General features: G+C 60.6%; 72 protein-coding genes and 3 pseudogenes (2 of these 75 only partly in view). 38 read left to right on the top strand and 37 right to left on the bottom strand.

All coding sequences use genetic code 11. The annotated features are described in order from the left end of the window. On the bottom strand, nucleotides 1-991 hold the 5' portion of the coding sequence (locus tag ACW9KT_RS19260) for an ABC transporter substrate-binding protein (protein ID WP_457083417.1). 8 nt of this gene lie to the left of the window's left edge; the window shows 991 of its 999 coding nt (coding positions 1-991); it begins with the start codon at nucleotides 989-991; the stop codon falls past the left edge of the window. Nucleotides 992-1,817: 826 nt separating this feature from the next. On the opposite strand from ACW9KT_RS19260, the pseudogene ACW9KT_RS19255 reads away from it, so the two are divergent. Together ACW9KT_RS19255 and ACW9KT_RS19250 are read left to right on the top strand one after the other, a co-directional pair. Beyond that, nucleotides 1,818-2,243, top strand: a pseudogene (locus ACW9KT_RS19255) (recombinase family protein). Between the two features lie 322 nt (nucleotides 2,244-2,565). Next, nucleotides 2,566-2,979, top strand: coding sequence for a spore germination protein GerW family protein (locus ACW9KT_RS19250; RefSeq protein ID WP_457083415.1), 414 nt, complete (start codon nucleotides 2,566-2,568; stop codon nucleotides 2,977-2,979). A gap of 143 nt (nucleotides 2,980-3,122) precedes the next feature. Here ACW9KT_RS19250 and ACW9KT_RS19245 read toward each other — a convergent pair whose 3' ends face one another. Together ACW9KT_RS19245 and ACW9KT_RS19240 are read right to left on the bottom strand one after the other, a co-directional pair. Next, entirely contained in the window at nucleotides 3,123-4,631 is a 1,509-nt protein-coding gene (locus tag ACW9KT_RS19245) for a trypsin-like peptidase domain-containing protein (protein ID WP_457083413.1), read from the bottom strand. 656 nt (nucleotides 4,632-5,287) lie between these two features. Next, a complete protein-coding gene (locus tag ACW9KT_RS19240; protein ID WP_457083411.1) occupies nucleotides 5,288-6,358 on the bottom strand; it encodes a fatty acid desaturase family protein in 1,071 nt (356 codons plus the stop codon). A gap of 654 nt (nucleotides 6,359-7,012) precedes the next feature. Here ACW9KT_RS19240 and ACW9KT_RS19235 point away from each other — a divergent pair. The 5 genes and pseudogenes from ACW9KT_RS19235 to ACW9KT_RS19215 all read left to right on the top strand — a co-directional run bounded on the left by ACW9KT_RS19235 (nucleotide 7,013) and on the right by ACW9KT_RS19215 (nucleotide 12,432). Further along, a complete protein-coding gene (locus ACW9KT_RS19235; protein WP_457083429.1) occupies nucleotides 7,013-7,459 on the top strand; it encodes a carboxypeptidase-like regulatory domain-containing protein in 447 nt (148 codons plus the stop codon). Further along, a pseudogene (locus ACW9KT_RS19230) lies at nucleotides 7,384-8,751 on the top strand (TonB-dependent receptor plug domain-containing protein); the annotation flags it as partial. The gene ACW9KT_RS19235 and the pseudogene ACW9KT_RS19230, both read left to right, overlap by 76 nt. A 43-nt stretch (nucleotides 8,752-8,794) precedes the next feature. Beyond that, nucleotides 8,795-9,307, top strand: a complete 513-nt coding sequence (locus ACW9KT_RS19225) for a hypothetical protein (RefSeq protein WP_457083409.1) — start codon at nucleotides 8,795-8,797, stop codon at nucleotides 9,305-9,307. A 35-nt stretch (nucleotides 9,308-9,342) separates the two neighbouring features. Beyond that, a complete protein-coding gene (locus ACW9KT_RS19220) occupies nucleotides 9,343-10,371 on the top strand; it encodes a DUF4249 domain-containing protein (protein WP_457083408.1) in 1,029 nt (342 codons plus the stop codon). Between the two features lie 819 nt (nucleotides 10,372-11,190). Further along, entirely contained in the window at nucleotides 11,191-12,432 is a 1,242-nt protein-coding gene (locus ACW9KT_RS19215; protein WP_457083406.1) for a BamA/TamA family outer membrane protein, read from the top strand. A 329-nt stretch (nucleotides 12,433-12,761) separates the two neighbouring features. On the opposite strand, the gene ACW9KT_RS19210 is transcribed toward ACW9KT_RS19215, so the two are convergent. The 4 genes from ACW9KT_RS19210 to ACW9KT_RS19195 form a co-directional block, all read right to left on the bottom strand. Then, nucleotides 12,762-13,985 (bottom strand): 5-(carboxyamino)imidazole ribonucleotide synthase, encoded by a 1,224-nt coding sequence (locus ACW9KT_RS19210; protein WP_457083427.1) that lies wholly within the window; start codon nucleotides 13,983-13,985, stop codon nucleotides 12,762-12,764. 23 nt (nucleotides 13,986-14,008) lie between these two features. Then, nucleotides 14,009-14,542 (bottom strand): 5-(carboxyamino)imidazole ribonucleotide mutase, encoded by a 534-nt coding sequence (gene purE, locus ACW9KT_RS19205; protein WP_457083404.1) that lies wholly within the window; start codon nucleotides 14,540-14,542, stop codon nucleotides 14,009-14,011. Nucleotides 14,543-14,786: 244 nt separating this feature from the next. Next, nucleotides 14,787-16,064, bottom strand: a complete 1,278-nt coding sequence (locus ACW9KT_RS19200; RefSeq protein WP_457083402.1) for a dihydroorotase — start codon at nucleotides 16,062-16,064, stop codon at nucleotides 14,787-14,789. 78 nt (nucleotides 16,065-16,142) lie between these two features. After that, the gene (locus ACW9KT_RS19195; protein WP_457083400.1) at nucleotides 16,143-17,123 is read right to left on the bottom strand and encodes an aspartate carbamoyltransferase catalytic subunit; all 981 of its coding nucleotides are present in this window, start codon (nucleotides 17,121-17,123) and stop codon (nucleotides 16,143-16,145) included. Between the two features lie 1,357 nt (nucleotides 17,124-18,480). On the opposite strand from ACW9KT_RS19195, the gene ACW9KT_RS19190 reads away from it, so the two are divergent. Then, on the top strand, nucleotides 18,481-20,814 hold the full coding sequence (locus ACW9KT_RS19190) for a DPP IV N-terminal domain-containing protein (RefSeq protein ID WP_457083398.1): 2,334 nt from the start codon (nucleotides 18,481-18,483) through the stop codon (nucleotides 20,812-20,814). 77 nt (nucleotides 20,815-20,891) lie between these two features. Next, nucleotides 20,892-21,923 (top strand): Atu2307/SP_0267 family LLM class monooxygenase, encoded by a 1,032-nt coding sequence (locus ACW9KT_RS19185; RefSeq protein ID WP_457083396.1) that lies wholly within the window; start codon nucleotides 20,892-20,894, stop codon nucleotides 21,921-21,923. A gap of 200 nt (nucleotides 21,924-22,123) precedes the next feature. Here the strand turns inward: ACW9KT_RS19185 and ACW9KT_RS19180 are convergent, their stop codons facing one another. Next, entirely contained in the window at nucleotides 22,124-22,246 is a 123-nt protein-coding gene (locus ACW9KT_RS19180) for a hypothetical protein (protein WP_457083394.1), read from the bottom strand. 54 nt (nucleotides 22,247-22,300) lie between these two features. On the opposite strand from ACW9KT_RS19180, the gene ACW9KT_RS19175 reads away from it, so the two are divergent. Next, nucleotides 22,301-22,513, top strand: coding sequence for a VOC family protein (locus ACW9KT_RS19175; protein ID WP_457083392.1), 213 nt, complete (start codon nucleotides 22,301-22,303; stop codon nucleotides 22,511-22,513). Between the two features lie 51 nt (nucleotides 22,514-22,564). Here ACW9KT_RS19175 and ACW9KT_RS19170 read toward each other — a convergent pair whose 3' ends face one another. Then, entirely contained in the window at nucleotides 22,565-25,015 is a 2,451-nt protein-coding gene (locus tag ACW9KT_RS19170) for an outer membrane beta-barrel protein (RefSeq protein WP_457083390.1), read from the bottom strand. A gap of 266 nt (nucleotides 25,016-25,281) precedes the next feature. Here ACW9KT_RS19170 and ACW9KT_RS19165 point away from each other — a divergent pair, with 266 nt between their 5' ends. Beyond that, nucleotides 25,282-26,397, top strand: coding sequence for a sensor histidine kinase (locus tag ACW9KT_RS19165; protein WP_457083388.1), 1,116 nt, complete (start codon nucleotides 25,282-25,284; stop codon nucleotides 26,395-26,397). Further along, nucleotides 26,357-27,091, top strand: a complete 735-nt coding sequence (locus ACW9KT_RS19160) for a LytR/AlgR family response regulator transcription factor (protein WP_457083386.1) — start codon at nucleotides 26,357-26,359, stop codon at nucleotides 27,089-27,091. The genes ACW9KT_RS19165 and ACW9KT_RS19160 overlap by 41 nt, the downstream gene beginning before the upstream one ends. An 840-nt stretch (nucleotides 27,092-27,931) precedes the next feature. On the opposite strand, the gene ACW9KT_RS19155 is transcribed toward ACW9KT_RS19160, so the two are convergent. After that, on the bottom strand, nucleotides 27,932-29,539 hold the full coding sequence (locus ACW9KT_RS19155; RefSeq protein ID WP_457083384.1) for a glycosyltransferase family 39 protein: 1,608 nt from the start codon (nucleotides 29,537-29,539) through the stop codon (nucleotides 27,932-27,934). A gap of 364 nt (nucleotides 29,540-29,903) precedes the next feature. Between ACW9KT_RS19155 and ACW9KT_RS19150 the strand changes: the two genes are divergently transcribed. After that, the gene (locus ACW9KT_RS19150; RefSeq protein WP_457083382.1) at nucleotides 29,904-30,788 is read left to right on the top strand and encodes an alpha/beta hydrolase; all 885 of its coding nucleotides are present in this window, start codon (nucleotides 29,904-29,906) and stop codon (nucleotides 30,786-30,788) included. Nucleotides 30,789-30,962: 174 nt separating this feature from the next. Here ACW9KT_RS19150 and ACW9KT_RS19145 read toward each other — a convergent pair whose 3' ends face one another. Further along, nucleotides 30,963-31,382: a hypothetical protein gene (locus tag ACW9KT_RS19145; RefSeq protein ID WP_457083380.1), complete on the bottom strand. Its 420-nt coding sequence runs from the start codon at nucleotides 31,380-31,382 to the stop codon at nucleotides 30,963-30,965. A 703-nt stretch (nucleotides 31,383-32,085) separates the two neighbouring features. Between ACW9KT_RS19145 and ACW9KT_RS19140 the strand changes: the two genes are divergently transcribed. Further along, nucleotides 32,086-36,579 (top strand): InlB B-repeat-containing protein, encoded by a 4,494-nt coding sequence (locus tag ACW9KT_RS19140; protein ID WP_457083378.1) that lies wholly within the window; start codon nucleotides 32,086-32,088, stop codon nucleotides 36,577-36,579. Between the two features lie 739 nt (nucleotides 36,580-37,318). Here ACW9KT_RS19140 and ACW9KT_RS19135 read toward each other — a convergent pair. After that, on the bottom strand, nucleotides 37,319-37,492 hold the full coding sequence (locus ACW9KT_RS19135; RefSeq protein WP_457083376.1) for a hypothetical protein: 174 nt from the start codon (nucleotides 37,490-37,492) through the stop codon (nucleotides 37,319-37,321). 134 nt (nucleotides 37,493-37,626) lie between these two features. Here ACW9KT_RS19135 and ACW9KT_RS19130 point away from each other — a divergent pair, with 134 nt between their 5' ends. The 6 genes from ACW9KT_RS19130 to ACW9KT_RS19105 all read left to right on the top strand — a co-directional run bounded on the left by ACW9KT_RS19130 (nucleotide 37,627) and on the right by ACW9KT_RS19105 (nucleotide 47,381). Then, the gene (locus ACW9KT_RS19130) at nucleotides 37,627-40,731 is read left to right on the top strand and encodes a SusC/RagA family TonB-linked outer membrane protein (protein ID WP_457083374.1); all 3,105 of its coding nucleotides are present in this window, start codon (nucleotides 37,627-37,629) and stop codon (nucleotides 40,729-40,731) included. A gap of 31 nt (nucleotides 40,732-40,762) precedes the next feature. Continuing rightward, a complete protein-coding gene (locus ACW9KT_RS19125) occupies nucleotides 40,763-42,283 on the top strand; it encodes a SusD/RagB family nutrient-binding outer membrane lipoprotein (RefSeq protein WP_457083372.1) in 1,521 nt (506 codons plus the stop codon). A gap of 288 nt (nucleotides 42,284-42,571) precedes the next feature. After that, nucleotides 42,572-44,107 (top strand): S10 family peptidase, encoded by a 1,536-nt coding sequence (locus ACW9KT_RS19120; RefSeq protein WP_457083370.1) that lies wholly within the window; start codon nucleotides 42,572-42,574, stop codon nucleotides 44,105-44,107. A gap of 127 nt (nucleotides 44,108-44,234) precedes the next feature. After that, the gene (locus ACW9KT_RS19115; protein ID WP_457083368.1) at nucleotides 44,235-45,842 is read left to right on the top strand and encodes an amidohydrolase family protein; all 1,608 of its coding nucleotides are present in this window, start codon (nucleotides 44,235-44,237) and stop codon (nucleotides 45,840-45,842) included. Between the two features lie 284 nt (nucleotides 45,843-46,126). Then, nucleotides 46,127-46,735, top strand: coding sequence for a hypothetical protein (locus ACW9KT_RS19110; RefSeq protein ID WP_457083366.1), 609 nt, complete (start codon nucleotides 46,127-46,129; stop codon nucleotides 46,733-46,735). 67 nt (nucleotides 46,736-46,802) lie between these two features. After that, the gene (locus ACW9KT_RS19105; RefSeq protein ID WP_457083364.1) at nucleotides 46,803-47,381 is read left to right on the top strand and encodes a hypothetical protein; all 579 of its coding nucleotides are present in this window, start codon (nucleotides 46,803-46,805) and stop codon (nucleotides 47,379-47,381) included. Between the two features lie 416 nt (nucleotides 47,382-47,797). Here the strand turns inward: ACW9KT_RS19105 and ACW9KT_RS19100 are convergent, their stop codons facing one another. Continuing rightward, on the bottom strand, nucleotides 47,798-48,154 hold the full coding sequence (locus tag ACW9KT_RS19100; RefSeq protein WP_457083362.1) for a hypothetical protein: 357 nt from the start codon (nucleotides 48,152-48,154) through the stop codon (nucleotides 47,798-47,800). Nucleotides 48,155-48,405: 251 nt separating this feature from the next. Further along, on the bottom strand, nucleotides 48,406-48,681 hold the full coding sequence (locus ACW9KT_RS19095) for a hypothetical protein (RefSeq protein ID WP_457083360.1): 276 nt from the start codon (nucleotides 48,679-48,681) through the stop codon (nucleotides 48,406-48,408). Between the two features lie 438 nt (nucleotides 48,682-49,119). On the opposite strand from ACW9KT_RS19095, the pseudogene ACW9KT_RS19090 reads away from it, so the two are divergent. Further along, a pseudogene (locus tag ACW9KT_RS19090) lies at nucleotides 49,120-49,646 on the top strand (DUF6273 domain-containing protein). Nucleotides 49,647-49,985: 339 nt separating this feature from the next. Here the strand turns inward: ACW9KT_RS19090 and ACW9KT_RS19085 are convergent. The 5 genes from ACW9KT_RS19085 to ACW9KT_RS19065 form a co-directional block, all read right to left on the bottom strand. Further along, complete coding sequence (locus tag ACW9KT_RS19085) at nucleotides 49,986-50,705, bottom strand: hypothetical protein (protein WP_457083358.1); 720 nt, start codon at nucleotides 50,703-50,705, stop codon at nucleotides 49,986-49,988. 89 nt (nucleotides 50,706-50,794) lie between these two features. Next, complete coding sequence (locus ACW9KT_RS19080; RefSeq protein ID WP_457083356.1) at nucleotides 50,795-51,562, bottom strand: DUF4097 family beta strand repeat-containing protein; 768 nt, start codon at nucleotides 51,560-51,562, stop codon at nucleotides 50,795-50,797. A gap of 140 nt (nucleotides 51,563-51,702) precedes the next feature. After that, nucleotides 51,703-52,551 carry a zf-HC2 domain-containing protein gene (locus tag ACW9KT_RS19075; protein WP_457083354.1) on the bottom strand — a complete coding sequence of 283 codons (849 nt, stop codon included), beginning with the start codon at nucleotides 52,549-52,551 and terminating at the stop codon, nucleotides 51,703-51,705. Between the two features lie 5 nt (nucleotides 52,552-52,556). Beyond that, nucleotides 52,557-53,096, bottom strand: coding sequence for an RNA polymerase sigma factor (locus ACW9KT_RS19070; protein ID WP_457083352.1), 540 nt, complete (start codon nucleotides 53,094-53,096; stop codon nucleotides 52,557-52,559). Between the two features lie 426 nt (nucleotides 53,097-53,522). After that, nucleotides 53,523-54,089, bottom strand: a complete 567-nt coding sequence (locus tag ACW9KT_RS19065; protein WP_457083350.1) for a DUF4256 domain-containing protein — start codon at nucleotides 54,087-54,089, stop codon at nucleotides 53,523-53,525. A gap of 694 nt (nucleotides 54,090-54,783) precedes the next feature. Between ACW9KT_RS19065 and ACW9KT_RS19060 the strand changes: the two genes are divergently transcribed. After that, nucleotides 54,784-55,782, top strand: coding sequence for a tyrosine-type recombinase/integrase (locus ACW9KT_RS19060; protein ID WP_457083348.1), 999 nt, complete (start codon nucleotides 54,784-54,786; stop codon nucleotides 55,780-55,782). 836 nt (nucleotides 55,783-56,618) lie between these two features. Here the strand turns inward: ACW9KT_RS19060 and ACW9KT_RS19055 are convergent. Then, nucleotides 56,619-57,581, bottom strand: a complete 963-nt coding sequence (locus tag ACW9KT_RS19055; protein ID WP_457083346.1) for a tyrosine-type recombinase/integrase — start codon at nucleotides 57,579-57,581, stop codon at nucleotides 56,619-56,621. 646 nt (nucleotides 57,582-58,227) lie between these two features. Here ACW9KT_RS19055 and ACW9KT_RS19050 point away from each other — a divergent pair. Beyond that, a complete protein-coding gene (locus tag ACW9KT_RS19050; RefSeq protein ID WP_457083344.1) occupies nucleotides 58,228-59,532 on the top strand; it encodes an acetylxylan esterase in 1,305 nt (434 codons plus the stop codon). Between the two features lie 363 nt (nucleotides 59,533-59,895). Continuing rightward, entirely contained in the window at nucleotides 59,896-60,567 is a 672-nt protein-coding gene (locus ACW9KT_RS19045) for a hypothetical protein (protein ID WP_457083342.1), read from the top strand. Nucleotides 60,568-60,706: 139 nt separating this feature from the next. Here ACW9KT_RS19045 and ACW9KT_RS19040 read toward each other — a convergent pair whose 3' ends face one another. Then, entirely contained in the window at nucleotides 60,707-60,835 is a 129-nt protein-coding gene (locus ACW9KT_RS19040; protein WP_457083340.1) for a hypothetical protein, read from the bottom strand. A gap of 640 nt (nucleotides 60,836-61,475) precedes the next feature. Between ACW9KT_RS19040 and ACW9KT_RS19035 the strand changes: the two genes are divergently transcribed. The 4 genes from ACW9KT_RS19035 to ACW9KT_RS19020 all read left to right on the top strand — a co-directional run bounded on the left by ACW9KT_RS19035 (nucleotide 61,476) and on the right by ACW9KT_RS19020 (nucleotide 64,613). Next, nucleotides 61,476-61,823 carry a nuclear transport factor 2 family protein gene (locus ACW9KT_RS19035; RefSeq protein ID WP_457083338.1) on the top strand — a complete coding sequence of 116 codons (348 nt, stop codon included), beginning with the start codon at nucleotides 61,476-61,478 and terminating at the stop codon, nucleotides 61,821-61,823. Between the two features lie 697 nt (nucleotides 61,824-62,520). After that, complete coding sequence (locus ACW9KT_RS19030) at nucleotides 62,521-62,832, top strand: hypothetical protein (RefSeq protein ID WP_457083336.1); 312 nt, start codon at nucleotides 62,521-62,523, stop codon at nucleotides 62,830-62,832. Nucleotides 62,833-62,966: 134 nt separating this feature from the next. Beyond that, complete coding sequence (locus ACW9KT_RS19025) at nucleotides 62,967-63,755, top strand: MBL fold metallo-hydrolase (protein ID WP_457083334.1); 789 nt, start codon at nucleotides 62,967-62,969, stop codon at nucleotides 63,753-63,755. Nucleotides 63,756-63,980: 225 nt separating this feature from the next. Then, nucleotides 63,981-64,613 carry a response regulator transcription factor gene (locus ACW9KT_RS19020; RefSeq protein WP_457083332.1) on the top strand — a complete coding sequence of 211 codons (633 nt, stop codon included), beginning with the start codon at nucleotides 63,981-63,983 and terminating at the stop codon, nucleotides 64,611-64,613. 34 nt (nucleotides 64,614-64,647) lie between these two features. Here the strand turns inward: ACW9KT_RS19020 and ACW9KT_RS19015 are convergent, their stop codons facing one another. Then, nucleotides 64,648-67,743 (bottom strand): histidine kinase, encoded by a 3,096-nt coding sequence (locus tag ACW9KT_RS19015; protein ID WP_457083330.1) that lies wholly within the window; start codon nucleotides 67,741-67,743, stop codon nucleotides 64,648-64,650. Between the two features lie 530 nt (nucleotides 67,744-68,273). Here ACW9KT_RS19015 and ACW9KT_RS19010 point away from each other — a divergent pair. Together ACW9KT_RS19010 and ACW9KT_RS19005 are read left to right on the top strand one after the other, a co-directional pair. After that, nucleotides 68,274-69,089 (top strand): DUF5602 domain-containing protein, encoded by an 816-nt coding sequence (locus tag ACW9KT_RS19010; protein ID WP_457083329.1) that lies wholly within the window; start codon nucleotides 68,274-68,276, stop codon nucleotides 69,087-69,089. Between the two features lie 61 nt (nucleotides 69,090-69,150). Then, nucleotides 69,151-72,294: a T9SS-dependent M36 family metallopeptidase gene (locus ACW9KT_RS19005; protein ID WP_457083327.1), complete on the top strand. Its 3,144-nt coding sequence runs from the start codon at nucleotides 69,151-69,153 to the stop codon at nucleotides 72,292-72,294. Between the two features lie 349 nt (nucleotides 72,295-72,643). On the opposite strand, the gene ACW9KT_RS19000 is transcribed toward ACW9KT_RS19005, so the two are convergent. After that, entirely contained in the window at nucleotides 72,644-73,369 is a 726-nt protein-coding gene (locus tag ACW9KT_RS19000) for a LytR/AlgR family response regulator transcription factor (RefSeq protein WP_457083325.1), read from the bottom strand. Then, entirely contained in the window at nucleotides 73,335-74,378 is a 1,044-nt protein-coding gene (locus ACW9KT_RS18995) for a sensor histidine kinase (protein ID WP_457083323.1), read from the bottom strand. The genes ACW9KT_RS19000 and ACW9KT_RS18995 overlap by 35 nt, the downstream gene beginning before the upstream one ends. A gap of 283 nt (nucleotides 74,379-74,661) precedes the next feature. Here ACW9KT_RS18995 and ACW9KT_RS18990 point away from each other — a divergent pair, with 283 nt between their 5' ends. Both ACW9KT_RS18990 and ACW9KT_RS18985 read left to right on the top strand, forming a co-directional pair. Continuing rightward, nucleotides 74,662-75,576 (top strand): ABC transporter ATP-binding protein, encoded by a 915-nt coding sequence (locus ACW9KT_RS18990; RefSeq protein ID WP_457083321.1) that lies wholly within the window; start codon nucleotides 74,662-74,664, stop codon nucleotides 75,574-75,576. 7 nt (nucleotides 75,577-75,583) lie between these two features. Continuing rightward, nucleotides 75,584-79,153, top strand: a complete 3,570-nt coding sequence (locus tag ACW9KT_RS18985) for a M1 family aminopeptidase (RefSeq protein WP_457083319.1) — start codon at nucleotides 75,584-75,586, stop codon at nucleotides 79,151-79,153. Between the two features lie 157 nt (nucleotides 79,154-79,310). Here ACW9KT_RS18985 and ACW9KT_RS18980 read toward each other — a convergent pair whose 3' ends face one another. Both ACW9KT_RS18980 and ACW9KT_RS18975 read right to left on the bottom strand, forming a co-directional pair. Next, nucleotides 79,311-81,191 (bottom strand): gamma-glutamyltransferase family protein, encoded by a 1,881-nt coding sequence (locus tag ACW9KT_RS18980; protein ID WP_457083317.1) that lies wholly within the window; start codon nucleotides 81,189-81,191, stop codon nucleotides 79,311-79,313. A gap of 390 nt (nucleotides 81,192-81,581) precedes the next feature. Next, the gene (locus tag ACW9KT_RS18975) at nucleotides 81,582-82,616 is read right to left on the bottom strand and encodes a threonine aldolase family protein (RefSeq protein ID WP_457083315.1); all 1,035 of its coding nucleotides are present in this window, start codon (nucleotides 82,614-82,616) and stop codon (nucleotides 81,582-81,584) included. A gap of 248 nt (nucleotides 82,617-82,864) precedes the next feature. On the opposite strand from ACW9KT_RS18975, the gene ACW9KT_RS18970 reads away from it, so the two are divergent. Beyond that, on the top strand, nucleotides 82,865-84,910 hold the full coding sequence (locus ACW9KT_RS18970; RefSeq protein WP_457083313.1) for a HelD family protein: 2,046 nt from the start codon (nucleotides 82,865-82,867) through the stop codon (nucleotides 84,908-84,910). A 331-nt stretch (nucleotides 84,911-85,241) separates the two neighbouring features. Here the strand turns inward: ACW9KT_RS18970 and ACW9KT_RS18965 are convergent, their stop codons facing one another. From ACW9KT_RS18965 to ACW9KT_RS18955, 3 genes are all read right to left on the bottom strand, one after another. After that, the gene (locus tag ACW9KT_RS18965) at nucleotides 85,242-85,772 is read right to left on the bottom strand and encodes a ferritin (RefSeq protein ID WP_457083311.1); all 531 of its coding nucleotides are present in this window, start codon (nucleotides 85,770-85,772) and stop codon (nucleotides 85,242-85,244) included. Nucleotides 85,773-86,481: 709 nt separating this feature from the next. Then, nucleotides 86,482-88,023, bottom strand: a complete 1,542-nt coding sequence (locus ACW9KT_RS18960; protein WP_457083309.1) for a sensor histidine kinase — start codon at nucleotides 88,021-88,023, stop codon at nucleotides 86,482-86,484. Between the two features lie 57 nt (nucleotides 88,024-88,080). Beyond that, on the bottom strand, nucleotides 88,081-89,841 hold the full coding sequence (locus tag ACW9KT_RS18955) for a sensor histidine kinase (protein WP_457083307.1): 1,761 nt from the start codon (nucleotides 89,839-89,841) through the stop codon (nucleotides 88,081-88,083). A gap of 394 nt (nucleotides 89,842-90,235) precedes the next feature. Between ACW9KT_RS18955 and ACW9KT_RS18950 the strand changes: the two genes are divergently transcribed. Both ACW9KT_RS18950 and ACW9KT_RS18945 read left to right on the top strand, forming a co-directional pair. After that, on the top strand, nucleotides 90,236-93,352 hold the full coding sequence (locus ACW9KT_RS18950) for a SusC/RagA family TonB-linked outer membrane protein (protein ID WP_457083305.1): 3,117 nt from the start codon (nucleotides 90,236-90,238) through the stop codon (nucleotides 93,350-93,352). Between the two features lie 29 nt (nucleotides 93,353-93,381). Then, a complete protein-coding gene (locus ACW9KT_RS18945) occupies nucleotides 93,382-94,971 on the top strand; it encodes a RagB/SusD family nutrient uptake outer membrane protein (protein ID WP_457083303.1) in 1,590 nt (529 codons plus the stop codon). 347 nt (nucleotides 94,972-95,318) lie between these two features. Here ACW9KT_RS18945 and ACW9KT_RS18940 read toward each other — a convergent pair whose 3' ends face one another. From ACW9KT_RS18940 to ACW9KT_RS18905, 8 genes are all read right to left on the bottom strand, one after another. Beyond that, the gene (locus tag ACW9KT_RS18940) at nucleotides 95,319-96,629 is read right to left on the bottom strand and encodes a BNR repeat-containing protein (RefSeq protein WP_457083301.1); all 1,311 of its coding nucleotides are present in this window, start codon (nucleotides 96,627-96,629) and stop codon (nucleotides 95,319-95,321) included. Nucleotides 96,630-96,644: 15 nt separating this feature from the next. Next, nucleotides 96,645-97,307, bottom strand: coding sequence for a hypothetical protein (locus ACW9KT_RS18935; protein WP_457083299.1), 663 nt, complete (start codon nucleotides 97,305-97,307; stop codon nucleotides 96,645-96,647). A gap of 72 nt (nucleotides 97,308-97,379) precedes the next feature. Beyond that, complete coding sequence (locus ACW9KT_RS18930; protein ID WP_457083297.1) at nucleotides 97,380-100,535, bottom strand: glycoside hydrolase family 2 TIM barrel-domain containing protein; 3,156 nt, start codon at nucleotides 100,533-100,535, stop codon at nucleotides 97,380-97,382. A gap of 187 nt (nucleotides 100,536-100,722) precedes the next feature. After that, nucleotides 100,723-101,874 (bottom strand): glycoside hydrolase family 88/105 protein, encoded by a 1,152-nt coding sequence (locus tag ACW9KT_RS18925; RefSeq protein WP_457083295.1) that lies wholly within the window; start codon nucleotides 101,872-101,874, stop codon nucleotides 100,723-100,725. A gap of 214 nt (nucleotides 101,875-102,088) precedes the next feature. Then, entirely contained in the window at nucleotides 102,089-103,096 is a 1,008-nt protein-coding gene (locus tag ACW9KT_RS18920; RefSeq protein WP_457083293.1) for a glycoside hydrolase family 43 protein, read from the bottom strand. A 77-nt stretch (nucleotides 103,097-103,173) separates the two neighbouring features. Next, the gene (locus tag ACW9KT_RS18915) at nucleotides 103,174-104,151 is read right to left on the bottom strand and encodes a family 43 glycosylhydrolase (protein ID WP_457083291.1); all 978 of its coding nucleotides are present in this window, start codon (nucleotides 104,149-104,151) and stop codon (nucleotides 103,174-103,176) included. A gap of 201 nt (nucleotides 104,152-104,352) precedes the next feature. Next, nucleotides 104,353-106,461, bottom strand: coding sequence for a DUF2264 domain-containing protein (locus ACW9KT_RS18910; protein ID WP_457083289.1), 2,109 nt, complete (start codon nucleotides 106,459-106,461; stop codon nucleotides 104,353-104,355). 7 nt (nucleotides 106,462-106,468) lie between these two features. Beyond that, nucleotides 106,469-108,340, bottom strand: coding sequence for a glycoside hydrolase family 35 protein (locus tag ACW9KT_RS18905; protein WP_457083287.1), 1,872 nt, complete (start codon nucleotides 108,338-108,340; stop codon nucleotides 106,469-106,471). 280 nt (nucleotides 108,341-108,620) lie between these two features. Here ACW9KT_RS18905 and ACW9KT_RS18900 point away from each other — a divergent pair, with 280 nt between their 5' ends. The 3 genes from ACW9KT_RS18900 to ACW9KT_RS18890 all read left to right on the top strand — a co-directional run. Next, nucleotides 108,621-112,883, top strand: coding sequence for a hybrid sensor histidine kinase/response regulator transcription factor (locus ACW9KT_RS18900; RefSeq protein ID WP_457083285.1), 4,263 nt, complete (start codon nucleotides 108,621-108,623; stop codon nucleotides 112,881-112,883). A 250-nt stretch (nucleotides 112,884-113,133) separates the two neighbouring features. Then, nucleotides 113,134-114,264 (top strand): glycoside hydrolase family 88/105 protein, encoded by a 1,131-nt coding sequence (locus tag ACW9KT_RS18895; RefSeq protein ID WP_457083283.1) that lies wholly within the window; start codon nucleotides 113,134-113,136, stop codon nucleotides 114,262-114,264. A gap of 37 nt (nucleotides 114,265-114,301) precedes the next feature. Further along, nucleotides 114,302-115,343, top strand: partial view of a DUF2264 domain-containing protein gene (locus ACW9KT_RS18890; RefSeq protein ID WP_457083281.1) — the 5' portion only. Its footprint extends 215 nt past the window's final position; 1,042 of the gene's 1,257 nt are visible here — the first part of the coding sequence; the start codon lies at nucleotides 114,302-114,304; its stop codon lies beyond the right edge, outside the window.

Here is a 115,343-nt window from a genome sequence, read left to right as displayed (position 1 = left end):
CTTCGGCTACATATTGCGCGGCATTGGACGAATCGAAAAATTTATCGGGCATGGTAATTTTTTGCGGGATTTGTTCACCACGCAAATATTTTTCGTAAGTGTCAAACGCAATCGGGCCAAAACGCGGATTGCACTCAACCGTTACGTTCATGTCGCCGGCAATAATTGCTTCTAGCGCGCTCTTCTGTCCGTCAATCGAAACGACTTTGACGTCTTTGCCCGGATTCATCCGGGCGGCTTTTAAGGCCTGAATGGCGCCGAGCGCCATTTCGTCGTTGTGCGCGTAAACGACCGTGATATTTTTGCCGTGCGCTTGAATCAGGTTTTCCATTACTTTCTGACCGCTGGCGCGCGCAAAATCGGCCGGTTGCGAAGCCAGAATTTTCATCCCCGGGCCGCTTTTGATGGCAGCAAGGAAGCCTTTGTTACGGTCAAGCGCGACGCTTGAACCGGCCGTGCCTTCGAGAATAATAATGCCGGCTTTGCCGTTGGTGTTTTTGACCGTCCATTCGCCGGCGCGTTGACCTTCTTCGACAAAGTTTGAACCGATAAACGTAATATAGTCTTGCCCAGGCGTTCCGGCGGCTTCGCGGTCAATCAAAAAAACTGGAATCTTGGCTTGTTTTGCTACTGCGAGCGCGCCATCCAAACCTTCATATTCGCGCGGAGCCAGAAAAATTGCGTCAACCTTGCGCGCCACCAGGTCCTCGACATCCGAAATCTGTTTTGACGTTTGGGTTTGTGCGTCGGTGGCAACCAGCTCGTAACCGCGCTTGGCGGCTTCGTCGCTCATGGATTTGGTTTCGGCAATCCGCCACGGTCCGTTATTTTCCATTTGCGAAAAGCCGACAACTTTTTTCCTGCCGCTGCCTTCAACGCCCCCGCTTGTTCCGGCCGGTTTTCGTTCGCAGCCAACAAAAATCAGCGCGATTGATAACAGCATAATCGCCCCCACAAAACGTTTGCTAATCGACAATTTCATCGTTTTCATTCCTGAAGTTTAATTTTTGGTTTTACCCGTTGTTGGTTCGATTCGCAGCGAACCTAAACGCGCCCCAGCGTTTTCCACGCCGCCAGCTGTTAAGGCAACGCGCACGCCTCTGTCGCTGGCGCGGTTGTCACCTGCCACTTCGGGCTGGGAGAGCCGCTGACGCCCGTCCCCTCCGCCAAGAGCACGCCCTGGGCCTAAGGCGCCGCGGCGGAGGGCGGTGAGCAGTCGCTCAGGCCCTAGGCGCTGCGCTATCCAGCAACAAGAAAAGGCAGAAACGAGGTATGGGCAGCAGGCAGCGAGCGGACGAGGGGACGAGCAGGAAGCCACCGAAAAGCCTTCGGCCCGCTAGCGGTTCCCTTCGACTAGCCCCCCTAGTATACCACTTCTTGGTCGAAAAAACAGGCGGGTGGTCAACTTGCCCCCTCGTGGAAGGACCCCGTTGGCTGGGTAGGCACGACTCGTGGTAAAGGGCTAATTAATAGAAAAAGGTTCGCTCCAACGGGGCTTATCGGACCCTATTGCACCTCTTAGCTTCTAGGAGGGTGGCAGAACTCTCACCCGCAGCTGGAGCAGGAAGCCCAGCGCCATGTGGCTCAGCAGCGCATCCACTAAGCCGCGCCGCAATACCGTCGCGGCGGTAGGGTAGGCATGTAGGCCATACCTTGTTTAAATCACACTATTATGGGACACGACGGACGATCGCTTGAATATGATTCGTGGAAATGGCGATCAAGGCTCATAGATAGTCTCGAATTGTTGTCCCAAATCATAGCTCAGCCTCAATAAATCAGTAACTTAGAGTTTGCTGGCTTATTGAGGCTGAGCTATGATTTGGGGCTACGTACGGGTGTCCACCCAGCGACAACAGCTGCGCCTACAGCTCGATGCGCTGCGGGCGTATGGTTGCTAGGAGGTAATCAAGGAAAAAGCCTCAGCCCTCAAAGAGCCGACCGCCCAGCGCGCCCGGCTGGATCAGATCCAGCCGGGCGACACCGTATTGGTCTGGAAGCTCGACCGGCTCGGGCGTTCCCTTAAACACCTGGTTGATCTCGTACTCGGCTTTGAGGAAAGGCACATCCAATTTGGCAGCTTGCAGGATCATCTGAACACGACCACCGCCCAGGGCCGTTTGATGTTTAATCTATTTGCCTCCTTGGCCGAGTTCGAGCGCGACCTGATCAGCGAACGGACGCAGGCGGGGCTAGCCCCGGCTCGGGCGCGGGGTCGGCAGGGGGAATACCCCCAGAATTGAGTGTGCAGCCCTACTTCTTCTGGGCGTATAACCTGTCCTGGCTGCTGTTTTTTCCACTGGCGCGCTGTTTTTTGGCATCTGGTTACTCGTGAAAGGCACCCGGCTTAAAGACGCCGACGTCGGCGCGTAACCGGCGAGGTTGGCCCAGCAGCCCCCGGGCGCCCTGAGTAGAATCACCGGTTGGCCTGAGGAAAATCATATTCCCCCGCCGACCGCTGGCTGACCTTTGGCTCCTGTTTCAGGACCCGGCCGTTTCGCTCCCGGGCCCGTTGCCCATTTCCCTCGCAAGCCACCGCTTCCTCACCCCTAACCTAGTAATATAATGACTTCGACTGCCCCTACTCCCACGGAAAAAACGATGGCCGGGATGCCCGCCGTCGACTCCCCGGCGCCGGCTGGGTCTTCGCTGGCCGAACGCCTGGCGCACCTGCTGAGTACCTCCGTCTCCGCCCAGACGGTGTACGGCACACCCCTTACGCAGGACGGCGTGACGGTCATCCCCGTCGCGCGGGCCATGTACGGCTTCGGCGGGGGCAGCGGAATCGGGCCGAGCCCGAAGAGGGGCACCGGCGGGGGCGGAGGCGTGCGCCTCACCCCCGTAGGCTTCATTGAGTTGCGGGATGGCCGCAGCCGGTTCCGACCCATTCGGCGGTCAGTGGTGCCGCTGGTCGTCGTTAGCGGAGTGGTGGCGCTGCTGCTGCTGCGGGCGGTACCCCGCCTGCTGAAGAACCGCTAGCACTACCGGAATGCCATTTTTTGCGGCGGTACCGAGAGTAAGGGCCCCTGCAAGGACAAAAAATAGGGCCTTATCACTCCTTGTCTTTGGTGGTTGACAGGTTTCGATAAGTAAAAATTATCATAACTTATATTCCCCAGTGATTACGATCCGAGCGAGAAATCAAACACCACCCGGGAGCCATCTGGCGCAATGGCCAGCATTTGAATTATCCCCCGCTGGGCCGAGAGCAAGGCAGCCTCAATGTCTTGCACGGAGCGGATGGGCTGACCATTGATAAAGGCGATAATCGTGTGGCGGGGGATACCGATCTGGTCAAAAAAGCCCCCCGCGCTGACCTCCGTCACCAGCACGCCCGCGTTTAAGCCGAGCTGCTGCTGGAGCACGCTGGGAACGGGCGCGAAGCGCGCACCTAACTGCTCGTAAATCTTGCCCAAGGCCGCACTGCCGACCGCCTCTGCTCGCGGGGGTTGCTCCGCTTGCAAGGTTACGGTGACGGTGTTGGCTTTCCCTTGCCGCTGGTAGCTGAGCTGGAGAGCATCGCCGGGCGCATGCCGGGCAATCTGCTCAGAAAACTCGGACGACGACGTGACGGGGACCCCATTAATGCGTTGCACTATGTCGCCCTCCCGGAGCCCGGCGGCGGCGGCGGCACTGTTGCGTTGCACCCCAGTGATGTATACCCCGGCCACGGCGCCGGGCTGCAGGCCCTGCTGCTGCAGGTACTGATCTTCGGCCGCGGGCGCTGGGAAAGAGACCCCGAGCACCCCCCGCCGCACGGCCCCGTACTCCTTTAAATCATTGAGAATTTTTTTGGCCAGGTTGGCCGGAATGGCAAAGGCGTAGCCGGCGTAGCTGCCGGTCTGCGAAGCGATGGCTGAGTTGACCCCCACCAGTTCGCCCGCCGTATTGACCAGGGCCCCGCCGCTGTTACCAGGGTTGATGGCCGCGTCGGTTTGAATGAAAGATTCCACGCCCGTGTTCCCCGCGGGCCCTGCTCCCTCGTAGGCGTCGCGCCGGCTGGGGCGGTTGATGATGCCGATGCTGCGGGCCTTGGCGCTGACAATGCCCGCCGTGACGGTCGTATTCAGGGAAAAGGGGTACCCCACGGCCACGACCCATTCGCCGACCTGCACCGAATCAGAGTTGCCAAACTGGATGGCGGGCAGGTTCTCGGCCTTGATTTTGAGCAGGGCCAGATCCGTATTCGGATCCCGGCCGATGAGCTGGGCCGGATACGTCCGTTTGTTGGGGAGGATAACCTGAATGCCCACCGCATTTTCTACCACGTGGTTATTGGTGGCGATGTAGCCATCGGGCGTGACAATAATCCCCGAGCCGGAGCCCAGCGCGGTGCCCCGCCCGTCGGTGGGGCCATAGCTCGCCGGGGATGCGTACCTGGTCTTGATGTGCACCACGGCAGGGGTCGCAGCCTTGGCGGCCACGACAAAATCGGCTAGGCGGCCCGAAGCCCCACGGGAAGACGAGGCGGTAGCGGGAGCCGGGCGGTTATCGCCAATCCGGGGGGAGGGGTAGGTTGGTGGGGTGCGGTTAGCCGCGGTCTGGGCTTGGCTTTCCTCGCCGCGGCAACCGGTTAGCAGCAGCCCGAGGCAGGTGAGACTGAACAGCCAGTGGGAAAGGGACTGTAGCATAGCAGGAAAAGAGTAGGGGCCAGGCTTGTGAGCGGCGCAGCAACGGAAAAAAGCACTTTCCAGTAGCCAGGCAGCGTCGGGCCAAAGCCTGGGGTTTTATTCTCATACGCCGAGGCGAGCTTGCTAGGTTACGGGTAATATGCGGGCGGCCCGCTATTCTGCCTCTTTACCCGGGCGCTTACGAGCCCCTGACCAGCGGATACCTGACGCGGTTTAGCCTTCCATCAGGATCGTTCTGGCAGGTTTCCGCGGGAGGGCTGCCTCTTCCAGCGGTAATGGCCGCGCAAACGGCTGATAGGGGTGCCTTAGGTTCTAGTTAGTAAACTTTATCAGTCCTTATCACAAGTAGTGCATAGAGTCAGTAAGGTGAACTCTGTCGGCACCTATCTTGGGCGAACGGAAGAGACTCCTCTGCGGGCGCCAGCAGGGGAGGGCGCCCCGTTGGCTGCCACCCCGGTCTCGCCCAGTAGCTAGGCGCCTCCCCGGCGGCTTCCAAGAACGAGTGGAACTACGAACCCGAGTTCAACGTCCGGCCCGGCGACGTACTCATTACCAAACCGGCAAAGCAGCCCAAAACCAAGTAGCCCCCAGGAAAAAGCCTGCTGTACCGGCGGGCTTTTTCCTGGGGGCTACTTCAATGGTCTAGGCACCGGCTGTTAGGCGGCCACTCGGGCTGATTTGGTACCTGCTACGATGCGCTTCGTCCGCGACTTAAGCATAGCAATGACTTCGGCATCGGAGGCGTAGCGGTTGCCCAGGTTCACAAAGTGCCGGGCCAACAGGTCGTAGCGGCGAGTCATGAGGTAGGCGAATATGTGCAGAAAGTGGATGCCATCGAACACAATGGCGTCATTCTGCGCATACTGATCCACATTTTTCAGGAAATGATTGGGGTGCTCGGTCCAGTGCAGAGCTGGCTTAAGATGGTGGCTGATGTGGTAGCCGTCGTTCCAGCACTTATGGTTGTACTTGGTATTAATGCAGGTGACGCTATTGGTGTAGCAGTTGCCGGGGTTGTGGGCATCAATAAACGAGTGCTGACTCCAGTTGCCGAGCATCATCACCACCCGCGCCACGACCACCGGCAAGATTAGCACCACAAACGTGGCGGGCAGGTTCACAAACACCAATACGAGGCACGCAACGATATAGACTAGCTCACCACGCAGCAAACGGTGCCGAAACTTGCTTTTCTGCGTGCGGGTGAGGTAAAAAACTAACCGAGGAATACCAACCAGGAAGAAGCCCCCTAAGTACCGCCCGAAGCTAGCCAAAGAGTCGCGCTGGAAGTTCATAGTGGAGCTTTCATCCTCCTCCAGGTTGTTCTCGGGATGATGCATGCCCAGGTGATGGGTGAAATACGTTTCCGGCGTTTGCCCAAACAGGGGGCCAATCACCCAGGGAATGTAGTGGTTGAGTGGAGCGTACTTCTTCTTGAATAAAATGCGGTGGCTGGTGCAGTGCAGCATCAACCCGAAGGGCCCTTTAAAATAGAAAGTGGTCAGGAACATGTACACGGCCAGTGCTCCCCACCATACGCGGTTGTCCAGAGCAGGCCAGAACAGTACCGCCACCAGGGGCAGCAGCGTGCACGATATTTCTAGAATGAGATATACAAACGGCAAATCCCGCTTGTCCTGAATGAACTCTAGCAGAAACCGCCCGAAACGGGAGGGGGGAGCCGATGGGTTGTAAATCGGATCAGTGAGGGCAACCAAATGCTTCATAAAGTGAATACGGACCGGTTGTTTCGGTCGGACGGTGAGGCAAATTCTAGATAGCAGCCACGGCTATAGCAGTACCAGCGCAGACACCAAACAGCGTCGGTTGGAAGTAGAAATAGTGGATAGATATAGGAGCGGACAGAGAAGGCCTAGTGCTCAAGATGATGCTACCTCAACGTAGCCTTGCTCCCGCCGCGTAGGCTTATAGTAGGCAAGATACCGAGTTTATTGCGGACGAGCTTTTGACCGCCTCGTTTCGTCTTAGAACCCGGCCACCGAACGACTTAGGTGAATTAGCTAAGCCGGACAGAGTTGGGACGTAGTTTGCTCACCCCCCGAGCACCACGCACTGCGGCTCCGCTTCGATGACGCCGATTTTGCCCGCCTCAAGAAGCTGACCCTGGAAAGTATTGCTACCCAGCACACCCAGCCCCGAATCATTGCCAACAAAACGTATAGCCGCCTGCTCTATACCAGGCTTGTCAGTTGATCGTTAGGCCACTACATTTGTCGGTTACCCATTACAATTATTTTCTATCCACTAGCCGTTTATGCTCCTTTGTATCCGCCTGTCGCTGGGCTGCCTTGTACTGCTGGCTGCTGGCCGCCGGGCCCGCCCGTGCCCAACAGGCCGGCAAAATCACCGTCAGCGGCTACGTGCGCGACGCGGCCACGGGGGAAAACCTGATTGGGGTGGCCGTCGTGCAGCCCGGCAGTGGGCAGGGCACGGCCACCAACACCTACGGCTTCTACTCGCTGACCCTGCCCGCTACCGATTCGGGGCGCCTACTGGCCTCGTATTTGGGCTACGAGCGCAGCCGCTGGGTCGCCCTCGCTACCGGCAGCCTCACCCATGATTTTAAGCTGCGGGCCGTGAGCAGCGAGCTGGCTGGCGTGGAAGTAATCGGGAGCCGGGAGGAAAAGATCGCCCAGACCACCCGCATGAGCACCATCAACGTGCCCATCGCCCAGATAAAAAATTTGCCCAAGCTCTTCGGCGAGACCGACGTGCTGAAAGTGTTGCAACTCTTGCCCGGCGTGCAGAGCGGGGGGAGGGGCAAAGTGGTCTCTACGTGCGCGGCGGCTCGCCGGACCAGAACCTGATCCTCCTTGATGGCACCCCCGTTTATAACGCGGCCCACCTGTTCGGCTTCTTTTCCGTCTTCAATGCCGACGCCATGAATAACGTGGAGCTCATCAAGGGCGGCTTTCCGGCCCGCTACGGCGGGCGCCTCTCCTCCGTGCTGGATATTACAATGAAGGAGGGCAATATGCGCGAGTTTCACGGCGAGGGCGCTGTGGGCATCGTGGCTTCCAAAATCACCCTGGAAGGCCCCATCAAGCAGGACACGGCCTCCTTTATTATCTCCGCCCGCCGCACCTACCTCGACGTGCTGGCCCAGCCCTTTATCAAGGCACAGTTCGCGGCCGACGCCACGAAGGGCAGCGTGGGCTACTTTTTTCATGATCTGAACGGCAAGCTCAACTGGAAGTTGAGCCGCCGCGACCGGCTGTATCTGAGCGCCTACGCCGGCTACGACAAGTTTTACGCCCGCCTGCGCGACGCTGACGACAAGGCCCGCGACTACGGCCGCTCCCAGGCCACGCTGGGCTGGGGCAACCTCACCTCGGGCCTGCGCTGGAACCGCGTGCTCAGCGATCAGTTGTTCATGAATACGCACCTGACCTACAGCAAGTATCAGTTCAACGTGGGCCAGGAGAGTGAGCAGCGCTACGACACCCCGGCCGGCGAGTCGCGCACCGATGAATACGAGCTGCGCTACCGCTCCAACATCCGCGACTTCAGCCTCAAAACTGACTTCGACTACGTGCCCTCGCCCGACCACCACCTGCGCTTTGGGGGGCAATATATCCTGCACTCCTTCCGGCCGGGCGCGCTTACAGCCAAGGACAACTCTGGCAACCTGGAAAGCCAGCTCCAGTCCGACACGCGCACGCTGGCCAGCGAGGCTTCGTTGTATCTCGAGGACGACTACCGCCTCACCGACCGCCTGAAGGTGAACGCTGGCCTGCGCCTGAACGGCTTTCTGGTCGAAAACACGCCCTATCCCAGCCTAGAGCCTCGCCTGGCGGCCCGTTACCTGCTCACCGAGGAGTGGGCCCCGAAAGCGGCTTACGCCCGCACCACCCAGTATATCCACTTGCTCACCAACAGCAGCATCGGCCTGCCCACGGATTTGTGGGTGCCCGCTACCGCCCAAATTGCCCCCCAGCGGGCCCAGCAGTTCAGCCTGGGTGCGGCCCGCACCGTGCGCTTTCGCAAAGAGGACTATGAGTTGAGCGTCGAGACCTACTACAAGCCCATGCGCCACCTGATCGAGTACCGCGAGGGGGCCAGCTTCCTGGGCACTACCGACAGCGACTGGGGAGGATAAAGTAACCAGCGGCCGGGGTTGGGCCTACGGGGGCGAGTTCTTCTTGCAGAAAAAAACCGGCCGCACCACCGGCTGGATCGGCTACACCCTGGCCTGGAGCCAGCGCCGTTTCCCCGACCTCAACCAGGGCCGCCTCTTCCCTTACAAGTACGACCGCCGCCACGACGTCTCGGTGGTGGCCATGCACAAGTTCAGCCCCACGCTCACGCTCTCGGGCACGTGGGTCTACGGCACCGGCAACGCCACCACGCTCTCGCAGGGCCGGTTTCTGGTGGGCGAATACCAGAGGTTCGATGATTACGGGGAGCGCAACTCCTTCCGCATGGCCGCCTACCACCGCTTCGACCTGGACTTGAGCAAAACCAAGAGGAAGCGCTGGGGGGAAATCGTGAACAGCTTCTCGATCTATAACGTGTACAGCCGCCGCAACCCCTACTACCTCTACTTCCAGCCCGGCTACGTCGATGGCCAGGGCACCGTGCGCCAGCAAGCCAGCTACCGGCAGCTGTCGCTGTTTCCCATCATTCCCTCCTTCAGCAAAGCCTTTAAGTTTTAAGCGCTGATTCAGGTGTTCGCCTCAATGATTTGGCCATGAAAAATATCCTTGCTTTTCTTGCCTGCGCAGTGCTGACGCTGAGCGGCTGCGAAACAACTGTAGAGGTCGACACGCCGCCCCACACGCCGCGCCTATCCCTCAACTATACCCTCAGCAATCAGCCGCCGACTGTCGCGTACCGGCAGGCCTTTGAGTGGCGCGATATGTTCGTGAGCGCCAGCCAAAGCGTGCTGGAAGTGCAAGAATTGAAGGGCCGCCCAGATGCTACCGTGCAGTTGCTCGATGAGGCCGCGCAGGTAGTGGAACAGTTTCGATCGGTTCCTCGGCCGGGTTACTTCTACAACCCCAATGACCCCGACAGCCTGCGCGGCTACTATGCGCCCGTGCGGGGGTTCGTGGGCGAGCCGGGCCGTACCTACACGCTGCGGGCCGCCGCGCCCGGCCTCGATGCAGTGGAAGCTACGCTGACGCTACCCGCGCCCGCCCTCATCGAGACGGGCAGCTTCAGCGTGCGACCGACCGATCCGAACGCCCCCAGCTATGCCGGCTACCAGCCGGGCCGGCTTACGTTCAGCCTCCTCGACGAGGCGACCACTGTAGACTACTACTTGGCCTACGCCCGCGTCCTGACTCGCGAGGGCCGTCCCTGGGGGACCGTGCAACGGGATTACAACGTGAATACCGGCGTGGATGGCCCCGTGGAAGTAACGCTGAACCGCTTCCAGCTGTCCGGGGGCGGCAACAATTATGGCCAGAGGCAATTCCCGTTTGGCGATGCCGGCGGCAATGGGCAGCGCCTCGCCCTGAGCGCCGACGTGGTACTGCAATACAGCGGCGGCTTCGACCCCACGAATCCGAACCGTATGATCCCCGCGCCGGGCTACGTAGAAATCATCGTCAGCAGTATCACCCCCGACACCTACCGCTTCTACCAGTCGGTGCAGCGCTACTACGATACCGATGGCAACCCCTTCGCTGAGCCCGCGCCGCTCTACTCGAATCTACGCCCCGGCTACGGCCTGTTCGGCGGGGCCACCGACGTGACGTACCGCATTCCCTTGTAGGTGGAGTTGGGGCAACGGTCACCCAAATGAGGCGGGAGTCTACAGCGGGGGGCGGCAACCGGTTGCGGGTAGGAAAACCAGCGGGGACGGGAAGCGCCCAGCAAGCATACGGGAATACCACAAGGCGACCTTGCTCTATCGGCGTTTAAATCTGCCCGCCCGGGGCAAGCAGCCCCGTAATCTGATAGCCTAGGAGGAAAGCAAGGGTTAACCAGCAGCGTTTCCGTTCCGTCGCGTGACTTTTAACCCAGCTACTCTTATACTCCGTGTATATTGTTTTCTTGTGCTTCATCCAACATAGTAGGCAAGTACCCAGTAGCCCCCCAACACCTTCGTAACGGTAGCTGACGCAATTACCTCGCTCGGGCCTCCAGTTGCACAATTAGAAGACTTTCCCCTCCATTCCGTTAGTCAGCGGTGTGGGAAAGGCAAGCCGATGACCAGGACTACTACCGTTTCCTATACCAGCTCAGCAGGATGAAAGCGGAGCTAAGAAGAACCAGGAGAACCTGTTCCTGAACAAAATGGGTCAGCAAGTTAGTCCTAAAAACAAAAAGTGAATGAGTAGTTTTCGGCCCGGCGTCTTGGCTTCTCCGGGTGGGTATTTTGGTAGCAGCAGGTAAGGCAGGATATAGGGTTCCGAAACGGATGATATTTTGCGTTTTCACGAAGTCCTCAGACTGTCCATTTTACTAGATCACTTCGACCTTGACCAGACCCAGCAGATCAACCCCCGATGGTGGCCGGCGTTGCAAACCAATTTCGGTTCTGCATCCCCCTTTCGCCCTACCTTCGTGGCGAATCAGGTCAAATAGGTGTATGAAAGTATATGTGGGCGCGCTCCTAGCGGTTTTACTGGCAACTGGGAGCACCCTAGCCCCTTTTCCGGCGGCTGCCCAGCAACTCCCGGCCGACTCGCTACGCGGCCGCACGGCGGGCGGGCGGGTAGCCCAGGCTGATACCAGCCGCTCGTTTCTGGACCGCGTACTCGATGTGTTCGAGTTCGATCTTAACCGGCCGGCAGTGACGCAGCGCGGCGCCTATCCGACCCGGCTGGTGCTGGCCCCCATTATCTCGTATGCCCCCGAAACCAGCTGGGGCGCGGGCCTGGGGGCCAAATTCCTCTTCAAGCCCAGGGGAGCTGGCACCGATACCCGGACCTCCAACATTCCGATTTCGTTTCAGTACACGCTGAATAAGCAGTACATTCTGAATTCGGGCTACACGGTTTTTTTCAACCACGAAAACTACCTGCTGCGCGGCAACCTGTTGCATTCCAGCTTCCCGCGGCTTTTCTACGGCGTAGGCAACCACACGCCCAGCTCCAACGAGGAGATTTACGACTACCGCTATACGGTGATTGAGCCGCTGCTGCTGCGGCGGATAGTGGGGAAGCTGTTCGTGGGCGGCGGATTGCGCCACGTGCGGGTGAGCGATGTGCAGCTGGCCCCGCAAAGCCTCCTGCTCGACGACACCGGCCAGCCGCGCGCGGCTGGCGCACTCGGTGCCGTGAGCACGGGTCTGGAAACGGCCCTCACTTACGACACGCGCGACAACGTGCTGAATGCCCAGCGGGGCGTGCTAGCCGAAATCACCCACGGCTGGTACGGCAAACAACTCGGGGGGCAGTTTCGCTACGAGCTGACCAAAATCGACTTGCGCCAGTATTTTCAGCTCGCGGGCAGTCGCCGGCACGTGCTGGCTTATCAGGTGTTCGGCTTCCTGACTGCCGGCAACGTGCCGTTGCTGGAACATGGGGCCTTGGGGGGCAATGGGCTGATGCGCGGCTACTACGAAGGGCGCTACCTCGACCGCAACTACGCCGCCGCCCAGGTTGAATATCGCCTGCCGCTCACCACCCGCTTTGGGGTGGTAGGCTTCGTCAGCGCCGGCAAGGTGGCCTCGGGCGTGCGCGATGTCAATTTTCGTGGCCTGCATCCGGCGGCGGGCGCGGGCCTGCGCTTCAAGCTGGTGAAGGCCGAAAACCTCAACTTGCGCTTCGACGCAGCCTTCGGCGACGCGGGCGGCACGTTCTATTTTAACGTGGCGGAGGCATTTTAAGCCCTTTCGAAGCCGGTCGCTACGGCCGCGGGCTACCTGCTGGGGCCGCCTGGGCCGGCGCAACCCCGCCCCGCTGGTGGGGGTTAGTAGCTGGACAAACAAGTAAGTTAAGCTGGTAAGCAATTACATTACAGCTAGTTGAGGTTAGGCGTGCCAGCTAAAAGTAGGTTATTAGACAGTTAGGACAAAACCGCCGACTAGGTAAGTAAACCGCCTTATTACCCGTGATAAGGTGTTACCGTGGTACCAGGAGCAACAAAAGACGTTAGCTTAGCACGCCTTCTAAAACTTTCGAAAGAAAGTAATAAAAACAAGTGATTATGCTAGCGTTAAATGGCGTCCAGCCCCGGCAAGCCGAGCAAACCAGCGGCGCGGCGCGCCACGGCTTTGACCCCGGCGACATCCGGGCCAGTGATGGTCAGGTGGCCCATCTTGCGGCCGGGGCGCGCCTGCACCTTGCCGTAGAGGTGCAGGTGCGTGCCCGGCAGACTCAGCACGGCGCGCCAGTCCGGCTCACGATGTTGACCAGTGGCGTCAAACCACACCTCGCCCAGCAGGTTGAGCATGATGGCCGGAGAATGCTGGCGCGGCGGCGGCAAGGGTAAGCCCGCTAGGGCATAAACCTGCAGGTCAAACTGCGACGCGTCGCAGGCGTCCAAGGTGTAGTGGCCGCTGTTGTGCGGGCGCGGGGCCATCTCGTTGACCACCAGGCCACCGGGCGCGCTGCCGTCGTCCACCACAAAAAACTCGACGCACAGCACCCCAACGTAGCCCAGATGCTGCGCGATGGCAATGGCCGCCTCGCGGGCCCTAGTTGCCAGGGCGGGAGGCATATTGCCTTCGTAGGCGTGGGTTACGGCCAAAATGCCCTCCACGTGCACGTTGCGCTGGGGGGCGAAGCTGACGACTTGTCCGTCCCAGCCGCGCGCTACCAGCACCGAACACTCGGCCATGAGCGGCAGCATCTTTTCCAGCACGCAGGCGACGCCGCCCAACTCCGCCCAGGCGGCGGCCAGCTCCGCGGTGGTCTTGACCCGGACCTGGCCCTTGCCATCGTAGCCCATACGTGCGGTTTTCAGGATGCCGGGCAGCAAATCTGCCCTCTCGGCCTGAAGGGCCCGCAGCTGGGCCGGTGTTTCAATCACCGCGTAGGGCGCACAGCTCACCCCCGACACGGCCGCGCAGGCCGCGAAGTGGGCTTTTTCCGCGATGCGGTTTTGGGCAATGCCCACCAGGGCCGCACTCGGCGCCACGGGGCGGGTCTCCGCCAGCGTTTGCAGGGCCTGGGCCGGCACGTTTTCAAACTCGGTGGTGATGGCCTGGCACAGGTGGGAGAGTTGGGCCAGCCCGGCCGGGTCGTCGTAGCCACGCTGGATGTGGTGGTGACTCACCAGCCCGGCCGGGCTTTGCGCGTCGGGCTCCAGCACGGCGGTGTAGTAGCCCAGGCGCTGGGCGGCATGCACAAACATCCGGCCCAGCTGGCCGCCCCCTACCACCCCCAGCGTGGCTAGCTGGCCCGTGGCGTCCACCCTGCCCGGGAAAATCGAAGTCATGGCGGCATTGTGAATATCGGCGTTCATAGGGGCAGGGTCATGGCGCGGGCGGCTTCGGTTTGTTCGGCGCGAAACGCCAGCAGCCTGGTCGCCAGGGTCGAGTCGTGCAGGGCCAGCAGGCTGACGGCGAACAAGGCCGCATTGGCCGCCCCGGCAGTGCCAATCGCAAACGTGGCCACGGGCACCCCCTTGGGCATTTGCACGATGCTGTGCAGTGAGTCGACCCCCTGCAAATGGCGACTGGCCACCGGCACCCCCAGCACGGGCAGCGTGGTTTTGGCGGCCATCATGCCCGGCAGGTGGGCAGCTCCCCCCGCGCCGGCGATGATGGCCTGCAAGCCGCGCGGGCCCGCCTGTTCGGCGTAGGCAAACAAGTCGTCGGGCATGCGGTGGGCTGACACCACGCGCGCTTCATGGGCCACGCCAAAGTGGGTGAGAATCTGCACGGCATGCTGCATGGTGTCCCAGTCGCTGCTAGAGCCCATGACCACGCCAATTAGGGGCGAGCCCGGGGCGGCGCTGAGGCGGGGCGGGGTGGGGGGGAGGAGGGTGCTCATGGCAAGTCTGATAAAGGGGGCTGGGCCGGCCCGGGTGGTCAATAGAAAACGCGGGTTCGGGCGTAATCCCGGACCCGAACCCGGGGCCGGCCAGCTGACGGCTAGGCGGCCATGGCCCCGCTGGTGAAACGGGCCGTGGGGGGGCAAATCCTTACCCGCGGCCCCAAAGCTAAGGCTACGACCCCAGCGGTAGGCGAAATTCGCGGCGAATCCTGAAAAATACCGGTCCTAGCGCGACGAACTATCAGCGCTCCAGCAGAATTTCCGTCCCCAAAATCACCAGGTCTACCCGGCCCTTCAACGTCTGGTCGATGAAGGGCGTGTTCTGGGATTTGGATTTCATGAATTCCCGCGTGAAGGTTGTTTCCGCTGCGGTATCGAACAGGACGCATTCAACTATTTGGCCGACTTCGACGGTGGGTACCGGCAGGCCCATCAGGCGGCGGGGCTCCGCCGAAAAGCGCTTCACCACCAGGTCCCACCCGAATTTGCCGGGCTCGACGAAGAAGTGGTAAAGCGACACCAGGGCCGTATCCAAGCCGGTGATACCGTTGGGCGCGCTGATGAAGTCCTGGGCTTTTTCGAACGGCGTGTGCGGGGCATGGTCGGTGGCAATGAGGTCAATTACACCTTCTTTAAGTCCCTCGAGCAGGGCATCACAGTCCGCCTGCGTCCGCAGCGGTGGGTTCATCTTGTAGTTCGTGTCGTAGTCGCCGATGTGCTCGTCGGTAAACATCATGTGGTGCGGGGCCACTTCCGCCGTGACCTTCACATCGCCGCGGGACTTCCACCAGCGGATGGTCTCCATGCCGAGCTTGCTGGACACGTGCTGGATGTGCACGTGCGCGCCGGCCGCGTGGGCCAGGCGAATGTCGCGGTCGATGATGATTTCCTCCGCGCACGCCGGCGAGCCCTTGATGCCGAGCCGGTAGCTCATCACCCCTTCGTTCAGGGCGCGTGGCCCGGCCAGCTCCGGCACCTCGCAGTGGCTGGCGAAAAACATCCCAAACTCGGTGGCGTACTGCATCGCTCGTAGCAGCACTGCCGGGTCGGCGGTGGTATCCCCGTCGTCGGTAAGCATTTTCACCCCCAGCTCGCGCATGCCCTCGATTTCCGCCAGTTCCTTGCCCTCGCGGTTCTTGGTGACGCAGCCGGAAGTGTACACCGGAATGCGGGACCGGTCCTTGGCATTTTCCAGCACGGTGGCCACGGAGGTCGCCGAGTCAAGGGCTGGGCGGGTGTTGGGCATCATGACCACGCCGGTAATGCCGCCATTGATGGCCGCTTCGCTCCCTGTAGTGATGGTTTCCTTGTTCTCAAATCCGGGCGCGCGAAAATGGACGTGGGCATCAAACATAGCCGGCATAAGCACGCGACCCCGCGCGTCGATGATGCGGCCACCCTCGGGAATGGCTAGGTTGGTGCCGATTTCCTGAATTTTTCCTTCGACAATCAGGACATCGCCCTCGCGCAGTACGGGTGAATTTTCGGCGGCGATGCGGGCATTTTGAAGGAGGAGCATGAAGTGATAATTTCTGTAAACCGCAAGGGTTATGGAAGATGTAAACTAAAGAGTAAAGTCAGCCGTCGTATTCGGCAGTCAGGGCACAATAACCGGCGAGCTGGCTCGCTGCGGTGCGGCATACGCTTCCTGCCGCGGGAAGTCTCCACCCGGCGTGAGCCAGTCGAGTACAGCCATGCGAACGGAAATCCCGTTTTCGACCTGGTTGGTAATCAGGCTGCGCTCATAGTCCATGACGGCGTCGCACAGTTCGACCCCCCGGTTCACGGGGCCGGGGTGCATGATGTAGAGGCCCCGGTCGCTGATTTCCGCCAGCCGGGTGTTGGTGATGCCATAGACCCGGTGGTATTCGCGGACGCTGGGGAAAAACTGCACGTCCTGGCGCTCCAGCTGCACGCGAAGCAGGTACACCACATCGGGCGCCCAGGCCATGGCCGCTTCGTAGTCGGTAAAACGGGGGATGGTGGCCGGGCCGTACTTGGGCACCAGCGAGCCCGGGCCGAGGTAAGCGACCTCAACGCCCAGCTTTTGCAGCAGGGTGCTGGTGGAGCGCGCGACGCGGGAGTGGAGAATATCCCCGATGATGAGGACTCTTTTGCCCCGAGGGTCGGGGAATTTTTCCTTGATGGTGAAGGCGTCCAGCAGGGCCTGGGTGGGGTGCGCGTGCGCCCCGTCACCGGCATTGATAACCGACGCCGTGGTTTGGCGGGCAATCATGCCGGGCAGGCCGGAGTGACCGTGGCGGACGACGATGTAGTCGGTGCGCATGGCCTGGAGCGTCTCGATTGTCTCGCGCACCGACTCGCCCTTGGTGATGGAGGAATGGTCGATGTTAAAATTCGTTACCTCCGCCGAGAGGCGTTTGGCCGCGACCTCGAAGGAGGAGTGCGTCCGGGTGCTAGCCTCATAGAACAGCATGAGCACGGATTTACCCTCAAGGGCGGGTATTTTTTTCACCGAGCGGGTGAACAGTTTTTTAAAGGACGTGGATTGGTCGAGCAGGAACTCGATTTCCTCACGGTGCAGGGATGCGATGTCGAGCAGGTCTTTGCGTGCCATACCGAGGTTAAGGAAAATAAGTACGTAGTCAGTCGTTAGGGACGGGTAAGGCTATCTGTTTTCGATGCGCTTACCCCGCCTTAGCATTATGTAATATGAATGGGCCGCGGAGCGGCCGCTGACGACCTCACGGGACATAAAAAAACCGTTTCGGAATCCGAAACGGTGGCGGGGCAACACTCAGTAAAAACAATGGAAATACCAGCGGCAAAATCGGGAGAACCGATGGTGGCGAAGACCTTCCGGTCTACTCGCGGTTCCCAGCCGAGCAGGTTCCCGCGCTTCATCAACAAGTTTTTTGGTTGAAGCATAATGCAAAACTACGGCATTGTTGCGCTCGGCAACTCATCGGCAATGTTGATTTTTTTTCGCCCCACTTTTCTCAACTTTTATTTTCGACCTAACGGGCTAAACGACGCCCTTTTTGTTCTTCTTTTCGTCAGCAAAAAAATTATGGCTCGCGTAACCAATTGCTTGGCAAGCCCAATCCCTCTTAACTTTAGCTCTTTATTTCGCGAGCCACAGCTCGCGGGCCAGCCCTCTCCGACAGCGAGCAGGGCATAAAGTGCTCGGTATTTCACGGGCTGCTTCGTTTTCGGCCGGCACCATTAGCGTTGAGGTGATCGGGTTAGGCTGGACAGATTAGGGGGATATCTTTCCTTTGTCACCATCAATAAGTCCTTACCCTGCCCGGTCGTGAAACTGACCTCTCCCGAGGTGCCGATTACGCTCCGGCAGTTGGCACCTCCTACCTCCAGCATCCGCGACAACGATTAATACCTTGGGTGGACCACGAATAAAAAAGCTGTTTTAACGCTTTCAAGAACGTCATGCTTCGACAGCACTCAGCATGACGTGCAGGATGCTTACTGTCCTGCCACCCTACTACACCTGCCGCGCTCGTTTTGGCTGTTGCCTATGTATCAGAGCGATAGGGTGCTCGTACCCAGCGGATGCGGGGCCAGAAACATTTCCACGAGCAAGTCAGCACGCACTTTCGTCTCGCGGAGTGCGTGCTGACGATGCCGTGCTAGCCGAGTGCTCCTCCTCGTAGGCGCGACCCACGAGCCCTTGTTAGCCATCTTTTGCCCCCGTCACCCAGGTGGAATGGGAGTCGGCGTCGCCTGCTGGCTGCCACAACTGAGAACGCAACATAGCAACTGCCCACGGGCAGAAAAGACAGCCCGCAAAGCAAAACCGAGGGCAGGCCTGCCGGGCTTAAAACCAGCGGGGCGGAGCCTGCTGGCTCCTGAATTACAGCCGGCCTCGTCCAGTCCCTAAGCAGTCGGGGGGCGACGTACCTAATCAAGTATTCGCCCTACCTTTCTCGCGTCAAAAACTGGTTAATACCTTTAGTATGCCCAAGTACTTACTTGTCCTTATCGTCCTGGCTCTGGGAATTCCTGCCCTCGTCACCGCCCAACAGCAGCCCGCCCTCACGGCCGAAGACTACGCCCGGGCGGAACGCTTCCTAGGCTACCACACCCAGGCGCTCGTGGACCGCAGCAGCGACCGGCCAAATTGGCTGGCCAATGACCGGTTCTGGTACCGCGTACTGACGGCGCAGGGCAGCGAGTTCATCTTAGTAGACTTAGTAGACCCAGCCCGTAAAACCCGCACGGCCGCCTTCGACCACGCTAAGCTCGCTACCGCGCTTTCGGCGGCCAGTGGCCAGGCATACGAGGCAACCCGGCTGCCGTTTCGCAGCTTTACGTTCTCGCCCGATGAGAAGGTGATGCACTTTACCGTGGGGGGCAAAAACTGGAAGTATGACGTGTCCAGCAGCCAGGTGAGTCCTGACCCCACGCCCACAACTAGCCCTAACGCCGCGAATGAAATTGTGTCGCCCGATGGCCAGCTGGCGGCCTACATCCGCGACTACAACCTGTGGGTGCGCAACACCCAGACCAACCAGCAAACTCCCCTCACCACCGATGGCGTAAAAGACTACGGCTACGCCACCGACAATGCCGGCTGGACGCACAGTGACCGGCCCATTCTGCTGTGGTCGCCCGACTCGCGCAAAATTGCCACCTTCCAGCAAGACCAGCGCAAAGTGAGTGACATGTACCTAGTCACGACGAACATTGGCAAGCCCAAGCTGGAAGCCTGGAAGTACCCGCTGCCCGGCGACCAGGACATCATCACCATTGAGCGAGTCATTCTTGAAGTAAACAGCCCCAAAGTCGTCCGTTTCAACATGGCGCCTGACTCGCGCCGGGGCTCCCTCTCCGACGACATCAACAGCGGCGGCACCGGCTTCGACGATGTACATTGGAGCCCCGATGGCCGCCAGCTAGCCTTTGTGTCGACCTCGCGCGACCATAAAGAGGAGAAATTGCGTGTGGCCGACGCCACCACGGGGGCCATTCGGGAGGTATTTTCCGAAACCGTGGCCACGCAGTTTGAATCCGGTCAGGGAGCCATCAATTGGCGCTATTTGCCCAAGAGCAACGAGGTTATTTGGTACTCAGAGCGCGACAACTGGGGCCACCTCTACCTCTACAATGCCACCACTGGCAAGCTCAAGCAGCAGATAACCAAGGGCAACTGGGTCGTCACGCAACTGCTGAAAGTGGATGAGAAAGCGCGCCAGCTTTACTTTCTGGCCGGCGGACGCGAGCCGGGTAATCCGTATTTTAGCTACCTGTACCGGGTAGGGATGGATGGTAAGCGCCTGACGCTGCTTACGCCGGAAGCCGGCAACCACCGGATTACCCTATCACCTTCCGGCCGCTACTTTATTGACACCTATTCCCAGCCCAATGTGCCGGCCGTGAGCGTCTTGCGCGCGATGGACGGCAAGCTGGTAACAACGCTGGAGAAAACCGATATTTCGCGGCTCAGCGCCACCGGCTGGAAGGCCCCTACCCCTATCACGGTGAAGGCGCAAGACGGACAAACCGACCTTTACGGGCTGCTCTTCACCCCCACCACGCTGGACCCGGCCAAGAAGTACCCCATTATCAACTACATCTACCCGGGTCCGCAGGGGGGCAGCGTAGGCAGTTGGTCATTCTCAGCCGCGCGGAGTGACCACCAGGCGCTGGCGGAGCTAGGCTTTGTCGTCGTCGTGCTGGAAGGCAGCTGCAACCCCCTGCGTTCCAAGAGCTTCCACGATGCCTGCTACGGCAACATGGCCGAAAATACCCTTTCCGACCAAATGGCCGGCATGCGCCAGCTGGCCCAGCGCTACCCGTATATTGACCTAAGCCGGGTCGGCATCTGGGGCCACTCGGGTGGCGGCTACGCCACGGCAGCGGCCATGTTTCGCTACCCGGACTTTTTCAAAGTGGGTATCTCCGAATCGGGCAACCACGAGAGCCGCAACTACGAGGACGACTGGGCCGAGCGGTATATCGGCCTGCTCAAAACCGAGGCGGATGGTACGACCAATTACGACTCGCAAGCCAACGCGCCCTTCGCTAAAAACCTCAAGGGCAAGCTCCTGCTGGCCCACGGCCTGATGGACGACAACGTGCCTCCCTACAATACCATGCTGGTGATCGAGGCGCTAACCAAGGCCAACAAAAGTTATGATCTGGTGCTGTTTCCCCAGGCCGCGCACGGCTACGGCGCGTATTCGCCCTACATGACCCGCCGCCGCTGGGACTATTTCGTGCGCCACCTGGCCGGCGCCGAGCCGCCCCAGGACTACGAGATGAAGCCCCAGCCTGATCCTCGCAACTAGGCACATTGATCTACTCGCCGGCGAGCCGTGCGGCTTGAACGGCGCGCTAGGCTCTACGAACAAGACGTATTTTTTTAATGGAAATTGGCATTGATAGTTTCGCGGCGGCCCTGCTCGATAATGGCACCGGCCAAACGCCTACGGGAGTAGAGGCTCTGAGCCAGCTCCTGGATCGCATTGCGTTTGCCGATCAGGTCGGCCTCGATGTATTCGGCATGGGTGAGCACCACCGCCCCGAGTACCTGGACTCGGCCCCCGCCGTCATTCTGGCCGCGGCCGCCGCCCGCACCAGACGTATTCGCCTGACCAGCGCCGTAACGGTGCTCAGCGCGGCGGACCCAGTGCGCGTGTTTCAGGAATACGCGACCTTGGACTTGATTTCGCAGGGCCGGGCGGAACTGGTGGTGGGCCGCGGCTCCTCCATCGAAGCATTTCCCCTCTTTGGCTTTGACCTCGACGACTACGACGAGCTGTTTGCCGAAAAACTGGACTTACTCCTCCGCGTGCGGGACCAGCAGCGCGTGCACTGGTCGGGCAAGTTCCGCCCGGCGCTCAGCGGGCAGGGCATCTACCCGCGGCCGCTGCAGGCGCAGCTGCCCATTTGGCTGGGTGTGGGCGGCACGCCGGCCTCCTTCGTGCGGGCCGGGATGCTGGGCTTGCCCCTCATGGTGGCCATCATCGGCGGCGACACCCACCGCTTCCGGCCCCTGGTAGACCTCTACCGCGAAGCCGGACTCCAGGCCGGGCACGCACCGGAGCAGCTGAAGGTGGGCCTGCACTCGCTGGGCTACGTAGCCGACACCACGAAGCAAGCGCAGGAGGAGTTCTTTCCAGGCTACGCCCGCACCTTCACGGCGCGGGCCCGGGAACGGGGGGGCGCGCCCGTGACGCGCGGGCAGTTTGAGGCCCAGGCCGGCTCCCGAGGAGCCTTGCTGGTCGGTAGCCCCGAGGAAGTGGCGGCCAAGATTCTGCGCCACAGCGAGGCCCTGGGGGGCATTTCCCGGGTTACCTTTCAGCAGGATGTGGCGACGCAGACGCACGCCAAGACCATGTACTCCACCGAGCTGCTGGGTACGCGCATAGCGCCGTTGCTGCGGGCAGTTAAGTAAGGGGCAGGGGAAAGGAGAAATAACTTGCCGCTGCCTTGGGCAGCATTTGCCGCTACTTTCATAGGAAGGCAGCTATTGCCTTACAGGTGGTATTTAATCCGCCCCGGTAAGGCAATAGCTGCCCTTCCTACTGCTGCTAGGCAGGCACGGAAACACTTCTTTTCCAGCCCAGCGCCGTAGGCTCGTGCTCACCCGGAAGCCTACTTTGCCAGCTTACCCGTGGCATCCAGCAAGGTGACCTTGCCATTGGCAAACTTCTTCACTTCCTCCAGCTGCGTGGCTTTGTCGCCCACCACGACGTACACCAGCTCTTTTTCCGGCATGTACACTACCTGATTCTAAAAAATGGGAACGCAGTCATCGGTTTGTTTCACGGCATGTTTGAAGGCAACATCCTAACCTTTAATCCGGGTTGGGACGCGGACGCGCAAAACCTGGCGCATTTCACGGATGTTCGAGCACTTCAAAAGGAGCTGAAAAGTAAAAACATGACGCTGACGGCGGAAGCCGATGAGCAGGCGCTTGGGCCGGCAGCGGTAATGCTCACGGACCCCGATGGGAATGTGATTTTGCTGGACCAGCATCGATGATAGCTCCATAGCCAACTTCGCAGATGCAGTAATGCCGCAGCTGGTGCTAGCTTAGTTGCCCTCAAGGCGCTTCTGCTCCTCACTGACACTGGTTTTGCGGCCCGGGGTAGCTTTCACCTTGTCGTTGCCGAGGCGATACGTGAGCGTAAGCCGCACCTGGGTGCTTTCCCAGCGGTTGGCAAACACGATGTCGAGGTTCTGGTAGCGCAAGTGGGAGTTGTAGCGGGCCGTGTTGAACAGGTCGGAGTAGCTGAGCTTAACCACGGTCCGACCGCTGGGGGAGGTGTACTGGGCGCCCGCGCTGAGCTGCCACTGATGCTGGACGCGCCCCAGCCCAAAGCGGGTGGGCGAATTGTAGAAGCCCGACAGCTCGGCGCTGAACTGGCGGCTCAACGCCCAGGTGCTGGTCGAGTTAAACGTCAGGGCGGCCTGCTGATTGACGAAGGGCTGCCCGTCGGGCTGGCGCAGGCGAAAGCGGTTGTAGAACAAGTTCAGGTTGCTGGTCGCCGTCCAGCTCCGCGTCAGCGTAAGGGGGGCCGTGAAGGTGAGAGCGGCGTTGTCGAAGCGGTCGAGGTTGGCACTGCTGACCACCTCAAGGCGGGTGGCGTTGTCTTGGGAGGGGAAGCGCGCGATCAGATCGCGGGTCCGGTTCACGCTCCCGCTCACCATAAAGCCCTGGGGGTGGGTGTAGGAGAGCTGCAGGTTGTTGGTAAACTGCGGGTTAAGGTAAGGATTGCCTTGCACGTAGGTGTACAAACTCACGAAGCTGACAAAGGGGTTGAGCTGCTGGTAGCTGGGGCGGTCGATGCGCCGGCTGTACGAGTATTGCAGCGTGTGCTGGCCCGGCAGCTTCTGGGTTAGAAACACGGTCGGAAACAACTCCAGGTAGTCGCGGCGCAGGCCCTGCTCCTGCGAGGCCGAGCGCCCGCGGGCCCGGGTGTGCTCGAGGCGCAGGCCCGTTTGCAGGTCAAAGGTGCGACCTAGCGGGGTTTTGTAGCTGGCGTAGGCGGCGTTGATGTTTTCGCGGTACGTAAAGTCGTTCGATAGCTGGGCGTCCGGCACCCAGACGCCCTGCTCGTCGCGGCGGAAGTTGGCCCGGTTATCCGACACCACGTAGCTGCTTTTGGCCCCCAGCTCCACCCGGCCCTGTGCGCCCAGGGGCTGGGCGTAGTCGACCTTGGCGGCGTAAATGGTAATGTCGGCCGTGTTGTGTGATTCGAACCGGCTGGCCGGGCTTAGCTCGCGCTGGTCGAGGCCCCGAAAGCGGTTCAGCAGCTGCTCCCCCTGCGCGCGGCGGAAAGCGGAATAGTCCAGGTCGGCCGTCAGCTCCCGGCCGGGGGCGGCGAAGGTGCGGCGCCAGTTCAGGTTGCCCGACCAGCTGCGCAGGGCTGTGCGCTGCCGGTTGCCGAGCGTGACCACCGAATCCAGGGCCTGCTCCGGCTGGTAAAGCGTCGTTGCGTTTTGCGAGTGCAGGCGCTGGTCGGTCCCCAGGCCGCTGAGCACCACCCCCACCGTCTGGCGCGGGTTGAGGATAAAATCGCCCCCCAGCTTGGCGGTATGGGTCAGCGGGTCGGTCTGGCGCGGCGTAAGCTGGTCGAGCACCACGCTTTCGGCCCCGGTGCCCACCGTGCGCACATTGTCATACAGCGCCCACTGCGGGTTGTAGGCCCCGTGGTAGCTGCCGAAGAAGTTGACGCCTGGGCGGCGCAGGTTGTAGGTGACGCCCCCGTTGTACTTGGCCCGGCGGCCGTACCCCACGCCGGCCGTGAGGGCGGTATTAGAGCCCAGGTCCAGGCTCTTTTTGAGGGCGATATTGATGATGCCCGCGTTGCCGGCTGCTTCGTAGCGGGCGGACGGGTTGGTGAGCAGCTCGATTTTGTCGATGCTGTTGCTGGGCAGGTTCTGCAGCAAGGCCACCACCTCGCTGGCCGGCAGGTTGCTGGGCTTGCCGTCAATGAGCACCAGCACGCCTTGCTTGCCGCGCAAACTCAGCACCTCGCTCTGGCGGTCAAACACTACGCCGGGGGCCTTCTCCAGCACCTCCAGGGCAGTGCTGCCCGCCGACCCGATGGACGAGCCCACGTGGAGCACGGTTTTGTCGGCCTGCTGCTCGAGGAAGGGCCGGGCCCCGGTTACCTGCACCTCCTTAAGCTGGACCTGCGCAGCCCCTAGCACCAGGGGTGGCACGGTCACGGTGCCGCCCGCGGCGGGCACGGCCACAGCCACGGCCGCCGAGGGGCGGTAGCTGAGCAGGCGGGCCTGCAGGGCGTAGGTGCCGGGGGCCACATCGGCCAGGTTGTATTGGCCCTGGTCATCGGCCACCGCCGCCGTGAGCACGGCCGAGTCGGGCAGGTGCAGCAGCAGCACGTTGGCAAAAGGAACAGGCGCGCCCTGGGCGTCGCGGGTCTGGCCGCTGAGCGTGCCGGTCTGGGCTTGGGCGGGGCGGCTGACGGTCAGCAGCAGGCCGGCGGTCAGGGAGAGGATGGTAAGCGTGCATTTCATGGGTCTGGCGTTAGTTTCCAGGCCGAAGTAGGCTCGTTCGCCGCTAGCATTTTAAGCTTTTAGACCAACGGCGGGGCGCCCTTGCCCGAGGGGGCGGCGCCCCGCCCCAGCGTCGTTCGTCGTGCACGGGCACCGTTCGTCGAAAAAAGGAGCCCTCGGACGAAAACCGGGAATAGAGCCGCGGGGACTTGGCTTAAATGGGTTACTTTTAGGAGATAACATCGCCCCTTCCGGGCTCCCCCCGCCGCTTCGCTACCCTTTGGCTTATGAAACTGCCGCTGCCCGTTATTGGCCTCCACCTGCTGGCTTGGGGGGCTTTTTTTCTCTATGAGTGGCTGTTCAAGCAGTGCGTGGTCACCGGCCAGCGGGAGTACGTACTGGAGCTCAAGTTTGTCGCCGTGCGGGTGGCCGTGCTCATGCTTACCGTGTACTCCGTGCTGGGGGTGCTCGTTCCACGTTTGCTCGACCAGGGGCGCAAAGCCGCTTTCGCGGTCGCGACCGGCGGGGCCATTGTCCTGGCGGCCGTGCTGATGCGCACGCTGAATCTCTACCTCGTTCTCGCGCCCCTGCCCAGTCTGCCCCCCGGGGCCAGCACGGAAATCTTCACGGTATTGGGCCTGGCGGTGTATATCGGCAACATCACCTTCAATGTGTGCTTTGTGCTGATGTTTTACTTCGTGCGGGGCTGGTCGCGCCAGCAGCGGCGGAGCCAGGAGCTGGAAGCCGCCATGCGCCAGGCCGAGCTGAGCTTGCTCAAGTCGCAGGTGCAGCCTCACTTCATCTTCAACGCTATCAACAACCTGTACGCGCTGGCCCAGAAGAATTCGCCCCACACGGCCGACATGATTTACCGGTTTTCGAATTTGCTCGACTACATGCTCTACGACAGCCAGCAGGCCTGGATCAGCCTGGACAAAGAGCTGAGCTACATCCGCAACTACATCGCCCTGGAGGAGGTGCGCTACGGCCGCCGCCTCGACGTGGCCCTGAACACCTACGATGCCCCCGGCCACTGGCTTATTCCCTCCCTCACGCTGCTGCCCTTCGTCGAAAACGCCTTCAAGCACGGCCTGAGCCAGCAGACCGGCCCCTGCTGGCTGCGTCTGGACGTGGCGGAAGTCAACGGCTGGCTGCACGTCAAAATCGAAAACAGCCTGCCCGAGGAAGAGACGCTCCCGGCCCCGGGACGCCCCCGCGGGGGGCTGGGGCTGGACAACATCCGCAAGCGCCTCGACATTCTCTACGGCCCCCATCGCTACGAGCTGCGCCTGCTCCGCGACGCCGACAGTTATCTGGTCGTGCTCAAGCTCCAACCTGACCCCGTTTTCCTCACTCCCCTCCATGAGCAGCCCGCCCCGCAAGTTGAAGTGCTTGGTCGTTGACGACGAGCCGCTGGCCGCTGAGCTCCTGGCCGGCTACATCGCTACGCTGCCTGAACTGGAACTGGCCGGCATCTGCCACCACGCCCTCGACGCCTTCACGGCCCTGCAGCGCCAGCCCGTCGACCTGATTTTTCTCGACATTCAGATGCCCCAGCTCACGGGCCTGCAGTTCCTGCGCGCCCTGGCCGCCCCACCGGCCGTCATCCTCACCACCGCCTACCGCGAGTACGCCGTAGAAGGCTTCGAACTGAACGTGGTAGATTACCTTGTCAAGCCCGTGCCCTTGGACCGGTTTCTGCGCGCCGTGGGCCGGGTGCTGACGCGCCACCAGCTGCCGGTGCCCCCGCCCAGCGCGCCGCTGGTGGCACCGGCGCCGGACCCCTACATGTACTTCAAGGTGGACAAGGAAATGGTGAAGGTATACCTGCGCGATATTCTCTGGATTGAGAGTCTGAAGGACTACGTGAAGATTCAGACCAGCACGAGGTTACTCGTGACTTATCAGCGCATCACCTTTTTGGAGGAGAAGCTGCCCGACCACGCCTTCTTGCGGGTGCACCGCTCCTATATCGTTGCCAAGGACAAAATATCTGGTTTTAGCCACGGTCAGGTGCGGGTCGGCGCCAAAGAGATACCGATCGGCAAAAGCTACAAGCAGGACGTGTTCCGGCGGCTGGAATCCTTGGGCGGCTGAGCGGCGCTAGCAATCAGCCGCTGTAGAAAGAAGACTAAGGGGAGTGAAGCCTGTTTACATATTAATTTACAAAGACACCCCTTTACCTTAAAACATGCTCCTTCGTGGCATTAAACGATGGCTAGTTCTCTTAACGTTATGTGGCTATGCTACTTCTTCTAATTATCCTGTTGTAAATAGCTACTTGCAACGATAAGGTCCGTGAACTGAAATTTATCGGACCTTATGCATTTCTGATATATCTCGTCAGTGATTGCGCTTAGGTTCTTCCGGCCATTGCTTTCTGCCCCTAAGAGCACGAAATCCATGGCGTAATAGCTGATAAATAGCGCGGATTGCTTGGTATAAAACGACCCCTGCGACGAAGAAAATGCCCAGGTGGAAGCATACATATATTATAACACCAAACCAGTTGACATTCTGCAGAAACAGGCCCATAGGTGTAAAAAAAGCAGCTTCCCCTTACCAGCATGAAAAGTAGAAAAGTACCACAATTAGATGCTAAGGGCAATAGGGACCAAAACTACCACTATTCCGAGGTGGCGCTTATAAATAAGATTATGTCAAGCGACAAAACCAAGAAATCTGATCGGCTACCAAAAAGGCATAAAACTATCTTTTATCTTATCGCTCGCACGCTGTCTTAGTCGACTCCTTTGCCCGGCTCTAGGCAAAGCCTCCTGGTTTTGCTGCTCCTCGCCGGCACGGTCAATGCGTGCCAGCCGTCTTGTCCCGCAAGGTTAGTGGAAGCTGATGAGTACGAATAAGTGCTTTTATTACGCTAGATACCCTAATCAGTCTTCCTTATTCGCCCTAAACCGGGAGTCTCGCAATTACTCACTAGAGGTTGATTTGCCAAATCTGAGGGGATAACATATTTGCCTCCTTTTTTAGGGGAACCATGCTTTCGCCAAATCTTGATTTTAACTTTTGTACAAGTTTGTCCGATGCTTGTACTACATATATCTCTGAATAAGCTTTGCTGTTAATTTCTTCTAGGTTAGCCTGTATCTCTCCATTACAGTACACGATATCCGCATTTGTTGCCTTCGATTCATTTAGGATAGCCAGAAAATTGGCGAATCCCCAACCGCTAAAGTCTGTTATTAGTAAAGGATGGTTCGCAAGGGCAATCAGTTGAGCCTCTTGGATGTTTGATTCGCAATCTGGACGGGTATTCCAGCACCTGGTATTCCCAATTTTTACAATAGAGGTAATCCCTAATAAAACTAACCCACTGTACAGGCCAGCGTAGAGGAGTTTCCCGTTTGCAATTCTATCTTTTAATAGGTTGGTTACCACTAAACTAATGCCTACCATATTGACAATTTGATAACGCCAAAGAGCCGATGAGAAGCTACTTCTAAGAAGATCGGTGAGGTAGAACAAAAAAAACAGGGGGAAAATTAGCAATATAATAAACCATCTCACTTGTTTCGGGGTGTTAGTAAACAAGTAAAAAATAGCAAACACAATAAATATAATAATAATAAAATCAAGGAGAAGAGCAGAATAAATAGCTGGTGTTGCGATTCCGGTTAATAACATAAAGTATATTTCGGAATCGAATAAATAGACAAATGACTTTACGAAGCCGGACAGCTGAAAAAACAAAAGGTCTAAAGAAAATAGAGAAGAATGACTGAATTTATGCCAGCTCAGACCACTCTGGATTTTCTCGCTAACTGAATACAGGAAATACATCCAGGGCAAATAGGCTAAAACAATACACAAAAAGGGGAAAGCAAATTTTAGCCGCAATTCTTTTTTGAAAAGAAATATATACACCAAGTGCCCAAAGACAAAAATACCTGAAAGTGCGGAGGTGTATAACGCTAGGCTCGATGCTACCACATACCCAATCCACCAACGTAATTTATCTTGCCTTAGCACCTGCAAGAATAAATAATTGGTCACAATGAAAAAGAATACCCACAACATATAATATCGGGCTTCCTGGGCTTCAAAATTTATAAAAGGAGATACCGCATACAAGCTAAGCGCAATCCAGGCCGCCAGCGCTGAGTTGAACAAGTTTTTTGCCAGCAGGAACAGAAAAGGCAAGGAAAGGATAAATATACATACCGAGAACAAGCGGTAATCTCTTTCGTTATCTCCCGCTAGGCGATACCATACCGTTAAAAAAGCATAATGCGCCGGCGTAAGGTGGGTATCCGAAAATATGCCTGCTACTTCACTTTTAATGGTGAAAGGCTGCGTACTCAAGTGTAGAAGGCTATCGTAATAACTAATGCTTTTAATTTGGTTAACTGGTATGTCTTTCTCAATGATGTATCTAGGTTTAATGCCTGAGGTATATAGAACGGTAGAAACCTCATCCTCCCAAAATAATTTATAGTTTAAATGGTAAAACTTAAGGGCTGTTCCAATTATAAGAATCGCAATGTATAGCCAGGGCTTCAGAAAGAAATGGCGAATGCTATTCATCAGCTATAGTAAGTTTAGTCGTCAATAATTACTGCCACCTACTATATAGACGGAGGTTATTATAGTTATCACCCCCCGTTAGTTGGCTAAATGGAGCGGGACAAACGAATATAATACTATATTTAAAACAATAGATCGTAGCTAGGAGACAGTCTTTTTAAGAGAGGTAATCCAGGAAAAGCCAAAAAACGTTTGAAAAAAGGTCCGTTCAGTTGGCTGTAGGGGCCTTATCTCTTATCACTCTTCTCATATCAACTTAAGGCGCGCTATGGCTTAACTTGCTCGACATAGAATTGGCCTCCGAGGCAGGTATAGACGGTGTTTCCATCCTGCACATGTAGGCCCTTGATCAGCAGAGAATCCCATGAAACAGGTTCTTCTTTTCCTTGCCGCTGTTTTGTTATGCTTCCCCTGTGCGGCGCAGCCCGGCAATCAACTAGTTCTGGGCAAAACTGACAGCATCCAGTCCAAACTCTTGCAAGAAAAGAGAAAGTTTTATGTCCATGTACCCGCTAGCGCTTCCGGGAAGCAGGCGGCCAACAAACGATATCCGGTGGTGTATCTATTGGATGCGGATGCCCAGTTCGCCTCGACAACCAGTATGATTCAATACCTGAGTACCCATTACAACACGCGGTGTCCGGAAATGATCGTGGTCGGTATTCTTCATCCGGACCGACGAAAAGATTTAACCCCCACGCATGTGGCCGCCGACCCGCCTTTTTGGGCGCCTGGCACCAGCAAAACGACCGGGGGAGGGGAAGCATTTATTGCGTTTATGGAACAGGAATTGATGCCCTATATTGACCAGCACTATCCGACCCAACCGGACAAAATGCTGATTGGCCACTCGCTCGGCGGGCTCACCGTGATGCAAATATTCGTGCATCATACCCGGTTATTTACTTCCTATATCTGTATTGACCCCAGTATGTGGTGGGATAATCAAACCCTCTTAAAAGAAACGAAGCGGGCGTTAGCGAGCAGGCGTTTTCACGGCACATCCCTCTATCTAGGCATCGCCCACACGGCCAATAAGCGGATTGATCTAAAGCAGGTAGGAATGGATACGACCGAGGATACCATGCATATGCGGAGTATCTTAACCTTGCAGCGCTATTTGGAAACCAATAAGCACAATAGGTTGAACTACCGGGGAAAATATTATCAAAACGAGAGCCATATGTCGGTGCCCTTGATTACAACATATGAGGCCCTGCATTTTATCTTTGGCGAGGGGCTAAAGTAGCCTGAACGTCGTCTCGTGCTGAGGGTGACGAACCCACCTACGGGCGCCGCCCGCGCGGGGCGTCTTTTTTCCCCGGCTGGGCGACCTTCAGGACCAAAGATTCGCGCAGCAGCGCTACCGCGCCAAGGGCCTGAACCTACTGACTAGCCCCAAAGCGGCTGTGCGCCGCCGGAGCTAGCAACCGAGGGCGCACGGCTCCGGGGCCCTGGCTACCCGGCGTTCCAGGGCGGCTAGGGCCAGGATAATTAGCACTTCCCCGAGAAAGTAAGCGGCTCCCAAGGGCGTCAACTGGCGGTAAAAATAACCACACAGGCCCCCTACCAGGCCGCAGTAGAGCATGATGTTACCTCGCCACACGAGGGTTAAAAAGCGCCGCCACTGCTTCAGCACCAAGTAAAAACAACTAAGCGAGAAGCCGGCGTACAGGCCAGCCAGCAGCGTGAAGCCCTGCAAGACGGGGCGTGGTAGGCCGAAGCGCTCGGCAAAAGCGACCGTCACCACTCCTAGGCAGCCGGCAGTAAGTAACGCGCCCCCGCCATCGAGCAGGAACAGGTGCTGAGGGTGGCGCAGAAAGTAGGGGAAGAGCCGTGGCATGGAATAATGGGCTTGGACGGTCAACAGCCGGGTAGGGACGGCGCCGAGGCTAGCGAATATAGACGCTATCCGCGGGACCGTGCTGGCCCCGCGGATGGGTAGCTAGAACCCCGAGAGGGCCTGGTGCTAAACGAAGGGGGTAGCGTAGCCTTATCGCTGTCGTATAAATGCCATTATGATAAATATCATCGGCCGCAACCGGTACTATAGGCTCTTGAGCGGGGGATCCCACTCCACCTATCCGGTAAGTCGTCGACAAGTCTCTGAGCGCCTACCTGCCAACATCTGGGGGCCTCAATAAGTCAATAAGGGTAACAAGTTTCATAAACTTCAACTTGAGTGTAGGGCCCCTTTGCCAGATTGGTAAGCAAGCGGATAGCACAAGCAGTTCACACCCAGATGGGGTTAACGAACCTCCCGAATTGTAACGCCGCATTCACCTACCTACTTCTCGGTTTTCGACGGATTCCCTTCCCAGAAGGATGTGCAATCGATTCCGGGAACGTTCCCGGAATCGATTGCATAAATTCATTTGGACAATTTCGGTATTGCCTTAGCTTCTTTCTCCATCTTCGCTTCGCACCGGCCTCTAGGCTTAGGTAGTTTAAGGACACTCGAAAGAATGCAATTCCTCCGTCAGCGAGGAGACCGCCCCCAGAAGCACGCTACGTATTTTCCTTTTTCACTCTTCACTTTATTGAAAATGAAAAAACATTTATTCATTTTATTGCTCGCCACATTTTTAGTTAACCTCACCGCTTTCGGCGCCAATTATTATGTCTCTCCAGCGGGGACTGAGGCAGGCAGCGGAACCATCGACAATCCTTTCCGCAGCTTGCAGCAGGCCATCGCTCAAGCCAGTGCCGGTGATTACATTTATTTACGGGGCGGCTTCTACGCGGAGCCTACCGAAATAACCATCGGCCGGACTAATAGTGGTACGGCCGATGCTCTCAAGCACTTATTTGCCTACGAGGGCGAAGTACCCGTACTGAATTTCACGGCGCAACCGGAGCTTTCCTCGAACCAAGGACTCACCTTGAATGGCAATTACTGGCACCTGAAGGGCCTGATTATCGAGGAAGCCGGAGACAACGGCATCTTTATCGGGGGCAACAACAACACGGTAGAGCGTTGTATTACCCGCCGTAACCGGGATACGGGGTTGCAGCTCGGGCGCTATTCATCCACCGCCACGGTAGCCGAGTGGCCGTCAAACAACTTGATCCTCAACTGCGAGTCCTACGACAACAAAGATTCCGGTAACGAAAACGCCGATGGCTTTGCCGCCAAATTGACCACCGGCCCCGGCAATATATTCCGGGGCTGTGTGGCCCACCACAACATTGATGATGGCTGGGATTTGTACACGAAAATAGATACGGGGCCTATTGGGGCGGTAACGCTGGAAGATTGTATTGCCCACAGCAACGGCACGCTCACCACGGGCGGCACGTCCGGCAACGGCGATAAAAACGGGTTTAAACTGGGGGGCGAAGACATCGCCGTAAACCATATTGTAAGAAGATGTATTGCCTTCAACAATGGCAAGCATGGCTTCACCTATAACCGAAACTTGGGCTCTATCGAGATGACCAACAATACAGGTTATAAGAACGCCCAGCGTAACTTCACTTTCGACGGCGGTACGCACGTTTTTAAGAATAACCTGTCTTTCCAGTCGGCTTCTAACGATAAACTGGTGGGCACCATGGCAGGCCCTAACGCTTTCACGGACGGAACCTCTACTTTGGGGGTAACCGCTGCCTCTTTCCAGACCTTAACTCCTGGCCCGGATGCAAACCCTACCTCGAACGGATTCCTTAATTTAGCTACAGGAAGCAATTTGATTGATGCAGGCGTTGCTTCGGCCGGAATTACTTACAAGGGTACTGCCCCTGACTTGGGAGCAGTAGAATCGGACGGCACGACAACAACTCCTACTGGTTTTACTTTAACGGTAACGGCCAGTCCCACCAGTGGGGGATCGATAACCAAAAGCCCGGATAAAAGCACCTATACGGCCGGGGAAGTAATAACCCTAACGGCCACTGCGGTCACCGGCTACACCTTTGGTAGCTGGGGCGGAGCGGCCACGGGCACCGCGGCCACGACCACTGTCACTATTAACGCCAACACCAGTGTAACCGCCACGTTTACGGCTACTACGCCCGGTGGTACCCCCACCGGCCCCACCGTGCGGATAGATAACACGGCCTCCCCGGCCACGGGTCTGTGTAGTTTCGATGGTTCTTTACGCGCCGTGGGTGCGGTCAGTGTGATCAACCTGTCGAATACCGCCGGCAAAGGCATCAACTGGAAAGTGGAAGTGCCGGCGGCCGGCACGTATGCCCTGCAGTGGCGCTACGCCGGGGGGGGCTCCACGGCGGCTGAAACCGCTAAGCTTCTGGTAAATGGCGTTACGGCCCTGGAAAGTATTTCTTTTCCTAAGCCAGCTGGCAGCACCTCCTTTCTGACCACCCAGCCGGTAAATGTTCAGTTGGGAACCGGAGTAAACGAAATCAGAGTAGAGGTAACCCAGTCCCTGGCTTATGCCGACATTGAATACATCGAAGTTACGGGCAATAGCCCGAAAGCTACCGATTGCAGTAAGCCCATCGGTTCCGGTGGGGGCGATAATCCGGTGCCTACTTACACTATTTCGGCTGCTGCCAACCCCAGCAATGGTGGTACTATCAGCTTCACCCCGGCCAGTGGTCCCTATGCTGAAGGCACAACGGTAACAGTGGTGGCCACGGCCGCCAGCGGCTATCAGTTCACGGGCTGGAGCGGGGATGTTATGGGCACTTCCGCCAGCACTACCGTTACGGTAAACAGCAACAAGAGCATTACCGCTACCTTTTCGGAGATTACCCCGCCGGCTACCTATCAGCTTACTACGGCCGTACAGGGGCAGGGTAGCGTAAGTCCTTCCACGGGTCCTATCAAAAACGGAGAGGCAGTTACTTTGACCGCTACCCCGGCCGCCGGCTGGCAGTTCGTCGGCTGGAGTGGCGACGCAAATGGGTCGGTTAATCCTTTGTCCGTCATCATGAATGCGGATAAGAGAATAACGGCCATCTTTTCGGATGGCAGCATCCCCCCCGTCAATAATAGCATGGTGGGTTATGCCACCGTTGACGGAGAAGGCTATACCACGACATCCGGAGGACAGGGCGGAGCCGTAATTACCATCAGTACGTTGGCCCAACTGCAAGCCTGGGCCCTCACTCGGGAAAATAAAACAGTCCCCGAGATTGTGCATATCAATGGCAAGATTGAAGCCTCTGCTTCGACGGTCGTAACTATTAAGCACGGTGCCAACGTGTCGGTGCTGGGCGTGGGCAGCACGGCCGAACTGAAGAACGTGGGCCTGAACTTCCGAAACTACAAGAACGTCATCGTCCGCAACCTGAAAATTCACGAAGTATTTTATCCAAATGACGGGCTCACCATCGATGAGTGCCAGCATGTGTGGATAGACCACAATGAGTTTCACAGCATCATTGGCCCTGGCATTGGCGTAGATACTTATGATGGCCTGATGGACATTAAGAATGGCTCGCGCTACGTGACCGTCTCGTGGAACCACTTCCATGACCACATGAAAACCGTGCTGGTGGGCCATACCGACAACAGCGGCGCCGAAGCAACTGACCGCCAGATACGGGTAACCTTCCACCATAACTATTTCGAAAATACCGATGGCCGCAACCCAAGCTTACGCTGGGGAGCTGTGCACATGTACAATAACTATCTGCGCAACATCTCGGATTATGGTATCGCCGTTCGGCAAGGGGCTCACGCGCTGTTAGAAAACAATGTGTATGAAAACGTGAAGCTGCCGGTTTCCACGAATAAGTTTGACGGGGAAGGCTTCGCCTGTGAAAGAGGAAACTTGTTCACTGGCACATCCGGGGCTAACTCCATCACCCAAACCGATTGTGCCTGGTGGACTTCCACGACGCTTCCCTATGAGTATACCTTGGATCCGGTAACCAGTGTTACTTCCACGGTTCCGGGCAATGTGGGCGTGGGCAAAGTGGATGTAACCGGCGGGGATACCCCACCGGTAGTGACGTACGCGCTGACTACCGCAGTAAGAGGACAAGGCACGGTGTTGCCCGCAGCAGGCCCTTTCACTGCCGGCACTATAGCTACCCTGACGGCTACCCCTAGCGAAGGCTGGCAGTTTAGCAGCTGGAGCGGCGACGCTTCGGGTACCACCAATCCGGTAGCGGTTACGATGAACGCGAACAAAGCCGTAACGGCTATTTTCTCCCGAATCGAGTACCAGATAGCCACCACCGTGATCGGTCAGGGGACGGTAACTAGTTCGGCCGGACCTTATTACGCTGGCGAAATAGCAACCTTTACCGCCACCCCGGCCCCCGGCTGGAAATTTGATAGTTGGGGCGGGGATGCAATGGGGACAAACAACCCGGTTGCTGTTGCCCTGGACGGGAACAAAGCGGTTACGGCCAACTTCACTCGCCTTGAGTACCAGGTAGCCGCTACAGTAGCCGGTGAGGGCAGCATAGAAGTGTCAAATGGCCCCTACTATGTCGGCGCCACCGCTACCTTGACCGCTACGCCGGCCGCCGGCTGGAAATTTGACCACTGGAGTGGCAGCGCTACGGGAACGACGAACCCATTGACCTTTACCGTGGAGGGGAATACGTCGGTAACGGCGCATTTTTCGCGGCTTGAATACCGGTTAACGGTGCTAACCGAAGGGCAAGGGAGCGTGAGTTATACCGACCGCATCTACTATGCGGGCGAAACAGCGGTCGTGACCGCGGTGGCTGCCTCGGGCTACGAGTTCAGCGGCTGGGGTGGGGCTGCCAGTGGAACCACGAACCCCTTGACCATTAGCATGAAGGCAAACACATCGATCACGGCTAAATTCACGAAAAAGGGCAACCCAGGAGGGGGCAACTCGGCCGGGGTGGTTAATGTTTATCCCAACCCGATGAGGGGCGCAACCACCTTTGAAGTTTCCTTGGTGAAGAAAGCCAGAGTCAAAATCAGCATCCTATACTCCGATGGCCGACTGCTGCAGGTAGTTACTAATCAGAGCTATAATGCTGGCGCAAACCAGATTCCATATGTGAACGGGAATATGGTAGCTGGTTTATACTTCTACGTAGTTGAGATAGACAAGGAAGTAATACGAGGCCAACTGATGGTGGAATAGCCGCTGGGAGTGAGCAAAAAGCAAAGAAGCCAGGAGACTGAAATCTCCTGGCTTCTTTGCTTTTTGCTCCTTCAGGGGCCAGCTCACTGGAGGGAAGCCGAGGGAAGGTTCAGTCCACTACTAAAGCCGCCACCTAGGCGCCGTTTCGCCTAGGTGGCGGCTTTAGTACCCCCTGCCGGCGAGCAGGACCGGAGCAGCCGGTGTCTACATTTCCGCTAAGCGTAGCGCACGCCGGGAATGGTGGCAGCAGGCCTGGTAGAAATGGGGGCGTAGTGCAGAGGCGGCGTAGCAGACGAAGCAGAGCCCCTGCCCCCACAACTGGTACAAGGGGCCGCTATACGAGCAAGCATGCAGCCTCTAGTCCTATAATGGCGGTGGTTGTTGCAAAAGTCTGCTAGGTAGCTGAACACCGGGTCTTCGAGACCGCATCCGCTGCCCCCAGGGGCGCTACCCCAGTCTTTCTAGCGCTTACTAATTGCCCATGCGACCCCATAGATTCCCAGCGGGGCGTTTTGCAACAGCCACGGCGCTTCTAGAACATCAATTCCCAGTTCGTAGAATCTTTTCCGCACTAGTTTGACACTTGGCCTAGGACGTGATAATGGGGGCTAATCAAACCCTATTCGAAAGATGACGGCTTAACCCACCGTTTGTCTAAATAAAGAGCCGTGATGTTAAGCGGTGTCGTTTTTCTTCTGCTAAGGGGCGTTCAGGGAGTAGCCTATTGCCTCACATTTTCTCAGAGCACCCCGTGGCGCGGGTCCGTCTTGGTAATCATCTCGTAGTCCAGTAGCAGCTCCATACCAGCCAGGTGGCGCACGAAAAAGTCCCAGCGGCGGCGGGTCATGTAGGGTGCATTAGTGCCGTAGGTATATAATGCCTGCGGAAACATGACTAGGTCAGAATTACTCACGCCTTAGCCAGGGGTATCAACAGCTATAGATTCAGGGCATCAGTCCAGAATCATAGATCTTATTTATATCTCGTATTTTCTTATTTATATATCTTATTCACCTATATTCCTTTATGAAACCTTAACTGACTTTTATGATGAGAAAACTACTCTCAGTTTTTCTGTTCTTAAGCGTCTGCCAGATGGCACTAGCCCAGGACAAAGAAATTACAGGCAAAGTTGTTTCTAAGGAAGACAACTCACCTATGCCGGGTGTCACGCTGGTGCTCGAAGGCACTACCAGAGGCACCCAAACAGACCTGGGGGGCAAATTTAGTTTGCAGGCCCCCGAAGGCGCCACGCTAATTGTTTCCTTCATTGGCTTCCTGACGCAGAGAATACCCGTCACGAATCAGAGTGTGTACAACATCTCCATTGCGCAGGACACGAAGCTGCTCAATGAAGTGGTGGTTACCTCCTTCGGTATTGAACGCGACAAGAAATCGCTGGGGTATGGGGTGAGTGGGGTCAGCGCTGAGCAGATCACGAAGGCCCCCGTGACCGATGTGACCAACGCGTTGGCGGGCAAAGTGGCCGGGGTGCAGATCTCCGGTACCGGGGGAGGGCTGGCCAGCTCCAACATCACGATCCGGGGCTTCTCCAGTATCACGGGCAGTAACCAGCCCTTGTTCGTGGTAGATGGCGTGCCGATTGATAACAGCGGAGGCGCCAACACTGTGAATTCAGGGGTAGCTACCGCCAACCGGGCGGCGGATATCAATCCGGACGATATAGAAAGCATCAGTGTGTTGAAAGGCGCCGCAGCCACCGTTCTCTACGGATCGAGGGCGGCTTCCGGCGTTATCCTCATCACCACCAAAAAAGGCAAGACGGGCACCAAAAACCTGATTAACTTCTCCTCCAACTACGGCGTAGGGACGATAAACCGGTTTCCTGACTTTCAAAACGAGTACGCCCAGGGCAACAACGGCACGTACGCTAGCAATGCACCCGGCTCGTGGGGGCCGCGCATAAATGGGCAGACCGTAACCAACTGGTTTGGGGAAGAGGAAGTGCTGCAAGCCTACCCCAACAATGTGCGCGACATTCTGCAGAGCTCCACCTTTTTCCAGAATAACCTGAGCTTCTCCGGTGCTACCGATAAAAGCAACTACCGGGTATCCTACGGCAATACCTATGAGACGGGGCTGGTACCGGGTAATGAGCTGAACAGAAACTCTTTCAACCTCAATCTCGGCACTAGCATAACGGACAAGCTGACGGTCAACACCTCCATCAACTACATCAACAATCGCTCTGAGCGAACCCAGGCCGGCAACCAGGGCTCCAACCCGCTATGGCGCGGCATCTACACGCCCCGCAGCTATAACCTGTCGGGCTTGCCCTACCAGGATCAGCTGGGCAACCAGCTCTGGTTTGCCGCCGAGGACCATCCCTACTGGGCCATTGAGCACGTGACCTTCTCAGACGAGACCAACCGAGTATTTGGTAACCTGAACCTGGCCTATGACTTTACGGACTGGCTGCGGGCCGACTTCCGAATTGGGGGCGACGTATTTTCTACCCGCAGCAAAGGCTTTGATGACAAAGGCATCCGCAGCAACGGCAATACCAACTCGGCCGGCGCCGGCGGCTTGCGAGACCGCGAGCTATTTTCCCGCGATATCAACTCCTACCTCACGGTAACCGGCAACCGAAACCTGGGGACCGACTTCCGAATCACGGCCACCTTAGGCAACGAGGTGATATCCAACTACAGCAGTAATATAAACGCCGTCGGCCTAGGTATCGTGGTGCCGGGGTTCGATAACCTGAAGAACTTCCTAGCTTATAACCCTTCCGGCGAGATTACGGAGCGCCGGCTAATGGGCTTCTTCGGCGACTTTATTGTGGATTACAAGAGCTTCCTCACCCTGAACATCAAAGGCAGAAACGATTTTTCCTCGACCCTGACCAAGGGCAACCGGTCGATCTTCTATCCGGCGGTAGCGGTGAGCTTTGTGCCGACCGACGCCTTTCCCCAGTTGAAAGGAAACATCCTTTCTTCGGCTAAGATTCGGGCCAACGTAGGAGAAGTAGGCAAGGGGGCCACAGCGTACAGCACCAGCACCTACTGGGGCCAAGCTACTGCCGCCGATGGCTGGGGCTCCACCACGGTTAACTTCCCCTTTAATGGCTTAGCGGGTTATACCTACAGAAACGACGCCGGCAATCCGAACATCAAGCCGGAGTTTACGCGCGAGATTGAGCTGGGCACCGAGCTCAGCTTCTTCCAGGACCGCTTGTACCTCGATGCCTCGGTGTACCGCAGAGACACCCGCAACCTGATCTTTGCGGTGCCGGTGCCGGCTACTTCCGGCTTTACCAGCTCGATCACCAATGCCGGCAAGCTGTCCACCAAAGGGCTGGAGGTGCTGCTGTCGGGCAGCCCGATTAAAACAGCGAATTTCCAGTGGGAGTCAGTTCTAAACTTTACGACCTTCCGCACCGTGGTCGAGGAGCTGGCGCCGGGCGTGGAAAGACTGACCATTGGGGGCTTCACCTCTCCAAACACCCAGGCCGTTGCCGGCCAGCAGTACGGCCTGATCTACTCTACCGACTACCTCAAGGACGAGCAGGGAAGACTCCAGATCGGCGCCAACGGGCTGCCGCTTACGGCTCCCGGCGTATCGGCAATAGGTAATCCGAATCCGCGGTTTACCATGGGCCTGACTAATACCTTCACCTACAAAGCCTTTAACCTGTCCTTTCTGATAGACTGGAAGCATAAAGGCGATATTCTCTCCCGCACGGTGGGCGATTTAAGAATTCAGGGTGTGGCGGCAGAAACGGCCGAGTTCCCCCGCTTTAACCCGGATGGCACCCCGAACAAGCCCTACCTGTTCGATGGGGTGTTGGCTGATGGCCGACCAAACGATGTGTATGTGACCGCGCAGGACTACTGGGGCCTGCGAGGCAAGTATGTGGCCTGGTCTGGCTATGTACAAGATGCCTCATTTGTGAAGCTGCGCGAGGCGAACCTGGGCTATAACCTACCCAAGCAGCTGCTGGCCCGCGTTGGCTTTATCGACGCGCTCCAGGTATCGCTTTATGGCCGCAACCTGCTAGTGTATGCGCCGAACTACCCACACCTTGATCCGGAGCAGAACCTGCTGGGAGTGAGCAACGCCCGCGGTCTGGAGTTTGGTATTCAGCCCATAGCCAGAACAGTCGGAGCCAGCTTGAGGGCCACATTTTAACTTTTTCTCTACCTGAAGTTAAAGCAAACACATGAAGTACCATAAAATCCTATACATAGCGCTGGTGTCTGCCGGGTTGATTTTCCCCTCGTGTGACAGCTTTTTTGATGTTAACGATGACCCTAATAACATCACCGTAGCCCGTGCTACCGAGATTCTTCCGGCCGCCACTACCAACATTGGCTTCATGGGAGTGAGCGATTTGATGCGCTACAGCAACCTGATCATGCAGCAGTTCTCCGGTCATGGGCCGGTGCTGAATAACACTTTCACCAACTACGAGCGCTACTCTATCAGCGACTCGGATGTAAACAATACTTGGAATAGTATTTTCGCGGGGATTCTCGCCGACCTAGAGCAGCTGATTAAAGTATCAACGGAGAATGGGAGCCCCCATTACACCGGGGTGGCTAAAATCCTGAAGGCCTATACCTATCAGGTAACGGTAGATGCCTGGGGCGATGTGCCATATACTGAAGGGCTTAAATTTGGGGAGGTACAATACCCTAAGTACGATGACGACGCCACCATTTACCCGCAGCTGATTACGCTCTTAGATGAAGGGATAGCTGATCTGAATGCGCCTACCTCGCTGCTGTCGCCAAACAGCTCTACCACCATTTATGCCGCTCCTAGCTGGTCGGCCGCCAAAGTAAAATGGGAACGGCTAGCCAATACGCTGAAGCTGAGGATGTACCTGCACTACAGCGAGTCTGACCCGGCCTTTGCCTCCCAGAAGATCACGGCCCTCATCAATAGTGGCGTGGAGTTCATGAGGGCAAATGACGATAACTTCCAGATGATGTTCCTGAATCAGCCGCAGCGGCAAAACCCGCTGGCGAGCATAGAAGGGGGGCAGTTCAGAGATCAGTTTTTTCCAAACCGCTTTCTGGTGGACCTGATGAACACCACACAAGACCCCCGGCGGGCAGCCTACTTTATTCCTTTTCCTTACAACTCCACTTCGTATAAGGGCTCTACCATTCTAGACCCCACGCCATCGGCGCTGTATTCGCGGTTGCACAGCTACCTTAAAGGTACCGCCTCGGCCGTCAACCCCGCAGGGGTTCTCGCAAACGGAAGCATACAGGGCACGGCCATCACCTACGGCGGCGACGCGCCCTCCCGGCTGCTGCTATACTCCGAGTACAACTTTATCCGGGCCGAAGCCGCGTTACGCTTCGGGACCCCCGGCGATGCCGAAACCTTCTTCCGCGAAGGAATACGGGCCTCCCTGAGTAGTGCCGGCGCCGCCCCGGCCGCCATCACAGCTTACCTGGCGGCGCATGGCACCCTGACCGGCACGCCAGCGGCGAAGCTCGAGCAGATCATCAACCAGAAATACATTGCCAATTTTGGCGTGGTGATGGAAAACTGGACGGACTGGCGCCGAACCGGCTACCCTAACATTAAGCCGATCCCGACGCCTATTGCCGTGTGGAATGGCGTACCCAGGTCGCTGTTCTATCCCTTCAACGAAGTAAGTAGCAATCCCAATATTAAGCAAAAAGCGACCTTGCTGGAAAGAGTATTCTGGGACACGCGGCAATAGCAGAACCGGCGCGCCTCACGCTGCAACTGGTGAGGCGCGCCGGTTTTGCACCGCGAGTAGCTACCGCTTATTCCTCACGCTCTTGGTTAGGCACATCCACCCCGCACGGCGGACGTAGTAGAATTTTGCCCCCCGGCCGGTTGGTCAACGCACCCAGGCGCGTCGCTACCCAAGGCGGCACGGGCTACAGGGTAGACGGGGGCGCTGGCAACAAAACAACTGACGGTGAAAACGCCTACCGAGTACTACCCTGACCCTGCTACCTGTCTCAGGCTTAATGACTAAAACATGAAACGACTCTACCTCTTCTTCCTTCTCCTCTCCGTTGCTTTGCACCCCGTAGCGGCGCAGAAGCTGTCCCTGGCACTCGACTCGACGGTACGCACCAAACGCGAGGTGACGGTAAAGGGCAAACGTATTCCCTACACGGCCACCGCAGGTACCCAACCCGTCTGGGATGAGAAGGGAAAGCCAGTGGCCGGGCTATTCTACACGTACTACGAGCGCTCGGATGTGAAGGACAAGGCCAGCCGGCCCCTGGTCATTTCCTTTAACGGTGGGCCGGGCTCCGCATCGGTGTGGATGCACATTGCCTATACCGGACCTAGGTTGCTGAACATTGATAAGGAAGGATATCCCTTGCAGCCGTACGGAATAAAGGAGAACCCACACTCCATTCTGGATGTAGCCGACATCGTGTATGTAAACCCGGTAAATACTGGGCTCTCCCGCGCCGTTGATACGTTGAAGGCCGAGGCTGTCTCCAAACGGTTTTTTGGTGTAAATGCCGACATCAAGTACCTGGCCGGCTGGATAAATACCTTTGTCGGCCGCCAGAAACGGTGGGCTTCCCCTAAGTACCTGATCGGCGAGAGCTATGGTACCACCCGGGTCTCGGGGCTTGCCCTGGAGCTGCAGAATGCCCACTGGATGTATCTTAACGGGGTAATTCTGGTGTCGCCCACGGAGCTCGGTATCAAGCGCGAAGGCCCAGTAGCCGCCGCCAGTATGCTGCCGTATTATGCCGCCACGGCCTGGCATCACAAGGTGCTAGCGTCTGATCTGCAACAAAAGGATTTGACGGCGATGCTGCCTGAAGTAGAGGAATTCACGATTAATGAGCTAATTCCGGCGATTACCCGAGGCTGGAGCCTCGGGGACCAGAAAAGGAAAGAAATTGCCGGCAAAATGGCCCATTACTCCGGTTTATCAGCAGAGGTTATTCTCCAGCAAAACCTGAGTGTGCCGCCGGCTTTTTTCTGGAAAGAGCTGCTGCGTAAGGAAGGCTACACTGTTGGCCGGCTCGACTCCCGCTACATCGGCATCGATAAGCAGGAGATTGGCTTGCAGCCGGATTATGCGCCGGAGCTTACCTCGTGGCTGCATTCCTTTACCCCAGCCATTAACATGTACATCAGCGAGGAGCTGAAATACAAGACCGACATAAAGTATAATATGTTTGGCCCAGTGCGCCCCTGGGACAACAGCGATGATAACACGGGTGACAACCTGCGGCAGGCCATGGCCCAGAACCCCAACCTGCATCTGATGGTACAGTCCGGCTACTACGATGGCGCCTGCGACTATTTCAATGCGAAATACAACATGTGGCAACTGGACCCCAGCGGTAAAATGAAGGACCGCATGAGCTTCAAAGGCTACCGCAGCGGACACATGATGTACCTGCGCAGCGAAGATCTGGCCACCTCCAATGAGGATATCCGAGAGTTTATTCGGGCTTCTTTACCCAAGCCTGGCCAGCCAGCCCAGTATACCCGCAAGCAAGCGGATGGGGGTAAGCCGACAGGTCAAACGAACCGCTAGTCGGCGGCCCGGGGCGCTACCGGTCCATTTTTCATGTACGCGCGGCAGCCCCTGCGCTGCCTGATCCATCCCTACAAAGCTCTGTCTCCAGTCGAAGACAGAGCTTTGTCTTACCAGCAACATTCGCATGAAGTCACCCAAAACCCTTTTGCTGATCCTAGGCCTGCTCACCAACGTAGGGCTTTCCGCGCAGCCCGCGCCGGTGCCCCTGCCGGTACCCAACCGGCAGGAGGGGGAAGGCCCCTGGCCCCAACTCATCATCCGGGGGGTAATTCTCATCAACAGCACCGGTTCGCCGCCCCTGGGCCCAGTAGATATTGTGGTGGAAAATAATCGCATTACCGATATCCAGGTGGTGGGCACCACGGCCCTACCCATAGATGCCACGAAACGCCCCCTGCTGAAACCAGGCGGCAAGGAGCTAGACGCCGCGGGTATGTACTTATTGCCGGGCTTCGTGGATACCCATGCCCATATTGGCAACAACAATGGCTCTGATGCCAGCTATGTCTATAAGCTTTGGATGGCACATGGCGTGACGACTATTCGGGAGCCCTCGGCGGGTAATGGCCTAGCCTGGACGCTGGAGCAGAAAAAGAAAAGTGCCCAAAACACAATTACCGCCCCCCGCATCCGTGCCTATACCCGGTTTGGCATGGGCAGCAAGCAACCCATTGCCACGCCGCAACAGGCCCGCGACTGGGTCAGGCAGAACGCCAAAGCCGGCGCCGATGGTATCAAGTTCTTCGGGGCCGCCCCGGAAATCATGCAGGCAGCCGCCGCGGAAAACAAGAAGCTGGGCCTTAGGTCGGCCATCCACCATTCCCAGACGGACGTCGGCCGCTGGAATGCCCTGCACAGTGCCAAAGCCGGGATCAGCTCGTTAGAGCACTGGTATGGCCTGCCCGAAGCCATGTTTATGGACCGTACGGTGCAGCATTACGCCCTAGACTACAACTACACTAACGAACAACAACGGTTCGAGGGCGCCGGCACCTTATGGAAACAAACTGCCGCGCCATTCTCGGCGAAGTGGAACCAGGTGATGAATGAGCTGATTGCGCTGGACTTTACCCTTTGCCCGACGTTTAACATTTACGAGGCCAACCGCGACCTGATGCGGGCCCGCACCGCCGAGTGGCACGCGGACTACACCATGCCCGAACTCTGGAAGTTTTACACTCCCAGCTGGAATGCGCACGGCTCCTACTGGCACTCTTGGGGCACGGAGCAGGAGGTGCAGTGGCGAGAAAACTTCCGGTTGTGGATGGCGTTTATCAATGAATACAAAAATCGGGGTGGCCGGGTTACCGTCGGCACTGACTCGGGGTTTATCTACGAGCTTTTTGGTTTTGCTTATCCCCGCGAGCTGGAGCTGCTACGGGAGGCCGGATTTCACCCCCTGGAGGTGATACAAGCGGCCACCCTGAACGGGGCGGAGCTGCTGGGCATGGAAAAGGAAATTGGGAGCGTCGAGGTGGGTAAGCTGGCTGATTTCGTGATTGTGGAGGAGAGCCCTCTCCAGGACTTCAAGGTTTTGTATGGTACCGGCACCATCCGACTGGCCGAAAACAACCAGGTCAGTAGGGTAGGGGGAGTGAAATATACCATCAAGGATGGGATCATCTACGATGCAAAGGAGTTACTTGCTCAGGTGAGAAAAATGGTGGAAGCAGAGAAAGCTAAAACAGGCTTTCAGATGACCCAACCCGGGGTAGTCCCGCCCAAACACTGATTGGAATCAAGTCTTATTGGGGTATGGCCCTGATTCGGGAGGACGCCCCGCAACGCCGCCAGCCGCTACTTCCATTCGCTCACCTTCGTTGGCCTCCTATTGACCAAAGGTATTTTCAGCCTACCAGTCCATGGCAGGCTGTAGTCAGGGCGAAAGCAAACGGCTGTCAGCAAGCCGTTCATCACGCAAAGTAATCAGTACGTTCCGGGGATAATATAGTGTCCCTATCTAGCGGTATTTCGCTATTTTGGTCTTCGTTACTTCTCTCTCCTGAGCCTAAGCCGATGGACAAGCGCGACATGTGGTTGGGGCTGCTGGCTATGGCCAGTGCCTGTTACACGGAGCAGAGCCGCCTGGACAGCTCCACCAATCTAATCTCCGGTCCTAAGAATCAGCTGCACGTGCTCACGCTCGAGGTGCCGGGCACGTGCGCGCAGGCGCGGCGGCGCATCGAGGCCCGGGGGGTGTCGTCTGCCCCGGAGGATGGGCTACTACTGATGCAGGTGATGCAGTGCCAAAACCTCGAGGCCAACGCGGCCACCCCCGAGCAGGCCATACTTACTGTCGTCACGTTTCGGGAAGTGGCCCGCACCGAGCTAGGTGATCACTTGCAGGTGGAGGTCCGGGTGAACTATACCCCCTTGCAGTTTACCCCCCAGACCATCGAGGCGGCCGCGCACCAATTGGTGCAGTTAGCCCGGCTGGATCCGGCGATAGATCCGGACTCAGTCTTGGTGCGCAGTGCGCTGGGGACCCACTCATTGAAAGCGTATTTAGAAGCAGTCAAGTCGCGGACTCCCGTGCTCGTGCTGCTGCCCAAACCCGTGCAGGGGCATACCCTGACGCCGGCCTTGTACGCGGCGGCCTTTACGCGGTTCCAGGAAGTGCCGTAGGCTCCTGCTCCTGTCTGCCCCGGGCGTGGAACGGGGCTCGTCAGCTTCTTCACTCACTACGCGTTTTATGCCCACGTTTCGTCAATGGTTTGCGCACAGTGTCTTGGTCGGCCCTTACCCTACCCCAGGTGAGCTCGAAGGGGACGGCCGGCTGACCCCCTACGACGTTTTGATCAATGTGAGTGATCAATATCAGGCGCCAATGGCACAGACGCTGCTGACCCGCGGCCAGGCCGCGCACTGGTTTCCGCTGGGCGAGTTCTGGGGGCTGAGTTTGAGTAGTATCTACGGGGCCCTGTTTATTCTATGGCAGGCCGAACAAGCGCAGCAGCGGGTGTACTTGCACTGCCACGCGGGCGTGAACCGCAGCCAGACCGTGGCCGACGCCTACTATTTTCTGCGCACGGGCAAGCACCGCCCCCGCCGGGCCTGGGCCAAGGGGCCAGCCACGCGCAACGCCTTGCAGCGCAACTGCGACAACCATGCCCTGCCTTCCCTGCCGGAGATGGAGGCTTGGCTGCGGGCCATAGGGTACGCCGTGGCGCATCCGCAGCGCGGTTGGCTGGATGCATGTCACGAGCAGGTCGGCTTGCCCAACCTCTATGCCGCCCCCAGCCCACTGCGGGATAGGTCAGAAAAGGGGTGACTCGCGTAACGGAGGGAAAGGACAACCAGCCCGGCCGTCTGCCGCCACTTCCGCTGGTCGCTGGAACTGAGAGTTCCCTCATAGCCAATGCCAAAGCAGGCGTGGGCCGCTAGCTCAAAAAGTTATCGGTTTCGGGCCCTACAGCTATTGGCAGGTGAGTAAGCCCCATACGCTCGCCAGCGTGGTTCAACAAGCCGGTTCCGAAACAAAAGACCCCTGCGCTTTCTGGCCCTAGCTTTCTGACCTGTCTTATGGAGGGCATTATGTCATACCCCCCTTGGTGAGCAGAGCTGCTTTATAGGGTTTGATACGATTTACTTATCAGACCTTATTCAACGCCAAATGGTATGGTTAGTTTGAAGCAGGAGACGGTGAAAGAGCCCGTTAAACCCCGTTTTGGCCTTTCCCCTTCCCCCTCACCCTTCCCGGCTAATCCCATAGCTGAACCGGGCAACGGGACGGCCAGCCGCATCATAGACCCTGGTCTGATGATCCAGCACGAAGGTTGCCTTTACTTGTTTGTCGACCCACAGCTCGGCATCTATCCGGTTGTGGGGCCCCAGGCCCCACCGCGGATCGCTGCTTACCCGCTGAAAGCTGAGCGTTAAGAAAACGCTGTCGCCCGGTTCAACCTGGACGCCGTTGCCGGGACGGATGACCCTTATATCGTAAAACACGGGCTCCGTGGCTAGGTGCTCCCGCACGGTCTGCCCGCGCCGCTTCACGTAAATATCCCCTTGGGCCCCTAACTCGTGTGCCGCCGTTCCTTGCAAGAGGAACGCAACGTTGAAGGTAGGAGCGGGCTCATTCCCACTACAGTTCAAAAAGAACCCACAGGGTAGGAGAAGCAAAGCTTGCCGTCGGTAACTTGTCATGTGAAGAGAAACGAGAATAGGACAGAATAAAAGGAGCAAGAAGGACAGTAAGGCAATAGCCCTGATTAAGGATAAAGTGGGTCGCCGATGGTAATTACACCACGCTAGGCAAGCAGGTGGAAATGGTAAGAGCTGCCTTGCTGGTTGACTTATTTGGAGAAGGTATAAGTAGTTACCGCCAAGCAGTCCGCGTTGCCCGCGCCCGTCCCATTACAGTAGTACTGTTGTTTAGGCGCATAGACCATTCGGTGCTCACTCAATTCTTGAATGGTGATGGTATAGGGAAATTCGCCTGCTCGCTGACCGGAGAGCACGTTTCCTTTCTTTTGGTAGGGGAGGGTGGCTATCTTACCATTGCTGTCATAAAAGTTGATTTCCTTTTTGCTGATGATAATCTTATTGGTAAAAGGCACGGGAAAAGTCATAGAAGAGGTATCGCTCTGCCCAGAGGAATACCGGTTATAGCCTTTCCATTTATTTATATACCACTCTCCCTCTAACTCTTTAGGAGAAACATAGTCAGCGCCACACGCAGCGAGGCCGAGAGCGAAGACGAAAAACAGCACAGTAGACGACGCATACAGAGAGTCAGCTATACCAGTTAAGTTATATAAGGTAAAACTCAGCTAGCGAAGAGAGTGCCAACCATGCCCTGCCTCACAGCGGCGGTGTCCTTTCTCCTAGTCCTTTAGGCTTTCCACGTACTCAATAGCTTGTTCGGGAACCCGTACCAGCTGATGCTCGACTTTTCATTACCTTGTTGACCCACTCGGAAAACCTTCCGCGTAGCGCCCTCGCTGGCAGCGCACACGGCCCATAGCCACCATGAGAAAAGGCGATATGCTCCCCTTTGGACCCTACCAGTGGCGGGTGCTGACCCGGCAGGACCACCGGGCCCTGCTCATCACCGAGGACATCCTCGACTTACGCTGGTATCACCACTCGTTTCTCAACGTTACCTCAACCAGGAATTTTACCAAACCTTCAGGCCCGACGAGCAGGCCCAAATTCTGCTGGTCACGAACTCTAATCCCGCCAACCCCTGGTTTCGCACGCCCGGGGGGCCGGCGACCAAAGACCGCCTTTTTTGCTCAACCTGGAGGAGGTGTGCACCTATTTCGGCAATAGCCGTTCTCGGCTATACACGAAAGGTTCTCAAACCTGGCAGTTGGACGACGAGCACAACGTCCATCGCCAAGCCACCTATCAGGGGCAGGTCCACTCGTGGCGGTTGCGCTCGCCCGGCTACTACGGGCGCACGGCGGCAAGTGTGAGCGCGACGGGGGCGGTTTACGTGCGGGGCCCGGGATGGGGGTGGGCTGCGGCCTGCGCTATGGCTCCAGCAAGAACCGTAAGCTCTACAGGCGAAGCAAATAGAGACCTAACCTAATCTCCTGTCCATTTCTTCTAACCTTTGGGTATCATAATTCTTCCTCACAATACCCAAGTTGGTCTGCTTACTCATCGCTATCTTTTTTCAGGATAGGTTCCGATAGCTTTCAACGGAAGGTACCTATCCTTTGCTTAAGCTAGGGACTGATACTACCCTTAAACTGCTCTTTGCTAGCTACGTTGAAAGGCGCTTTGTTTTTGGAAGGGTAAGGGTTAATGACCTACACCTTGTCGAACCTATAAACCATTGACAACGAACAGAGTAGTCGGATCGAAGTGGCCTAACCCGTTAGGCAAAAGCGGCCCTTCCAATGACTGCCCTTCGGAGAAGGGGTTCTTAGGGCTGCTGGCGGAAAAACACGTCTCCGCTGAAGGACTCGAGCTTTACGCCCGGGCCGCTGCGGCCGAGTTTGCCGTGCGCCTCTTGGCCCATGGGCGAGTCGGTCGGGCGAGTATCCAGGACTAGGTCTGGGGTGCTATACACCTTGCCGTTGGCGCTGGTGAGGGATACCTCCGCGCCATGGGCCGCCGGCCAGCTCACGTCCACAAAGCCGCTCAATGACTTGGCCACCAGCGGTCCGCGCAGGCCCTTCACCTCAATGTTGCCATTCAACGTTTCTATCCTTACCGCAGCCCCGGCGGGCACGACGATCTCGTAGTCGACGTGGGGAAAAATGCAATAGGCGCCGCGGCCGTTTTTGTCGGCTTCATTCACCAACATGGTCGAGCCCTGGCCCTCGCGGCAGTGGGCCTCCGGGCTCTGGCCGAGCAGCTTCTCATCGAAGGCCGCCTGAACCTTGACTACGTCGCCCGTCGTGTTCAAGGTCAGCAGTAGGGCGTCGTTGAGCTTATTGTTGTTGATGTTAACGCTCGCTTTTACGGCTACTTCCTGACCGCTGCCGCCGGTGAGACGGATGGTGACCGCCTGGGGCAACTCTAGCACCAGGCGTTGATTAGGGCTCAGGGGGGCTTTTTTCTCGATAATTTTTTGGGCGTGGGTGGGGCCAGAGCCCAGCAGGGAGGCAACGAGGGCCCCCAGGAGCAGGTAGAGTTTCATGCTAAAGTTGGTAAAAGGGTGAGTTGAGAAGCCCGGAGCGGTGCGTTGGTGTTCTTGAGAGGTAGTGAATGAGCAACTCGCCCTTCGCTTTACTTGGCTTTGCGCAGAAAAATATTGCCCCCCAGGGCCTGGATCGACACGTTGGTGCCGCCCCCGTTCACTGCGCCGCCCACCACCTGACCGCCCAGGCGGCGCAGGCCGCCCGCCTCTTTGCCCAGAGCGATGTCAAAGTCGGTGTACACATCACCCGACATAGTGCGCAGCTCCAGCGTCGTCTTGCTGCGGGCGGGCATGGTCACGTCGATATCACCGCCGAGGTTGGAGATGGCACTGGGTGCTTTGCCAATGGCGGTATAGCGCACCGTTATGTTGCCGGCGAGCAGACTGACGACCACGCCGCCGCTCATATTCAGGAGCTCCACGTTGCCGTTCTGCATATTCACTTCCACGTCGCCGAGCAGATCGGTAACCTTCAGCCCCCCGGCACCCAAGGGCTGTTGGTGGAAGACCACCGCCAGCTGGCGCGGAACCCGAATCACGTAGTCCGTATCCTTGCGGGATGCCTGCACGATGCGCACGGCGTTGTCTTTCTGGGTGACCGAGAGGCCGATGCGCGTGTTGTCTTCGCCCGCGAACACGGCTCGCAAGCCTTCGGCCTGCTTGGGTGCGGGCTCGAAGCCATTGCCCGCGATCAGTATTTCGTTACCGTTGTAGCCTTCCAGCTTTACCTGGCCGCTGCGCATCTCCAGCACAACTTTTGTCGGGTTGCCGGCGAGCTTGAGCCGGTAGTCTTGGGCCCACAACGCGGGCCCAAGCGCCAGCAAGTAAAGCAAAGTGAGCAGGAGGGTCTTGATCATGACAAAGGAAGTTGAGGAGAGAAAAAGCCGGACCCGCCCGCAACGGCGACTTCCGGGGGGCATTTTCAGCCCTGGTTCGCTAAGAAAATGAAAACGTAGGGGGTGACAGGCGATAAAAACAGGTAGGCTGTGCCGGCGCTTTAGATTAGCAGCCCCAAGCCCGATTTGGCTTGCTGCCGCACCAGAGGCAGCGCATCGGGGCGCTGGGCGAGGCGCTCCAGCTCGGGCACGGCCCGCTGCTCGCGCAGGTCGACTAGCAGCTCAATAAGCAGGATCTGCACGTAGGGGTCGGTTTGAATGGGGAGGGACTGCAGAAATGCTTCTCCGACCCGGGGGTCGGCGCGGAGGCGAAAGAGGGCCTTGCCGGCGGCCAGGCGCACGTTCGCATTGGGGTCAAAATTCAGGGTGTTGATCAACACTTGCACCACCGGATCGTCCTTGCCCTGAGCTTCCCCCGCCAGCTCACTTACCAGCTGAATGCGGGCGCTGGCCGATAAGGTGGGCGCCGTGGGATCACTCGTCAAGGCGTGCAGGCGCGGGGGCGAAACCTCCGCGTTTACCCTCGTCCGGACGGATACGTCCGCTGATAGGGGCCGCCATAGGTTGCCCAGCACCAGGCCGACGGCCAGCAGCACCCCACTGGCCGCGATGCGCAGCCACCAAGTGCCGGCCGCCACCGCCGGGGCGGGTTGGAGCGGCACCATGTGAGCCTCCGCGGCGGCCGTGGACGGCTGGTTTACGCGGGCTTTTTCCTGGGCCAGCAAGGTCAGTAGGTTAGCGCGCAGGCCCGGCGGGGACGTTACTTTTTCCACCGTCGCCAATTCTCCGATTAAGGCTTGCACCTGGGCGACGCGCTCCTGGCAGCGGGGGCAGTGGGTAAGGTGAGCTGCCATCCGGGTCGTATGCTCCGGGGGCAGGGTGTGCCGGGCATAGTCTACCAGCAGGTCGGCGACGTCCAGACATTCGGAGGGGTTGGATGCGTTAGGCATAGTGGTTAGTTGAAGTAGAGGGCGCGCAGGGCTTGCAGGGCCCGGTGCGCTTTTACTTTGGCGGCCCCGGCGGTGCCGCCCAGCAACTCGGCAATTTCCTCGTAGCTGAAACCCTGCAGGTGGTGCAGCACCAGGATTTCGCGCTGGGGTGGGGCTAGTAGCGCCAGGGCTTCGTGCAGCTCCTGCTGGCGGTCCTGCGCGGCCATCAGGGTGAAGGCAGCCCCACCGAAGGCTCCCTGCCGCTCGACCTCGACCACATCCGTCGTGCGCATCTTTTGGCTGCGCTGCCAGTGGTAGACGTGCACGTTGCGGGCCAGCTGGTAGAGCCAGGGCCGGAAGGGCTGCCCGGGCCGGTAGCTGGCCCGGTACTTGAGCAGGCGCTCAAACACGGTTTGGGTCAGGTCCTGGCTGGTTTCGTAGTCGCTGGTGAGGCGGTAGAAAAAGTTGAACAGGGGCTCTTGGTAACGCTCCAGCAAGGGCACCAGCTGATCGAGGTCGTCGGCCTTGATCGCGGCCATGAGCTCGTCGTCGCTTTGAGTGTCCACCGGGAGGAAATGGGGGTTAGTATACAGGGAATATCAACCCCGGGGCCATTGGTTACACGGGTTAATAACTATTTTTTTCAGCGGCCTAAAAAAGTGCCCAAACGCGCTACGAGTTGAGACTTTGTACTTAATGGGATCGAAGGCAGGGAAACCTTCCCTCATCCCTGGAAGGTGAAAACCACCTAGCAAGATGACTTTTTCAGGGCCGCAGAGGGAGTGATAAGTGACGACTTGCTGGGCCCTGCAACTACTTTGAATAAGGACTGATAAGGTTGTCCCCCTATTTCCTGGCTTGCAAAACAATCTCACTCGGCGCCGGCTGCCGAAAGGGCGAGCACCCCCCGGAAAATTGGTCCAACCTTGCTTATCTGCCAGTACTTGTTCTGGTTTCGGTTTACCCAAGGGGGCCGTTGCCCCTTTCTGGCCTTATACCCGGAGCGCGCCCCGGAACCCCCGGGCTCCATAGTACGCCTCGGCCCCATTGTGATACACAAAAACCTGGTCGTAGCGACGGTCCCCGAAGAGGGCCCCGCCCAGAGCACGAATCGGCGCCGGCGTCAGCAGCCAGCTCGAGGTTTTCAAATCGAATGCGCCCAGTTGCTGCAGCTCCCGGTACTGAGCTTCGCTTAGCAGCTCAATGCCCAGGGCCGCGGCTATGGCCAGCGCGCTGGTTTTGGGTTTATGGTCTTTTCTAGCCTCCCACGCCTGCTGGTCGTAACACACACTGCGGCGGCCAGGAGGCGATTCGGCCGAGCAATCCACGAACAGGTACTGGCCGGTCTTGGCCTCATAGCCCACCACGTCCGGCTCTCCCCCCGTCGTTTCCATGGCCTGCAGGACCCACAGCTTGGCTGGATCCGCTGCCAGCCGCGCATGCAGCTTGTTCCATTCCAGGCCGGGATGGCGGTGACGGTGTTGCTCGAACCGGGCGTGCAGGGTGCCCAGTAGGGTGGCCTGTTCGGTGAGGGTCAACTCCTTTGGCTGGCTGCTCATAAGGTTTCTATCGGTCAGGTGGTTATTGCCTGCATATCCGCCGGCTGGCTGCCGGCTTTTCGCCTTTGCTTTACTACGCTACCTTTTTGCCCTCCTATGCGAGCAGCAGCACCTTCCCCCAGAACTACTTGCTAGAGCGCCTGACACCTGACCCGAAGGAAACGGGCAGCGCGCTTGGGGTCCAGAGGAAGCTAGCTTAAACTTCTTGTCCAAGAACCAGTAAGGTAGGCATAAGGACGGCGATTTTCTACCCCTTTGGGTAGGCGACCTGTTAGGCGTCAAGCGACAGCCCGGCCGCCCTGGGATTACCATAACGCTGACCCGGTGATAGTTTAATTACACCAGACAGTTCGCTAAGTCCAGTTAGCTATTAGGTCACGTTCAAACACTAACGCGATTGGTAGGCAGTTGGTCATTATGCTGCTCTGGTTAAGCGTTGCCGAAAGAGTCAATAATGAATTGACCTTTTTTAGGTTATGATAGAACAAAAACTGTAAATAGTATTATGTAAAATAAATTTATCTTTCTCCATAATTACCCTCGATAAGCCTTACTTATCGAGGGTAATTATATTATCTTTCCCACGGCGTTTAGTATAAATCTTTTCTTATGTTACTCGTCACCCGAAAGGTGGTCTTTGTATGCTTCGAGGACACCTATATAATAAGGAGTAGCTCATCGCTGGAATTTGCTTATGCTGGACAACGATTCATCTAACCTCAACCACTTCCCGGAAGTGACCCATCAAGCCATTGGGGCCGCGCGCAGCATCGATGACTACGCCGCCTCGGCCGCCCGCTACGTCACTACTGGGCAGCAAGGCGCGCTCAATACTCAGCGCGCCTACGCCGGCGATTGGCGTCGCTTCTCCTTGTGGTGCCAGGACCACGGTCGCGCGGCCCTGCCGGCCGAGGTTACCACCCTGGCCGCCTTTGTCACCTCCCTGGCCGAAGCGGGCAAGAAGGTGGCCACTATCCAGCGCCACTGCGCGGCCATCAGCAAAGCCCACCAGCTAGCCAAACTCCCCCCGCCCACGGACGACCGGCAGTTCAAGGACCTCATGGAGGGCATCAGCCGGGAGAAAGGCGTGCGCCAGCACCAGGCCCCGGCCTTCACCCTGGCCTACTTCAAGCGGGTGGTGCAGAGCATCAGCCTTGAACGCCCAGACGGGGTACGGGACCGGGCCCTGCTCCTGCTGGGCCTGGCGGGCGCCTTTCGCCGCGACGAGCTGGCCAAGGTGGATCTGCAGCATTTGCACTTCGACGCCGACGGGCTCATCGTCGATTTGACGCACAGCAAAACCAACCAGAAAGGCGAGGCCGAGGAGAAAGCCATCTTCTTCTCACCCGACCGGCGCACCTGCCCCGTGCGGGCCGTGCAGGACTGGGTCACCTACCTCACGGAGCACGGGCGCAGCGAGGGACCCTTGTTCGTGTCCTTTCACAAGGGCCAGCGCCTAAGCCGGCGGCGCCTGAGCACCTTTAGCTTAAACGAGATCGTGCAGTTGCGGCTAGGGGCGCCCTACACGGCCCACTCGCTGCGGGCCTCCTTTGTGACCATTGCCAAGCTCAACGGGGTGGACGACAGCAAGATCATGAACCAGACCAAGCACAAGACCACGGACATGATTCGCCGCTACACCCGTCTCGATAACGTGCGCCAGCATAACGCCGCCCAGGAGCTGGGCCTCTAGGGTTGACGCTATCGGTTTGCTTCATTATCCATCCCTTCCGTAACAAGCCTTATCTGGCTCATCTTCTTCCACCCGTTACCGGCGCCCTACCGGTAAAAGAATAGCCCGTCCAACACCAGCAACGCTGACTCTCCCGCCGGCTTCCTGCATTTTGTTTATGACCACCGCGCTCTTACCACCCGACTAAGCCCATTTTCTCGCGGTGTTCGTGGCCAACGAGGTGCTGCGCCACCCCACGGATTAGCCTACCATTGGCCTGATGCTGTGCAGAACGCACAACTGAGTCGTAGCCGAGTACGCCCTGCGCGGGCTGAGCCAGCCCATTAGTGTGGCCGAGTGGCAGCTCAGCCGCGCCCTACCCCCTAAGCTGCAACCTAACCTGCCGACCACCGAAGAGCTGGATGCCGTCCTGGGGTCACCAACGCCCTAACGGGCGCAGCCTGACGCGTTTCCCCGATACAAGGGGATGTAACTGAAGGCCGCCGCTCTCGTCGAGGAGGGCAAAGTGCTTGCGGTCCGTCGTGGCCAGAGCCGCAATGAAAGGATTTTTGCTGGAATAAATCTGGTCAGCAGGGGCAGTGTGATCAACACGGCCATAATCGGGCGACCTAGGGCGAACGCCTGCTCCCGGAGTTGGCCAAGACCCTGCGAAGCCGGGGCGTTTCCGGGCTCTCACTGACCAATCGGAAGCTGTGTTTTACCAAATATATTCGACGCTACTAGTCACTCAAGCAGCTGGATTGGCCTTGCCGCAGACTGGTCAGACACTGTCTAACCAGTCTGCGTGCACCCTTCCCAATGCAGCAGTTCTTTGCCAAGCCCCCTTCGCTAGTTTATTATAAGCCCAACTTTTGGGCGGCATTGTGCTGGCGCACGTTGTCGAGGCGGGTGTAGCGGCGGATCATGGCGCTGGTCTTGTGCTTGGTCTGGTTCATGACCTCCGCGTCATCCGCGCCCGCCAGCTTGGCCACCGTCACAAAGGAGGCGCGCAGGGAATGAGCCGAGTACTTCCCGCCCAGGTAGCGCTGCACAATCAAATTCAGGTGCTTGTCCGTGAGCCGGCGCCCAGTGAGCCGGCTGTTTTTGCGCAGCGAGACGAACAGCGGCCCCTGGGTCCGCCCCAGCACTTTTACCCAAGTCTGCAGGGAGCGGATGGGACAAAGGACCAACTCCGGGGAATAGAAGATGGCCTTCTCCTCGTGCTCGCCCAGTTGGTTGGTCTTGCTCTTCTTCAAGTCAATCAGCAACCCTTCCTCGGCAAAGCTCAGGTCCTCGATGTTCAGGGCCGCCAGTTCGGAGCGGCGAAAAGCTCCCGAGAAGCCCAAGAGCAGAATCACCTTGTCCCGCTGGCCGGCCACCGTGGTGGCGTCGATGCTTTTGACGATGCGCTTGAAGGCGGCCAGGGTAAAGGCCGGGGCCTGGTGCTGGCGCACGCCCTTGATGCGGCTGATGCCCTCGAGTAAGACCTTGAACTGCTTATCATCCGTGGGCGAGTCCAGCCCGCGCAGGGCGTGGGCCTTAGCCACGGCCGCGCAGTGGCGCTGAATGGTGGCCACCTTCTTGCCCGCTTCGGCCAGGTGGGTCACAAAGCCCGCCAGGGTGTCTACTGAGGCGGGCAGGGGCGCCAAGCCGTGGGCAGCGCACCAGGCGCCGAAGCGCTGCAGATCGCCTGCGTAGGCTTTGACTGTGTTGGCCGCCCCCCTTAAGCCCGCCTCCACGTAGCGGGCCGTGTGCTCGGATAGCTCGGCCAAGGAAGGCAAGGCGCGGCTGGTGGGAGCAAGTACGGAGAGTGGCTTCATGGAACGCTGTAAATTAAGGAGTAGCCGAGCCGAAAAATGGCTGCTCCGCCAAGGTAAGCATAAGGTCCGATAACAACCCGCTATCGTCGCAACCCGGCCGGTTTGCATCGCTCCTGTTTCGGGATCGTTAGTTTGTAAAAAGGGGACCAGAATCTATTAGCGGCTTGGACCCACCGTTGCCGTTCAAGTTCGTCGGCTCGGAGCTCGTGAATCCTGCTTGCTGGAGCTGACCGGTTCCAGTCATGATCAATCTACTCCCGTATAGGCCCGATAACTGCCTGCTGGGATAGCGGAAACAGCCGCCTGGCCCGCCCTCCTGGGAGACTAGTAGCGCCACAGCGCAACCAGCGGCCCGTCCCCGTCCGCAGATTAAGCCGCTGTTTTTCTGGCCCCTGTTATCCCTTAGCGCCTGCTGCGCCGCTATGTTCCGTACCACACTATCTCCTCCTCGTCACCGGCAAGGTGCTCGGCAAGGGGCTTGCTGGGGCCACCCGGAGCAGGAGCACCCGCAGGCACTGCCGCTGGCCTAGGGATAGAGCTGACTAGGGGAAGAAAGTATAACCTATCTTTCCTGCCCGCCGCTTTTCGTCTACCCCTCTCAGCAGACGCAGACCAATGATCTTTTCCTTCTGACGCCTTTTTCCCTATGATAAAAGCCCGCTTCGCATGGTCCATCTACTGTATTTTGCTGCTTATACAGCCGGCACAAGCCCAAAATTCACCCGCCCCGCTCAAGCTGATCACCATTGTGCTCTCGCCGAGCGCCGCGGATTGGCAGTATGCGGTCAACCAGCCGGCGTCGGTGCAGGTAACAGTGTGCAAAAATGATGTGCCGTTAGCGGACGTTACCATCCGTTACGAGCTGGGGCCGGAAATGCTGGCGGCGGAAAAAAAGGGCACCCTGAACCTGAAGAAGGGACAAGGAAAGATCGACCTGGGCACAAGTCGGAAGCCGGGCTTTCGTCAACTAGTTGTCACCACCGAGCACCAGGGCAAAACGTATAGCAGCCAGGTGAAACTCGGCTTTTCCCCGGAGCAAATTGTGCCGACCGTGACCCTGCCCCCCGATTTTGTAGCTTTTTGGGCGCAGGCGAAAAGCGAAGCGGCCCGCGTGCCGGTAGATGCCCGGCTGACCTACTTGCCGGAGCATTCCACCCCCACGGTGGAGGTATACCTGGTCAGCTTGCAGAACTACAAGCCCGGGCAGCGGTTGTATGGCTTCCTCTGTAAACCAAGAGTTGCCGGCAAATATCCTGTACTGCTTTCCCCGCCCGGGGCCGGCATAAAATCCGCCCGCCCGAGCACCTTCTACGCCGACCAGGGGTTTATTAGCCTCAGCCTGGAAATACACGGTATTTCGCCCCTGCTCGATCCTGGGACCTACCAAGACCTCAGCAATGCCTTCGGTGATTACCCGGTCCACCAGCTCGACGACCGGGACAACTATTATTATAAACGCGTATACCTGGGCTGCGTCCGCGCGATCGACTACCTAAGCAGCCTGCCCGACTTCGACGGCAGAAATGTGGTCGTGACCGGCGGCAGCCAAGGCGGCGCCCTGGCCATTGTCACGGCGGCCCTGGACAACCGCGTAACCGCGCTCGCTGCTTTTTACCCGGCCCTTTGTGATTTGACCGGTTACCTGCATGGCCGCGCTGGGGGCTGGCCTCACCTGCTGAACGCGGGCTCCGCCAGTACGAACAACACCCCGGCCAAAATTCGAACGATGGGCTATTACGACGTTGTCAATTTTGCCCGGCAGCTCACGGTTCCCGGCTTTTATTCGTGGGGCTATAATGACAACACCTGCCCGCCTACCTCGGTTTATGCGGCCGTAAACGCGGTGACGGCGCCTAAAACCGTGGTTATCACGCCCATCGCGGGCCATTGGCGCTTCGAGGAAACCAACCAGGCATCCCTGGAGTGGCTAAAGCGGCAGGTGGCGAAGTAAAAGCCCCGGAGTTGCAGGCGTGGGTCTTGGGACCGCCAAGTGCTAGCTGGCAGCGCTCACTACCGCAGAGTCACCGGTAACCTAAGCTAGTACAAGGTCCAGGGCATTGATGAGCGGACATGGCAGCTAAAAGCCGGGCAGCAAACCGAACAGGAAGAAGCACGAACTAGTACCTGAAAATAGCTTATACCCCACGCCAGTTGGTCTCACTGATCTGCATAAGCTGAATATCAATTATTTAGATACGAAGCGATACGCCGCTCCTTGCCTTTCCTGCCAACGTTCTCGGCACTGTGGCACTCTTGCCGCTATATTTGCCCGCTCTTCCTGCCCTCGTCTTTCCTCGTCACGCTTTTGCTTGCCATGCTTTTTTCTCGGGCCCTCTGGGGTAGCCTACTCCTGCTTACTACACCCTTGCTTGGGCAAGCCCAAGCCCCAGAGGTTCCGGCTCTGGTTAATTTCCCCCAAGTGGTGGTGGGCGTGGGGGGCTTATTGGCCGGCTGCCCCCTGCCCAACGGGGGCCTGGTCAACCTCAAATCCTTCGTGCCCACGCTGGGCCTGCAGCTACGCCCCCGCTGGGGCGTAGAAGTGAGCGCGGCCTATGATACGGACTACCGCCATACCACCATCCTTTACGAGACCCTGGATCCGAGCACGGGCCAGGGGGCCGTCGACTACGCGACCCGTACCACCCGCGTGCGTGCCCTGCTCGTGCCCGTGCTGGCCCGCTACGCCCTGCTGCCTCGCCCCGCCCAACGCTTGCAGGTGGACGTGCTTGGGGGCCTGAGCTTGGTGCACGCCGTGACGCGCCAGTCTCTGGCGGCCGGAGCGGGCGCGCCTTACGAGCTGGGCACGAGCCGGGCCACGGGCGTGTGCCTGACGCTGGGTCCGAGTGTGCGCTACCAAGTGGGCGCGGGCCTGCAGCTCACGGCCGAGGCGGTGCTGAACCGGCAAGTGCAGAGCCCCACGCGCCTGTACCCCGCGAATCCGAGCGTGAGCGCGGGCGTACGCTACTACTTTGGACCCCGCGCGTGACGGAGCTAGGCCGAGGAGGGTAACAGGTCCGCGAGCCGCTGGCCTGTGAAGGCAACATTACATTAAGGCTCTGGCATACCAGAAGGGGCGGCACCAAAAAGCCCCGACGATGCCGGGGCTTTTTTCATATGTTGGGGTATCAACCTTGCTCCAGAAGGGAGGCGTTAGCCAGGGCGCTGGTGCGGCGAGTCATGTAGCCGAGCAGCGCCTTTTTGTGCCGGCGCAGCCACAGCCGCGGCAAGCGCTGAAGGGTAAGTACGTTTTCCATAGATTGCTACTAGTAAAGCATATAGGTGGAATAGTGAAAAAAATACACGGATGATTCCACTGTACCAAACAGCTTGCCAGTTATTGGAAAAGCGCGGGGGGGGCACTTTAACCGAGCCGGTCGCTGGTTCGCGCTTGGTCTGCTGCCCGGTAGCCGAGGAGTGGCTGGGAAGGCCACTTGCCCTTGGTTCCAACGTCTCCCCCTCCCGGGGGCTTTTTCATCTTTCAACTAGTTGGGGCGTCTGCGTAGTTTAGGGAGGATAAAAAAAGATGACCCTGTTCTCGTTTGTGTTTGATGGGTATGGGGTGGTGCGCCCCGACCCCGTTGTTAAACCGCCTTGGCGGGTATTGTGAGGAGGTGGCTATTACCGCCTTAGCGCTCGGGCCGGGAATGGGAGCCGGGGTAAAGCCTTATTCCGTCGATGCCGCCGCTGCCAAACGCTTGTGGCCCCTGGCCCAAGACCTGTTTGGCAGCCCTTTAACGTGGCAGGGTGATTGGCCGGTTAGGGTAATGATCCCCACGTTTTTCTGAAGCCTTGCCGCCCGGGCGCGGCGGGCCAAGCGGGGGTTGCCGGTTCACGCCGCCCGGTTTATATTAGGCCCTCCTGCCTACCTCCGCCTTCTCCTTAACTCCCTCGATTATGCCGGAAAACAACAAGACTATCCTAGTCAAGGCCAACGCGGCCCTCACGGCCGGCGACTACGAGGGGTTTTTGGCCTGCTGCACCGACGACACGCAGTGGAATTTTGTGGGCGAGCAAACACTGCGCGGCAAGCAAGCTGTGCGGCAATGGATGGCTACGGCCTACGTCCAGCCGCCCCAGTTTGTGGTCCAGCACCTGATTGCCGAGCACGAGTTCGTGACGGCGCTCGGCACAATCAGACTGCCCGATGAAACGGGGCAAGCAGTGGAGCATGCCTACTGCGATGTCTGGCGCTTTCGCGCTGGGAAGATGGCCGAGTTAATGGCTTTTGTCATTAAGTCCTAGGGCCGGGGTGCAGGCCCGCCACCCGGCACCATAAGAGCGCCCCTAACCCGGAACCCGCTTCTATCCTCGCTTTAACTTCTTCTGGCCTATCTAGGGATTAACCCCCAGAACGCCCGGCAGGACAAGCTATGCGGACGCTTTCTCGCTGGATAACAAGAGCGCGAAGACCACCCGGCTTACGGCTCCGCTACCTACCCTGCCTTACGCCGTCGTGATCACGCGCGCCGCCAGCAGGTGCTTAGCATCATGAACCACCAGGTCAATACCGGCCCAGATTACTATCATGCCGCCCTGATGTTCCCAGCCTGCCGACCCCGGCGAGGAGATCTGGTCCTTGCATCGGAGGCTTGCTCGCTCACGTCGCTGTGGGGACCCCGAGTCCTGCGCAACCGTGGACGCGGGGTTAAGCCAGCGGCGGGCGGCTGACGGCGCCCGCTGGGGCCGCACTACTAAAAAGCCCTACCTAAGTCACGTTGCTGCGCCGACCCCACTGGTAGCCGTCCCCAGGGGGCCGGGGGAGGTTTATTTTTCGGGCGCGGGCTGGAAAGTTGACCAAGGTCAGCCCATAGTTTGCCCCTTATTAACTTTAGGACAATAAGGGGGCCCAAGTTTGTACTATCCCCTTGGCCTGCGCTGTTGCAGGGCGAACGTCCGAGCCGCACTACGGCTACGCTTGGCTTTTTCTCCCCCAAGGTTTATGAATCCAGAATTACAACACAGCCTCGCGGAAAATGCCAAGCAGTGGCAAGCGCTGTCGCGGTCCATTTCCTCGGCGGAGAAAACCACCTTCGATGCCCTGCACGACGGTTTTTTCACTTCCTACGGCCCTAACTTCATGGCCCACGTCTACCGCTCGGCCATTGAGCAGGTGTTGCAAAACATCCCCGACACGGAGCGCGACAAGCTGTTGGCCGCTTTCCAGCACGCGCTGGATACGGCCATCGCGCAGCATGCCAACACCCTGCCCACCGCCGCCAGCTGCGCGGCCTGCCGTTCCCCTAAGTTGTAGGGTAGAGATCAGCTACGGATGGATCGCAGCCCTGAACTTGCGGCGGGTTAGTTGGTTATAGGCAAGGATTTTCGCTAGCGGCTTTTGTTACGGAAAAATTGGTCTACCATGCTATCTCCCCCGGCCCCAAACTTATGAAAGCTACTCTCCCCCTCCTGGCCGCGCTGGCGGCTTTCGCCCTGCCGGCACCGGCTCAAACCGCTACCCCGGCAATCCCCGCGCGCGCGGCCACCGACCAGATTGCCACCCGCCAGGGTCCGCTCACGGTGCAGCCCATCACCCACGGCAGCGTGGTCTTTACTTGGAACAAGAAGACCATTTACGTGGACCCCTATGGCGGCGCGGCGGCCTATGCCGGGCTGGCCGCCCCCGATGTGATCCTGATCACCGATATTCACGGGGACCACCTGGACCCCAAGACCCTGGCCGGGCTCGCCGTGGGCAAGGCCCTGCTGATCGTACCCAAAGCAGTAGCCGAGCAGCTGCCGGCGCAGTACCAAGCCCAAGCACGCATCCTCCGTAACGGCCAGCGGCTTGATACCCTGGGCCTGGGCGTGGCGGCCCTGCCCATGTACAATCTGCCCGAGGCGGCCGATGCGCGCCACCCCAAAGGCCGGGGCAATGGCTACGTGTTGACCCTGGGGGGCAAAAACGTCTATTTGTCCGGCGACACGGAAGACATTGCCGAGATGCGCGCCCTGCGGGGCATCGACGTAGCCTTCGTGTGCATGAACCTGCCCTACACCATGGACGTGCGGCAGGCCGCGCAGGCCGTCTTAGCCTTCAAGCCGGGTATAGTGTACCCCTACCATTACCGGGGAGAGAACGGCCTGAGCGACGTGGCCGGCTTCAAGAAAACGGTGAACGCGGCAAACCCGAAAATCGACGTGCGGCTGCGCAACTGGTATCCTACCGCCCCCTAGGAAGGCCGGTAACGAAGAGACGACGCCCGTGCTGCCAACCCCTAAGCTTGGCAGCGCGCGCCGGGGGATTCTGCTCTTTGCGGGCAGAACGAAAGCCGGCCCCCGCGGGGTCGGGAGCTGAATTTACCGGTCTTGGCGTGCAGTCAGGCCTCTATCAAAAAGCCCACCCCCATTTGGGGGTGGGTCCAGCGATGGAAACTAGGGGTTCGGTCCTTACCTTGGGCTATGAACTCGCTCCACCTGGCCCTGGTCGAAGACGACCCCGAAGTCCGGGCCCTGCTCAGTGATTACCTGCGCCGCCAGCCCGGCCTGACCCTGGTGCTGGTGTGTGGGTCAGCCGAGCAATTTCTGGCGGAGCTGCCCGACGCCCTGCCCCCGGCCGTCATCCTGCTCGACCTGGGCCTGCCCGGCATGAGCGGGCTGGAGGCCCTGCCCCTGATCAAGCAGCGCCTGCCTCGGGCCGACATTATTGTGCAGACCGTGTTTGAGGACCCCGACCGTATTTACCTGGCCCTGAGCCGGGGCGCGAGCGGCTACGTGCTCAAAAATACCCCCCTGGCCCAGCTTACCCAGGCCATCCGCGAGGTGGCCGCGGGCGGCTCGACGCTGAGCCCCTCGGTGGCGCGGCGGGTGCTGGCTCACTTCAAGCCCGCCCCCAGCATCCACCCCGCCGGCCTCTCTCCCCGGGAACAGCAGGTGTTCGAAGGCTTGATTGATGGGCTCGCGGACAAGGAGATTGCCCAGCGCCTGCACCTGGGCCTAGAAACGGTGCACAGCTACGTGAAAAGCGTCTACCACAAGCTGCACGTCAGTGGGCGCCTGGAGCTGCTGAGCCGGGCGGCCCGCGGGCAGCTCTAAGCGGAAGGAGATTTCCCCCATTTCGCGGCCTTGCTTACGCCATGATCAGCTGCACGTAGTAGCCGGGGCGCCCGTCGGGGTGGGGGCCGGTGCGCAGGTCGGCCCCCAGGGCCTGGGCGCGGTGGGCCATGTTGCGCAAACCCATGCCGCTGGAGCGGGGCGCGCCGCCGCTGCTCTGGCCGTTGTCGCCCACTTCCAGCACCAGCTTGCCCTGGCGGTAGCCCAGGTGCACGCTGATTTCAGTGGCGCTGCGGGCGTGGCGGGCAGTGTTGGTGACCGCTTCTTTGAAAACAAGAAACAGGTGCTGGCGCGTGCTGGCCGGCAGCACGGTTTTTTCGCTGAGCCCGGCGTGGCTGAAAGTGGCTGCCAGACCGGCCGCGGTGGCCGTTTGATTGAGGTGGTCGCGCATGCGGTGTAGGAGGGCGCCCACCGAATCGGCTTGCGAATCGATGCCCCACACCACGTCGCGCATGGTTTGCACGGCCGCGCGGCTGTTGTAGAGCAGGCGGTCGAAGGCGTGAGGGGCGTCAAAGCCGCGGGCGCCTTCCTCAGGGGCCGTCCGGTAGTGGTCGCGCAGCACTTCGGCCAGCATGGTCACCCGGGTCAGCAAGGCCCCCACTTCGTCGTGCAGGTTGGCGGCCAGCTCGGCCCGCCGGCGCGCCTCGCCCAGCACCCGGCGCAGGCGCAGCCAGTAGATGCCGTAGCCCAAAGCGACCAGCAAGGCGGCCACCAGCCCCCACAGCCAGGGCCATTGCCACCAGCTGGCTTCCACGTGCAGGGGCAGGCGCAGGTGGTGGCCCGTGGCCTGGCCGCCGGCCGTTTCAGCCCGGATTTCCACCGCGTACTCCCCCGGCGCCAAGCCCCGCAGCACCAGGCGCCGCGGGGTGTTAAGCCAGGCCGTGGGCCGCGCTTCGTTCGCCGGGTGCAGGCGGTAAGCGTAGCGCACGAGGCTGGGGGCAAAGAAATCCGTCAGCGCCAGGCGCAGCTCCACAAACGCCTGGGGGCCGGCCGCCAGCGACAACCGTTTCGCCGGGCGGCCGCTGAGATGCTGCACCGCTTCGGCCGCACCGGCCGGTTTGCCCACCGCGGTCAGCAGCAGGCGCGGCTGCTGGGGTGGGGTCACTTCCGCCGCGCGCCCGGGCGGCACCCGGTACACGCCCCCCACCCCGCCAAACCACAGCGTGCCGTCAGCATCCGCGAAGGCGGACCGGCGGTTCAGCTCGGGCTCCAGCAGGCCTTCGGCTTCACCAAATACCGCTAGCCGCCCGCTGCTCGGGCTATAGCGCACCAGCCCGGCGTAGGTGCCCGCCCACACCTCCCCCCCGCGGTCCAGCAGCACCGTCGCGATGGTGTGGCTGGGCAGCCCCTCGCTCAGGCTAAGCTGGCGCAGGACGCCCGCGCGGGCGTCGACCAGCAGCAGGCCCTGGTCGCGGGTGCCCACCCAGGCGCGGCCGGGGCCGGCGGCAGCCACGCAGGTGAGCGCGTCCGTGGGCAGCCGGCGCCCGACCGGGGCGTCTACCCGGAAGGCCCGTAGCGGACCCCGGCGGGCGGGGGGCAGCCAGAACAGGCCCCCACTGGTGCTGATCCACAGTGCCCCACTGGCGGGGTCCTCGGCCAAACCCGTGATGTCGAGCTTATGCAAGGGCCAGGCAGCGTGCTCGTCCGCTACGCGGCGCAGGGCAGTGAAGTCCGGGCTTACCAGAAACAAGCCCGTTTGCCCACCGACCCAGAGGCGGCCGTTACGGGCGCGGAGCAGGGCGAAGGCGCGGACCGGCCCATGAGTGGCGCGGGACCAGGGTAGCAGGGGGCCGTGGGCCAAGTTGCTTACCTGATTCGTGGTCAGGTCGAGGCGAACCGCGCCCCACAGCTCATCGGCCACCACGGCGAAGCGGGCGGTAGGGTCGGAAAAAAAGCCCCCCAATACGCCGTTGTAGGGCGCAGCCGGGCCGGGCTGCCCCAGCGCCAAGGGTCGCAGCGGGGCCGCGGGAGAGTCGGCGGCTTGGGCAAAGCATCCCCCGTAGGTCGACACGAACAGCCGGCCGTCGGGCAGGCGGGTGATGAGGCGGGCGCTGCCCGCCGCGGCCCCACCGGCCAGGAGCACCGGCTCGACTACGCGCCGCACCTGCCGCTGCTTGTAGCAGCCGCGGTACTCGCGGTTGAAGCGCCACCACACGCCGTAGGCGTCGCGCTCCAGCGTGTAGCTGCGCGTTTCCGGGCTGCCGGTCAGGGCGGCAACGGGCGCCACCGCCAAGCGGGGGCGGGCCCCGCGCACGCCCCCCACGTGCAGCCACTGCCCCGCCACCACCGCGTCGAGGGTGCTGTCGGTAACGAAGGGCCGGTTGGTCAGCTCAGGCAGCCGGCGGGGCCACCGGCAGAGGACCTGCAGGCGGTAGGCCGAGTCCAGCAGGTACAAGCCTTGGCGGCTGAAAAACCGCTGGGGCCAGGTGCCTGGCACCGGCAGCAGCTGGTCCGGGGCCCCCACCTGCCGCCGGACCCGGCCATCGGGCGCCAGGTGGTAGAGTTCCGCGCGGTCATTGGCCAGCCAGGCGCCCTGCCCCCTGGTTTCGGCCGTAAAATAGAATTCGGTGTCGGCCACCCGGCTTACTGGGAAGAGGGGGCGCTGGGGGCGGGTGGCGGCCAGCAGCGCAATGGTCCCGGCCCCGTAGCCCACCCACAGGCGGTCGGTGCGCGGGTCGTGGAGCAGGGTTTTCACTTTGGGGCGCTCGTCGGGGCGCAGGGGCAGCGGCACGGCCCGCAGGTGGCCGGTGGCCGCGTTGAAGCGCCAGAGGCCGGACTCGGCCCCCAGCCACAAACAGCCCGCCCGGTCAAGGGCCAGGGCCGACACCAGCTCCACGCGCGGGCGCGGACCTAGGCGCACCAGGCTTTTCAGGGGCACGATTTCGTGGCCGTCATAGCGGTAGACGCCCTCGTCGGTAGCTACCCACCGAAACCCGGCAGCATCGGTCACCATCTGCTGAATCAACAGAGGACTCAGCACGGGGTCCCGCTGCCAGGCGGGTCCTTGGCTCGGACGGGCCCCGAGGTGGCTGGCCCCCAGCAGCAAGCTCAGCAGACAGCTCAGTAGTAGTCTTAGGCCCCCAGGCTTGGGCCGCGCCCTTGCCGTAGTCACGTTGTCATGTCGCGGAAGTTTCGCCGGCCATCGAAGTGGTAAACATAATTATTTATCTAATATATATGATTTTATTAGAGTTAGCAGGAAATAAAACCCGAAGAGGGTAAAGCCTTTCTCCCGGCCGGGGGCAGCTTCTCCAGCGGAGGCGGGTAAAGGGTCCTTCACTCCTGCTGGGGGGCTTTTTAGCGGCTTACCGGGCCGCCAGCGCCGCCCGGGGGCATTGTTTGCCGTCTGGCTAAAGCCCCAAGCAAATAGCGCATTAGAAGGGCTTACCAAGTGCTACCCCGGCCCTCATTCCTGAGCTGGGACAGAAAGCCCAACTATCCCCCATTTAGGGGTAGGCCGGCATTTGCCGCACTCTACCATCGCAGTTATCTTTGATCAACACAAAAGAATAATGATTTTGTCCTATAGGGCGCACCGCAATGTCGCCGCAACTCGACGGCTAGCCTGATTTACACAACTACGACCCGCCGTTCCTTTGCTTCGGCCATTTGCTCGGTTCTCAACCTTTTACCTTTTCTGCCATGCTTTTCTCTTCTCCTCACCCCCAGTCTTGGTCTACCCTCGCCACCTTCGCCTTGGTGGGCGTCTGCCTGCTGACGGCGTGCGACAAAGAAAGCGAGCCGGCCGCTGCCCCGGCCACAACCTTTGGCCAAACTGTCCTGGTTGGCAGTGGCGCGGCCCGCACGTACGTGACTAGCGACGCGGGCGGCGCCCCCACCGAAATGGGTATTCGCCTCACGGCTGCGGCCCTGGACGGGCTGCCGACGGCCGCGATGCTGTATGAGCTGCCCATGCCGGCGGCGGCGGTAAAAATGCCCTTTGACCACGTCTCTTTCAGCTGGAACCCGGGCGGGCAGGCCCCCATGGCCGTGTACGGCGCCCCCCACTTCGATGCCCACTTTTATCGCCAGCCTCGGGCCGGGCGCAATGCCATCACCCTTGACGACCCCAAGGGCGACCTGTTTCCGCCCGCCGCCATGCTCCCCGAAGGGTATCAGTACACGGTTGCCAATGGGGTCGTGGGCCGCTGCGTGGCCAAGTTGGGGCGGCGCTGGACGGACCCCGCCAGCCCTGAGTACCAGCCCGGCGGACGCTTCAGCAGCACGTTAGCTTACGGCACCTACGAGGGTCACGTCACTTTTCTCGCGCCCATGTTCACCAGGGCCCTGCTCACGCCGGCCGTGAACTTTTCCGCCCCCATTAAGCAGCCCCTGGGCTATGCCGGGGCCGGCAAGTACTACCCCGCACGCTACGCCCTTCGCTACGAGGCAAGCACCCAGGAGTATGTCCTGGCCCTAAGTGACCTGTTTCAGATTCCCGCCCCGCTTCTTCCTTAGGACGGGGAGGCTGGCGCCGGAGCCGACGAAGACCTTTCACCAACCCATTTACTGGCTTACTATGAAACAACTTCTACCGTTGTTCGCTCGCTTCGTCTTGGTGGCTCTGCTGCTAGGAGGGTCTCCCGCCTTTGCCCAGGGGAAAAGAACTGCTACCCAAACAGCGGTTCCGGCCGCGGCCCGGGAGCATTTGCAAAAGAACCAGCACAAGCTGGGGCTGGAAGACCAGGACCTTGCTGACTTGACCTTAAGCAGCGAGACAGAATCCCCAAAAAGCGGCACCAAACACCTGTACGTGCAGCAGCACTACGAAGGGATTGAGGTGTACGGCGCCCTTACCACGGTCACGGTAGACCGCCACGGGCAGGTTGTGTCGCTGGGCAACCGCCTGCATAGGCAAGTAAGTAAAAAGGTGAAGACTAAGCAGGCAGCGTTGAGCGCGGCGGCGGCCGTAACGGCGGCGGCCAACCACCTTCAGCTGGCGCTCACAGAGCCTTTGTCCGTAAAGGAAAAAAGCACTGGTCCCGACAAAGCAACCCTGTTTTCTACCGGCGGTATGTCCTTGGAGCCCATTCCGGCCAAGCTGGTGTATCAGCCCCTGGAAGATGGCAGCCTGGTACTGGCTTGGGAAGTAGCGATCTATGAGCTTGATGCGCAAAGCCGGTGGAGCCTGCGCCTGGATGCGGCCAACGGCCAGGTGCTAGCGAAGCACAACCAGGTGGTGCACTGCGAGTTTGACTACGCTGACCCGGCGGTGCCGGCTAGCCCCGCCCCCCGGGCGAGGGCGCCGTATAGTGCCGCGGAAGATCAGGCCAGCGTCGCCCCCACCCCGGCGGCCCCGACCTATAATGTATTCGCCCTGCCCTTGGGGAGCCCCAGCGAGGGCCCCCGCTCCCTGGTGTCCCACTCGGTCGCCGACAAAGTCGCCTCGCCCAGCGGGTGGCATTCGACGGGCACCACCAGCTATACCATCACGCGCGGCAACAACGTGCTGGCCTACGAGGACCCGGGTAACAACAACAACGTGCTAGGTATGAATTATAGTCCCGACGGCGGCGCAGCCCTGAACTTTGATTTTCCGCTGGACCTGAGCCAGCAGCCGGTAGTAAATAGAGATGCGGCCATCACCAACCTGTTTTACTGGAACAACCTGATGCACGATGTGTGGTACCGGTACGGTTTTGATGAGCAAAGCGGCAACTTCCAAACCACCAACTTTCATAGGGGCCCCGCTGATGGCGAGCTAGACCACGTAAGGGCCGAGGCCCAGGACTCCAGGGATATTACGACCACCCGCAACAACGCCAACTTCTTCACGCCCCCCGATGGTCAGCGCCCCCGCATGCAGATGTACCTGTTTGGGCCCATCGTTCCCGCGGACATGTTCCAGGTCACGGCACCGGCCGCAATCGCCCGCAGCTACCCGGCCGCCCAGGCCTCATTTGGCCCCCGGCTGGGTGCTACCCCTGTTACCAGCAAACTAGTTCTGGCGGAGGATGCTGGCGATTTTTACCCCGCTATTGGCTGCGGAGCAATCACCAACGCCGCCGCACTAAAAGGCAACATCGCGGTCATGTATTGGGGCCCCTGTGAGTATGACCGGAAAGTGTATAATGCCCAAGTGGCGGGGGCTGTCGCGGTCATCATCATCTACGACCAACCGCAGGATGACACGCCCTTCATTATGCGTGCCACGGCTAGCTTGCCCGGCCCCATCACCATCCCCGCCGTCATGATCTCGAATACGCCGGGAGTGACTATCCGGGAAAAGCTGGACGCGGGGGTAGAGGTCAGCGGGAGCCTGAAAGATGAAACCGCGCGGCTGGAAATTGACAGTGACTTTGACAACCTCATCATCGCCCACGAGTACGGGCATGGCATCTCCCTGCGTTTAACTGGGGGCCGGGAGCGGACTGACTGCCTGAACAACGCGGAGCAGATGGGCGAGGGCTGGAGCGACTGGTTCGGCCTGATGATGACCATAAAGGAAGGAGACAGGGGTAGTCAAGCCCGAGGGATGGGCGCCTACGCCTCGGGTCAACTGCCGACTGCTCGGGGTTTCCGCCGGGCTCCTTACAGCACGGACTTCAGCGTCAACAGCTTCACGTACGCGGCCACCAACAACCCCGTGGTGCTCCTGCAGCCGCACGGAATTGGCTTTATGTGGGCGACCATGCTTTGGGATATGACCTGGGACCTGATCGCCCAGCACGGCTTTGACCCCGACTTGTACGACGGCAACGGGGGCAACAACCTGGCCATGCAATTGGTCATTGACGGCTTGAAGCTGCAGCCTTGCTCTCCCGGTTTCGTGGATGGCCGGGATGCTATTCTCTTGGCGGATCGGCTCAACTACGGGGGCGCGCATCAGGCCCTGATCTGGGGGGCTTTCGCCAAGCGGGGGCTAGGGTTTAGCGCCAGCCAGGGATCGAGTGCTAGCCGCTTCGATCAAGTACAGGCGTTTGATTTGCCCCCCACCTACTTGTGCGCCACTCCGCTCACCGTGGCCGCCGTGGCGACCTCTCCGGTATTTACGGGGGGTGAGGCCACAACGGTTTACCTGGGCTATGGTCCGCAGAGCGTACAGTTGCTGGCCACGGGGGAAGCCACGAATACGTACAGTTGGGCTCCTGCGACCGGGCTGAGCGATGCCACCGCCGCGGCTCCGGTCTTCACCCCGACGGCCGCGGGCACCTACACTTTCACGGTGACGGCGGTAAATAAGGACCAGTGCACGAAAACGGTGGCTATCACGATTAAGGTGGTGGATGTCGTCTGCGGTAACAAGGGCAACAAAGTACAGGTTTGCTTTAAGGGCAAGGGCCTGTGCGTGGATGCGGCGGACACCAAAGCCCTGCTGGCGCGCGGGGAAGCCACGCTCGGCTCCTGCCCCCGGGCAAAAGCAGCAGTAGCTAGTGCAGTAGCTAGCGATGCCTTGTTGACCAACGACGGCCTGACGGCTGCGCCTAACCCCACCAACGCGAACACGACGCTGGCCTTCACATTGGCCGAGAGTGGGGCTTACCGCTTGGAGGTGATGAACATGCAGGGGGCCGTAGTAGCCGTCGTAGCCCAAGGCAAGGGCGAAGCGGGGCAGCGCATCGCCCATGAGTTCAGCAAAGGCCGCCTGGCTACGGGTGTGTACATGGTTCGCTTGACTTCGGGCAAGCAAAGCAAGTTCACTCGCGTCGTGCTGCAGGATTAACGCGGTAGGAATACAGGAGCTTACCAGGAAGGCCGCGACTAGTTCGCGGCCTTCTTGTTAGTAGCCCATAGACAGCAGGAGTAAGCTCCCAGCATCATTGGGGTTACCTAATCAACCTAGCTCCGGCCCTTCCCGCCACCCATTGTAGGGCCGAAGCCCCCGTTATCGGTAGTAATGCGGTCGCGGTCGCCGCTGGCGGAATTGCGGCGTTTGCCTCCTAAAATGGATAATAGCGTTACCTGGCAACCCTGTCTTACCTATCGGTCATCATCCCCACCCGCCCCTGGTGGGGCTTTCGCAGGGAGTCTAGGAGCGCGGCAGCCTAAAGGGGAGGGTTTATTACCCAACGCTAGTGCAACCTTTTTAACTGGGTGAAAAACCGCTCACTAAAGGTTTCACTAATGGGAATAAGGTGGTCGGCGATGCTGATCTGGTTTTTTTCGATGTGGTCAATTTTATCCAGGGCGACCATAAACGACTTGTGCACCCGGGCGAAGTTGGCGGCGGGAAGCTGCTCCTCCAGCTTAGCGAAGCTCAGCAGCGTCATGACGTTCTCCTGGGCGGTGTAGAGGCGCAGATAATCCTTCATACCCTGAATGAAGAGAATATCGGCTATGGCAATCTTTTGCAGGCGGTGGCCCACTTTCAGGAAGAGGAAGTCCTTGGGCGGAAGAGCCTGGGGTTGCCCGGCCGGCTGTTCAGGCCGCCGCTGGCCGTACTCGTGATAGAGGCGTAGTACTCCCTGGTAAAACCGCTCGAAGGAAAAGGGCTTGAGCAGGTAGTCTTTTACTTCCAGCTCATACGCTTTCAGGGCATGCTGCTCGTAGGCCGTGGTGAGGATAATCAGGGGCTTGGGGCGGAGCAGGGGAATAAAGCTGAGCCCGTCCAGGTCCGGCATGTTGATATCCAAGAAGAGCAGGTCCGGTTTATCCGCCTGCAGGGGGGCGGCGGCCGCCAGCGGGGAGCTGAAGGCGCCCTGCAGGCGGAGAAAAGGCACTTTGGCGATGTAGGCGGCCAGGAGCTGCTGAGCCAGGGGCTCATCATCGATGATAAAGCAGGTTAGCGGTTGGTTCATGCTCGGGCCCGGGCAGCGGCTTAAGGAGGAGGAGAACTTCAAAGTAAGCAGCGTCGGCGGTAACCTGCAGGTGGTGCTGGGCGGGGTAGAGCAGCTGCAGGCGTTTGCGCACGTTGGCCAGGCCAATGCCCCCCGGCTCGGGGGAAGCCGGGGCCGGTTTGGGGCTCACCGGATTCCGCAGGCGGAAGGTAAGGCCCTCGGCTGTTACTGCTACGCGTAAGTGAATATCGTGGACCCGGAGCTGGGCCGGACTGTGCTTGTAGGCGTTCTCTAGCAGGGGCAGCAGCAGCAGGGGCGGCAGATACCAAGTGCTGGCCTCGCCCACCACGTCCACCTGGGCTACGGGCGTCGGCTCGTAGCGCAGCTGCTGCAGGCTGATAAAGTCCTGAAGGTACTGAAGCTCCTGGCTCAGGGGCACCCGGCTGGCGTTGGATTCGTGCAGCAGGTAGCGCATGAGGGAGGCCAGGCGCAGGATGGCGTCGGGCGTGCGCGGCGATTGCAGGTAAGCCAGGGAGTGAATATTGTGCAGGGTGTTAAACAAAAAGTGGGGGTTGAGCTGGGCCTTCAGATAAGTGAGCTCCGCCTGGGCCGCGTGTTTTGCCAGTTGCTCCCGGCGCAGCGTAGCGCGCAATCGCAGCTGCAGGGCGCGCACCAAGCCGCTGACAACCACCCAAAACAACACGATGCTCAGTAAGGTGGTAAAATACTGGTCCCAGAAGGTGGGCAGGTCGCGCAGCTTGCTGGGCTGCACCCCCAGGAAGGGGAACGGACCCAGCAGCAGCAGGCCCCCCAGCCCCAGCAGATAAGTGGGCAGTTGGCGCCCCCGCCCGTAGCGGCTCAACAGGTAGAAGTGGCCGTAAAACACCAAGGCGCTGCCCAGCAGCACGCCCCCGGCCAGCCGGGGCCACTGCGGGTGGCCCTCGCTGCGGAAAATCCACCCCAAAACAACCAGGGCCAAAAGCCAGGCGAGGAGGTGAATGGGGGAAAATACCTTTTCGGGGCGGTTCATAACCCAAAGGTATTTTTTTCAGGCTCGCTTCGGCGTCCTACTCGACCACCGCCGGGCCGGAGTCGGCCACCGGGCGCGGGCGCTCGACCACGGCGGTGGTCGAGGCCGCGCCGGCAGTGGACGATTTCTTTCCGGCCGTGGCATATCGCTTTTTTTAGGGGCGCCAGGGCGTTGCTCCTTTGTGCCACTGCCGATAGCCAGACTTGGCGGGCTTTGAATCTGCCCGCCTTAGCGCCTGCCTTGAGCGCTCCCGCCTTCACCCCTCCCCCGCCCCTCCCAGTATATGGACCCTTCTGCTCCCGACTTGCGTATCCGCCACGTTTCTAATACCTATCCCAACGGGGTTCAAGCCTTAACCGACATCTCCCTGACCATACCCCGGGGAATGTACGGCCTGCTGGGACCCAACGGGGCCGGCAAATCCACCCTGATGCGCATGCTGGCCACCCTGCAGGAGCCCGACGCCGGGCACATCCGCTGGGGCGACCTGGACGTGGTCCGCCACCAGCCGGCGGTCCGGGCCTCCCTGGGCTACCTGCCCCAGGACTTCGGCCTGCTGGGCCGGGTCCGGGCCGAGACGCTGCTGGACCACTTCGCCATTCTCAAAGGCATCACCCCGCGGGCCGCCCGGCGGGAGATGGTAGAAGACCTGCTGCACCAGGTCAACCTCTGGGACCAGCGCCGGCAGAAGCTGGGGGGCTTTTCCGGGGGCATGCGCCAGCGCTTCGGCGTGGCCGTGGCCCTGCTGGGCAACCCCCGGCTGCTCATTGTCGACGAGCCCACCGCCGGCCTGGACCCGGCCGAGCGGGTGCGCTTTCTCAACCTGCTCAGCGCGCTGGGGGAAAAAAGCACGGTCATTCTCTCCACCCACATTGTGGCAGACGTGGCGGAGCTCTGTACCCGCATGGCCATCATCAACCAGGGGCAAATTCTGCTCGAAACCCAGCCCCTGCAGGCCGTGCGCGACCTGGAAGGAAAAATCTGGCGGCGGCTGGTGAACAAAAGCGCGGTGCCGGCCCTGGAGCAGGCTTATCCCGTGATTTCCACCAAGCTGCTCAGTGGCCTGATCCTGCTCCACATCTACTGCGAGCACGACCCGGGCCAGGAATTCAGGGCCGTAGAGCCCGACCTCGAGGACGTGTACTTCGCCGCCCTGGCCGGCCATTACCGCCCCGCTCCTACCCCCACCGCCTCTTGACCACGGCATGAAGTTCTGGACCATCTTCCGCTTTGAGCTAGCGTATCAGCTGGGCCGGCCCTCCACCTGGCTTTACGTCGGGGCCGTGCTGGGCCTGGTCGCGTTAGTTATCAACGAAATAGCCGAGTATGCCACCACGGTGGAGGCCGTGCTGCTGACGGCTCCGCTCACGGTCGCCGCCGTTACCGGCTACGCCTCCAAGTTTGGCTTCTTGCTGCTGGCCGCCCTCGCGGGCGACGGGGCCCGGCGGGACGTGCAAGCGCGCCTTGACCCGCTGCTGTACACCACTTCCTTGCGCAAGCTGCCTTACCTGGGCGGCCGCTTGGCCGCCACCTTCGCCCTGGGCAGCCTGCTGCTGGGCCCCGTGGTGCCGCTGAGCCTGCTGCTGGCCCGCTTCACCCCGGGAGTTGACTCATCCCTATTCGGCCCCCTGCAGCCGGCAGCGTACGGCCATGCCTTCCTGCTGCTGCTTTTGCCGAATGTCTTTATTGCCACTGCCCTATTTTACTCCCTAGCGCTAGTTACCCGGCGCGCCATGGCCGCCTATGCCGGGGCGCTCGGCCTGGGGGCCTTGAGCACGTTTAGCCTGGAAATCACTACGGGCAACTGGCAGTGGGCCCAACTGCTCGACCCTTCCGCCCTGCTGGTCGTGACGGCGGAGCGCCTGGCGGTGGCCCCCGGGCTCGCCAACACCCAAGGGCTGGCGCTGGCCGGACCGCTGTTGGCGAACCGGGCGCTATGGGTGGGGATTTCCCTTCTGGTGGCCGGGGCCGCGTATGCCCGCTTTCGGTTGATGCCTTATTTGCCGACCCGAAGCCGGCGCCAGCGGGCCGGGGCCCCGCCGCCGGCTGAGCGGGTGCGGCCCCGGCCCGCTGACCCCCCGCCCCGGGTCCAGCTTCAGGGCTGGCGAGCCCAGCTTCACCAAACGCGGGCGCTGGCCGGGCGCTTCGCCTGGGAGCTGGTGACCAGCCCCCTGGGCTGGGCCATTCCCGCCATTGCGCTCTACGCCGTGGTGCTCCTGCCCAACCTGCTGCAGGGGCCCGTGAGCGTGCCGGGCTTCCCCACCACGGCGCGGGTGGCGGCCCTGCTGAATAACGCGGCCCTGGAAATCACCATTGTGCTCTTCCTCTCCCTGCTGGTGGGGCAGGTGGTGTGGCGGGAGCGCGCTGCGCGCCTGCAGGAGATGGTCGATGCCGCCCCGGTATCCACTGGGGTGCTGGTACTGAGCAAGTACCTGGCCGTGGCCCTGGCGCTGGGGTTGCTGCTGCTGGCCCTGCTGGCCGCGGGCCTCACCGTGCAACTGCTGGGCGGCGTGGACCAACTCGAAGTAGGCCAGTACCTGCGGGCGTGGTGGGGGCCCCGGCTGCTGGAGTACCTGCTGCTGGCCGCCGTCGCCCTGGCGATTCACGTCCTGGCTAATCAGCCCTACGTGGGCCATCTGCTAGTGGTGCTCCTTTACTTTTATTCCCTGCTTCCCGGCCTGGTGGGCGTGGAGCATCCCCTGCTGGTGTTTGGGTTTGACCCCGGGCTGGGCAGCTCCGTTTTCTACGGGGCCGGGCCTTTCTTGCTGCCCTGGGCCTTATTCCGGCTTTACTGGACGGGCTGGGCCCTGCTCGCTTTGGTTATGGCCCAGGGCCTGTGGGTGCGCGGCCGGGGAACCGGCCGGCGGGGGCGGGTGCGGCGGGCGTGGTCCGGCCGGGCGGGGCGCCCGCTTTTTGGCCTGGCCCTCCTGCTAGTGGCGGGCCCGGGTGCCGTGATATTCTACCACACCAACGGGCTGAACGAGTACACCCCGGCCGCGGAAAAGCAAGCCCGGCAGGCGGCCTACGAGCGCCGCTACGGACCTTACCGCGCCGCGCCCCATCCCCACCTGACCGGCACCCGGCTGCGCGTTGAACTCTACCCCGACCAGCACAGGGCCCTGGTAGCGGGCACCTACCAACTTTGCAACGGCAGCGGGCACGCCCTCGATTCGCTGCACGTGGCTGTGGCCGCGGCGGTCACGACCCGCGCCATCCGGTTTAGCCGGCCCGCCACCGCGGTCCGAATTGATAACCGGCTGGGCCACCACATCTATCGGCTAGCGCAGCCTCTGCTGCCAGGCGATTCCCTGCAGATGAGCTTTCAGGTGGAATTTGCCCCCCAGGGCTTTACGAGCCAGGGAGTTGCCACGGCGGTGATGGATAACGGCACCTACTTTACCAACGCGGACTGGCTGCCGGCTCTGGGCTACCAGCCGGGTCGCGAGCTCGGCGGCGAGCGCCCTCGCCGGGGCCAGGGCCTGCCCCCCCGCCCGGCCGCCCCTTCTCCACGGCTAGCAAGCGCCCGGCTGAACCGGTTTGGCCGGGAGCGGATCCGCCTGGACGTGACCGTGGGCACGGCGGCGGGGCAACTGGCTGTCGCCCCAGGCAGCCTGCGGCGCAGTTGGCGGGCCGACGGGCGGCAGTACTTCCAATACGAGACCGATGCGCCCATCCGCAACCTGTACCCGGTTTACTCGGCCCGGTATGCGGTCCGGGAGTCCCGCTTTGGCGGCACCGACCTGCAAGTCTTTTATCACCCGCGCCACGAGCTGAATCTGGCCCGAATGGAGCAGAGCCTGCACGCGTCCCTGGCCTACTACACCCAGCATTTCAGTGCCTACCCCTTGCGCCAGCTCAAGCTCGTAGAGTACCCCGACCCGGGTACGGGGGGCATTTCCTTGCCGGGCACCATCGGGTATTCAACCAATTTCGCCTTCCTCCATCCCGCGCGCGACGCCCGGGGCTTTGACTTGCCCTTCGCCGTGGTCGCCCACGAGGTAGCCCACCAGTGGTGGGCCCACCAATTGATTAACGCGGACGTGCCGGGCGCCGGGCTGATTACGGAAAGCCTGGCCTGGTACAGCGCCCTGAATGTGGTGGAGCAGAGCAAGGGCCCGGCCCACCTGCGCCGGCTGCTCGACGCCCTGCGCCAGACCTACCTCAACCCCCGGGCCCGGGCTGGCACGCCCCTGCTGCGGGCCGAGGATGCCTTTCAGGCCTATCGCAAAGGGCCGCTGGCCATGTATGCCCTGCGCGAATACGTGGGCGAGGAAAACCTGAACCGGGCCCTGCGCGCCTTGCTGCTTCGCTTTAAAGCCGGGGAGCCCCCCTACGCGACGTCGCTGGACTTCTACGCCGAAGTGCAGCGGGTAACGCCCGACTCCCTGCACTACCTGCTCCAGGATCTGCTGGCCACCAACACGTTCTGGGAATTGAAAACCCAGCAGGCCCAGGCAGCGCCCACGGGCGATGGGGCCTGGCTGGTCACGCTAAACGTGCGGGCGCGCAAGGTCCGGGTGGATGCCGCCGGCACCGAAACGGAGGTAGCGATGAATGACCTGGTGGAGGTTGGGGTTTTCGGCCAGGGCAGCACCGAGGCCTCCCCGCCCCTGTTCCTGCAAACCCGGCGCCTGAAATCGGGCAATAATAAGCTGGTGATAAAGGTGTTATCCGAGCCCGGGGAGGCCGGGATTGACCCCCGTCATTTACTGATCGATACGGAACTCGCCGACAATAGCCGGCGCGTTACGCGGGCGCCAATCAGCTCGCCGTAACCCTTCCTGGGTGCCGCGAATTATTGCCGTCCCTGCTCTGACAACCCCGCTTGGTAGCGCATACGAATTCCTCAGGCTTCAACCAGCGGCCGCCCGCGCAAGTCTGACGAGCTATTGTGTTTTCAGAAATTTCCTACCTAGCCGCTACCTCCTTCGGCTACCAGCCAATGCCGTAGTCTTCGCCGTGGTTGCTCGAGCCGCCCCAGAGGCTGCCGTGTTTCCAGTCAAAGTAAATGGCATTGATGGGGCCGCTGGTGCGGTCGTCAAAGCTCATGGTGTAGCCCAGCTTTTTTAGCTCGGCCCGCACCGGTTCCGGGGTGGTGGTGTTGAGCAGAATGTGGCCGGGCTTGGGCTTGCGGTCGTCGGTTTTGGTGCCGCCCAGCGAGAGCCACAGCTGGTTGGTATTGAAGTTGGCGGCCTCGGCGGCTTGCTGAACGGTCATGCCGAACTCCACCACGTTCAGGAAAAACTGCAGTAGGTTCTGGTCCTGGGTGTCGCCGCCCTGCACGGCAAACGACAGAAAGGGCCGGCTGTCTTTGAGCGCCATCGAGGGCGTCAAGGTGACGCGGGGCCGCTTGCCGGGGGCCACCACGTTGAACGGGTTCAGGGTAGGGTCCAGCACAAAGCTTTGCATGCGCTGGCTCATGCCTACCCCGGTGTTGCCCGCCACGCAGGCCGGCAGCCACCCGCCGCTGGGCGTAATAGACACCACCCAGCCTTCCTGGTCGGCGGCTTCCATGGTGGTCGTGCCCAGCCACAGGCGCTCCTGGTACTCGGGGGTAGAAGAATTGTTGCCCAGGTCGTGTTTCGGGGCGAAGTTGCGTTTGGTGGAATCCAGCTCGTAGCCCCGGGCCTTGAGCAGTTTGAGGTACGGGTTTTTCCGGCCTTCAAACGGGTAGGGGTCGCCGGGGCCGATGCGGGGGTCGTTTTTTTGGTACTGGATAAGGCGGGCGCGCTGCTGGGCGTAGGCCTTGCTGAGCAAGCCTTTGATAGGTTCTTCCGGGGCGGCATGGGAATCACCGTAGTAAAAGTCGCGGTCGGCAAAGGCGAGGCTCATGGCCTGGTACACCGTATGAATGTACTTCGAGCTGTTGTAGCCCATGGCCTTTAGGTCAAAGTTCTCCAGAATGTTGAGCCCCTGCAACATGGCTGGCCCCTGGGTCCACTGCTGCAGTTTGTACACGTCGATGCCTTTGTAGGTGACCATCAGCGGCTCTTCCTCCAGGGGTTTCCAGCGGGCTAAGTCTTGCAGGGTAATCAGCCCTCCCTGTTCCTGCGAGCCGCGGACAAATTCCTGGGCAATGTCGCCGGTATAAAACCGGTCGTAGGCCGCCATAATGGCCTGTTTCCGGCTTTTGCCTTGCTTGAGAGCCGCCTTTTCAGCCTCTACCAGCTTGGTCAGGGTTTGCAAAAGGTCTGGCTGCACAAATATTTCGCCGGCCTCGGGCGCTTCCCGCGGCTGGCCGGGGTGGGTCAGAAACAGTTTTTTGCTGTACGGCCACTGTTTTAGCAGCTCCTTGTTTTTCTCGATGCTGTTGGCGGTCTGCGCTTCGATGGGGTAGCCCGCGGCCATTTCCAGGGCCGGGGCCAGCACCTGCTCTAAGCTCAGGGTGCCGTAGTTGGCCAGCATATGCATGAGGCCGCCCGGGGTACCGGGTGTGGTGGCGGCCAGCGGGCCGTTCTCCGGCGGAAAGTTGTACCCCTTGCGTTTAAAGAACTCGGGCGTCGCCCCCGTAGGCGCCACGCCCATGGCATTGATGGCGATTACCTTTTTGGTTTTCGGGTTATAAATCAGGGCCTGAGTTTCCCCGCCCCAACTCAGCACATCCCACATCGTGCAGGTCGCGGCCAGCATGGCGCAGGCCGCGTCGACCGCGTTGCCGCCTTTTTGAAACGTCATGGCCCCAGCCGTTGCGGCCAGGGGCTTGCCCGTTATCGCCATCCAGTGCTTGCCGTGCAAGGGCGGTTTCTGGGTCGGTTGGGCGAGAGCGGGCAAGGAAAAGACGAAGGCGGCCAGCAGGGCGTAGAGAAGTTTCATACAAGGCAGGGTTAGGCAGGTAAGAAAGCAGAATGTCGGCCCGGAAGAACGTAAGCGCTGGGGGCATGGCAACCGAGCGCGAAGGGTAACTTATAAGGCCTAGCAAAAAAGGCTTTGGTTCCGCAAGTTAAAAGTTATCGAAACCTATCGTATGGCATCGGCTCCCTCTGGACCGGCCTTTACCCAGGCTACGCTTGCAGAGGAACAAGGCCGTTGGCTACTTCAGGGTGAGGCCGCCGGCCAGCGGCCGGCTACTGGCGACGAGCCGCGAACAAGGGCGACGGTCTAAGCCAACGGGTAAGCAAGCTATCCGCCTTATGGGCTGGCCCTTTCCTCTCAGAAGGCTCCCGGGGGGCTTTTTCCTTACTGACGCTAACCTTCAGCTCCTGTTCACCGGGCCTGGCTGTGGGCGCGCAGCGCGGCAATAAAGTGCTCGACCGCTTCGGGCGGCGTGGCCCAGGACGTAATCAGGCGAATGGCGGCTTGCTCGGCATCGATGGGTTTCCACACGTAAAAGCCAAAGTCGGGCGCGAGCCGCTCAATCACGCGATAGGGCAGAATAGGAAAAATTTGGTTGGTGGCGGCTGGGGTCAGCCACGCGTAGCCTAGCTCCTCCACGGCCTGCCCCAGCCGCTGGGCCATTTCATTGGCGTGCCGGGCCAGAGTCAGCATCAGGTCGTTCTGCAGCAAGGTCAAAAACTGGATGCCGAGCACCCGACCTTTGGAGAGCAGCGCCCCCCGCTGCTTGATGTGGTACTTGAAGTCGGGCTGCAGGGCCGGGTTGATAATCACCAGGGCCTCACCCAGCAGGGCCCCGCATTTGGTGCCGCCCAGGTAAAAAGCATCGGTGAGGCGGCCAATGTCGGCCAGGGTGAGGTCATTGGTGGCGGCCGTCAGCGCCATCGGCAGGCGCGCCCCATCCAGGTACAACAGCAGGTGCTGGGCCCGGCAGTAGGCAGACAAGTCCGTGAGTTCCTGCCGGGAGTAAATCGTGCCGATTTCCGTGGGATTGGAGATATACACCAGGCGCGGCCGGACCGTGTGGAAGGGCGGGCTTTTAGCCAGCAGGGGGGCCAGGTCCGCGGGCCGCAGCTTGCCATCGGCCGTCGCGGCGACTTCAATTTTATGACCCGTGGCTTCGATCGCGCCCGCTTCGTGCACGCAGATGTGCCCCGTGTGCGCGGCCAGGACGGACTCGAAGGGCTTGAGAAAGGCGGCCATGGCCAGCAGGTTGGCACTGGTGCCGCCGGCCACCAAATGAATGTCGGCCGTGGCATCCTCCAGCTTCGCCTGCAGCAGGGCGATGGCTTGCGCCGTGAACGTATCGGCGCCGTAGCCCGGCTGCTGGCTCAGGTTGCTCTGGGCCAGGGCCGCTAGGATGGTGGGGTGGCAGCCTTCGCTGTAATCGTTGGTGAACAGGTACATGCTGGTTAGGGCCGGGGTGATAAGGGCGAGAAATGAGCGAGCAAAGGTAAGCGAATGGCCCGTGGTAAACGGCCCGCGCCCAAGGTCCGCTAGCGTTCCCGCCCGCCGCCTCAGCCCGCCGGAAGTAGGGGCTCCCCGCTGCCTTGCCAGGCCGGAGCCCCACCCCAGCGCCTACGAAAAGAGACACATCGTTTCCACGAACCGAAATTTGGGGCCACCTTTGGGGTCACCGTCCCCGAGCCCCCGGCATGAACGCAACGGAGCAAGAAGAGCGAGAATACCTGGAAGTAATCAAGGAGAAGCTGACCCTGGCCATTCGGCGGGTAGATGAATCCGTCCGCCAGTTTTCCCACGAGCTGCGGGACAAGAAACAGTACATCCACGAGCACCAGTCCGGTATGGACGAGGCCGACATGGTCGCCGCCGACCAATCCATTAACCGCATGGCCTTTACGGGCGAAGCGGCCGTGGCCCGGAAGCATAAGCTCCTGCTGCTGAGGCAATCCCCCTACTTTGGTCGCCTGGATTTCGTGGCCCGGGGGCAGGCCCGACTGCCGGTCTACATCGGTCTCTCCTCCTTCCTCGACGAGGGGCAGCGCCGGGGTCTGATCTACGACTGGCGGGCCCCCATTGCTTCTCTCTTCTACGACTTTGAGCTGGGGCCGGCCTCCTTCGCCACCCCTTCGGGCCCGATCCACGGCACCATAGACCTGAAACGCCAGTACAAAATCCGCGACGGCCGCCTGGAGTTTATGCTCGACAGCGCCGTGAACATCCACGACGAGGTTCTGCAGCGGGAGCTGGCCAAGTCCGCCGACGACAAGCTCAAGAACATTGTTGCCACCATTCAACGGGACCAGAACGCAGTCATCCGCAACGATACCGCCGCGGTGATGGTCATCCAGGGGGTGGCCGGCTCGGGCAAGACATCCATTGCCCTGCACCGCCTGGCCTTTCTGCTGTATCGCTACCGGGAGACGATCGCGGCCAAGGATATCCTCATCATCTCGCCCAACAAAGTCTTCGCCGACTACATCTCCAACGTGCTGCCGGAGCTGGGGGAGGAGCACATTCCCGAGCTGGGCATGGACGAGCTGGCCGCCGACTTGCTGGAAAACAAGTACGAGTTTCAAACTTTTTTTGAGCAGGTGGCCGCCCTGCTGCAGGCCCCCGACCCGGCCTTCATCGACCGCCTCCGCTTCAAGTCCTCGCTGGACTTCCTCAGCCAGCTCAATCAGTACCTGCTCCACGTAGAAAACCACTACTTCACCGCGACCGAGCTGCGGGTCGGCCCCACCCTCGTCCCGGGAGCGTTTCTATCGGCCAAGTTTAAAGCTTACCACCGGGTGCCGCTCCTGCGGCGCTTGCCCCTGATGGCCGAGGATGTGCGCGCCTACGTCCGGGACGCCACCCGCCGCAAGCTAACGGGGTCAGAGAAAGCCAAGATTGGGGAAGCGCTTCCCCGCTTGCTCAAGTTCCAGAGCGTACTGGACTTCTACCGGGACTTTTATCGCTGGCTCGGCAAGCCCGAGCTATTCCGTTTCGACCACCGCCGGCAGCTGGAATACGCGGATGTCTTTGCCTTGATCTACCTGCGCCTGCGCTTGGAAGGCCTCACTACCTACGAGCACGTCAAGCACTTGCTGGTGGACGAGATGCAGGACTACACCCCCGTGCACTACGCCGTGCTGGCCCGCCTGTTTTCGTGCCGCAAAACCATTCTGGGCGACGTAAGCCAGACAGTGAATCCCTACAGCGCTTCGTCCGCCGAAACCATCGAACGGGTCTTCCCGCAGGCCGACGTGGTCCGGCTCTACCGCAGCTACCGCTCCACGGTCGAGATTACGGCCTTCACCCAGCGCATTATCCCGAATCCACGCATCATTCCCCTGGAAAGGCACGGCCCGGAGCCCGTCCTCACGCGCTATGGCAGCCCCGGCGAGGAGTTAAGAGCCATGCAGGCTCTCATCAGGGCCTTCCCGGACTCTCCCTATCATTCCCTGGGTATTATCTGCAAAACCCTCCGCCAGGCCCAGGAGGCGCACCGGGCCCTGCAGGCCCCAGGGGTGCATTTGCTCACGGCCGAGTCCACGACCTTTCACGAGGGCGTCGTCATCACCACGGCCCATCTGGCCAAAGGCCTGGAATTTGATGCAGTCCTCGTGCCCTTCGCTTCCGCTAGAACCTACAACACGGAGGTTGATAAGGGCATGCTCTACGTCGCCTGCACCCGCGCCATGCACCAGCTCACGCTGACGTACTGCGGGGAAATTACTCCCTTGGTGGCCACCTAACCCGCGGGGTTGGTCTTACAAGGCTAAGGACGCAAGGCGGGACGCTACTCCCGCGGGCTCAGTTCGCAAGCTTTAGCCGACTTTGTGAGCCGGGGCCCTGGGTAGGAGCAGGTGTTTAGGAAACGAGAGCCGCGCCCTGACCCACTGGTTGCCTGAACAGGCCGGGAACTCTGGTATGTCGGCAGGAGCCGAAAGCACCCTTTGGAAGTACCAGTGGGGGGCGAAAGCCGACAGGCGAGGGAATCCCCGGCTGTCTCAGGTAGTAGACCTGCTGCCGGGAAAACTTGAGCTTCTAGATTTTAGCTTGCGTCTACGAGCCCGGGGTCCGCCCTTAGCTCGGGGTGGCACCGCCCCCCGGAGAGGAGGCATGGCCCCGAAAGAGCAGGATGTCCTTGTCGAAGAGGTAGATGCCGCTCTTGTCGTCCCCGACCAGCTCGAGCTTATCGTTCAGGGTGCGGGCCAGCGCTTCCTCCTCCAGCTGCTCCGAGACGTACCACTGCAGGAAGTTATGGGTGGCGAAGTCGCGCTCCTGCAAGGCGAGGCCCACCAACTCGTTGATGCTGGCCGAGACGGCAATTTCGTGGTGCAGAAAGTCCTGAAAGACCCGCTGCAGGGATTGAAAGGTGATGACGGGCTGGGCTAGGGCCGGCACCACGGCAAAGCCGCCGCGCTCGTTCACGTAGCGGATGAGCTTGAGCATGTGCACCCGCTCCTCCTGGCTTTGCTGATAGAAGAAGTTAGTTACTCCGTCCAGGCCGGGCTGGATTTCGGCCCAGGAGGCCATGGCCAGGTAGGCCTGGGAGGACTGGGCCTCCATGGCAATTTGGTGGTTGAGCGCGTCTTTGATCGGGGCGGTGAGCATAGCTAGGCGGGGTTAACAAAACGAAATAGGAACAGTGGGCGGGGCCGAGGACCAGCCTACCGGCCCAGCAGGGCTAAGATAAAGAGCGGCAACGCCGCCCTTATCCTGACTAAGCTGGTAGCCGGGCAGGCCGCCGGCCGGGCAACGGTCACCGGCTTGTATACTTATATAAGGAGGGTAAGTTTCGGCCTCGCTGCCAGCTCTCATTCTTGCGCCTACTCACTTCCTGGTGCCGCTGCCGGCCTGGGTTGGCTGCACCGCCCAGCTGAGTTAGCGGGCAATCCAGACCGGCCGCAGGACTTGGGGCGGGCGCGCCGCCTAGTCTTAAAGTAGTTAGCACCAGAGCGATAAGTGATGGCCTTAAGGTTTCGTAGGCTTTGCTTAAACCGGCTGAGCCAGAGGGTCGGGCCAGGGGTTCTCATCTCCTCCAGCTCGGTGGGGTGGGGTGTAGAACTTCGCCCCTTTAACCACCCGGTAGCGCAGGGTCAGGCGCAGGCTTTGGTTGCCGCGGTAAGGGCGGAAGGCGTTCAGATACCCGTTTAAGCATACGTGCCGCCTAGATGGGGCCAGCTTAACCCATCGGTCACTCCTAGCCTGCCTTCCACCCCTGGCGCGGGGGCTCTGGTCCTGCTAAGCTCGTACTCTGTAACCAAGTAAAAACTGCTGGGGTGCTTGGAGGATGCGAAACGGGGACGTACCCCACCCCAGGTCAAACCGGGCTAGTCACGGGCAAGCGCAGAAAAAACGTACTGCCCTGGCCTTCCTGGCTGTCCACCGAGAGCGAGCCGCCGTGGCCGCGGGTGATGATATCGTAGCTGAGCGAGAGGCCTAGGCCCGTGCCTTCCCCGGGCGGCTTGGTGGTGAAGAAGGGCTGGAATACCTTGGCTTGGACTTGCTCACTCATGCCTATCCCGTTGTCTCGGACCTGGATTTCCACCTGTCCGTGCAGGGCGCGCGTGGCCACCAGCACGGTGGGTGCATACCCCGGCTCGCCCCGCTGCTGCCGCTGGTGCACGGCGTAGAGGGCGTTGCCGTATAAGTTGAGCAACACCCGGCCGATATCCGCCCCCAGGACGGGAACCCGCGGCAGCTGGGGGGCTAAATTGGTACGGAGCGTGGCCGCAAAGGAGGGGTGTTGGGCGTGGAATCCTTGGTAGGCGAGCGGCAGGGTTTCTTCGCACAGGGCGTTCAGGTCCGTGGGCTGGCGCTCGCCGGTACTGGGCTGGGAGTGCGCGAGCATGTTGCGCACGATGCCCCCGGCCCGTTGCCCGTGCTGGCGGATTTTGCTCAGGTTTTGGCGGAGCGCGCCCATCAGCTCCGCGACCACCCCGGCATCGCCAGCGGGCCGGGCTTGCTCGGCGGCTAACTCGTCGAGCAGCTCGGCGCTGACTTCGGCGAAGTTGGTGACGAAGTTCAAGGGGTTCTGCATTTCGTGGGCGATGCCCGCCGTCAGCTCGCCCAGGGAGGCCAGCTTTTCGCGCTGCACCAGCTGCGCCTGCGTGGTTTTTAGGGTGTCCAGGGCCCGGGCCAGCTCTTGGGCCTGCTGCTCGAGAGCCTGCCGCTGGCGGGTCGCCCGGGCTTCCTCGGCTTCCAGGGCGTTGCGTTGGAGGTAATCGACCCGGCTGTGAACTTCAAAAAAGTAGCTGGTCAACAGGGCTATGCCCCCCGCGGCGAAAAGGAAGGCGTTGGTGACCACCAACTGCCCGGGCGGGTAGGTGGCGCGCTGGCCCAGGGCCACCACGCCCCCGTACAGTCCCAGGATGGTGGCGTTGGCTAGCAGGGTGTACCAGAAGCGCAGCCGCACCCATGAGCCGGTGAACATCATTATCAGGATGAGGCCCGCGTAGTAGTGGCTGTGGGCGCTCTCGCCGGGGGCACTCCCGCGAATATGAAGCACCACCCCGAGCCCGGCCCCAATGGCCCCAAGGCAGATGGCGGGTTGGGTCCACCGCCGGCCCGCCCGGACGTAGGTGCTGAGGAGGGCCAGCAGCAGGGACGTGCTGCCTACCCCGAAGCGGTAGAGCCAGGTCAAGGCGAGATTTAGGGGCGCCGCGTACCGGTCAATCACCCCAAACAAGGAGTAAATCACCAGGCCCGCGGCCAAGAAGGTCCGCACCGTGCGGCGCGTACTTACGTCGTAGTGGGCGACAAAGCGGCGCTCCAGCGGCGGGGGGAACTGCAGGCGCCACGCCGCGGGCAGCAGGCGCAAAAAGTCATCGGCTGTGGGGGCGACGGGGGAGGGCGTGGTCATGCGAGTAAGATAGCCAGCGGACGTGATTCCCAAAAGGCCACGGCCCCGCGCCCCCGCCTAGGCCGGGGTGGGGAGGGGGTCTTCGGCGAAGACGACGGTAAAGGTGGTACCCTCCCCGGGCGTGCTGCTCACCTGCAGGTCCCCGCCGCGCTGCTGCACCAGGGCGCGAATCAGGTGCAGGCCCAGGCCGGCCCCCTCCCCCTCACTGGTCAGACGGGTGAAGGGCTGAAACAGGCGCTCCCGGTCCCGGGTCAAGTCGATGCCGCGCCCGTTGTCGGTCACTGTGAGCAGGACATGCTCCCCCTGCCGGCGGGTGCTCACCTGCACCCGGGGCGAGCGCTCCGCCGCCCGGTACTTGAGGGCGTTGTGCACCAGGTTTTTTAGAATGCTTTCCAGATACACCAGGGGGTAGCGCAGACTGGGGGCGGCCCGAAAGTCGGCCGTGAGCTGGCCCTGCTGCCGGCGCAGCAGCTCCCCTACCTCCGCCTGCACGACGGCGTAGACGTCAGTCCAGGCCACGGGCTCCGTGACGGGGGCGGCTTGCCCGTGCTGGGTGTGCAGCAGCTGCAGGAGCCCCCGCACCGTGCCGTTCAGCCGCTGCACCTCCTGGGTCAGCATTCCCACCACGTAGTCCCGGTCCGGCCCCGGCGCCTCTTCGTGGTAGACTTCCAGCAGGCGGTGCAGGTTGGTGGCCGGCCCTTTCAGGTCGTGGGCCACGATGTGCACGAACGAATCCAGGGAGGCGTTCATGTCGCGCAAAGTCTGATTCAGACGCTGGGCTTCGTACACCGCCGCGGTGCGGGCCAGCGCCCGCCCGGCGTAGTCGGCCACCAGGCCAAAGAAAGCCTGGTAGGCCGCATCCCAGGGCCGGCGCGCGCTCAGCCCAACAATCAGGACCGTGGCGGGGTGGCCGGGGCCCTCGCCGTGGGGCAGGGGCAGGAGCAGCGCCTGGGTGGGCGGCGCCGGCCAGGAGCCCGGTGGCCAGCTGCCAAAGCGCTCGGGGAGCGCCGCCACCAGCAGCGGCTGGCCCTGCTCCAGGGCGGCAGCCAGGGGCCAGCCCCGGTCGGGGGAGCCCGCGGCCCGCAGGGGCACGGTAGCCGGGGCCGTGGGCTCCCCGGCCGGCAGGCCGAACCAGGCCCGCAGCTGGGCGTGGGGCTCGGCCTTATCGTGGGTGTAGAGCAGGGCAAAGGGGATATCGTCGGCATTGGTGGCCAGGGCCGCGATGATGTGCTGGGCCGCTTCCGCGGGCAGGGCCGCTAAGGCCGTGTCGGCCGTCAGCCGGCTCAGCAGGGCCAGGCGCCGCTGCTGCACCACGGTGGCCGTGGTTTCCAGGGCCGTCACGAAAATGCCCCCCACCTTGCCTTCTTCAGTGTAGATGGGGTTGTGGGAGAACGTGAAGTAGGCTTCCTCGATAAATCCCTGCCGATTGGGCAAGACCAGCTGGTTCTCAAAGTAAGTGGTCTGCCCCGCTAGAACGGGCGTGAAGATCTCCTCCAGAAAGGGCCACATCTCCGGCCACCAGGGCGCCGCGGGCTGGCCCAAGGCCCCCGGGTGCTTGGCTTGCAGGATGGCCGCGTAGCCATCGTTGTAGAAGTGAATCAGGTTGGGCCCCCAGTGCACCATCATGGGAAAGCGCGAGGCCAGCATAATGCCGACGGCGGTCCGCAGGCTCGGGGGCCAGCCCCGCACGGGCCCGAGCGGGGTCGCCGCCCAGTTCAGCTGGCGGATGCGCTCGCCCATCTCCCCGCCCTGGGGAAACAGCCGGGCCAGCAGCGCCGCTTCCGACAAGGACTCTTCGGGCTCAGGAAGGAAAGGCATAGCGGCGCAGGTAAGGGGCAGAGCAGCAGGAACCACAAATATCTACAGGAATGGCGCTTATCCAAGCCCTGCCGGACGAAGGCGCGCGGCGGGCTCCGGTAGGTTCGCCGGCCGGCTGGCGGGGCCGCGGCTGTACGTCATCCTGGACCCTAAAATACGTCAAACGATTACGCGGGCTGAATTCCCCCCCCTATTTCGACTAAATCCCCCCACCTTTTTCGGGACCCCCGCGCCTACTTTTAGCCTAGTCAAACCCAGCGAGTAAACGCCCCGCCTGGCATGAAGGCGTCTAAGCTCTCCTTGCTGCCAGGAGACTCCTGCCGGCGCCATTGGCTTGCCCTTTCCTCATTTTCCCACTTATTCCGGCTCCGGCTGGGATGCCAACCTTCACGCTATGAAACGAGAATGGCTACTCCTATGTGGCACGCTCTTATCCCTTAAAGGGACGGACGCGTTCAGCGCGCCGAGCACCGCTAACCGCGCCGGGGACTCCTGGACTCTGGCCGCCCCCACTGCGCCCGAAAAAGCCACCCGCACCCCCGACCTGACGATTACCGGCACCATTACCGACGAGAAAGGTCAAGGCCTGCCCGGCGCGACCGTCGTGGTGAAGGGCACCACTATTGGCACCGGCACCGACACCCAGGGCAACTTCACCCTGAACGTGCCCGAGGCCAACGCCGGCGGCACCCTGGTGGTAAGCTTCGTGGGCTACACGTCCCAGGAAGTGCCTATCAGCGGCCGCACGACCATCAGCGTGCAGCTTAGGCCTGACGCTCAAGCCCTTAATGAGGTGGTCGTTGTGGGTTACGGCACCCAGAAGCGGGAAGACGTCACGGGCTCGGTGGCTTCGGTGCCGACTGACCGCCTGGAGAAAATCCCGGTGTCGAACGTGGCCCAGGCCCTGCAGGGCGCGGTGGCGGGCGTCACCATTACGGCGCCCTCGAGCGTGCCGGGCAGCCAGCCCAACATTCAGATCCGGGGGGTGCGCTCCATCACAGCCGGCACCAACCCCTACCTAGTGGTGGATGGGGTGCCTTTTCCGGGTAACCTCAACGATATCAACCCCAACGACATCGCCTCCATTGAGATTCTGAAGGATGCGTCCTCCACGGCCATCTACGGCACGCGGGGCTCCAATGGGGTTATTCTGGTGACTACCAAGCGGGGCAAAACCGGCAAGCCCCAGATTCGCTACAACGGCTACGGCGGGCCCGAGTACATGGTCAACAACCTCCACCCCCTCGACGGGCCGGCCTTTTCGGAGAAGTGGCAGGAGTTCACCCGCCAGCGGGGCATCAACCTCACCCCCGTGCCCAACACCGGGGAGCTGGCCAACTACGAGGCGGGCAAAACAACGGACTGGATGGATCTGGTTGCCCAGCGGGGCTCGATTCAGAACCACAACGCCTCCATTTCGGGGGGCACCGAGGACGTGAAGTACTTCGTCTCGGGTGACTACTTCAAGCAGCGGGGCATTATCAAGGGCTACCAGTTCCAACGCATTAGTCTGCGGACGAACATTGATGCTAACCTCACTAACTGGTTGCGCATTGGCACCTCGGCCTTCTACTCCACCTCCAATGACGATGGAGGCCGCGCGGACCTGAGCCTTGCCCAGGTGCTGAGCCCCTACGCTACGCCCTTCAACCCCGACGGCACCTACACCATCTTTCCTCAGCCCCCCGAGCAGCTGGTGAAAAACGCCTTGCTCGGCCTGACCACCCAGCGCGAGGACCGCGTGAACCAGCTCACCGGCACGGGCTACGCCGAGGTGGAGCCCACCTTTTTGGAAGGCCTAAAGTACCGGGTGAACGGCACCTACTCCTACCGGCCGGGCCGCTACGCTAACTACACGGGCCGGCCCTTCGGGGATTTGCGCGGCACGGCCCAGCTCATCAACGACGAGCGCCAGAACTATACGGTCGAGAACATCCTGTTCTACAACAAGAGCATCGGCAAGCATAACTTCGATGTGACGGCCCTCTACAGCGCCCAGCAGAACCGCTATTTCACGACCAGCGAAACGGCCACGGGCTTTATCAACGACCGCATCGGCTTTAACAGCATCGGCTCGGGCGCCAACGCCCCCACCATCAGCTCGTTTAATGAGCGGCGGACCCTGGTCTCGCAGATGGGCCGCCTCAACTACAACTACGACAGCCGCTACCTGCTCACGGTCACGGCCCGGCGCGACGGCTCCTCGGTGTTCGGGGCCGACGCCGACAAGTACGCTATCTTCCCCTCCATCGCCTTGGGCTGGAACATCGGCAACGAGGCTTTCTTAAAAGATCAGGCGGCGGTGAGCTTGCTCAAACTGCGCTTTTCCTACGGCACCACCGGCAACGAAGGCATCAACCCCTACCAGACCATTACGGGCAATGCTTTGCTGCAGTACGCCTACGGGGGCGTGGCGGCCACGGGCCTGCGGGCCGACCGCATCGGCAACGCCCGGCTGAAGTGGGAGCAAACCACCAGCACCAACTACGCCGTGGACTTTGGCGTCCTGAAAAACCGCGTTACGGGCACCGTGGAGTACTACGATGCCAAGACCGAAGACCTGCTTTTAAACCGCCAGATTCCGATTATCTCGGGCTACGCCACCATTCTCGACAACGTGGGCACGGTGCGTAACCGCGGCATAGAAATGAGCTTGACCACGGCCAACGTGCAGACGCCCGACTTCACCTGGGAAACGACTCTGAACGCCTCGGGCAACCGCAACCGCCTGCTCAGCCTGGGCTACACCGACGCCGACGACATCGGCAACCGCCTCTTTATCGGCCGGTCGCTGGGAGCCGTGTATGACTACGTGAAAACCGGGGTGTGGCAGGTGGGCGAAGACCCGGCCGGCCTTGATCCGACCGCCAAGCCCGGCGACCTGAAGTTCGAGGACCTGAACGGCGACGGCCAAATCACAACCCTGGACCGCAAGTACCTGGGCTCAACGCTGCCCAAGTGGCAGGGCGGCATCACCAACACCTTTACCTACAAGGGTTTGAGCCTGCGGGTGTTCATTCAAACCGTGCAGGGCGTGCTCAAGAACAACAACAACCTGAACTTCCTGGACCTGGGCGGGCGCCTGAACGTGCCCCGGGAGGTGGGCTACTGGACACCCCAGAACCAGAGCCAGGACCGCCCCGGCTTGAGCTACACCAACCCCCGCGGCTACGGTTTTCCCACCAACGGCAGCTTCACTCGCCTCAAGGACCTGACCCTGAACTACGCCTTCCCCGCCCCCCTGCTCGACAAGCTGCATTTAGGGGCCCTGTCGGTGTACGTGAGCGGGCGCAACCTGCACACCTGGACCGATTGGGTGGGCTGGGACCCCGAGCAGACTTACACCCTGGGCAACGGCACCGGCAACATCGACAACCCCGTCAGCCTGCTCACTTCCTCCACCAACTTCAGCCCCACCACGAGCGTGAACAGCGGCACTACGGCGGGCCAAAACCCCAACTTCCCGACCGTACGCACCTTCGTCTTCGGCCTCAACATTGGGTTGCGCTAACCTTCCCACCTGACTTAGCACTCTGAACTATGAAACGTTTTACGATAGCCCTTACGGCTTTGCTGATCACCTCCCAGCTGGTTAGCTCGTGCAAGGAGGAGTACCTGGACGAGAACCCGGCCTCCCTTTACACCCCCCAAACGGTCCTCGTCGACTCCCTGGGCTTTGAGTCGGCCATGGCCGGCTTGCAGTCCGTGGTGCGCGAGCAGTACACCCGCGCCACCGAGCAGGGCCTGCTGGGCATGATGCAGCTCGGCACCGACGTAGCCATTCCGGGCCAGGTGCAGGGCGCGGAAATCCCCTACTACAACTATGGCCTGCTCAACTCCCAGGACCAGGCCAGCACTGTGATGTGGAGCTGGGCCTACCGCACCATCAACAACGCCAACCAGATTATTCGGGGGGCAGAAACGGCGCCGGCCACCCTGCGCCAGGGCTACAAAAACCGCATCAGCGCCGAAGCCCGCTTCTACCGGGCCTACGCCTACAACTTCCTGGCAACCCTGTGGGGCGACGTGCCCCTGATTGAGCAGGCCATCACGGCCCCGCGCACCGATTTTACCCGCACGCCGGTGGCGGAGATCAACGCCTTTATCATCAATGACTTGACCACGGCCATTCCCAGCATGTTTTTGGCCAGCCGCGCCGCTTCCGGCCGCATTACCCGGGGCGCGGCCCAGCACCTGCTGGGCGAGGTCTACCTGCGCGATAACCAGCCCACCCAGGCCGAGAAAGTGCTGCAGGAGCTCATTAGCAGCGGGCAGTACCGGCTTATCACGGCCCGCTACGGGGTGCGGGCCAGCCAGCCCGGCGACTACTTCGCCGACATGTTTATCATCGGCAACCAGCGCCGCAGCCAGGGCAACACCGAACTGATTTGGGGCATTGAGCAGCAGTTGCTCGTGCCCGGCGGCACGACCGATGCTCAGCAGCGCCGCATGTGGGTACCTGCCTACTACAATATCCGGGGCATGGCCCTGGCCGATTCGCTGGGGGGGCGCGGCCTGGGCCGCCTGCGCCTGAGCAACTGGGTAAACTACCGGCTTTACCCGCCGGGTGAGGGCGCTACCGATATGCGCAATTCCAAGTATAATCTCAAGCGCAGATTTTACTACAACGACCCCGCCCAAACGGCCCTCTTCGGGCGGCGCGTGACGGGCCTGGTAGGCTCGGATACGATCTTCAACATCACGCCCTACACCACCAAGTGGAACCAGTTTGACCCCACCGACACCTTCGGCTTCGGCACCATCAAGGACCTGACTATGATGCGCCTGGGCGAAACCTACCTATTGCTGGCCGAGGCTCAGTTCAAGCAGGGCAACGCGGCCGGCGCGGCCGCCAGCATCAACGTGCTGCGCACCCGCGCCCGCGCCGCCCAGGTGACCGCTGCCGACATCACCCTGAACTTCATCCTGGATGAGCGCGCCCGCGAGCTCATTGGCGAGGAGCAGCGCCGCCTGACTTTGGTGCGCACGGGCACCCTGATCGAGCGCACCCAGCGCCTGAACGGGGCCTCCGTGACCGGCCTGACGGCCAAGAACGTGCTGCTGCCCATCCCCCAAACGTCCATTGACCTAAACAGCGACGCTCAGCTTGCCCAGAACCCCGGCTACTAATTCGTACAGCGTACAGACACTTAAAAAAAGCCTCCCGGCAGTAGCTGGGGGGCTTTTTTAACTTAATAAAGTCTGAGAAAGCCACTCGGGCTGCTGGTCAAGCACAACAGCGGCAGGGTGCAGTAGGTGGCGAAGCAGAAATCAACCAGCAAAATGCGGCCATAGCGTTGATGCCCGCACTCCCCTGCCAATCGGTTAGGGAACGGCGGGGAGCCCACGATGACGCCGTCAGCGCAGAGAGTTAAGCCGGCGGCAACCTTGGTTAATGCTTTACCCTGATAGAACCGCCTGCTGTCCCTTTCATTGGGGGCTACTGCCTAAGGCTCGCACGCGCCAGAGTTTCGTTCTCAGCGGGTCGGGGGTTGCCACTCCAGAATGTAGACAGGCTGAGCCGGCAGGTTTTCCAACTGCTCCCCGTCGCCCTGGCCCGTGCGCTGCACAAACAGGTTTAGCACGCCCGTCGTTTTCCACCGTTCCGTATCGTAGCTCGGTTCCCAGTTGCCCACGGACGTTGTCGTCAGGTCGGTGATGGTCCACTCGTTCCGCTGCAAATCGGGACACTGGGCCACGGACGCGCGGTCCTGGCGCTCGGCGTCGCGGAACAACAGGTAAGCCGCCGTTTTGCCCCGCTTGGTTTCCACCAGTAACTGGGGCCGTGAGATCGGGATTTTCTTGGTGCCCACGCCGCTCAGGCTAAAGGGGGTAGTGCGCTGCCCTACCTGCGCCGTGCGCCACTGCTGCCCGTCAAGGTAGATGAGGTGGTACTGCGGCACTTGCGTGCCCGTGGGCCGCCAATACGTGGCAATATAGGGCGCGCCCGCCGCGTCGGTGGTGATAGAAGTTTGGTTGATCAGCTCACTATTTTGCTGGATGCGGGCGGCGTACTCGGCGGTTTGGGCCGTGATGGGAAGCTGGTAAACTTCGCCGGTGCTTTTCTGCCAGGTCTGGCCGCCGTCCAGGGAGCGGGCATAGGCCATATCATGATTGGAAGCTACGTTGGGCGACTCGCGCCACACCCAGGCCACGTGAATTGCCCCCCGCGGGTCGATGCAGGCCTGCCAGTAGGCATTGCGCTGACCTTCGCCGTTGATGAGCACGTCGTGCAGGCGGGTCCAGCGCTGCGTTTTCGGGTTGTAGCGGTTGAGTACGAGGTTGCCGTTGCCCGAGCTGCCGTCGCGGTATAGAAACAGCAGGTCCCCATTCGGAAAGCGGTGAAACTCGGGGTAGGTGACGTTCTGCTCCTTCGTCCCCAGCATGGGCTGCAAGGGCGTTAGCTCCAAAGAGCCAGGGCGCACGTTGCGGGCGTAGCGTAGGGGGTCGCCGTGGTGGTCGAAGGACAAATGCAGGTAGCCCGCCCCGTCCACCATCATGCTAATGACGTTGTGGGCGTCCTGCACCTTGCCTTGGTAAGGCGTGCGCTGCACTTGCCAGGCCCCGGCGGGCAGGCGGCGCTTAGCCAGCACCACGTAGCCCAGGGAGTCGTAGTAGGCCGTGTACTGCTCCCTGCTGTGGCTCACGACGGAGTTTTTGCGGAAGATGGCCCCGTTCACGTTATTTTTCGCCCAGCCCAGGCCCACGGGCGTTTGGGCAATAGATGCTACTGCCCAGTTGCTTAACAACAAAATTAACAGGCCGCAAAAAAGTCGGGAAGCATGCATGACAGAAACAAGTTGTTAGCGCGTAGCGCCCCGGATGTAGATAGTACCGAGCGGAGTGTAGCAGGGAGGACGCGGCGCGGCCTGTCGGAGGCGAATAGCAACCGTTGTAACGGTCGTAGCTGGGGTCGCAGATACTATTGTGACTTCCCCCACAGCTTCATGCGCAATACGTAGCCGGGCATCGGTATTAATGGGCATTCCGTTGAGCGTGTACTGTACCGGACCTGATACTCCTACCCTCTTGGCTAGCGCAGCAAAGGTTTGACTCTCGACCTCTTTTTTCTCCTTGAGCGTGATGTTGATAATCCCGAGAGTTGCGAGATCACGCCACTGCCGGGGAGCATCCCTACCCTTGTATATTTTTACATCCTTGATATGCTGCGGGTTGATTGTAGAAAACATGGTGCCGTTGATAATCAGCTCACCGCCTAACAAGTATAAGGGCTCCGGAGCCAGAACTCGGGGCGCGGACAACGGCGCGAACCTGGGCGTAGCATCAGGTGGCGCGCCCGACTCACCAGCTATTGGCGTTGCTTCTATCCTAGGCGGCGTAACCTGACTAGCGGGCGGGCGCGGGGCCAACGGCGGCACGGCCGCCCGTTGCGCCACTCCCGCGGCACTGAGGCCGCAAGACGCCAGCACCAGAAGCCACCGCAGAATTCGAGCACTAGCCGGCATAAGCAGCTTGGAGTAAGTGAGATTAATAGTCTGCTAAAGAAACATCTTTCTACTCTCTCAACGAGCAGCAAACTAGGGCTGGGGGGCTTTTTCGTCCACTAATCGCAGGGTGTAGGTATAAGCGTACTTTTTATCCAGCAGGCGGTAGGGCTCGTGGGGCAGGGCACCCCAACTGTTGTCGCCGCCCACGCCGCGCTGCTTTAGGTCTACGTGCAGGGTTACGCTATTGCGCAGCTTAAGGTCGGTGGGGTGCTGCTGCTTTTTGGTCAAGCCGGGGTCGAGGTCTTCGCTACGGAAGGGTAAGGCACTGAAGCTGATGGGCTGCTGCCCTTCCACGCGCAGGCCCAGGCCGGCGGCGTTGGTTAGGGTCACCCAGCGCACGTCGGTATGGTTGCCGTTTTCCTGGGGCCGGATATAGTTGCGCGTAAACTGCCCGTTCACCGAATCCTGGTAGGTGCCCAGGAAAGTGGCCGTATTGCGGTCCTGGTAGTTTTCCCAGGGGCCACGGCCGTAATACTGCAAGCGATTGAAGCGGCGGGGCAAGTCCATCCGCATACCGAAGCGGGGCAGCTCCGGCAAGTTCTTGCCCGTCAAATCGATGGCGGCCGTTACGCGCACCGCTCCGTCGGGGCAGATGAGGTAGTCCACGGTGTAGGGCACGTCAATAGCCGTTAGCAAATAGTCTACCTTGATGGGTAGGCCCGCGGCCGACTGCTCCCCCACGGTCACGCGCTCTACCTTGCGGGCGGCGTGAGCGGTGCGCCAGGCGCCCAGGTTCTGGGGCATGTTGTTGCCGAAGTCGTTGTCGGTGGGGGCGCGCCAGAAGTAGGGCTCGGGGTAGCCGTCGATTATTTTCTGGTCGCGGAGGCGGTAGTCAGTCAGGCGACCCTGCTTGGTGTCGAACTCCCCGCGCACCTCACCTGAGGTAAAGGTGATTTTATCGCCTTCCTGTTTTACTTGCAAGTTGCCAGCCGCCGTAAGTCGTGCGAGGTCAATAGTGCCTGGTGTTAGTATAAATTGTTCGCGGGCTACTTCGTGACCGGTGGGTACTAGTGGCGTGGCAGTTTTGGTCAGGGCAAATACATTGAGCACGTACTCATTACCCGTTCCAGCCGTCAATGATGGAAGTGCCAGCCGCACCTCCTTCTGCTGACCCGCTACAAGCTTTCCTAGCGTAAAAGCACTCCGTTTGATAACGGTACCGTTACGCAGCACTTCCCACTTAAAAGTGTATTCACTTAGGTCTTTGAAGGAAAATCCATTCGTAATAGTCACCCGTCCATTATAAGGCGCAGCGGCACTGAAGCGAATGTCCTGGTATCCCTTTTTCACTTCGTAAAGGCCAGGGTGGGGAGTGCGGTCGGCGGCCACGAGGCCGTTGGCGCAGAAGTTCTCGTCGTTTTGCAAATAAAAGCCCCCCAGGTCGCCCCCGTAGGCGAAGAACGGCCGGCCGTCGGCGGTTTGCGCCCGCAGGCCCTGGTCCACCCAATCCCAGATGAAACCACCCTGCATGTGGGGCTTGCTGCGAATCAGGTCCCAGTATTCCTGAAAGTTACCGTTGCTGTTGCCCATGGCATGCGAGTACTCACACATGATGTAGGGCCGCGTTTTGTCGGTGGCCTCGGCGTACTTTTTCATTGAGTTCATGCCGGGGTACATGGGGCACACGATGTCGGTGTTGGTGTCTTCGCCGGCCTGCTCAAACTGCACGGGGCGGCTGGGGTCGCGCTGCTTAAGCCAGGTGTAGGCCTCGTGAAACACCGGCCCGTTGCCGCACTCGTTGCCCAGGCTCCAGATGATGACGGAGGGGTGGTTTTTGTCGCGCTCCACCAGCCGCTCGATGCGGTCGCGGTGGGCGGCGGCCCACTCGGGGCGGTAGGCCGGGTGCTGGGCTTTGTCGAAGCGGCCCTGCAATTCGGCCCCGTAGCCGTGGGTTTCGATGTTGGCTTCATCAACCAAATACATGCCGTACTCGTCGCAGAGCTTGTACCAGCGCTCGTCGTTGGGGTAGTGGCTGGTGCGCACGGCATTTACGTTGAAGCGCTTCATCAGCTCCAGATCCTGGCGCATGCCCGCCGCCGTCACCACCCGGCCCGTGGTGGGCTCCAGCTCGTGGCGGTTCACGCCGTGCACCTCGATGGGCCGGCCGTTTACCAGTAGCTGGGCCTGCTTGATTTCAACGGTGCGGAAGCCAATTTTGCTTCCCGTCACGGCCAGGGGCTGGCCTTTCGCGTCTTGCAGGGTGAGGCGGCACTGGTAAAGCGTCGGGATTTCGGCCGACCAGGGACGCACGCTTTTGAAGGTGCCGCGTACCTGCACGGTTTGGTTGCCTGCGGCCGTGGGGGCAGCTACGGCTTGTTGCTGGCGCAATACGGTTTTGCCGCTGGGATCCAGCACTTCTACCACTAGCTGGGCGGCAGGCGCGGCGGCGAAGCTGCGCAGGGTCACATCGGCCGAAAACAAGCCATTCTTATAGCTCGGGTCGAGGCCGGCGTGGGTGAAGAAGTCCCAGATGGTGTGCCGGGGCAGGCTGGTCAGGTACACGTCGCGGTCGAGGCCGGAGAGGCGCCAGAAGTCCTGGTCTTCGAGGTAGCTGCCGTCGTGCCAGCGCAGCACCTGCACGGCCAGCTGGTTGGAGCCGGGCTTGAGGTACTGCGTAATATCAAACTCGGCCGGCGACTTGGCCACCTTGCTCATGCCGATGCGCTGCCCGTTCAGGTACACCACCGCGTACCCCGAAACGGAGCCAAAGTGCAGCAGAACTTCGCGCCCCGCCCAGCCCGCGGGCACTTCAAACGTGCGCCGGTAGGTGCCTACCGGGTTGTCGCGCCCGTCGATGTAGGGGGCATTTTTGGGAAATGGATACACGATGTTGGTGTAAATCGGCGTGCCGAAGCCCTTCATTTCCCAGTTGGAAGGCACCTCGATGGTCGGCCAGCTCGCATCCTGAAAGCCTGGCTGCGCGAAGTCGGTGGGCCGCTCGGCGGGGCGGGGCGCGTAGTGAAACTTCCAGGTTCCGTTCAGCGACTGGTAGTAGGGCGAGCGGGCGTAGTCATCGGCCGCCACGTCGGCCGCTTGCTCGTAGAGCATGAAGCTGGCCCGGGGCTTCTCCTTGTTTTGCTCCACTACCAGCGGGTTTTCCCACTCGTTGGCCGCGGGCTGGGTTTGGGCCCAAGACCAAGTGGCAGAAAGCAGGAAAGCAGCAGTCAATAAGCGAGAAGCCAGCATACGGGAGGGAATAGCGTGGGTACAACGAGGGCGAGCTAAGCACGGAAATCGCCCGCCGGACGATTACAAACCTAAGCCGCCGCCGCTGATTCCGCGGGGGCAGTATTCTGACATCGTGGGGGGCATTTTCAGCAAGGCTATGAAAAAAGCCCCCCGTAAATTCCTGTGCAGGCGAGCCAGTAATGGGCTAGTTCTTGTCCAGGTAGCGGTGCATCTCGCTGGCGGCCAGCAAAAAGGCCCCCACCCCGAAGTTGGTGGTCGAGTTTTGATTTACAATCTGGCCGGGAATGGCTTTTTCGCCGATGGGTTGCACGTAGCCGATGGTGCCATCGGGTTGCAGGGCCGTGGTGGTAAGGTAGGTCCAAGCTTTTTGCACGGTAGGCAGATATTCCTTTTTGTCAAGCACGCCGTTGTTGATGCCCCAGAGCAGGCCGTAGGTGTAGAAGGCAGTGCCGCTGGTTTCAGGGCCGGGCGCGTGCTCAGGGTCGAGCAAGCTGCGCGTCCAGTAGCCTTCGGGCTGCTGGGCCTGCTTGATGGCCGCGGCCAGGCCCTGGTACTTGCTCAGGTAGTCGGCCCGGTGCGGGTCGGTGGGGGGCAGGTCTTGCAGCACTTTGGCCAGGCCGGCCAGCACCCAGCCGTCGCCGCGGGCCCAGAAGTCCTTTTTGCCGTTGGCCGACTTATGCTGGGGGTACACGTACTTGGCGTCGCGGTAGTAAAGGCCGGTTTCGGCGTCGTGCATGATGCTGTTGGCGTAGCTGAAGTACTCGTGCAGCTTACTCAGGTACTGCGGGTTGTTGGTCACCTTATAGAGCTTGGTCATCACCGGCATCACCATGTAAAGGCCGTCGGCCCACCACCAATAGTCGTTTTGGGGGGTGCTCATCTGGTACTCCATCACCTCCCGGGCGCGGGCAATGCGCCGGGGCTCGGGCTTGAGATTATACAGGTCGACGTAGGTCTGAAAGCAAATCTGCCAGTCGCCAAACAGCACGTAGTCGTCCTGCTCGCCGTACTTGTATTTCCAGGCGGCCCGGTCGTCCGATTTGGCACCCTTCCACTGATTGTGCTCAGCCCAGGCCTCCGAATACTGGCGATACTTTTCGTTTTTGGTCACGGCATACGCCGCCATGTTGCCGGTGTGGTAGGCGGCCACGTCCCAGAAGGAGCGCTGCTGGGGCGGGTTGGTGGCTTGCCAGTGGTCATTCACCTTGGTAATAGTTGCCAGTACCTCCCCTTTCTTGGGCAGGGCCGCCTGGGGAGCTTTTTTCGAGGTAGCGCAGCCCGCGGTCAGGAAGACAATGGCTAGGGCGGCATGCAGGAGGGGTCGGATGCTTTTCATGGAGAATAATAAGAGTTGATACTGGGCTGGTCGAACCGAAGGAAGGCATAAGACAAGCATTAGTTCCGCTTCTTTGCCTCAGGTAGAGACACCTAGTTGGGTCTGCTCGCGTGGCTGATGCTGTTTATCCAGGTTGTTCAACGTCCGGCCGCTCAACGGGGAGACGCACATAGGCGTCCCTGCAATCGTTCTGAATGGTTACTGACCGTAAAAGCTAGGGTCGGTAAGGCTTGCCCACCACCAGCTTGTTGCCCGATACATCCACCTCGAACAGGTGGGGCACGCGGTGGTAGCGGCCGTTGACGTTCTGGTGGCTGTGGGCGGCCATCAGCAGCTGGCCGTTCAGGGCACGAAACAGCATGCCGTGGCCGTAGTTGGGCGGGGTGATGGGGTCTTTCTCCTGCACCCAGGGGCCATCGAGGGTGCCGCTGGTGGAGTAGGCCACGCCCTGCGTGTACACGTCGTGAACCCAGCTGGTCCAGATCATGCCCAGGCGGCCGGTTTGAGTGCGGAACAGGTAGGGGCCATCGGTGACTTTGCTGGGGCGGTCCTGACCGTTTGGGTCCTTTTCCCGGCTCCAGGGCGACTCACTGGCCCGAAACAGCAGCTTGTTTTCGCCCACTGTGCCGCTCAGGTCGGGCCTCAGCTCTATTTTTTCCATGGTGCCGATCAGGCTTTGCAGCCACTCGTAGCAGTACACCAGGTAGGGCTTGCCGTCTTGGTCTACCCACAGCGTGCCGTCAAGGGTGGGCTTGGTGGCGGGCAAATAGGTGGCGTCGCCGTTGGGGATGGGCTCATAGGGGCCGTCGGGCTGGCTGCTGACCAGCACGTGGCAGGCCCGCCGCTCAATGACGTTGCCCTGCACGGTATCAATCTTGACGGCTTGGTTGGTGAAGGTGGCGAAGTAGTAGTACTTGCCGCGGTAGGGATGAATCTCCGCGGCCCAGATCATCGGCTTCGGGCCCATCCAAGAGGTAGGGTCGGGCTGCGCTACCCGGTACGGCCCCGACCAGCGCTTCAGGTCGGGGCTTTTCCAGAGCAGACCGCCCGTGCCGGTCAGGTAGTACTGCTTGGTTTTCGCGTCGGCCATGATGAAGGGGTCGCTCAGCCGAATGGAATCCAGCGGCATGTTTTGGCGGATGGCCGGCAACTTCCCGTTCTGCGCCGGGCTAGCTAGTGGCAGTAGCAGGCAAATCAACCAGGATAACAACTTCGCTTTCATAGGCATGAACTAAGTTGGCACCGGGGAGTGCCGGCTATGTTTCCTCTCCACTCCGGGGCCGCGCCCCGAGCAGTAATCTACCGGCTAGCAGCTTTCTTGATTTTGGTGGGCTTTACCGGCTCAAATACGTCGACCGGCAGGATACGGCCCTGAGCATCGAAGCGCATAGGCGACAGGCAGGTTTCGCGGTTGAAGCCATTGCCGTCGGGAATGTGGAAGCGGTGGTAGGCCATCACCCACTGGTCGGTGCCCGGCACCCGGAGCACGGAGTGGTGGCCCGCGCCTTTCACCACGCCTTTGCCCTTCAGCACCGGGTTCTCCGCGGCCTTGGTGAACGGCCCCAGGGGCGAACTGGCCGTAGCGTAGGCCACGGAGTAGCGCGGGTCGCGGGTGTCGTACTCGCTCCACATCAGGTAGTATTTGCCCTGGCGCTTGAAGGCAAAGGCCCCCTCATTGTAGCCCGGCGGCTTAAACTCGACCACGGCGGCCGCATCGAAGGAAACCATATCAGGGTTGAGCTTGACGACGTGGCACTGACCTTGCCCAAAGTACAGGTAGGCCGAGCCGTCGTCATCTACCAGCACCATGGGGTCAATCATCTGGCCCCTGAACTGACCTTTGGCCACCAGGGGCCTGCCCAGGGGGTCTTTGAAGGGGCCCGTGGGCTTATCGGCCACGGCCACCCCGATGCTCTGGGCGGCGGAATAGTAGTAGTAAAACTTGCCGTTCTTTTCGGCAATGGCGGGGGCCCAGGCATTCTTCGTGGCCCAGGTAAGGTCGCGGGGCAGGTCCAGAATTACGCCTTCGTTTTTCCACGTTACCAGGTCCTTCGACGACCAGCAGGTGAAGGAAGAAGCCCCCCAGCTTGGAATTCCGTCGGTGGTCGGGTACAGGTAGTAGGTGTTGCTGAAGGCGGCGATATGGGGGTCGGCGTAGAGGCCGGACAGGACGGCAGCGGGAGCGCGGAGTGTATCGGCGGGCAGGTGTTGGGCCAGGCTGGGCGCTCCAATCCCTACACTCAGCAGCAGCAACAAAAAACGAATTGGTCTCATCATGTTCTTAAAAACGCGGACGGGCGGCACCTACGGGGCTCGGGGCAAGTTCCCACGCCTGCCCGAGCGCTACTTTAGTAGCAAAGCAAGTACGGGCTTGATTGCGACTTCTTTCCTCCCACCCGGAAGAAGCGCGACCCGTACCATACTCTCGTAGATGCCGCCCGCCGCGTTGTTATTTGCGACCCCGCGGGGGGCAATTAGTTAGTTGAAATGAAGGTTCTTGGTGCGGCCATCCGCAAAACGAATTACCGGGCTATTGCTAGGCCCGGCGTAGGTTATTTTCTGCACGGGCAGCAGCTCCTCGTTTTTCCAGGGCTCCCCGGATTTTTTCCAGAGCATGAGCGTGGCATACACGGGGGGCTTCGCGGGAGTTGGTTGCATGGTGGCCGCCACGTTGAGGACGGCACTGGCTGGCTTCACCGGATTCAAATTCTGAGTGTCAAGCGTTTCCAGCTTATCCCAGCCGCTGAGCGCCACTAGGGCCAGCTGGTAGGTGCCGTTGTCGATGAGCTGCACTCTGTGGCCTTTTACCTTGCGCGTGGTGCGCTTGATGGTGCCTGTCAGGTTGGGCAGGGCGTAGTGGCCTAGGCGCGCCGCTATGGGTTCGGTGCTCATATTCTGGTCTACCCGCAGAATGCCGTTGGGCAGGGGCAGGTCAGCTAGCCGAAGCTGGATGTTTTTGTTGGTTTCAAGCTCGGCCGTGCGGTAGTACACCCCGTCCTCAAACTTTGTAAAAGTGTAGAGGCGCAGGGGCTCCCACTTATTCTCCTTGTTTTTGAAGACGTAGTTCATGGCCACCTCGCCATTGGAGCCGTCGGCCTGCCAGGGAAAGGCGCTGTTGTAGCTCAAGCGGTTATAGTTCTCGTCGCCCCGATAAGGGTCCGTGCTGGCTTGGTGCGGGGCCGTCCGGATTTCGGCCGCGCCGCTGCTAGGGTAGTTCGTCACCAGGATGTTGGGGCCGGCCTCGAACTTGCTGACCAGCGGGCCTTTCGTCCCCTCCTGGCTCCAGGGTCCCTCATTCTCGGTGGCCGTCCAGAAGGGACTATCCCCTGGCACTAGCAGGCCGAGGAAGGCCTTGCCCAGCCAGAACACGCTGCCCCGGCAGCTGTAGGGCTGCACGGCGGGCTCGAAGGCGCCATAGAATCCCAGGGTGGGAACGTTATCCTGCAAAAAATCCGGGTTCTCCAAAAATTGCAAGAGCGCGCCCGAAGCGATGCGCCGCATCCAGCCGAAGTTGGTGTTTGGGTCCGGGTTCAGCCCCATGAGCGGAAACGGCACCACCGCCCCGAAGCGGTAGCTGATGCTGCGGCCCCACATAATCATGTGCCCATCCCGCCCAAACATATAGGGGTAGGTGTCCTTCAGGGGGGCAAAATTAGCCGCCAGCTGGGCGGCCACCGCCGGGTAGTGCTGCTGCCCGTAGTAGGCCGACCACAGCTTACCATACATTTGGAAAGCCCACATGCTGTAGTAGTCGAAGGACGGATCGTCGTCGTACCAGCCTGCACCTTTATAGTGGGTCAGTTGCTTTTGCAGGTATTCTTCCAGCAGCTTCTCGTTGATTGCGTAGCCCTGGCTTTTGAAAAAGCTCAGGATGAAGATGTTGAAGTAACGCCAGTTCTGGGGGACCGTGGGCCCGTCGCCGTAGCTAAGCATGGTCGCGGCCAGGGCCTTTTTCGTGGGCTCGGGCAGGGGGTTCCACAGAATTTCGGGGGCGGCAAACAGGGCTACGGCCAGCCCGCCGAACTCCACCAGGTTCTGGCTCGGCCCGCCGTTCTCGGCCCGGGGCTTGATGTAGGTGTCGCTGGCGGGGTCCACCAAGCGGCCCAGCTGGTGGCGGTAATACTCGGCCACCTGGATATTGTTCAGGGTCAGGGTGGGGTTTTCCTTGAGCAGGGGGGCGGCCATAAAAAGGGTGCGGCAGAGCCCTTCCAGCTTTTCGGTGGGCACCTGAGCGGCGCTGCGCGGGTAGCTTTTGCCCGGCTGCTGGGGAAACTGCAGGGGGTCGTCCAGGCCGTGCACGTAAGTAAATGCCCCAGTGAGTAGGTACTTGGCCGCGTCCTGCCAGTGGCGGCGCGTCATGCCCGTCAGGGGGCTTAGCTGCCGGTCGGGCTGCTGCACCGCAAACGGCGGCAGCTTGCTAGCCGCCGGCGCGACAGTGGTCTTGAAGGGCAAAGCCGCCGGGGAAGGTTGGCCGTAGGCTAGGCCGGCCGCCAGGCAAGCGGCGGCCAGCAGCCCCAGCCGCAGCGGGGTGGCGCGGCGCGGGGCCGGCGGGGTGAACGAGGTAAGCTGAGGGTGGGAAGTGGGCATACCGCGGTTAGTTGGTTTTCTGAGCCTCGCCCTGGGTCACGACCACGTCGAGAATAGGCTTGTCGACGCCCGTGAGCTTATCCTGCTGGGGCTTCAAGAGCTCCAGCACCACCACTTCGTTGGCGCCTTTCTTCAGCCACTCGGCGGGCACGTACAAGGTTTGCTGGGGGCCAATTTGCCAGTAGCGGCCCAGGTGGTGGCCGTTGATCCACACGCACCCTTTGCCCCACTGACTCATGTCGAGATAGGTGTCGGCGGTGGCGGCCAGGGTGAAGGAGCCGCGTCGCAGCACGGGTCCGTTGCTGGCGGTGCCGGCCTTGGCCGTGGGGGCTGGGGTAACCTTATTGATATCGTCGAAGGGTAGGCTAAAGTGCTGCCAGCCCGTGAGTTCGGTGCCCGCGAAGGTGACATGCTCGGTGATGCCCTTGCGGTTCTGATTCAGGAAGGGACCGAAGTTCAAGCGGCCCAGGTTCTCGACCAATATTTCCAGGGTCACGCGGCCGGGGGGCAAAGTCAGCTCTACTTGGTCCTGCTCCAGGCGGCGGTCCAGGGTAGCCACGCGCTGCCCGTTCACGAGCACCACGCCGTAGTCGCGCAAGTCCTTGACTTTCAGCATGCCCGTGCGGCCCCCGGCTACTTGGGTGCGGTAGAGCACGAACCCGTAGTCCTGATTCAGGTCCTCAAAGGTCTGGGGCTTGGGGCTGGTTACGGCCTTAGGCAGCAGCGCCGTCAGGCTGGTTACCTTGGTTAGGCTGATGGTCGGAATCCCCATTGCGGGCTTGGCCGCGGGCACGGGGGGCAGCGTGGTGCCTTTCGGCAGGTGCTTCTCGATGACGCTGCGGAAAGACCGGAACTTAGGTGTGGCGTTGCCGGCCTCGTCCAGGGGCGCGTCGTAGTCGTAGCTGCTGATCTGGGGCTCGAAGCGGGTGCCTGCGCCCTTGTAATTGGCCCCGTTCATAAAGCCGCGGGTGGTGCCCCCGTGGAACATGTACATGTTGATGGAGATGCCTGCGGCCAGGACCGAGTCAAGGCGGGGAGCGTATTTTTCGGCCGGCACCGTGTGGTGAGGCGTGCCCCACCAGTCAAACCAGGCCGGGTACCACTCAGCAATAAAGAAGGGTCCCTTGCCGCCGTGGTAGGTGCGCACGAGCTGCTTGACCTGCTGGGGCTTGTCCAGCCCGTTCACGGCGGGCAGCAAACCCGGCAGGTAGCCTTCCTTTACTTTCTCGGCCGGGTCGCAGGTGTACAGCAGACCGTCGAAGCCGGCCTGCTCAAACATCTTACGGTTCAGGGCCAGGTAGTCTTTGTCGCTGGCGTAGAAGCCGTACTCATTCTCCACCTGCACCATAAGCACGGGCCCGCCGTGGTTGACTTGCAGGGGAGCTATTTGTTGAGCTACTTCCTTGAGGTAGCGGCCGTAGGCAGCTAGGTACTTAGGATCTTTGCTGCGGACCACGAGGTCTTTGTCCTTCTGTAGCCAGTACGGGTAACCCCCAAATTCCCACTCCGCGCACACGTAGGGACTGGGCCGTAGCACCACCCACATGCCTTCCTCTTGGGCAATCTTGACGAAGGCGGCAATGTCGTGGTTGCCCGCAAAATCGTATTTCCCGGGCTGGGGCTCGTGCACGTTCCAGAACACGTAGGTGCCAATGGTATTCAGGCCCATGGCCTTGGCCATGCGGATGCGGTGGCGCCAGGCCTCCCGCGGAATGCGGGGGTAGTGCAGCTCGCCCGAAATCATCTGGAAAGGCTTGCCATCGAGCAAAAAGCTCTCGTCGCCCAGCGCGAACGTGTGCTGGGGCGCTTGCGCCCGGGTGGGGGCCGCGGCTAGGCTTAGTGCCCCCAGTAGCAAAGCTCGCAGAAGGTGCTTATGCATAGTGACGTATCGTTATTGATTGAAAAACCAAGATTCCCCTAAGTTAACCAGGTAATGGTAGACGCGCGGGGCCGGAGGAGGAAGCTAAAAGTACGGATGGCCCGCCCCGCCCGGCGGGGACGTTTTGGTTGAAAAGGGGGGGCAAAATAGTTACGATGGCGCGGCGGGCGCTTGGGATGCCAAGCAATTGTTAAATTCGGCTTCCTAGTAAACACTGTCGTGGTTCTGCCCGCGCGCCCTATCTTCCGCTTTCCTAACCAGGCTGTAATCTTCTGTGTCCGTGCCTTCTTCTCCTCTATTCTTCAAGCGGATCCTACCGCTGCTGCTCTGGCTGCTGGGAGTAGAGCATAGCCACGCCCAGAATATTGCTCCCCGGGACTTTCGGTTTGAGCACCTCACCGTGGACCAAGGCTTGGCCCACAGTGATGGCATGGCCGTCGCCCAGGACCGGGCGGGGTTTATCTGGGTGGGCACCAACCGCGGCCTGGACCGCTACGACGGCTATAGCTTAAAGCAGTACTCCCTGCCCGTTAACCCCCGCAATGGCATCTCCGGCAACCGAATCAAGGTAGTGTATGTGGGCGCCGACGGGCGCCTCTGGGTGGGCACAGAACGGGCGGGGCTGAGTTTGTACGACGCGGCCCACGACACCTTTTTCAGCTTCGACGAGCGCCACGTGCCTGCCGCCTACCAGGCCCTAGCCCAGCAGCTGGCCCAGTCGGACGTGACGGCCCTAGCCTCGGATAGCGCGGGTCGGCTGTGGGTGGGCACCACCCGCGATGGCGTCTTCCTGCTCACCTTCGACGGGCGGGGCGGCGTGCGGCAGCTGCTGCAGCTGCCGCCCCGGGTCAACGGGCGGGCGTCCCTGGCGCGCGTGACGGGGCTGGCCGTGGATGCCGAGGGCAAGGTCTGGGTGGGCACCCTGGATGCCGGGCTGCGGGTCATCCGCGCCACGGAGGCCACGCTACCCGTGCAGTCGACCCCGCTGGCCACGACGCCCATCCGGGCCCTGCACCTAGACCGGCGCGGCGATCTGTGGCTGGGCACCGATCACCAGGTGCTGTGGGTGGCGGCGGCCAACCGCCGCACCATGCGGGAGCTGACGGCCCATCCCCTCCCCCAGCAGTTTCCTATTCTGCAGTCAATTTTTCTCGACTCCGGGGGGCAGCTCTGGGTGGGCACCACCTACGGGTTGTATGTGTGGCAGACGGGCGTGGTCACCGCCGGCACGCCGCCCCTGCGTCCTACCGCGCCCACCTTGTTTCTGCCCCAGGATGATGAGTCGTTCAGCATCAACTCGGAGCGCATTCACCAGATCTTTGAGGACCGCAACCAGATTATCTGGCTCTGCGCCTCGGCCGGGGGGCTAAACAAGGTCGACCTGCGCCAGAAGCCCTTCGGCCTGATCCGCCAGCAGCTGACCGGCCGGCGGGCGTTGTCGAACAACTACATCAACGCCATTTACAAGGATGAGGCCCGCAACACCCTGTGGTTCGGCTCTCGCAACGGCGTGACGAGCTACGACTTAGGCCAGCACACCTACCGCCACTACCTCAATCAGCTGGCGAGCAGCCCGCGCGGCGTGGACGTTTCCGCTGTCTTTCAAGCCCGGAACGGCACGCTGTGGTTCGGCACGCGCGAAAATGGCTTAGTTACGCTTTCGCAGTCAGGCGGCCGCGAGCAGCTCACCACCTACACCAAGCTGGCGGACGGCACAGACTTACGCGCAGAAAGCATTGAACGCATTGTTCAAGATCGGGACGGCACGATCTGGGTGGCCACGTTTACGTCCGGCTTGCACCGCTTCAGCGCCACCGGCCAGCACCTGGGCGCCTACCGCACCGATAACAGCGCCCTGCCCTCGGATCAGTTTACTTTTCTGCTCTTCGACCCCCAGCGCGATGTGCTGTGGGCCAGCACGCGCGACGCCGGCCTACTCAAGCTCCGCGTGCGGGGCGACTCCCTGCAAGTGCTGGCCCAGTACCAGTACGGCCCTAAGCGTCCCAATAGCCTGCGCGTCAACTACGTGTGGCCCCTGCTGCTGGACGAGCGGGGGGCGCTATGGATTGGCACCATCGGGGGGGGGCTGCACGAGCTGCGCACGGACGCGCAGGGGCGCGAGACCATGCACTATTACGATCAGCAGCTGCCGGAAAGCGACGTGGAAAGCATCCTGGCCGATGATGCGGGCAACCTCTGGCTGGGCGGCACCGGTCTTTACCGCTTCACCCCGAGTACGGGCCAGTACCTGCGCTACGACGTGGCCGACGGGCTGCAAAGCAACGCCTTTAAGATTGGCTCCGCGACCCGGGCCCAGGATGGCACCCTGTATTTTGGGGGCATCAATGGCATCAATTACTTCCAGCCCTCGGAAATTCAAGCCAACCCCTCCCCTCCCGTGGTGCAGATTACGGGGCTGCGGGTCAGCAACAAGCCCGTAGCCGTGGGCGATACGCTCAACGGCCGCGTCCTGCTCCGGCAGGCGCTGTCCGTTCCCCAGACGCTTACCATTCGCGCTGCCGAGAATGACTTTGCGGTGGAATTCGTCGCCCTCAACTACGCCAACCCCCAGAAAAACCGCTACGCCTACCAGCTGGTGGGCTACAACCAGGACTGGGTGCACCCCGCCCCGGGGCAGCGCACGGCCAGCTTTGCCAACCTGCCGGCGGGCAACTATACCTTGCACATCAAAGCCAACAACGGGGAGGGCGTGTGGAGCAAGCACTACGCGACCATGCGTTTTGAGGTGCTGGCCCCCTGGTGGCGCACGGGGTGGGCCTACGCCCTGTACGGGCTCGTGGCCCTGGGCCTGGTAGCCCTGTATCGTCGCTTTGAGATGAGCCAGCAGCAACTCCAGAACAAGCTGCGCCTGGAGCATTTCCAGGCGGAAAAGGAGAAGGAGCTGACCGACTTGAAGCTGGGGTTTTTCACCAACGTCTCCCACGAGCTGCGCACCCCGCTCACGCTCATTTTGGGGCCCATGGAGGAAATTATCAGCAGCCCCGGCCCCGTGGCGGACCTGCGGCCCAAGGTGCAGCTCATGCAGAAGCAGGCCCGCAAGCTGCTCGATCTAGTGAACCAGCTCCTCGATTTTCGCAAGGTGGAAACCGGCAACGTGCCCCTGCGCGCCAGCTACGGCGACGCGGTCCGCTTTCTAGCCGACCTGTTCTCGATCTTTCAGCTCAAAGCGCAGGAGCGGAAGGTGGACTATGTGCTGGATGTGCCAGCCGACCCCATCCTGCTGTACTTTGACCGCAGCAAGCTGGAAATCATCCTCACCAACCTGCTAGCCAACGCCTTTACCTACACCCCCGACCAGGGCCGGGTGGAGCTGTCGGCCACTATCGTGGGCAATCCGGGGGGCGAAGCGGTGTTCAGTCAGGGCCAGCTCACGGGCAACTACCTGAAGATAAGCGTGACGGATACGGGCGTGGGCATCAAGGCCACGGAGCTGGACCTCATCTTCGACCCCTACTACCAGGCCAGCCATACCGGCACCCGGCGCATGACGGGCACGGGCATTGGTTTGTCCTTGGCCAAGCAGTTTGCCGAGCGCCACGGGGGCCGCCTGCTGGTAGCCAGCCGGGAGGGGGCGGGCACCACCTTTGAGCTGCGCCTGCCCTTCGGCCGCCAGCACCTGCGGCTTGATGATATCCAGGAAGAGGCACTAGCCCCGGAGGAGGAACCCAGTATGTCCTTGCTGCTGGAAAACAGCCCCCCCCGTCTGCCGGGCGCCGAGGTGGCGGCCGGGCCGCCGCGCCTGCTGGTGGTGGAAGACAATGAGGAGGTGCGCCAGTACCTGCACCAGCTCTTTGAAGCGGAATACGAGGTGCTCACCGCGGAAGATGGCGTCGAGGGCTGGGAAAAAACCTTGAGTTACCTGCCCGACTTCATTATCAGCGACGTGATGATGCCGCGCAGCGATGGCCTGGAGCTGTGTCAGAAAATAAAGCAGCACCCCAAAACGGCCCACATCCCCGTGCTGCTGCTCACGGCCCGCACCGCGGAAACCCACGCGCTTGAGGGCCTCGGCACGGGCGCCGACGACTACGTGAGCAAGCCCTTCAACCCGACCCTGCTGCAAGCCAAGGTCACTACCATGCTGCGCAACCGCCGCAAGCTGCACGAGTACTACCAGCGGCAGATCCTGCTGGAGCCCACCGAAATAGTAGTGGCCGACGCCGACCGACAGTTTCTGGAAAAGGCCATGAGCGTGGTGGAACAGCACCTGGAGGATGCCGAGTTCAGCGTGCAGGTGCTGGTGCGGGAAGTGGGCATGAGCCAGTCCGTGTTCTATCGCCGCATCAAGAGCATTACCGGTCAGACGGCGGTGGAGTTTATCCGGGATGTACGCATGAAGCGCGCGGCCCAGTTGCTGGCCCAAACCTCGATGCGGGTGTCAGAGGTCGCCTTTCAGGTAGGCATTGAGGATGCGAAATACTTCCGCAAGGCCTTCCAGAAAATCTACGTGCTCTCCCCTTCTGAATATGCCAAACAACACCGGCAAAGCCGGGAAGCCGCGGCGGTCTCCACCAAGGGCTAGCGCCAACAAGATGGTAATAGGGCGAGGCAAGCGCGGCTGAGCCTGGCTGCTGGTAGCTAACTGCGCATCAAGCTGTTGCGCTGCCCGAGGTTTTCATGAACCAATCAGGGTGCGGCTGGCGGCGACGAGTCCTACCCCGGTATTGACTGAAAATGCCCCCCAGCACTGCGCGACTATTTTGCTAGGTTTGTTTTCGCCTCATTGGGTCGTGCGGGGGGCAATTTATGCCCTCTCCACCACCCCCTGCTCTATGAAGTATCCCCTGCGTCTTGCTTTTCCGCTCGCTTGTTGCGTCCTGCTAGTCCTGCTCCTGGTTCCCGCGAGCCAGGCCCAGTCGGTTTCCGGCCCTGACAGGGCTTACTTCAAGCCTAAGTTTATCAAGCAGCAGTTGCTCAAGGCGGCGAAGTGGCAGCTGGCCCACCCCAAGCATGCGCTCACGGACTGGACCAACGGGGCCTTCTACTCGGGCGTGTTTGCCGCCTACCAGACGACCAAGTCCCGACTGCTGCTGGATTCCCTGCTGGCTATGGGGGAGCGCACCCAGTGGCAGCCCGGCCCGCGCTACGACCATGCCGACGACATCGTTATCTGCCAAACTTACCTGAACCTGTACCGCCTGAAAAACGACCGGCGCATGATTCAGCCGACCATAGCCGTGGTCGAGAAATTTCGGACGGTGCCGGGTCCCGAGGTGCAGATCCACGGCATTGCCTGGTGGTGGTGCGACGCCCTGTTTATGGGTCCGCCCGTGCTAGTCAAGCTGGGCGTGATCGAAAATCAGCCCCAGTACCTAGCGGTGAACGATACGCTCTACCAGCAAACCTACCGCCGCCTGTTCAACCGCCAGGAGCATCTGTTTGCCCGCGACGCTAACTACCTGTGGAACGAAGCCGGGGAAGGCAAAAAGGAAAGCAACGGCCAGCGCATTTTCTGGTCTAGGGGTAATGGCTGGGTGATGGGGGGCCTGGTGCAGCTCTTGCAGGAGTTGCCCCCGAACCACCCAAGCCGGGGCTTCTACCTAAACTTATTCCAGGAAATGAGCGCCCGCCTGGTGCAGCTCCAGCAGCCCGATGGGCTGTGGCGCTCCAGCCTGCTCGACCCGCAGGCTTATCCCGGCGGGGAGGCGTCCGGCTCCGGCTTTGACTGCTACGCCCTGGCCTGGGGTCTCAACCAAGGCCTTCTCACTGGACCGCAGTACCTGCCAGCCGTGCAGAAAGCGTTGGTAGCGCTCAACAAGTGCGTCTCGCCCGAAGGCCGGGTGGGCTGGGTGCAGCCCATCGGGGCCGATCCGCGCCGCGACTTTTCGGCCGACAGCTGGGAGGTGTACGGCACGGGGGCCTTTTTGCTGGCCGGCTCCGAAGTCATTAAGCTTAAGCTTTAGTTGAAGGCCATTGCTGCTTCACCTTTTCCCTGACTGCATGAAACGACGTGCTTTTGTTGCCAGTACCCTCACGGGCCTCTCGGCCTGTACCCTCCCCGCTTGGGCGAGCAGTAGCGCCGCGCCGGCGGGGGCGGCCCTGCCCTTCGTCGCGAAAACCACCGACCGGGAGTACTGGCTGGACATGCTCCTGCGCCTAGCGGAGCCCGTGTTGGCGGCCGGGGCCCAAGGCCAACTCAAGGCCCTGATGCCCATCGAAGCCGCGCCCGGACAGCAGGAAGGGCGCCGCGAGGTGTCGCACCTCGAAGCCCTAGGCCGCACGCTGGCGGGGCTCGCGCCCTGGCTGGAGTTGACTCAGGTGCCACGGGCCGAGCAAGCCCGTCAGCAGCGCTACGCCGAGCTGGCCCGGCAGGCCATCGGGCACGCCACTAACCCTCAGTCCCAGGATTTTCTGAATTTCACCCAGGGCGGGCAGCCGGTGGTCGACGCGGCGTTTCTAGCGCACGGCCTGTTGCGGGCCCCGACTCAACTATGGGGAAAATTGCCCCCCACCACCCAGCAGCACTTGGTGCAGGCCCTGCAAAGCACGCGGGTGATCAAGCCCGTGTACAGCAACTGGCTGCTGTTCAGCGCCATCATCGAAGCCGCGCTGCTGAAGTTTACGGGCAGCGGGGATTTGATGCGCATGGATTACGCCATCAAGGAGCATCAGACCTGGTACAAGGGTGATGGCACCTACGGCGATGGCCCCGACTTTCACTGGGACTACTACAACAGCTACGTCATTCAGCCCATGCTGCTGGAGGTAGTGAGAACCCTGGTGGCCGCCGGCAAAGAAAGCAAGGAGCTGCTGGCCCAGCTGCTGGCCCGCGCCCAGCGCTACGCTGTCGTGCAGGAACGCCTGATTGGGCCCGATGGCTCCTTTGCCGCCTTCGGCCGCTCGCTGGCTTACCGCTGCGGCGCCTTTCAGCACCTGGCTCACGTAGCGCTGCACCAGCAGCTGCCCCCGGATTTGCCCCCCGGGCAGGTGCGCAGCGCCCTGACGGCTGTTATCCGGCGTACCCTGGAGCCCAAAGGCACTT

The sequence above is a fragment of the Hymenobacter sp. HD11105 genome (assembly GCF_054051685.1).
The sequence above is the reverse complement of the archived record's forward strand: the minus strand, read 5'-3'. Positions and strand labels throughout refer to the sequence as shown.

Excerpts from the sequence above, each read along its gene's own strand:
- ACW9KT_RS19250 (WP_457083415.1), top strand. The coding sequence starts at position 2,566 with ATGACTTCGACTGCCCCTACTCCCACGGAAAAAACGATGGCCGGGATG.
- ACW9KT_RS19245 (WP_457083413.1), bottom strand. The coding sequence starts at position 4,631 with ATGCTACAGTCCCTTTCCCACTGGCTGTTCAGTCTCACCTGCCTCGGG.
- ACW9KT_RS19240 (WP_457083411.1), bottom strand. The coding sequence starts at position 6,358 with ATGAAGCATTTGGTTGCCCTCACTGATCCGATTTACAACCCATCGGCT.
- ACW9KT_RS19220 (WP_457083408.1), top strand. The coding sequence starts at position 9,343 with ATGAAAAATATCCTTGCTTTTCTTGCCTGCGCAGTGCTGACGCTGAGC.
- ACW9KT_RS19215 (WP_457083406.1), top strand. The coding sequence starts at position 11,191 with ATGAAAGTATATGTGGGCGCGCTCCTAGCGGTTTTACTGGCAACTGGG.
- ACW9KT_RS19210 (WP_457083427.1), bottom strand. The coding sequence starts at position 13,985 with ATGACTTCGATTTTCCCGGGCAGGGTGGACGCCACGGGCCAGCTAGCC.
- purE (WP_457083404.1), bottom strand. The coding sequence starts at position 14,542 with ATGAGCACCCTCCTCCCCCCCACCCCGCCCCGCCTCAGCGCCGCCCCG.
- ACW9KT_RS19200 (WP_457083402.1), bottom strand. The coding sequence starts at position 16,064 with ATGCTCCTCCTTCAAAATGCCCGCATCGCCGCCGAAAATTCACCCGTA.
- ACW9KT_RS19195 (WP_457083400.1), bottom strand. The coding sequence starts at position 17,123 with ATGGCACGCAAAGACCTGCTCGACATCGCATCCCTGCACCGTGAGGAA.
- ACW9KT_RS19190 (WP_457083398.1), top strand. The coding sequence starts at position 18,481 with ATGCCCAAGTACTTACTTGTCCTTATCGTCCTGGCTCTGGGAATTCCT.
- ACW9KT_RS19185 (WP_457083396.1), top strand. The coding sequence starts at position 20,892 with ATGGAAATTGGCATTGATAGTTTCGCGGCGGCCCTGCTCGATAATGGC.
- ACW9KT_RS19180 (WP_457083394.1), bottom strand. The coding sequence starts at position 22,246 with ATGCCGGAAAAAGAGCTGGTGTACGTCGTGGTGGGCGACAAAGCCACG.
- ACW9KT_RS19175 (WP_457083392.1), top strand. The coding sequence starts at position 22,301 with ATGTTTGAAGGCAACATCCTAACCTTTAATCCGGGTTGGGACGCGGAC.
- ACW9KT_RS19170 (WP_457083390.1), bottom strand. The coding sequence starts at position 25,015 with ATGAAATGCACGCTTACCATCCTCTCCCTGACCGCCGGCCTGCTGCTG.
- ACW9KT_RS19165 (WP_457083388.1), top strand. The coding sequence starts at position 25,282 with ATGAAACTGCCGCTGCCCGTTATTGGCCTCCACCTGCTGGCTTGGGGG.
- ACW9KT_RS19160 (WP_457083386.1), top strand. The coding sequence starts at position 26,357 with ATGAGCAGCCCGCCCCGCAAGTTGAAGTGCTTGGTCGTTGACGACGAG.
- ACW9KT_RS19155 (WP_457083384.1), bottom strand. The coding sequence starts at position 29,539 with ATGAATAGCATTCGCCATTTCTTTCTGAAGCCCTGGCTATACATTGCG.
- ACW9KT_RS19150 (WP_457083382.1), top strand. The coding sequence starts at position 29,904 with ATGAAACAGGTTCTTCTTTTCCTTGCCGCTGTTTTGTTATGCTTCCCC.
- ACW9KT_RS19145 (WP_457083380.1), bottom strand. The coding sequence starts at position 31,382 with ATGCCACGGCTCTTCCCCTACTTTCTGCGCCACCCTCAGCACCTGTTC.
- ACW9KT_RS19140 (WP_457083378.1), top strand. The coding sequence starts at position 32,086 with ATGAAAAAACATTTATTCATTTTATTGCTCGCCACATTTTTAGTTAAC.
- ACW9KT_RS19130 (WP_457083374.1), top strand. The coding sequence starts at position 37,627 with ATGATGAGAAAACTACTCTCAGTTTTTCTGTTCTTAAGCGTCTGCCAG.
- ACW9KT_RS19125 (WP_457083372.1), top strand. The coding sequence starts at position 40,763 with ATGAAGTACCATAAAATCCTATACATAGCGCTGGTGTCTGCCGGGTTG.
- ACW9KT_RS19120 (WP_457083370.1), top strand. The coding sequence starts at position 42,572 with ATGAAACGACTCTACCTCTTCTTCCTTCTCCTCTCCGTTGCTTTGCAC.
- ACW9KT_RS19115 (WP_457083368.1), top strand. The coding sequence starts at position 44,235 with ATGAAGTCACCCAAAACCCTTTTGCTGATCCTAGGCCTGCTCACCAAC.
- ACW9KT_RS19110 (WP_457083366.1), top strand. The coding sequence starts at position 46,127 with ATGGACAAGCGCGACATGTGGTTGGGGCTGCTGGCTATGGCCAGTGCC.
- ACW9KT_RS19105 (WP_457083364.1), top strand. The coding sequence starts at position 46,803 with ATGCCCACGTTTCGTCAATGGTTTGCGCACAGTGTCTTGGTCGGCCCT.
- ACW9KT_RS19095 (WP_457083360.1), bottom strand. The coding sequence starts at position 48,681 with ATGACTTTTCCCGTGCCTTTTACCAATAAGATTATCATCAGCAAAAAG.
- ACW9KT_RS19085 (WP_457083358.1), bottom strand. The coding sequence starts at position 50,705 with ATGAAACTCTACCTGCTCCTGGGGGCCCTCGTTGCCTCCCTGCTGGGC.
- ACW9KT_RS19080 (WP_457083356.1), bottom strand. The coding sequence starts at position 51,562 with ATGATCAAGACCCTCCTGCTCACTTTGCTTTACTTGCTGGCGCTTGGG.
- ACW9KT_RS19075 (WP_457083354.1), bottom strand. The coding sequence starts at position 52,551 with ATGCCTAACGCATCCAACCCCTCCGAATGTCTGGACGTCGCCGACCTG.
- ACW9KT_RS19065 (WP_457083350.1), bottom strand. The coding sequence starts at position 54,089 with ATGAGCAGCCAGCCAAAGGAGTTGACCCTCACCGAACAGGCCACCCTA.
- ACW9KT_RS19060 (WP_457083348.1), top strand. The coding sequence starts at position 54,784 with ATGCTGGACAACGATTCATCTAACCTCAACCACTTCCCGGAAGTGACC.
- ACW9KT_RS19055 (WP_457083346.1), bottom strand. The coding sequence starts at position 57,581 with ATGAAGCCACTCTCCGTACTTGCTCCCACCAGCCGCGCCTTGCCTTCC.
- ACW9KT_RS19050 (WP_457083344.1), top strand. The coding sequence starts at position 58,228 with ATGATAAAAGCCCGCTTCGCATGGTCCATCTACTGTATTTTGCTGCTT.
- ACW9KT_RS19045 (WP_457083342.1), top strand. The coding sequence starts at position 59,896 with ATGCTTTTTTCTCGGGCCCTCTGGGGTAGCCTACTCCTGCTTACTACA.
- ACW9KT_RS19040 (WP_457083340.1), bottom strand. The coding sequence starts at position 60,835 with ATGGAAAACGTACTTACCCTTCAGCGCTTGCCGCGGCTGTGGCTGCGC.
- ACW9KT_RS19035 (WP_457083338.1), top strand. The coding sequence starts at position 61,476 with ATGCCGGAAAACAACAAGACTATCCTAGTCAAGGCCAACGCGGCCCTC.
- ACW9KT_RS19030 (WP_457083336.1), top strand. The coding sequence starts at position 62,521 with ATGAATCCAGAATTACAACACAGCCTCGCGGAAAATGCCAAGCAGTGG.
- ACW9KT_RS19025 (WP_457083334.1), top strand. The coding sequence starts at position 62,967 with ATGAAAGCTACTCTCCCCCTCCTGGCCGCGCTGGCGGCTTTCGCCCTG.
- ACW9KT_RS19020 (WP_457083332.1), top strand. The coding sequence starts at position 63,981 with ATGAACTCGCTCCACCTGGCCCTGGTCGAAGACGACCCCGAAGTCCGG.
- ACW9KT_RS19010 (WP_457083329.1), top strand. The coding sequence starts at position 68,274 with ATGCTTTTCTCTTCTCCTCACCCCCAGTCTTGGTCTACCCTCGCCACC.
- ACW9KT_RS19005 (WP_457083327.1), top strand. The coding sequence starts at position 69,151 with ATGAAACAACTTCTACCGTTGTTCGCTCGCTTCGTCTTGGTGGCTCTG.
- ACW9KT_RS19000 (WP_457083325.1), bottom strand. The coding sequence starts at position 73,369 with ATGAACCAACCGCTAACCTGCTTTATCATCGATGATGAGCCCCTGGCT.
- ACW9KT_RS18995 (WP_457083323.1), bottom strand. The coding sequence starts at position 74,378 with ATGAACCGCCCCGAAAAGGTATTTTCCCCCATTCACCTCCTCGCCTGG.
- ACW9KT_RS18990 (WP_457083321.1), top strand. The coding sequence starts at position 74,662 with ATGGACCCTTCTGCTCCCGACTTGCGTATCCGCCACGTTTCTAATACC.
- ACW9KT_RS18985 (WP_457083319.1), top strand. The coding sequence starts at position 75,584 with ATGAAGTTCTGGACCATCTTCCGCTTTGAGCTAGCGTATCAGCTGGGC.
- ACW9KT_RS18980 (WP_457083317.1), bottom strand. The coding sequence starts at position 81,191 with ATGAAACTTCTCTACGCCCTGCTGGCCGCCTTCGTCTTTTCCTTGCCC.
- ACW9KT_RS18975 (WP_457083315.1), bottom strand. The coding sequence starts at position 82,616 with ATGTACCTGTTCACCAACGATTACAGCGAAGGCTGCCACCCCACCATC.
- ACW9KT_RS18970 (WP_457083313.1), top strand. The coding sequence starts at position 82,865 with ATGAACGCAACGGAGCAAGAAGAGCGAGAATACCTGGAAGTAATCAAG.
- ACW9KT_RS18965 (WP_457083311.1), bottom strand. The coding sequence starts at position 85,772 with ATGCTCACCGCCCCGATCAAAGACGCGCTCAACCACCAAATTGCCATG.
- ACW9KT_RS18960 (WP_457083309.1), bottom strand. The coding sequence starts at position 88,023 with ATGACCACGCCCTCCCCCGTCGCCCCCACAGCCGATGACTTTTTGCGC.
- ACW9KT_RS18955 (WP_457083307.1), bottom strand. The coding sequence starts at position 89,841 with ATGCCTTTCCTTCCTGAGCCCGAAGAGTCCTTGTCGGAAGCGGCGCTG.
- ACW9KT_RS18950 (WP_457083305.1), top strand. The coding sequence starts at position 90,236 with ATGAAACGAGAATGGCTACTCCTATGTGGCACGCTCTTATCCCTTAAA.
- ACW9KT_RS18945 (WP_457083303.1), top strand. The coding sequence starts at position 93,382 with ATGAAACGTTTTACGATAGCCCTTACGGCTTTGCTGATCACCTCCCAG.
- ACW9KT_RS18940 (WP_457083301.1), bottom strand. The coding sequence starts at position 96,629 with ATGCATGCTTCCCGACTTTTTTGCGGCCTGTTAATTTTGTTGTTAAGC.
- ACW9KT_RS18935 (WP_457083299.1), bottom strand. The coding sequence starts at position 97,307 with ATGCCGGCTAGTGCTCGAATTCTGCGGTGGCTTCTGGTGCTGGCGTCT.
- ACW9KT_RS18930 (WP_457083297.1), bottom strand. The coding sequence starts at position 100,535 with ATGCTGGCTTCTCGCTTATTGACTGCTGCTTTCCTGCTTTCTGCCACT.
- ACW9KT_RS18925 (WP_457083295.1), bottom strand. The coding sequence starts at position 101,874 with ATGAAAAGCATCCGACCCCTCCTGCATGCCGCCCTAGCCATTGTCTTC.
- ACW9KT_RS18920 (WP_457083293.1), bottom strand. The coding sequence starts at position 103,096 with ATGAAAGCGAAGTTGTTATCCTGGTTGATTTGCCTGCTACTGCCACTA.
- ACW9KT_RS18915 (WP_457083291.1), bottom strand. The coding sequence starts at position 104,151 with ATGATGAGACCAATTCGTTTTTTGTTGCTGCTGCTGAGTGTAGGGATT.
- ACW9KT_RS18910 (WP_457083289.1), bottom strand. The coding sequence starts at position 106,461 with ATGCCCACTTCCCACCCTCAGCTTACCTCGTTCACCCCGCCGGCCCCG.
- ACW9KT_RS18905 (WP_457083287.1), bottom strand. The coding sequence starts at position 108,340 with ATGCATAAGCACCTTCTGCGAGCTTTGCTACTGGGGGCACTAAGCCTA.
- ACW9KT_RS18895 (WP_457083283.1), top strand. The coding sequence starts at position 113,134 with ATGAAGTATCCCCTGCGTCTTGCTTTTCCGCTCGCTTGTTGCGTCCTG.